This is a genomic window from Brevundimonas sp. (genome assembly GCF_035627475.1).
Taxonomy (GTDB): Bacteria; Pseudomonadota; Alphaproteobacteria; order Caulobacterales; family Caulobacteraceae; genus Brevundimonas.
The window spans coordinates 1-107504 of the sequence record NZ_DASPLR010000023.1 but is presented as its reverse complement, the minus strand read 5'-3'; the positions used below and the strand labels follow the sequence as shown (position 1 = coordinate 107504).

The following is a 107504-nucleotide window of genomic DNA, read 5'->3' as shown; positions in this document are numbered from 1 at the left end:
GTAGTTCATCGCCTTGGCGCCGCCGGCCTTGGCCAGCGTCATCGTGATCGCCGCCGTCAGCGTCGTCTTGCCATGGTCCACGTGACCGATCGTGCCGATGTTGCAGTGCGGCTTGGTGCGTTCGAACTTTTCCTTGGCCATGGCCAAAACTCCTGTGGCCCTGGTGGGGCGGTGGTCAGCGACAGAAAACTGGAGCGGGTAGACGGGATCGAACCGACATCCTCAGCTTGGAAGGCTGCTGCACTACCATTGTGCTATACCCGCGCGGAGAATGCGTCGGCCAGGCCCCGCAGGGCATCCAGTCCTTCGCACCCGGCCTCCTCGAGGTCCGCTCCCGTCGGTCTTCATCAGCGCGTGGTGGGGGAAGCAGGACTCGAACCTGCGAAGCTTACGCAGCGGATTTACAGTCCGCCCCCTTTGCCGCTCGGGACATTCCCCCGCGCGCGATGTGAAGACCGATCCGGAACGCCCGAAAGCGGTCGAAAGACCGTTCTCGAACAAAAGCCTTCGAAGTCCGGCAAACCCTGGTTTAGAGGAGGCGCCTGACCCGGAATGCCCTTGGGCCCCAAATCGGAGGGCGTCTTATAGTGTCGTCGACCAGAGAACGCAACGACCGGAAAACCGGCAAAAAGCAAGGCTTCCGGGGCCGTCCGGAAGGCCCGAAGGGCGGCGGCTGGAGCCCCGCTCCCTCCGCCCGGCCCGCCGGTGATTCCACGCCGCGCGAGCGCAGGCCGAAGGTCGACGCCGACCACTGGCTGTGGGGCCGCCATCCGGTGCTGGCGGCCCTGGCCAATCCGGCCCGCAAGGGCATGGGCCGGCTGCTGGCCACGGCGGACCGCGCCGCCGAGATCGAGCGCGACCGGCTCGCGCCCCAAGGCCACCGCGTCGAGATCGTCGACGGCCCCGCCCTGGCCCGGATGCTGCCGGCCGGGGCGGTGCACCAGGGCCTGGCCTTCAAGGTCCAGCCGCTGGAGGGCGTGGCGCTGGAGGACATCGCCGATCCCGCATCCGGCGTCATCGTCATGCTGGACCAGCTGACCGATCCGCAGAACGTCGGGGCCGTCTTCCGCTCGGCCCTCGCCTTCGGCGCGCGCGGGATCGTGGTGCAGGACCGCCATTCGCCGGCCCTGGCCGGGGCGCTTGCCAAGGCGGCGGCCGGGGCGACCGAGCGGCTGCCGTGCGCGCGGGTGACCAATCTGAGCCGGGCGCTGGAGCGGCTGGCCGATCTCGGCTGGCGGGCGGTCGGCCTCGACGGCGGGGCGGAGCAGACGCTGGACCAGGCCCTGGACGGGCGGCCCACCGTCCTCGTCATGGGCTCGGAGGGCGAGGGCGTGCGCCGGCTGGTGGCCGAACACTGCGACCTCATGGCCCGGATTCCGATGCCGGGCGGCTTCGAAAGCCTGAACGTGTCCAACGCCGCCGCCATCGCCCTCTATGAAGCGGCGCGCGCGCAAGGCGGAACCCGGGCGGCCCCTGACGCCTTGCCGAACCGCCCTTCCCTGCCCTAGAGCCCGCCCATGGAATTCTTCAGCTTCGCCGAACTGTTCACCCCCGAGGCCCTCAGCGCCCTCGGCCAGGTGCTGATGATCGACCTGGTGCTGGCCGGCGACAACGCCGTCGCCGTCGGCCTCGCCGCCGCCGCCCTGGCCCCCGAGCAGCGCAAGAAGGCGATCCTGATCGGCCTCGCCGCCGCCGTGGTGCTGCGCATCGGCTTCGCCCTGGTCACCGTGCAGCTGCTGGCCATCATCGGTCTGCTGCTGGCCGGCGGCGTGCTGCTGCTCTGGGTGTGCTGGAAGATGTGGCGCGAGCTGCGCGAACAGGCCACCCACGACCAGGCCGAGGCCGAGGCCGAGCTGGAGATGGCCCTGTCCGTGCACCACGGCGAAGGCCCCCCGCCCGAAGCGCTCGGCATCCGGCGCAAGAGCTTCGGCGCCGCCCTGCTGCAGATTATGATCGCCGACGTGACCATGTCGCTGGACAATGTGCTGGCCGTCGCCGGCGCGGCCCACGAGCACCCCGTCATCATGGTCTTCGGCCTGATCCTGTCGATCGCCCTGATGGGCGTGGCCGCGACCTTCATCGCCAAGCTGCTGACGAAGCATCGCTGGATCGGCTACGTCGGCCTCGCCATCGTCCTCTATGTCGCCCTGCACATGATCTGGGACGGCGCCCGTTCGGTGATCGTGCGCACCGACCGGATGGAGGAATTCAACGCCGCGGCCCCCGCCTTCCTCGACATCACCGAGGAAGAGAAGGCCAAATTCCTGAAGGGCGTCGAGAGCAAGGACGCGCCGCCGCCCGCGGCTACGCCTCCGGCAGCGTCCCCCGGCGCCGCATCGCCCGCCTGAGCCAGTCGGGCGCCCCGGCCATGTCGGGCTGGGGCGCCGTGGTCGCGGCGGCGCGCGCCTGCATCTCGGCCAGCGGCGGCACGTCATTGGCCAGCCGCTCGGCGTCCGTGGTCGCCGGATCGACGTCCCACAGCCGCCAGCCGACGCCGTCGGGCACGATGTTCGTCCCGTATTTCTGAGGCCGCCCGGCATACATCAGCGACCGGTCGAGCGCCGCCGCCGCCAGCCAGCGCGCGCCGGCCCGGCCCTGCCCGGCCGCCCGTGCGGCCAGCCGGCTGCCGAGCGCGGCCTCTTCCGACAGGTCTCCGTGGTTCAGGATCCAGGCGGCGGCGTAGAGAGCCTCGCCGTCCTCCGGCCAGCCGTCCGCCAGCAGGGCCATCACCGCCTCACGGCGCGCCCGGTCGCGCGCACGCAGGGCGGCATAGGCCGGCTGTCCCGCCGACACCGCGCGGTCTTCGGCCTGGTCCTCGGCCAGCAGCCTGACGAGGGCTGTCGACCGGTCCACGATCAGCCCTCCGCGCCGCCGAAGCGCTCCGACCATTCCGCCACCTGGGCGTCCTCGATCTTGGTGAACAGCACGCCCGCCGCCGCCACGGCCTGACCGCGCGGCAGGACGTCCAGCAGGGCTTCGTCCGCCGTCGGCCACGACAGGTCCGTCGCCCCCACCGCCGCCGCGATCTTCTCCGCCGAGAACGGCATCACCGGCGCGGCCAGACGGGCGAACAGAGCGACCAGGTTCAGGCCGGTGCGCACGCCCACGGCGGCGCGCTGGACGTCGGTCTTGAAGGCGGTCCACGGCGCCGCCTCCTGCAGATATTCATTGCCCAGCACCCAGACCGCCCGCAGGGCCTGGCAGGCCTTGCGGAACTCCATGGCCTCGAAGGCCGCCGTGGCCTCGGCGATGCCGGCTTGGACGTCGGCGGCCAGCTTCGCCTCCAGCGGCCCCGGCTCGCCGCCGTCCGGCACGACGCCGCCGAACTTGCTCTCGGCGAATTTGACGATGCGGTTGACGAAATTGCCCAGCACGTCGGCCAGGTCCTTGTTGGTCGAGGCCTGGAAGTCCTCCCAGGTGAAGGCCGAATCCGAATGCTCCGGCCCGTAGGCCGTCAGCCGCCAGCGCCAGTAGTCGGCCGGCAGCAGCTCCAGCGCCTGGTCCATGAACACGCCGCGCTTCTGGCTGGTGGAGAATTTGCCGCCGTACCAGTTCAGCCAGTTGAAGGCCTTCAGGGTGTCGACGGTCTTCCACGGCTCGCCCGAGCCGAGGATGGTGGCCGGGAAGCTGACGGTGTGGAAGGCGACATTGTCCTTGCCCATGAACTGGACGTAGCGGACGTCGGCGGCCCCCTCGTCGGTGCGCCACCAGTCGCGCCAGGTCCGGCCGGTCGCCTCGGCCCACTCCTCGGTGGCGCCGATGTATTCGATCGGGGCGTCGAACCAGACGTAGAAGACCTTGCCCTCCATGCCCGGGCGCGGCCCGCCGTCGGGCCCGACCACCGGCACGCCCCATTTCAGGTCGCGGGTGATGCCCCGGTCGATCAGCCCTTCGTCGAGGTGTTTCAGCGCGATCGAGCGGGCCAGGGTCTGCCAATCGGTCTTGGTCCCGATCCAGTCGCGGATGCGCTTCTCCAGCTTCGTCTGCAGCAGGTACAGGTGCCGCGTGTCGCGCACCTCGAGGTTCCGCGACCCCGACACCGCCGAATACGGGTCGATCAGGTCGGTCGGGTCCAGCAGCCGCCCGCAGTTGTCGCACTGGTCGCCGCGCGCCCCGACATGGCCGCAGTGCGGACAGGTGCCCTCTACATAGCGGTCGGGCAGGAAGCGGGCGTCATCGACGGAATAGATCATCCGGTCGACCCGCTCCTCGATCAGCCCCCGCTCCTCCAGCACGCGCGCGAAATGCTGCGTCAGGCGCCGGTTGGGTTCGTTCGACGAGCGGCCGAACCAGTCGTAGCTCAGGCCGAAGGCCTCGCCCGCCTTCTTCTGGATCTCGTGCTGCTCGTCGCAATAGGTGCGCACGTCCTGACCGGCCGCGGCGGCGGCCAGTTCGGCCGGCGTCCCGTGCTCGTCGGTGGCGCAGATATAGAGCACCTCGTGGCCCTGGGCCCGCTTGAACCGCGCGTACACGTCCGCCGGCAGCATCGAGCCGGCCAGATTGCCCAGATGCTTGATGCCGTTGATGTACGGCAGGGCCGAGGTGATCAGAATGCGGGACATGGAGGCCTGGGGGGCGAGGGTCGAGGGGCGAGGAGGAACTCTGGTTAGTGGCGAGTACCGGCCGTTTTCGCAACACCCCGGGAGCCGGCGCCGACAGAACCTCGCCCCTCGCCCCTAAACCGGAAGCCGCCGCGCCACCCGCACGAACCGTCCGGTCAGCAGGGCCGACGACACCAGGCTGGCGATGATCACCGCCCAGACCAGGCCGTCCACCCCTATCTCGTGCGCCAGCCACCAGCCCAGCGGCATCATCACCAGGGTGTAGGCCCCGAAATGCATGATCGTCGGCCACCAGACGTCGCCGGCCGCCCGGTTGGCCGAGGCCGAGACCACCTGGATGCCGTCGGCCACGAAGAACAGCGTCGCCAGCACCAGCGCCGGGATCACCACCGCCAGCAGGGCCGGGTCGCGGTTGTAGGCGCTCGCCACCAGCGGCGCGGTCGGCCACAGCATCAGCGCCACCGCCAGCGTCAGGGCGCTGACCACGCCCAGCCCGACCAGGCCGGCGCGCAGCACGCCGCGCCCGTCGCGCGCGCCATAGGCCCGTCCGACCAGCACCGCCGTCGCCGCCGACAGCCCCATGGGGACCATGAAGACGATGGCCGAGACGTTCAGCACTATGGTCCAGGCCGCCGTCTCGATCGCCCCCAGCTGGCCGGCGATGAAGGTCATGGCCGCGAAGGCCCCGACCTCGATGAAATAGCTCGACCCGGCGCCATAGCCGATCTTGCGCTGCTCGCGCTCGGCGGCATGGTCCTTCGCCGGCCGCCGGAACACGCCGATCTCGCGCGCCTCTGGCAGGCGCACGATGTAGACGATCAGGAACACCGCCAGGGAGGTGCGGGCGAAGAATGTCGCCCAGGCCGAGGCCACCGCCCCGTCCAGCCCCATGCCCAACAGGTCGGGCACCAGCAGCAGGTTCAGGGCCAGATTGATGCCATTGGCCACCCACATGGCCCACATGCCGGCGCGCGGCCGGTGCATGGCCTCGAGGAAGAACTGGGCCGCCACGCTGACCAGATACCCCGGCATCGACAGGGCGAAGACCACCAGCACCGGCGAGGCCCCCTCGCCCAGCCCCTCGGCCAGCCCCATGTGCTTCAGCGCCCACGGCCCGATCAGGATCAGGCCGACCATGGCCGCGATCCCCAGTTTCAGCGAATAGGCCACGCCGCGGCGCAGCACCGCCCCGACCTCGAACCGCCGGCCCTCGCCGAGGAAGCGCGCGGTCATCACCTGCACCCCCATCATCAGCCCGACCGCCGTGGTCACCACGATCGCCGTCGGGGCCAGGGCCAGCGAGCTGTAGGCCAGCTCGAGCCCCGAATAGTTGCCGACCACGATCACGTCGGTCAGCCCCATGGTCATGATGCCGATGCGCGCCAGCACCACCGGCCACGCGAGGTGCAGCAGGTCTTTCAGGGTGGCGCGGGTCTGGTGACTGAGGGCGAACATGGGAGGCGCGACAGGCCATGGGGACGAGGCCGGGTCAACACCGGATAATCCAGCGGCGCATAAGCTCTCCTTTTCTTTCGTCATCCTCCGGCGCTCCTCAGGAGCGACCGGGGGACCCAGCGGCGCCGCGAAGACGCGGCTTGCCGGAGGATGACGAAAGCTATGGAGCCAGCGCGGGCGGCGCCCTAAACCAGCCCCATGCCCAAGCTGACGTCCGCGATCGATCCGAACAGCCCCGCCTTCAAGGCCCTCGACGCCCACAACCGCGCCCTGCGCGACGAGCTGCGCGCCCGCGTCGCCGAGGCGGCCCTCGGCGGGCCGGAAAAATCCCGCGAACGCCACGTCGCCCGCGGCAAGCTCCTGCCCCGCGACCGCGTCGAGCGCCTGCTCGACCCCGGCTCGCCCTTCCTCGAGATCGGCCAGCTGGCCGCCTGCGACATGTACCGGGGCGAGGCCCCCGGCGCCGGCATGATCTGCGGGATCGGCCGGGTCTCGGGCCGCGAGGTGATGATCGTCGCCAACGACCCGACGGTGAAGGGCGGCGCCTATTTCCCGATGACGGTGAAGAAGCACCTGCGGGCCCAGGAGATCGCCGAGCAGAACAACCTGCCCTGCGTCTATCTGGTCGATTCTGGCGGGGCCAACCTGCCGCACCAGGCTGAGGTCTTCCCCGACCGCGACCATTTCGGCCGCATCTTCTTCAACCAGGCGCGGATGTCGGCGAAGGGCATCCCCCAGATCGCCTGCGTCATGGGCAGCTGCACCGCCGGCGGCGCCTATGTCCCCGCCATGTCGGACGAGACGGTGATCGTGCGCGAACAGGGCACCATCTTCCTCGCCGGCCCGCCCCTGGTGAAGGCCGCCACGGGCGAGGTCATCTCGGCCGAGGAGCTGGGCGGGGCCGAGACCCACGGCCGCCGCTCCGGCGTGGTCGACTATGTCGCCGAAAACGACGAGCACGCGCTGGAGATCGTCCGCACCATCGTCGACAGCCTGAACACGGTGAAACGCGTCGACCTCGACGTCCGCGAGCCGAAGCCCCCCGCCCTCGACGCCGAGGAGCTGTACGGCCTCATCCCCGACGACGTCCGCGCCCCGTACGACGTGCGCGAGGTCATCGCCCGCCTCGTCGACGGCTCGGAGTTCGACGAGTTCAAGGCGCTGTACGGCACGACCCTGGTCTGCGGCTTCGCCCGCATCTGGGGCTATCCGGTCGCCATCCTCGCCAACAACGGCGTGCTGTTCTCCGAAAGCGCGCTCAAGGGCGCCCACTTCATCGAGCTGGCCTGCAAGCGGAAGATCCCGCTGGTCTTCCTGCAGAACATCTCGGGCTTCATGGTCGGCGGCAAATACGAGGCCGAGGGCATCGCCAGGAACGGCGCCAAGCTGGTCACCGCCGTCGCCTCGGCCGAGGTGCCCAAATTCACCGTCCTGATCGGCGGCAGCTTCGGAGCCGGCAACTACGGCATGTGCGGCCGCGCCTATTCGCCCCGCTTTCTGTTCACCTGGCCCAACAGCCGGATCAGCGTCATGGGCGGCGAACAGGCCGCCGCCGTCCTCGCCACCGTCCACCGCGACACCGAGACCTGGACGCCGGAAGAGGCCGAGGCCTTCAAGGCCCCGATCCGCCAGAAATACGAGGACGAGGGCAATCCGTACCACGCCACCGCCCGCCTCTGGGACGACGGGGTGATCGACCCGGTGCAGACGCGGGATGTGCTGGGCCTGGCGATCAGCGCGTCACTGAACGCGCCAATCCCGGAGACGACCTTCGGCGTGTTCAGGATGTAGTATGCTTCCCTTCTCCCCTCCGGGGGAGAAGGTGCCCCGGAGGGGCGGATGAGGGGGATCGCCTGCTCATGCACCAGACCGGGGACAGGACCCGCCGCGCCCGTCAGCTCCGAACCCGGACCACTGGTGCCGAAGACCATCTCTGGACGCTGGTGCGGGGCCGCCGCTTCGAAGGCCTCAAATTCCGACGGCAGGCGCCCGTCGCCGGAAAGATCGTCGACTTCCTCTGCCCGGAGCTCAAGCTGGTCATCGAACTGGACGGCGGTGTCCACGACCTCAGGAGCGTTGAGGATGCGGAGCGGGACCTGTTGATCTCGGAAGCAGGATTTCTCGTATTGCGGTCTGGGAACGAAGCCTTCCTTCGTAATCCGAACATTCTTTTGGACGCGATCCGCCTTCGGGCTTCGGAGATGCGAAACCGACCCCCTCATCCGAGCGGCTCCGCCGCCCACCTTCTCCCCCGAGGGGAGAAGGACTAGGCGGGCTGCCGCAGCACCTTCTCCATCGCCTTCCCCTTGCTCACCTCGTCCACCAGCTTGTCGAGGTGGCGCAGCTCGCGCATGAACGGATCCTCGATCTCCTCGACCCGGTGGCCGCAGATCGTCCCCGTGATCAGAAAGCGGTTCGGGTTCATCGCCGGCGCCTCGGCGAAAAACGTCTCGAAGTCCGTCCCGGCCGCCAGCAGCGCCTCCAGCTGCGCCTGCGAATAGCCGGTCAGCCAGCGGACTGCCTCGTCCACCTCGGCCCGCCCGCGGCCCTTCTTCTCCGCCTTGGCGACATAGTGGACATGGACGCTGGCCACGCTCGTCCGGCGGATTCGGTCCGTCGCGCTGGTCGCCATCCGTAACACTCCGTATTCCGTTCAGCCCGCCAGGCGTTATACCGCTAATGCCGCAGGAGACCATCATGGCCGAACCCACCCCCGCCGACCTCAACGCCCTCGACGTCACGCCCGGCGAAGCGGCCGAGATCAACGCCATCGCCCATCCGCTGCTGGCCGATCCGGCGCCCGACGCCAACGACGATCTGGTCCAGATCCGCTCGACCACGGACGGGGTCGTCTTCGTCACCATCAACCGGCCGGACAAGCGCAACGCCTTTGACGCCCCGACCATCGCCGCCCTCTACGAGGCCTTCGAAACCCTGCAGGGCGCCGACCACGTCCGCGTCGTCTTCATCCGCGGCGCGGGCGGAACCTTCAGCGCCGGCGCCGATCTCGGCTGGATGCGCGACGCCGCCGACTGGTCCGAGAGCGACAACCGCGACGACGCCATGGGCCTGGCGAAGATGCTCAAGGCCCTGCACGACGTCCCGGCCCTGACCGTGGCCATCGTCGAGGGCGCGGCCATGGGCGGCGGGGCCGGCATCGTCGCCGCCTGCGACATGGCCGTGGCCGTCAGGGGAACCCGCTTCGCCTTCTCCGAGGTCAAGCTGGGCCTGATCCCCGCGACCATCTCCCCCTATGTGATCGAGGCCGTCGGCGCCCGCACCGCCCGGGCCCTGTTCATGACCGCCGACGGCTTCGACGCCGAGGCCGCGAAACAATTCGGCCTCGTCGGCCATGTGCTGGCCTCGGCCGACGAGATCGACGGCTTCGTCGCCGCCTTCTCCGACTCCATGAAGGCCTGCGCCCCCGGCGCCGTCGGCGAGGCCAAGCGGCTGGTCAACGACGTCGCCGGCCGCCGCATCGATCATTCCCTGATGGAAGACACCGCCCGCCGCATCGCCCACGCCCGCGTCTCCGACGAAGGCCAGGAAGGCGTCCGCGCCTACCTCGAGAAGCGCAAGCCGAGGTGGGCGGAGTAGGTAAAAGCGCAACTCGCTCCCTTCTCCCCTTGGGGGAGAAGGTGCCCCGGAGGGGCGGATGAGGGGTGAGCCAACTCCGGACCGGCTGGCATCCGGCTTGCCTTGACCATCCCCCTCATCCGTCTCGCTCCGCGAGCCACCTTCTCCCCCGGAGGGGAGAAGGAAGCCATGACGCTGTGCTGCCCTTTCCGGAATCTATAGTCGGGTTGGGCGAATAATCTCCGGCCTTTCCAGACACATCGCGGATTCTCGACCTCATCTTCTGCGCGCGCTTCCCAGCGGGCGCATAATGCGTCTGTTCGCCGTCTCCACGGGTCTTTGACAATCGCATCCCATCCGCCGCCCAGACGCACCTGACGAAGCAGACCGGACTCTTCGGACTCTTCGGACCCTGTTTTTGAGTCCGGGAACCCCGGCAGGCCCTCCCTTCTCCCGGGCCGGAACTCCGGCTAGACACGACCCATGTTCAAATCCGTCCTGGTCGCCAATCGCGGCGAGATCGCTTGCCGCGTGTTCCGCACCGCCCGCCGCATGGGCCTGCGCACCATCGCCGTCTATTCCGAAGCCGACGCGAAGGCCCTGCACGTCCGCGAAGCCGACGAGGCGGTGCTGATCGGCCCCGCCCCGGCCCGCGAATCCTACCTCGACGCGGCGAAGGTGCTGGCCGCCGCCAAGGCGACCGGCGCCGAGGCCATCCATCCCGGCTACGGTTTCCTGTCCGAGAACGCCGACTTCGCCGAGGCCGTCATGGCCGCCGGCCTCGTCTGGATCGGCCCGCCGCCCGCCGCCATCCGCGCCATGGGCCTCAAGGACGCGGCCAAATCCCTGATGATCGAGGCCGGGGTGCCGGTCACCCCCGGCTATCTCGGCGAGGACCAGTCGCTGGAGCGCCTGCAAAGCGAGGCCGACGCCATCGGCTATCCGGTCCTGATCAAAGCCGTCGCCGGCGGCGGCGGCAAGGGCATGAAGAAGGTCGACCGCGCCGAAGACTTCGCCGACGGCCTCGCCTCGGCGCAGCGCGAAGGCCAGTCCTCCTTCGGCGACCCGCGCGTCCTGATCGAGAAATACATCACCCGCCCGCGCCACATCGAGGTGCAGGTCTTCGGCGATCGCCACGGGACCGTGGTCCACCTGCACGAACGCGACTGCTCCCTGCAGCGCCGCCACCAGAAGGTCATCGAGGAGGCCCCCGCCCCCGGCATGGACGCCGCCACCCGCAAGGCCGTCACCGACGCCGCCGTCCGCGCCGCGAAGGCGGTCAACTACGAGGGCGCCGGCACCATCGAATTCATCGCCGACGCCTCCGACGGCCTCAAGGCCGACCGCATCTGGTTCATGGAGATGAACACCCGGCTCCAGGTCGAGCACCCGGTCACCGAGGCCATCACCGGCGTCGACCTGGTCGAGTGGCAGCTGCGCGTCGCCGCCGGCGAGCCGATCCCCCTGAAGCAGGAAGACATCCCCCTCAACGGCTGGGCCATGGAGGCCCGCCTCTACGCGGAAGACCCCGCCAACGGCTTCCTGCCCAGCATCGGCCGGCTGGAGCATTTCGTCATGCCGGAGGACGCCCGCGTCGACACCGGCGTCGAGCAGGGCGGCGAGGTCAGCCAGTTCTACGACCCGATGATCGCCAAGCTGATCGTCCACGCCGACACCCGCGAGGCCGCCGCCGAGGCCCTCGCCGACGCCTGCGCCTCGGTCGAGGTCTGGCCGGTCAGAACCAACGCCGGCTTCCTCGTTCGCTGTCTGGAGCATCCCCGCTTCGTTGAGGGCGACGTGGACACCGGGTTTATCGGCTCTGAAGAGGCCTCCCTCGCGGTCGCCCGCCCGTCGGCCAAGACCACGGCCGCGGCTTTGGCGACCGTGGGCCTTCGCGCGGACGAGGCCCTGCGCTCCAGCGAGCTATCGCCCTGGACCGACGGCCTCTTCGCCTTCCGCATGAACGGAGAGCCCCAGACGCCGGTTGTCCTCTATCACGGCGGCGAACGGGTCGAAGGAGTTCTGTCCGGCGAGTACACCGGCGGCGCCCCGCGCCACTCAACCTTCGACGTCCACCTCGAGGACCAAGCCTTCCAGGCGAGTGGCGTCCCGGCCTATGTCTTCGTCGATGGCGAGCAGGTCTCGGGGGCTCACACCGGCGACGGCAGGGTCGTTGTCTTTGAAGAGGGCGACGCATTCCAATTTTCGCCCCGGCTGCGCGGCGGCGCAGGCACCGGTCCCGCCTCAGACGGCTCCCTCCGCGCTCCCATGCCCGGCAAGATCGTCGCGGCGCCCGCCAAACCCGGCGACACGGTCGCCAAAGGCCAGCCTGTCATCGTGCTCGAAGCCATGAAGATGGAGCACGCCCTCGTCGCTCCCTTCGACGGCGTGGTCGAGACCATCGGCGCGGCCGTCGGCGATCAGGTGACCGACGGAACCGTGCTGGCCATCGTCCGGTCGGCGGAGGCTCAGGGCTGAAGCAACCCCACCCCGCCCACCGGCACGGTCTCCTGGCCCTCCCCGAACGTCGCGATCAGCGGCCGGCCCTTGCGGATGGCCTCCTGCACCTCCGGCAGCTGCAGCGACCCACGGTGCGCCGCCTGGTCGGTCCACACCTCGGTGACCCAGATCGTGTCCGCCTCGACCGGATCGTGGGCCACCACATAGCTGAGGCAGCCCGGCATCCGCCCCAGCCCCTCCAGAAGGATGGCGGTCAGGGCGTCCCTCTGGCCCTGCACCGCCGTCATCTTGCCGATCAGTCCGTACATCGCCGTCCCTCTCGCCCCTGCCCGCGCCGGCGGCGCGAGTCCGGGACTGGCCAGTCCGGCCATCCCCGCGATCATGCTGCGCCGTCCGATCCGCATGTCCATTTTCTAGACGCCCGCCGCCGCCCTGTCTCCCACCCGGCACGCGAAGAATGCTAGTCCCCGCCCATGTCGCTTCACATGATCAAGCTCTGCGTCGGCGTGGCGAAGGTCGAGACGCTGGAGCGCCGCGCCTCGAAAGGCGAATGGCTGACCGTCCACACGCGGATGACGCCCAGGCGCGCCGCCGAAATCGAAGACGGCGGCTCGCTGTTCTGGGTCATGAAGGGCTCGGTCGTCTGCCGCATGCCCATCCTCGACATCTCGACGAAGGGCGAGGGCAAGGCCTCCATGTGCCATATCCGGCTGTCGCCCGAGGTGATCCGCACCGCCCCCCAGGCCCGCCGCCCCTTCCAGGGCTGGCGCTATCTCGAGCTCAAGGACGCCCCGCCCGACCTGTCCTCCCTCGACGCCGGCGAGGTGCCGGAGGACCTGGCCAAACGGCTGCGGGAGATGGGGGCCTGGTGAGAAAGGCGGCAGGCGGCGGGCGACAGCCGGCAGGGCGCCGGGAGGGCATCTCGCGACCGTTCGAGGGCGGGTTCTTCCTGCGGCCTGCTGCCTGGCGCCTGCTGCCTCGCTTCCCCCCGCCGACTCCCGTTATCCTCTCCTGATGCCCCCCGCCCGCTCCGACCGTCTGGAAGACGCCCTGCACCGCATCTTCGAGGGCGGCAGGAACACGCGCGCCAGCTGGTTCGCCCTGACCGGCGGCGAGACCCTGTTCGCCGAGCACGACGTCGCCGACACCCTCTACCTGCTCCGCTCCGGCCGCCTCGGCGTCTTCCGCCGCGCCGCCGAGCCGGATCGCCCGCCCCGGTTCGTCGGCGTCATCCGGCCCGGCGAGCCCGCCGGCGAGATGGCCATGCTGGCCGGCACCGCCCACACCGCCGATGTCGTCGCCCTGCGCGACTCCGAGATTCTCGCCCTGCCCCGCGACGCCTTCTTCGAGGCCGCCCGCACCGAGCCCGACCTGATGGTCGAGCTGTCCCGGCTGATGATCCAGCGCGCCCGCGACCGCCGCTCGGGGGGCGGCGAACCCAGCGTCTTCGGCTTCATCTCCGCCCGGCCCCGCCCGATCCGCGCCTTCGTCGAACGCATCGCCGCCGCCATCGAGGCCGACGGCTTCACCTGCCAGGTCATCGACCACTCGGCCCTGTCCTCGGCGACCGAATGGTTCAGCCGGGTCGAGGACGCCCACGACTTCGTCCTCTACGTCGCCGAGATGGACGAGCCCGCCTGGGCCGCCCTGTGCGCCCGCCAGGTCGACCGCGTCTTCGTCGTCGGCGCCGGGCTGATGGCCCCGCCGAACCGGCCCCTGCCCCACGCGGGCGTACTGGACGCCCAGCGCCGCACCGACCTGATCCTGCTGCGCGACCCGCGCATGGCCCATCCGGCCAATACCTCCGTCTGGCTGGATGCGGTCTCCCCCGGCCGCTGGTTCCAGGCGGTCGAGGGCGACCAGGCGGACGCCGAGCGCATGGCCCGCGTCGTCACCGGCTCGGCCGTCGGCGTGGTGATGTCGGGCGGCGGCGCCCGGGCCTATTCGCACATCGGCGCCCTCAGGGCCCTGAAGGAGGCGGGCGTGCCGATCGACTTCGTCGGCGGCGCCTCGATGGGGGCGGTGATCGCCGCCGGCCCGGCCCTGAACTGGTCCCAGGAGGAACTGGAGGCCCGCATCCGCAAGGCCTTCGTGCAGAGCGATCCACTGTCGGACATCACCTTCCCGATGCTGGCCATGACCCGCGCCAGGAAGGTCGACCGCCTGCTGGAGGAGGCCTATGGCGACATCGACCTCGCCGACCTGCACCGGCCCTTCTTCGCCGTCTCGACCAATCTGACCAGCGGCAAGCTGGAGGTGCACCGGCGCGGCCTGATGCGGCGCGCCATGCGGGCCTCTATCGCCATCCCGGGCATCCTTCCGCCGGTGGTCATCGACGGCCAGGTCCTGGTCGACGGCGCCGTCCTCAAGAACCTTCCGGCCGAGGTGATGCGCGGCATGAACGCCGGTCCGGTGATCGGCGTCGACATGTCGGAAACGCGCGGCGTCGACCCGCGGATGGTCGAGCACCCGCCGTCGATCTGGCGCCTCATCGCCACCGGGGCCTGGCGCCGGGGGCCGCCCATCGTCTCGATCCTGATGCGCTCGGCGACCCTGACCACCGACGCCGACCTGGAGAGCTCGCGCGCCGCCACCGACCTGCTGGTCCAGCCGACGCCGGACGGCCTGGATATCCGCGACTGGAAGGGGTTCGAACCCGGGGTCGAGGCGGGCTACAGCGCCATGCGGGAGGCGCTCGCCGGCCTCGACCGGCCCGTCACCCGGCTGCGTCGCCGCAGCCCGCTCAGCGCCTCCGCGCCACCAGAAACAGACGCGGGAACGGCATCAGGGTCACCCCGTCCGGCCGCCGCGGAAAGGCCGCGGAAAGCCGCGCGCCGAGCGCGTCGAGATACGCCTGCCGCATGACCGCGTCGGTCAGTGCGGCCAGGTAGGGGCGCAGGGCCGTGCCCTTGATCCATTCCAGCACCGCGTCCGGCCCCTCCAGCGCCTGCAGATAGGTGGTGGACCAGACGTCGACGGTCTCGCAGCGCTCGGCCAGCACGGAATAATACGCCTCGGGGTCCAGCAGGGGCGCGACGGTCGCGACCCCCGCCAGCGCCTCCGCCCACGGCCCCTCGCCGGCCACGTCGCGCATCAGCGAATGGTGCCGCGTCTCATAGGCCATCGGCATCTGCACCGCGACGACGCCGCCCGGCCCCAGGTGCCCGGTCAGCCGTCGCAGCAGGGCCTCGTGGTCCGGCAGCCAGTGCAGCGAGGCGTTGGCCCAGATCAGGTCGACGGGCCGCTCCGGCGTCCAGCCGGCGATGTCGTCCGGTCGCCAGTCGATCTCCGCGTCCCGACCACGCGCCTGCTCCAGCATCGCCGCGCTCGAATCCAGCCCGTGCACCGTCGCATCCGGCCAGCGCCGCTTCAGCCAGGCCGCGTGCTGGCCCGCGCCGCAGCCCAGATCCCAGATCTCCGCCGGCGACAGGTCATCCGGCAGACGCGCCAGCAGATCCAGGGCGGCGCGGTCGCGCTGCCCTTCGAAGCGGAGATATTGCTCGGGATCCCAGGCGGGCGGCGTACCGGTCAAGGCCATGACGCGCTCCGCTCCCGGGAAAGGATGGTACCGCCTCTCAGGCTTGAACTGAGGACCTCCGGTTCCACAAACCGGCGCTCTAACCAACTGAGCTAAGGCGGCGCAGGGCCCGCGAAGGGGCGACGCGAGGGCGGTGTCTAGCCGTGTCTCGTCCGCCGATCAAGCGCCTGCTGCGCAATCTCCGTCGCGCCGGCTACGCCCACCCCTGGCTCGCGATATACTCCTGCAGCGCCGCGATCCGGCTGGCGTCGGAGGGGTGGGTCGAGGCGAACTCGGGCGTCGATCCCTGCCGCTGCTCGGCCATCAGGCGCCACAGGGCGATGGCCTCGGTCGGGCGGTAGCCGGCGCGCTGCAGATAGTCGACGCCCAGACGGTCGGCCTCCAGCTCATGCCGGCGCGAGAACGGCAGCAGCACGCCCAGCTGGGCGCCGAGCCCGCCGATCGCACCGGCCGCCTGGGCGTAGTCGCCGGCGGCGCTCTGAACGCCGCTCAGCACCAGGCTGGTGGCGGCGCTGGAGGAATAGCGCTCGGCCGCATGACGCGCGACCACATGGCCGACCTCGTGGCCCAGCACGGCGGCCAGCTGGTCGTCGTTACGGACCAGGTTCAGCAACCCCGTGGTCACCCCGATCTTGCCCGAAGGCAGCACGAAGGCGTTGGGGCTCTGGCTGACGAACACGGCGTAGTCCCAGCTCCGGTCGGTCAGGCCGGCGGCCTGGACGATGCGGCCGCCGACGCGACGGACGCGGGCGTTGGCGGCGGCGTCGCTGGAGGTGGGCTGGCTCCGCAGCGCCTCGGCCCATGCCGCCTCGGACTGCTGCGTCAGGGCGCTGTCGTCGACGATCAGGAACTGGTTGCGGCCGAGGGTCTCGTTGTAGGCGCAGCTCGTCGCCGACACCGCGGCAACGGCGGAAAGGGCGAGAATCAGGGGGCGTTTCATGACGGGCTCCATTCAGGCTCGCGGCACAACGCCTGAGGTCGTGCGATGCTCCGCCCTCAAACGAAAACGCCCCGGCCGCTGGGGCCGGGGCGCTCGTCGTTCTTGGGCTTCGTTCGGCTAGTCGCCGAGCTGGAACCGGATCGTGAAGCGGGCTCGCCCGCCTTCGGCAACACCGTCCCGGGTCTGGGGCGAGAAGCGCGCGCGGGACATCGAGCGCACCGCGGCCTGACCGAACCCGGCGCCCGACGGGCTTTCCGAGACGATCGAGCAGTTGGTGGCCGCGCCGCTGGGCGAAACCGTGCAGACCAGTTCCACCGTACCCGACTCGATGCCGCGGGACTGGGCCCGTTCCGGGTACTCCGGCTGGGGCTGGCGCGCCCAGGTCACGTTCCGAATCTCCGCCGGCTTCGGCGGGGGCGGCGGCAGCGGGACCGTCACCGGCCCGTCAATGCGGCCCGGCGGGATCGTCGAGGCGATCCGGTCTTCCTTCGGCGTCGGCGGCACCGGAAGCGGCGGCACCGGGATGTTCACCGGAAGAGGCGCGGGCACCCGGACCTGCAGCTTCGGCGGCGGCGCCGTTTCGGGCGGCGGCGGCGGCGGAGGCGGAGGCGGAGGGGGCGGCGGGATCGGTTCGATCAGCTCCACGTCGACCGCGTCGTCCGAATAGTTCACCTCGCGCAGCTTGAACTGGGCGTTGATGAAATAGAAGGCCAACAGACCGAAGAACAGACACACCACCACGATGCTGGCGATGAACACGTGCGGAGGGACGCCGAAAATGCCCTTCTGCTTCGGCGGATCGTAGAGGCTGCGATGATATTCGACTTCAGTCATGTTCTCACCGCTCCTACTTCGTCTGCTCTTCGCCGACCAGGGCGACGCTGTAGAAGCCACTGTCCTGGAGCGAGTTCATGACCTGCATGAAGTCGCCGTACCGGGTTGTCTGATCCGAACGGATGAAGATCCGCTCATCCGACGGCGTCTTGTTGCCGATCAGGCCGAGCAGTTCGCCACCGACGGCGTCGGGGCCGCCCGGTATCTCATTGTCGCCGATGTAGACCCTGGAATCAGCCTGGATCGACACGAAGAACGGCTTGGGCGGGTTCTCTTTCGGTTCGGCTACCGCGACCGGAAGTTTCACCTCCACCGACACGGTGGCGAGCGGGGCCGCCACCATGAAGATGATGAGCAGGACAAGCATGATGTCCACGAACGGCGTGACGTTGATCTCGCTGTTCTGCTCGATGGCGTACTTGCCGCCGCCGCCACCGGAGAGTTTGGCGGCCATCCGACTTACGCCCCCTTGTCGAGGTTACGCGACACGGCGTTCATCAGCTCGGCGTTGAAGCCGTCCGAACGGGTGCCGTACGCCGCGATACGGGTGTTGAAGTAGTTGTAGAAGATAACCGCCGGGATGGCCGCGAACAGGCCGATGCCGGTGGCCAGCAGCGCTTCCGAGATACCGGGGGCGACCGAGGCCAGGTTGGTCGTGTTGGTGTTGGCGATGCCGATGAACGAGTTCATGACGCCGTAAACGGTGCCGAACAGACCGATGAACGGCGCGGTCGAACCGACGGAGGCCATGAACTGCTGGCCGCCCGACAGGCGCTTGGCCAGACCGGATTGCACGGCGGACACGGCGGCCTGGGCGCGGTTCAGGGCCGAGTCGCGGTGATCGCCGGTGACCGAGAGACCGGCCTGACGCGACAGTTCGACTTCGTCGGTCGCCGCGGCGGCCATGTCGGCCAGCGGATTGCCTTCGAACTCTTCCGACGTAGCCACGCGGCGCATGTCGGCGATCGTGCGGGTCTGGCGGAAGGCTTCCAGGAAGCGGTCAGTGCTGCGGTTCAGCGCACCGAACTCAAACAGTTTGATGAGCAGGATCACCCAGGTGAACACCGAGGCGAGCAGCAGGCCGATCATCACGACCTTAACGACGATGTCCGCGTCCATGAACATGCGCGCGGGGGTCAGTTTGCCGTGGCTTTCGGCGGCGGGCTCTTCCGTCGCAGCAGCGTCGGCGGCCGGAGCCGCTTCAGCGGTGGTCGCAGCCGGAGCCGCGGGGGTCGCGGCGGGAGCCGTGGCCGCAGCATCGGCGGCCGGGGCGGGAGCATCCTGCGCGAGGACCGGCGTACCGGCCATCAGCACGGCGGCGCCGGCCATGGCCAGGAGGATGTTGGTCTTCTTGATATCGAGCATAGTTCGCCAGTTCCTGCTTTATTTTGGTCTGACTCGTGGAACCCTGAGGAACGGCCGCAGACGACGCCCGCCCCTCCATGAAAATCTCGTCTGCATCGCCGGGGTGTTTGTGGAACCCCGGTCTGCGGAACGCCTCCTGACGCTTCCGGTTGCCTGTCGGCTTCCGGGGCGGTGTCGACGGCGTCGGGATTGGGAAAATCCCGCCTCCGCCGACCGCTCGCCAAGGAAAGCGGTCAAGCTCCTTTGGCGAACGCTTACCAGAGCGTCAAGTGCGCAACGGCGCTTTTCCCCTCGTGGGGGAGCCAACGCGTTCAAAGCCGAGGATTCAGGCCGAAAGCGACATTTTCATGATGCGGTGACACCGATTTCCGGCGGGGCGGGAAACGATGGTGCCTGGGGGCGGATTCGAACCACCGACACGCGGATTTTCAATCCGCTGCTCTACCAACTGAGCTACCCAGGCGAGGCGTCCATTCGCGAGAGCGGCGTCTATAGGCGAGCCGTTTTCAGGTGTCCAGCGCTCTTGTCAGCCTTCGCGGTCCTCGTCCGGCGGCGTCTCGTCGGCGGGCCCCGGGAGGACGTAGGAGCCGGCGAACCAGCGCTGCAGATCCACGTCGGCGCAGCGTTTGGAGCAGAACGGCTTGTATTTCGGGTCCGCCGGCGCGCGCCGGCAGGTGGGACAGGTCGCCATCGCTTCAGCCTTCGTCGATATCCGCGCCGACCGACAGCGTCGAATCGGCCTTCACCCGCGCCCGCGGGCCCAGCCGCGCCGCCAGCGTCTCCGCCCGCGCCGCGATCGACGGCGGACAGCGCAGGGTCAGATAGGGCGCCGCCGTATTCTCCGCCAGCGCCAGCCGCAGCCGCCGCACCGCGTCTATGGCCCGGGTCTCCGGCGCGGGCCGCCCGTCCGGCCCCAGCAGCCGCTCCTCGACGGGCGTGATCCGCCACGGCAGCGACAGCATCAGCACGCCGAAGCGGTTGACCGGACCGAAGGCGACCTCCGGATCGGTCCCGAACGCCGCCCGGGCCGCCGCCAGCATGGCCGCCCCGTCATGGCCGGCGCCGACCAGATCGACGGCGACCAGCCCGCCCCAACCCTTCAGCCGGATCATCCGCGCCGCCTGCATCAGCCCGTCGCGGTTGGCCCGTCCCTTGTCGCGCCGCCCGTCCCGTCCCGCCGCAGCGGCATGGTCGATGTCCACCGCCACCAGCGCCCGCGTCCGCTCCACCGCCAGCCGCACGCCGAGGTGCGCGAACAGCCCGCCCGGGGCCAGCGCCTCCTCTTCCGCCTCCAGGGCCGCGCGAATCGCCGCCGCCCCGGTCCGCGCCTCCGCGCCATTCCCCAGCGTCGCCAACATCTCCGCCACCGTCGGCGCCGGCTTCAGCAGGCGCGGCTCGCCCTCCCCCGCCCCGGTCAGGCGCAGCGTCGGCCCCTTGTGCTCGCGCGGCTCGGCCGCGACCTCGACCTCCACCTTCCGGCCTGTCTCGACGCGGTCGCCCTTTCGTAGCGGCAGAAAGCCGAATGGCTCGGCCGCGCCGAGATCGACGAAGGCGCCCCTCAGCGCCGGATCGACGGCGGCGATGCGGCCGACCGAGCACGCGCCGAGCCGATGCTGCGGGACGTCGTCTTCTCTCTGTATAAGCAGGCGGTCGAAACGGCCGTCCCGGACGACCATGCCCCGAACCTCGCCGGGCGTTTCGTCCAGGAAGATCTCGACCGCGCTCACTCCGCCCGCCAGCCGGCCCCGGCCAGCAGGTTGACGGTCTCGAACAGCGGCAGGCCGACGATGGCGGGATAGCTGCCGACGATCCGGGTCACGAAGGCCCCCGCCCTCCCCTGGATGCCGTAGCCTCCCGCCTTGCCCTTCCATTCGCCCGAGCGGACGTAGGCGGCGATCTCGGCGTCCGACAGCGTCTTGAACGAGACCCGCGCCTCGACCACCCGATGGCGGATCGTCCCGGCGGCGGCCACGGCCACGCCGGTGAAGACACGGTGATTGCGCCCGGACAGGAGTTTCAGGAAGCGCACCGCCTCCGCCTCGTCGGCCGCCTTCTCGAGCAGCCGGCGACCGACGGCGACGACCGTATCGGCAGCCAGCACCACGGCCTCCGGCGCGCGCTCGGCCACGACCGCCGCCTTGCCGCGCGCCAGCCGGGCGGCGAGGCGCGGCGGCGTCTCGTCCTTCAGGGGGGTCTCGTCGATGTCGGCGGGTTCGATGCGGTCGGGGGCAATCCCCACCAGCGCCAGCAGCTCCACGCGGCGCGGGCTGGCCGACGCCAGCACCAGTTCAGGACGGCTCATTGCGAGCCCGTCCTTACTTGAAGCGGTAGGTGATGCGGCCCTTGGTCAGGTCGTAGGGCGTCATCTCGACCAGGACCTTGTCGCCGGCCAGCACGCGGATGCGGTTCTTGCGCATCTTGCCGGCGGTGTGGGCGATGATCTCGTGGTCGTTCTCGAGCGTCACGCGGAACGTCGCGTTCGGCAGCAGTTCGCTGACGACGCCGGGAAACTCGAGCAGTTCTTCCTTAGCCATGCGGCCTCTCACGCCCGGTGGATACGAGTAAACGGCGCGCGCCGGGCGGAGCGCGCGTCGAAGGTGCGGGCATATGCCTCAAAACGCGCGGATAGTCGAGTGAGGTCAGCCCCGCCGGTACAGGGCCGTCACGAGGGTGAACAGCCGCCGGGCCGTCTCATGGTCGATGGCGATCTTGCCGTCGAGCCGGGCCTTGAGCAGTTCGGCCCCTTCGTTGTGCAGGCCTCGCCGGCCCATGTCGACCGCCTCGATCTGGCCGGGCGAGGTGCCGCGCAGAGCTTCGTAATAGCTGTCGCAAATGGCGATATAGTCTTTCACCACCTTGTTCAGCGGGTTCAGCGACAGACCGTGGGCCCTGGCGAAGCCGGGACCGGCGATATCGAAGACCAGCCGCCCGTCCAGCATCGACAGCTTCAGCGCATAGGGGCCGCCGCTCGCGCCCGTCGGCTCAAAGCTGTTCTTCTCGACCAGGTCGAAGATCGCCACCCGGCGCTCGTGTTCGATCTCCGCCGTGGCGGCAGGCAGGGTGGCCGGGTCCAGTTCGACCGAAGACAGGCGGTGATCGCTCACGCCGGCCCCGGCCCTTCGGCCAGATGCGTCGGGGCCACCCTGGCCGGCCAGCGCTCGGACAGGTCGGTCAGCACCGCGTCGAGGCACTCGACGTCGATGCGCAGGTCCCCGCCGCCCGCGAACATCAGCGTCACCCGTCCGCCCGGCGCCTCGCCGGCCTCGAAATCCAAGGCCAGCAGCTCCAGCGCGTGCTCCGGCCCGCGGGGCAGGCGGCGGCTCTTGACCGAGATCACATCGCCGAACTGCATCGCCGACATCACCCGCGTCCCGCCGCACTCCCAGCAGAACCGGCTGAGCTGCAGCGTGACCCGCCGCCACGACGGCTCCCAGACGATATCCACCGGCCGCATGATGGCGTCCTGAAGCGCCGCCGAGATGATGTGAAGGTCGTCGGCGTCCTCGGCCAGCAGGCGCAGGGGCTCCGCGGCCGTCCCCGTCTTCGTGCCGTCGGCGGCTGACGCCTCAGTGCTCATGGTCCTCGCCCTTGATCCGGCGGATTTGCGCGCCACAGGCGCCGAGCTTCTCTTCCAGCCGCTCGAACCCGCGGTCCAGATGATACACGCGTCCGACCGTGGTTTCGCCCTCGGCGACGAGCCCGGCGATCACCAGGCTGACCGAAGCCCTCAGGTCCGTGGCCATGACCTGGGCGCCGTGCAGCACCTCGACCCCGCGCACCACCGCCTCGCCGGCGTGGACGTGGATGTCGGCGCCGAGCCGCCCCAGCTCCGGCGCGTGCATGAAGCGGTTCTCGAAGATGTTCTCGTGGATGACGCTTTCGCCCTCGGCCGTGGTCATCAGGGCCATGAATTGCGCCTGCAGGTCGGTGGCGAAGCCCGGATAGACCTCGGTGGCGACATTGACCGCCTTCAGCCGCCGCGCCGGGTCGCGCTTCACGATCACGCCGTCGTCGGTCGGCGTCACCTCGACCCCGGCCTCGACCATCTTGTCGCTCAGCGCCTGGATCAGCTCGGCCCGGCCGTTGGTCAACCGCACCTCGCCGCCGGCCATCGCCGCGGCCACGGCGTAGGAGCCCATCTCGATGCGGTCCGGAATCACCGACCAGGTCGCGCCGCCCAGCGAGCCGACGCCGGTAATGACCAGTTCGTCCGTGTCGATGCCGTCGACCCTGGCGCCCATGGCCGTGAGGCAGCGGGCCAGATCGCCGATCTCCGGCTCGCGCGCGGCCTTCTTCAGCACAGTCACGCCGTCCGCCAGCACCGCAGCCAGCAGGGCGTGCTCGGTCGCCCCGACCGAGACGAACGGGAACTCGATCTCGGCCCCCTTCAGCCCCCTGGGCGCCCGGGCGATGACATAGCCCTCGTCCAGCTCGATCTCGACGCCCATGGCGGACAGGGCCTGCAGGTGCAGGTCGACCGGCCGCGCGCCGATGGTGCAGCCGCCCGGCAGCGAGACCTTGGCCTCGCCCGTGCGGGCCAGCAGCGGCCCCAGCACGTTGAACGAAGCCCGCATCTGCCGGACCAGGTCGTAGGGCGCGAAGCTCGATTCGATCCGGGCCGCGTGGAACAGGGTCTCCTGCTCTCCCCCGTGCCCGTTCTCGGTCACCTCCACGCCGAGCTCGCGCAGCAGGCGGCCGAGAAATTTCGTGTCCGCCAGGCGCGGCATGTTGGTGAGGCGCAGCGGCTGATCGGTCAGGATCGAGGCGGCCATCAGCTTGAGGGCGGAATTCTTGGCGCCGCTGACCGGAATGGATCCGTTCAGCCGTGCGCCGCCTTGGATGGCGATGCTGTCCATGTCGTCTCTACAGGCCGGCCCCGAAGCGATCTGCCTCAAGTGCCGGGGGCCGGCTATCTAGCCCGGACGGCAGGGGTTGCGAAAGACCGTCCGGTCGGTACGGCCGATGACATTCAGTTGCTTGGCTTTACCGGCCTGGGAGCGCGGGCGGCGGCCTTGCGCCGTTTCAGATTGGCCCGCAGCGCCGTGGCGAGCCGCTGGGCCCGCGCCGTCGCGGGCGTCCTTGGCGGCGCCAACGGATCCGGCAGGCTGGGCGGAAGATCAGGCAGGGCCGCCGGGAATTTCGACTCATCCATGGCTCGATGAGACCCTCGGACAAAGATTTCCGCAAGCAGGGGAAATCAGGGCTTCCCCCGTTGTCCCCTGTTGGCTATAGGGCCGCTTCCTCAGTGACCGCCGCCGTAGCTCAGTGGTAGAGCGCATCCTTGGTAAGGCTGAGGTCGTGGGTTCGATTCCCCCCGGCGGCACCACTGAAGCAAAAGGCCCGATCCGCCGGATCGGGCCTTTTTCTATTCCGCGGCCTGCGGTTGCGGCCGGGGCCGGAGGCGGGCCCATGGCGGGCCGTCGGGCCGGGCCACCCGGTCCTCGTACTCCGCCGCCGCGCCTTCCCTGGGCGCTCCCGCGAAGACATAGTCGCCGTCGTCGAAATACGGCTCGTAGCCGTAGCCGTATCCCCGGCCATAGCGGTAGGGGAAGCCGTTCTCGACCTGCCGGATGCTGATATCCAGCCGGCCGTTCTCGCCGATGGGCAGGGACACCGCCGCGCCGTAGTCGCGATAGCCGCCGGTGCCGAAGCCGACGCTCACCTCGCCGTGGGGTTCGCGGTCGTCGCGCCAGAATTCCGAATCCCCGGACCGTGTCTCGACCGGCGCCCGGGCCGAGAGCCACCGGGCGATCTGCTCGTCGGTGTCCAGTCCGTGCGGCCCCGTCGATTGGCCCGTTGATTGGGGGGACGGCGCGGCTCCGCCGACCGGGGGAGCCACGGGCCCCACGGTCGCGTCGAGGGCCACCGGGGTCGCTGGGGCGGTCGCCACCACGCTGTCCTGGTCGCCGCCCTGATCGCGAGCGGGCTCGCCCAGCGGGGCGCCGGACACAACCCCGGTCATCAGCAGCGCGGCGATCAGCATGGGTTCGACTCCTGCGAGAAATCCACCCTAGCCCCAAATGCGGCCAAGGTCAGGCCGCGCCGTCGCCGCGCCCCATGGGATCGGGCAGGGCTTCGCCCTCCGGGACGAAGGCGAGGGCCACCGAGTTGATGCAGTAGCGCAGGCCCGACGGCGGCGGTCCGTCGGGAAAGACGTGGCCCTGATGGCTGCCGCAGCGGGCGCAGCGGGTCTCGGTCCGGGTCATGCCGTGAGACCGGTCGGTGACCGCCTGCACATGGGTCTGGTCGACCGGCTCGGTGAAACTCGGCCAGCCAGTGCCGCTCTCGAACTTGGTTCCGGTCCGGAACAGCGGCAGGCCGCACTCGCGGCAGCAGAACACCCCGGGCCGCTTCTCGCCCAGCAGCGTGCCGCAGAACGGCGCCTCGGTGCCGTGGGCCAGCAGAACCCGCTTCTCCTCCGGCGACAGATCGGCCTCCAGCCGGGCCCGTTCGGCCTCGTCGGGTGGCGTCAGGTCGAAGCCCGAGGGCGAGCGCAGGGTCGGGGCGATGTCTGTCATGGCTCCGAAATAGGAAGGGCCGGGCGAGGGTTCCACCCCCGCCCGGCCCCTTGCCTCGCCCGCGCTCACCGGCGCGAAGCGCGGCGGCGTTACTGGAACAGCGACCCCACCCAGGTCCGGACGGCGGTCTCGTCGACCGGGTTGCCGGCGTAGGTCAGGCCCTGCGCCGGAATGAAGGGCTGGTTGTTGCCGCGCTGGCGCGACGTCCACGCCTTGTGGCCATAGCTCAGGTCCGCATAGGTCGAGGGCAGGCGCTGCACGGTCTGCTCGATGAAGATCGAGTCCGTGGCCGTGGTCGAGCCGGCGATGCGCACGTTCGGCAGTCGGCTTAGCAGGTCGAGGGTGTCGAGGCAGCCGCCCGAGCAACCCGCGTCTACCAACACGACGACCGGCCCCTGCACCGGATTGGCGGCGGTCGGGTCGGCGGCCGTGGCGGCGAGCGGCTGGGTGAAGCTCGGCTGGCCAGCGGCGAGCGCAGCGTCGAAGGCGGCGAGAATCGCCTGGGTCTGCTCGATGACCTCCGGGGCTTCGTAGACGAAGCGGGCGTCCTGCTGCATCCGGCCGATCACCTCGGCGTACCATTGGCGGTTCCCGGGGGTGGCGCGATAGGTGAAGTCGCCGCCGGTCGGTTGACGGCTCTGGGTGAATTCAGAGGTCCAGATGCGGTTCAGCACGCCATAGCCGCGGGCCGTCGAACCGAGGTTCGAGGCGCCGCTGCCGCCGCGCAGGTCGAGCACGAAGCCTTGCGGCCCCCGGATCGTGGCCAGTTGGCCTTCCAGCTGCGCGTTGAACGCGTCCCAGCCGGCGCTGTCGGCGAACGAGTGCACGTTGATCCACGGACGGCCGTCGACCGTCTCGATCGACAGCGGCGCCGGACCCGGCGTGTACAGGGTGGCGCGGTAGGCGGCCTCGAGATTGGCCGGCGTGGCGGTGGCCAGTTGGGGGCGCAGCTCGAAATCGCGTTCGCGGCGGTTGCCGACCTTGAACTTGCAGGTCGAGGGCACGCCGGCGGCGAACGGGTTGTTGCGGTTCCACAGCAGGTAGGGCGCCGTGGTGACGCGGCCGGCCTCGGTGTTCAGGTCGCCTTCCCACAGGTCGAGCTTGGCCCGGGCGTATTCCTCGATCGGGGTGGCGTTGCACTCGGTGACCACCGCGCCGACCGGCGGCAGGTTGCGCACGCCCGGCTGGACATGGGTCACCACATACTGGCCGTTGCGCCAGCCGGTGGTCACGCCCGCCCAGTTGCTGGCCGAAAAGCGGTCGGCCGCCGTCTCGTAGCTCGGGCGGATGATGATGTTCGAATCGCGGAAGCCTGCCGCGTAATAGCGCAGCAGATAGGCGTGGCTGGAGCCGCTGTTGGCCTGCCCGGCCTTCGCCATCGCCTCCTGCAGACCACGGTCGAGCCAGGCGCGGAAGGTGTCGCTGGCCTGACCGGGCACGACCGGCGCGGGATGATTGGCCGCCAGTGCGTCGTGGGCCGCCTGCAGGTCCTGACGCGCCAGGGCGCGGAAATCCTGCGAGGAGGCGGAACCGGCGCCCAGCGCCAGGGTCAGGGCCGCGGCGGCGGCGACGGGGAGGATACGGGACATCAAGTCTGGCTCCGGAGCCGTGGGAACAGGGAACGGGCAGCGTTAAAGCCCATCGGAGCGGGGCTTGCCAAGCCCGTACCCCGTCCGGATGAACGCCCCCTCCAGTTTACTCGCCCCTGATCGCGGCCTAATCGGGGCGACGCCCTCACGGGGGGATCACGTTCGCTTCAGAGCCCCAGATTCATGTTCTCCAAGATTCTGATCGCCAATCGCGGCGAGATCGCCGTCCGCATCATCAAGACCTGCCGTCGCATGGGCATCAGGACGGTGCAGGTCTATTCCGAGGCCGACGCCGGCTCGCTGGCCGTCGAGATGGCCGACGAGGCGGTTCTGATCGGACCGGCCCCGGCCAACCAGTCCTACCTGCTCGCGGACAGGATTATCGAGGCGGTGCGCCAGACCGGCGCCGAGGCGGTCCACCCCGGCTTCGGCTTCCTCAGCGAGAACGCCGGCTTCGCCCGCCGTCTGCGCGACGAGGGCATCGCCTTCATCGGCCCCAACCCCGAGGCCATCGAGGCCATGGGCGACAAGATCAGCTCCAAGAAACTGGCTGCCGAGGCCGGCGTCTCCACTGTCCCGGGCCACATGGACCTGATCGAGTCGACTGAAGAGGCCGTCCGCATCGCCAACCAGATCGGCTATCCGGTCATGATCAAGGCCTCGGCCGGCGGCGGCGGCAAGGGCATCCGCGTCGCCCACTCGGACGCCGACATGGCCGAGGGCTTCGCCGCCGTGAAGGCCGAGGCCCTGAACGCCTTCGGCGACGACCGCGTCTTCCTCGAAAAATTCATCATCGATCCCCGCCACCTCGAGATCCAGGTGCTGGGCGACAAGCATGGCAACGTGGTGTCGCTCTTCGAGAGGGAGTGCTCGATCCAGCGGCGGAACCAGAAGGTCATCGAGGAGGCGCCGTCGCCGCTGCTGGACGAGGCGACGCGTCAGGCGATGGGGGCGCAGGCCGTCGCCCTGGCGAAGGCGGTCAACTACGACAGCGCCGGCACGGTGGAGTTCGTGGCGGGGCAGGACAAGTCGTTCTTCTTCCTCGAGATGAACACCCGGCTGCAGGTCGAGCATCCGGTGACGGAGCTGATCACCGGGGTCGATCTGGTCGAGCAGATGATCCGCTCGGCCTGGGGCGAACGGCTGGCCTTCGAACAGAAGGACCTGGCCATCAACGGCTGGGCCATCGAGAGCCGGGTGTATGCGGAGGATCCGTACCGCGGCTTCCTGCCCAGCATCGGCCGCCTCGTCCGCTACGACACGGCGGAGGAAGGCCCCCACCCCGACGGCTACACCGTCCGCAACGACTCCGGCGTCCGCGAGGGCGACGAGATCTCCATGTTCTACGACCCGATGATCGCCAAGCTGTGCGCCTGGGGCCCGACCCGCGACGCCGCCATCGACGGCATGGCCCGCGCGCTGGAGGACACCCACCTGCAGGGCGTCGGCCACAATGTGCCCTTCCTGGCCGCCGTGATGGACCAGCCGCGCTTCCGCTCCGGCCGCCTCTCCACGAGCTACATCAAGGACGAATTCCCAGACGGCTTCCACGGCCTGCCCCCCACCCGGCGCCAGAGCGACATCCTGATCGCCGCCGCCGCCGCCATGAACGAGATCCTGACCGAACTGTCCGGCGACCCGTCGCACCGCACCGACTGGATCGTCCTGATCGGCCAGCAGGCCCACGGCGTCACCCTGTCCTACGACGACGACGAGGCCCTGACCCTCGACCTCGCCGGCGAGGACCGCGCGCTGAGGCTCAGCGACATCGACTGGCGCCCCGGCCTGGCCCAGTTCCGCGCCGTCCTCGACGGCGAGCCCTTCACCGCCGAGGTCGCCCGCGTCGCCGACGGCTTCGTCATCCGCCACCGCGCCGCCCGCGCCCGCGTCCGCGTCCTGACCCCCGCCGTCGCCGCCCTCTACGCCCGCCTGCCCGAGAAACAGGCCGCCGACACCTCGAAGCTGATCCAGTCCCCCATGCCCGGCCTCGTGGTCGCCATCCCCGTCGCCGTCGGCCAGGAGGTCAAGACCGGCGAAACCGTCGCCATCATCGAGGCCATGAAGATGCAGAACATCCTCAAGGCCGAGCGCGACGGGGTGGTCAAGGCGGTCAGCGCGAAGGCCGGGGACCCGGTGGCCGCGGACGATGTGCTGGTGGAGTTTGCGTGACTGCAACTCTAGAATTGGCAGCCGAACTAGGTGGGTCGGACGTCATAGCGCATGGTACCGAGGTCGATTCTGCGACGCCGGTCGCGGATGCCTACTGGAATGACATGCGCGTCGTGGACCTCTTCTGCGGTACTGGAGGCTTCTCCCGAGGCGCTCACGCTGCGGGATTCAATGTCGTCGCCGCTTATGATCTCGATGACACACTGACCTCGAGCTACGGGATCAATTTTCCTTCGACGACCTTGCGCCATCGTGACATCAGCGGACTTACCGCGTCCGATATTGAGCAGGATGCAGGCACCGAAGTAGACGGAATTTTCGGCGGCCCGCCCTGCCAAGGTTTCAGTTCTATTGGTCTGCGAGATACGAAGGACCCTAGACGACTGCTTCTTGGCCACTTTTTCCGCCTAGTAAGGGAGGCTCGGCCGAAGTTTTTCGTAATGGAGAATGTCGTCGGGCTTGCGCATTCGGAATCGATTCCGCTGCTCAATGCTGCGCTCGAGTCAGTGAGTGAAGCGTATGACGTGTCTGCTCCCTGGATCCTGAACGCAGCAGACTTTGGGGCGGCCACCATTCGTCGCCGACTCTTCGTAGTGGGTGTGCGCCGCGATATCGGGACAGCCCCCTCTATCCAAAGTCTCACCCCTTATCACAAGCCAGCTGCCACCGTGCGCGACGCAATCTCAGACCTGTTGTCGGCCAAGCGGATCGCGGACCGAGAAGCCAACCCTGGATTCGATGTTTGGAAGATCCAGTCGCGCAAACGACTCAGTCCTTACGCGGCGAAGCTTCGCGCTCCCGACCACACGTTTACCGGGCACCGTTTGACCGTTCACTCCCCTGCGGTCGCCGCCCGCTTTGCCAAGGTCATGCAGGGTGAGATGGACAAGATAGGACGGCACCCTCGGCTGGCCCTTGCTGGGCAATGTCCGACCCTGCGGGCTGGCACCGGGTCCGACAGAGGTTCCTTCCAATCTGTTCGACCGATCCATCCTCTGCTTGATCGGGTGATAACTGTCCGAGAGGCAGCTAGACTTCAGGGCTTTCCAGACGCACACGTTTTCCACACCACCGTCTGGCACAGCTTCCGAATGATAGGAAACAGCGTCTCACCAATAGTGAGCGAAGCGCTGTTCTCAATGATCCGTGATCATCTTCAAGCCCTTGCGGCTAGGAGAACACTTGGGCAAAAGTAGGATAGTGGCGGTAGAACTCCTTAAAAGCCTGTATTTGCTCATCTTCAAGATCAAACCCGAGAGCCTGTATTGTCTCGCGGGACAGAGTTCTGCGGGTTGGAAGCTTTGCTTGGATAACTGAAACTTCTTTTCCCGTCAGATGGGGAGCTAACACCGGGCGCTCGACCCAACCAGGCCAACTATCGGCCCCAACGATATCTCGCACAGCAGGACGAATATCGGGGCTTGGAAAGACCGCACCCACCGAAACCATAGTTGCCTTATCACGATAGACCACGTTGAAGGCGGGCAGACAGCGGTTTTTTTTGGCTACCCTCCGGCTGGTGTTCGCAATAACGTTCATAACTAGTTCTGCGAGAGACGAAGCCAAGTTCAGTTCCCGGACATCTCCTTTCTGAAGGCTAGAAGTCGCGTCTTCACCAAACAGCTCGCGGAGCCGAGCCAGAACTAAATCGGGGCTACGACCATACTTCTTATCGGTAGCATTAAATGTAGTCAACAAAACACTGTTGTCAGGCAGACGAGGAACTAAATCTCTTAGCTCTTCGAGCTCCCGCTCTCCAATAGGTTCGTCATAGTCCAACCAGATAATCGAAGGATAAACCTGTAAGTGTTTCGCCTCAAATAATCTTGGGGTCACATCGAACGAGTACCCATGCTCAACTCTCACGAACCGATATGGCTTATTGAATTTTGCCCTACTGAAACCAATCTCATGCGCCTCGATTGAAATCATTCGCTCCAGACGAAGAATCTTATGGGCCATTATGAAGTCCGTGAACCAGACCGATCCCAAGCCAATGTACGTCGCCCTACCCCACGCCACCTTATCTTGGATAAGTCTCAGGCCTTCGAATATCAAACCACGCTGGATCGTCTTGCTGGGACGCAAGCTATAATTGACAGCATTAAAGCTGGGAACGATCATTCTTCCACTGCCAAGTCGTCGTATGCGTAATCGAATGCCTTCCGTCCAACTTCACTGTTCGAAAGCGTTGCATCTCCGAAGCCTAGCGCTAGCCGCTTCACCCGTTCTATCGGCATGCGGAACTGTAAACTTGTATCTCTTACGCGCGCCTTACGTATTTGCGGCAGAACGACTTGAGCTTGCGGTCGAACAGAGAATATGGACGATTGAACCGCCTTCGCCTCTTCCTGTTCAGCGGACGCCTTGTCTGTCTTTCGTGCGTTCGTGTAGTCTATCCAAGCCCGCGTGGGCTCTTTCATCTTTGGTCTCGCCCTACGGTATACGATCGACGATAAATCGACACTTCTCTTTGTAGTAGTCAAAGGAAGAAGTTCCGTAGCGTCGGCACTGAAAACGATGAGACCGAAGAACCCGGTGTATTGTGGGTGCCATCCGGGAAATTCATCACCCCATACAGACAAAGCCGTCTTATCGGCAGCCATGACGATACGGCCGTTGCAGGCCACGTACCACCCTGACTTTTCCTCCCGCTCGGTTCGTTTCTCGGTAGGATCGTTATCTTCTGCCGGAGGGAATGCGAACCCTGCCACGATTTCCACATAGACCTTTTCGTTGCCAATCTTCTCGACGTAAGTCTCGTATTTTGGCTCGAAGTCGCCGCCCGTAAACAATTTGAATATCTCGCCAACCACCGGAACGTCGTTCACCGTGACGCTCAGTCCCCTATGGAGATGTAGCGAGTAGTCTCGGGCGATCGTACGGCGTAGGAAGGATGCGAACTCCGTGTCGCCAAACGTGAGCTTCGCGAGATCCGTCAAATCTTTGATCTCGATATCCAGACCGCTTTCAGGCAGTTCCTCGGCATCCATTATGGGGAAATCCCAGTCGGTGCCTGTACCCTTCACCCAGGTCTCGACATCGATCGGCACTTCGAAGGCATCGACACCACCCTTCTTACGATGGGTACTACGGACATTAATGTCCTTACCCAGCTTGAAGACTGCGCGCTTCAGGCCAATGCCATAGACACCGATGCTAAATTCCGCAGAGTCCGCAGGGTCCTCCGCCTTTCTCCCGAAAGTGAAGGCATACTTCTTAGCGCTTTCAAGAGACATCCCACCGCAGTTGTCCTTGATGCTAAATAGCTCAGGAGTGACCTTTAGATCGATCTTGACCTTGGAAAAGTCCGGGCCCGACAGGAGACCCAGCCGAACCGATCCCAACGCTTTCCATGCGCTGTCGACACTATTGTCGACCAAATCAAGTATACAGTCTTCGATGCTTATATCACGAGTAAGCATTCGCACGAAAAACGCCCTACTGGCGTTTGCGTCCGCGCGCGCAATTTCTCCCATCGCATTCAGCCTCTATTTGGCGACCTTCGACATCGTCATGAGATCGGATTGAACTGAGCCGTCGTTTGCCCAACCACTCCACTTACCTTCTGCATCTCTGAGATTGCCTGTAAGTCGGACTTGGTACACGCCGAAGTAGGCGCGATGAATATCCTTGGGATCAAACCAGCGACCAGTCAGAGTCCGGTCAGTAAGCTTTCCCACGAAAACACATTTTTCTGGCGTTCCATCTCGAAGCTTTGTTCGCATCGTGAAGGTCACGTTTCCGAACAATGAGTAGATTTTGACGGTATCTTCGTTGACTTCTGGAAACTTGGTGCTGTCCACACACCATTTGACAGCCCAATCGCCGTCGAACGGCTGCTGAGGAGAGAGGAACGAGAGGAACTTGATCACAATGGACTGTTCCGTCAGGGCGCGCAGGGGCGCCTGAAGCACTGTTCGGAGACCCATCGTGGCCGCCCCGAGGAAGGCACCCCCGAAAGCGGCCGGCCAGTCGATGGACGTGATCAGCACAGTTCCTTGGTCAATCATCGATTCCCCCGATCACGTTTCCACAAATGGTTGCTGCGGGCAACGCGATAGCTGGGGACAGGTCTGGCGTCTACGGACTCACACCCACCGCACCCTCGGCCCCCTTTCCCCTTCCGGCGCGTCGACCAGCAGGTCGGTGATCGCCCAAACCAGCGCGTCCGCGCGGTCCAGGGAGCCGGCCGCCTCCATCTGGCCGCCGAAGGCCATCAGCTCTTCCTCGAGGGCGTCGAAGGGGCCGGCGTGGTGGATGCGGCCCTGTTCGTAGAGGGCGGCGACGGGTTCGGCGCGGATGTATTTGCCGCGGGTGGCGTGGACCTCGCGGATCCTGAGCCTGGCGCCGGCGGTCTTGAGCACGGCGCGGACCATGTCGCCGCCCTGGTTGACCTCGGCGACGATGGCCGTGGCGGCGAACTCTTCCGCCAGGGCGACGGCGCGGCGGGCCCAGGCGTCGGGGCCGAGGCCGGCGATCGAACGGTCGGCGAGGACGACGGCGCAGCGGGTTCCGTCGGGGCGGCGGTAGGAGGCGGCGGCGATCAGGCCGCAGGCGGCGCCGCCGGCGGAGGCGGTGGGGTCGATGGCGACGATGGTGCGGTCGTATCTCGTCCCTTCTCCCCTTGCGGGAGAAGGTGGCTCGCGCAGCGAGACGGATGAGGGGTCGCGCCGGCGGGCGGAGCTGTCAGACGACGCTGCGGACGGGTCCGGGAGACCCCTCATCCGGCCCTCCGGGCCACCCGTCGTTGGTCCGGCTCCGCCGAACCTTTCTCCACCCGCAAGGGGAGAAGGAAGCGGTTGGCGCGCCCGCGCCATCATCTCGGCGGTGAAGAGGGCGCCGTCTAGCTCGACGATCTGGCCGTCCAGCTCCTGGGCGGCGCGGCGGGTGCCGCCGTAGAGGGCGTGGAGGTTGTCGAGGAAGCCGGGGGAGAGGTGGTCGGCGTTCTCGGCGGTGGGGGCGTGGGTCAGGGCGCAGCCGGCCTCGTCGCGCAGGCGGACGAGGGCGCGGGTGGGGCGCGGGGTGGTGGTGACGACGAGGCGGGGATGGGTTGCCCCCTCCCCCCCTTCGGGGTCCCCCTCCCCGCGCAGCGGGGAGGAGACGGTGGGCGCTTCTGTCTCCTCCCCGTCGCCTTGCGATGGGGAGGGGGACCCCGAAGGGGTGGAGGGGCGGAGCGGCAGGCGCAGGCCCATGCGCAGGAGGGCGAGGGTTTCGGCGGCGCCGCGGGGGCCGCTGCCGCGCCAGGCGCAGAATTCGTCGGCCCAGGCGGCGCTGAACTGGGGGCCGCGCAGGGAGTCGGGGTCCTCGGCCGAGAAGGCCCAGGCCTGGCAGCCGTTCTCGAAGACCAGGCGGCGGCGGGAGGACTGGAATTTGGGCCGGGTGGCGCGGGTCCAGCGCGGCAGGGAGCGGACGCCGCTGACGCCCTCGATCATGACTTCGCGCACGTCGTGCAGGGTCGGGCCGATCAGGGCGAGGCGGCCGCCGGGGCCGAGGGCCTCGGCCTGGTCGGCCAGCCAGCTGGCCCCGGCGAGGGTCTTGCCGGCGCCGCGCCCGCCGAGGAACAGCCAGGTGGACCAGGCGCCCCGGGGGGGCTGCTGGGACTCGCGGAGTTCGAGCGGGGCGGCGGGGACGTCGTCGTCGCCGTCCCATGGGTCGGGGGCGGCGGTGTCGCGGCGGGCGTGGGAGCGGTAGACGGCGCCGGGGACATCGCGCTTGCGCATGTGGAAGCCCGCGGCCTGGTTGTTGAGGGCGCCGGTGCTGACCTTCCAGTCGGCGGCGATGACCCGGTCGCACTCGCCGTCGAGCCGGCGCCGGGCGGCGGCGCGCCAGTCGGCCGGGGTCATGTCGTGGCGGTTCTGCCGCAGGGGCTCGTGCTCGGGCCAGCCGCCGGGCGGGATGCAGCGGTGATCGAAGGCGCCGGTGTCGCGCTTGCGCAGGCCGCGCTTGAGCGCCTGGACGTTGATGGCGCTCTTCGAGACGCCGTATTTCACGGTCAGGACGCGGCGGGGGACGCCGGCCAGCTCCTCGGCGAAGAGGGCCAGCCATTCGGGGTCGGTGAGTTTGCTTTTGGCCATGCCGACATTATCGGCCCGCCGTCAGCCAGGGCGGGCTCATGACGCTGGCGCGGCGGCGATGTCGTGGAAACTCAGCGGCCTGACCGAAAAAAGTATGGAGACAGGCGGCGGATTGTCAGCATCAGGCGGAGGGGCCGGCCGCGGGCTCCGGTTCGGGCGGGGCGGCCGGGTCGTCGCCCGCCCGGCGGCGGAGGCCCTGGCGGCGGTCGTCGCCGGCGCGGCGGCCGCCGTTCAGCATCATCAGCTCGAGGCGGATCTCGATCAGGCGCTGCTCGATGGAGCCGATCGCGATCAGCAGGATGGAACTGCCCAGCAGGACGCCCTGCAGGGTCAGGGCGATGCCGGGGATCTCGAGGTCCAGCATCTGGCCGGCGAGGACCGTCAGGGTCGCCACCGCCGTCATGATCGCCACCCCGAAGGCGCCGATCACCTTGATCAGGGAGTGGGTCGGGGCCTCGCGGTTGATCCGGTTGCCGGGCTTGCGGCGGTCGCGGCCGCGGCGCTCGGTGCGGGCCCGGCGCTCGACGTCGTGGGCGCCCTCGAGGCGTTCGGTCATGACTTCGGCTTCCATGGCCATGGGGGCTCTCCTACTGGATCAGGCGGGCGCCGCCGGCGCGGGGGCCGACGCCCTCGGGGACCGGGACGCTGGAGGCGTCGTAGTTGGCGTTGATGAACAGGGAGGGCGAGCCCTTGAGCTGGATCTCCTTGGCCACGATGACGGTCCAGGCGCTGTCGCGGGCGACGTCGGAGTCGCCGTCGACGATCAGCCGGGCGTTCGGCACATAGAGGACGCCCAGCAGGGACTCGACGTTGTCGGCCGAGATGACGAAGTCCTGGCGGTTGCCGCGGGTGCCGCCCATGACGATGCCGGCGTAGGGGCCCGTCTTGCGGCCGTCGAGAGCGACCATGGCGCTGTCGGTGAAGTCGAATTTCGAGGCGCTGTCGAAGAACAGGGCCACGTCGTCGCCCTCCAGCCGGGCGGTCTCCTTCACCACCAGGCTGCCCTGGAGGAAGAAATGCTCGCCGGGCTCGAGCACGACGCGGGCGTCGCCGGAGGCCTCGATACCGCCGCAGTGCCGCCCGGCCCGGACGGTGTGGACGCCGGTCGAGACCTTGACCCGGTTGGCCAGCTCGACGGCGGTGCAGAGCAGGCCGATCTGGGGGTTGCGGTCGAGGTCGAGGTCGGCGAACGGATCCGCGATCGGGGCGGCGCCGGTGCTGGGCGAGGGGCTGATCAGGCCGTCCGCGGTGGTCACGGCCTGGACCGAGGCGGCGTCGATGACGCCCCCCTCGACGAGGATGTCGCGGTTGGAGTGCACCAGGCAGGCCGGGGCGTTCATGCGGCTGGCGTCCCTGACGTTCAGCAGCCGCGCGCCGGTGTCGCCGGTCACCAGGACGCAGAGGGGGACCAGGCCGACGGAGCTGGCGATGGCCTCGGCGTTGAACTTCCAGCCGCCGGGCGGCAGCATGCTGGCGAAGAAGGACGGCCGGTGGCCGTTGAGCAGGACGCGGATGGCGCGCTGGCCCATCCGGTCGACGATCTCGTAGCTGGCGGTGTAGCTGGGCGCCTCCGCCCCCCATTCGGTCATCTGGGCCTCGACGAAGGCGGCGGCCCGCTCGCGCGCCTCGGCCCCGTCGGTGGCGAGGGCCAGCGAGGGGGCGCCGGCCAGGGCGCCGGAGTCGGCGATGGCCTGCAGCCGGGTGTCGGCGGCGTTGACCGCCAGCAGGTCGATGGCCCCGACGCCGACCAGCAGTACCGCCGGCGCGAGCAGGGCGAATTTCAGGGCGATGGAGCCGTCGAGCGACCCGCGGAACCGCCTCAGGAGTTTCGAGACGACGCCCATCACGCCGCCGCCTGTCCCGGTGCGGCCCGCGCCTGGCGCTCGGCGCGCAGGACGTAGCGCACCTGGTAGCTGAGCAGACGCCAGTTGAGCGGCTTCATCACGAAGGAGGTGGCGCCGAGGCGGAAGCAGCGGTCGATGGCCTCGACGTCCTCGCGCCCGGTCTGCACGATGACGGCGGTATGCGCCAGGGCGGGGTCGGCGCGGATCTGGGCCAGGGCGGCGAACCCGTCCATACCGGGCATCTCCAGGTCCAGCAGCACGAGGTCGTAGGCCCGGGCCCTGAGCATCTCCAGCGCCCCGACGCCGTCGGAGGTCACGTCGATATGGGTATTGGGGCTGGCGAGATTGACCTGGGCGAACTCCCGGAGAATCGGGTCGTCGTCGACGAAAAGGATCCTCGCATCGTCATCCAGAACGTAGAAAAAACCACTCATTGGGATCCCTCGGTGGCCGCCGTTCCGGCCACTCAGCCCGCCCCTACTTCCCCCCATTAAGCGTCAAGTCATTAAAGGTCAGTATAGCAACCAGTGATCGGCAAGGAGCGGCGGGTTTGGCACTTCAGGTTCGCAATGTCCGGTATCGTACGATAGGCCGAAAGCTTGTTGTTCTGGTGCTTTGGGCCCTCGCCGCGACCGCGATTGTTACCGCTACGCTGCTGGGCTGGACCGATGCGCGGCGTCAGACCGCCGTGGAAACCGAACGACTGACCCGCACCGCCATGGTGATCGGCTCGATCGCCGCCGATTCCGTGCGCGCCGAGGATCGCCAGGGGACGTTCGCGGCGCTGAGGGCGATCTCGCAGATGCCGGATGTGACCTACGGGCGCATCCAGGTGCTCGACGGCCGGTTGCTGGCCGAGACAGGCGGCGGCGTTCGCCTGGCCTCGGACGTCAGCCTGGACGACGGCGGCCGCGCCTCCGTCTGGTCGGTTCTCAATACAGGCACCATCGAGGTCCACGCTCCGGTCGTCAGCCGGGGCGAGCGCGTCGGCGAGATCACGCTGCTGGCGCGGACGCCCGGCGTTCGCGAACGGGTGCTGGGCTCGATCATGGTCACCATCCTCGGCATCGTCGTCGCCGGACTGGCGGGGCTGTTCATCGCCGTGCGGCTGGGCCGCCGGATCGCCGCGCCGATCGTCCGGCTGGCGGCCTTCGCCAACCAGGTGCGCGACACCCAGGACTATTCCGAGGATCCCGACGTGGTGACGGACGACGAGGTCGGCGACCTGGCCGACGGCGTCCGCTCCATGCTTCACGGGCTGCGCGAGCGCGACCGGCGCATCGCCGAACACGTCGCCGGCCTGGAGACGACCGTGGCCGAGCGCACCGCGCAGCTGTCCGAGGCCAAGGCGGCGGCCGAGGCGGCCAACGCCGCCAAGTCCGACTTCCTGGCCGTGATGAGCCACGAGATCCGCACGCCGCTGAACGGCATCCTGGCGCTCAGCGACCTGCTGAACCGCTCGGACCTGCCGGAGAAGCCGCGCCGCTACGCCGAGGTCATCGCCAACTCGGGCAAGTCCCTGATCAGCATCATCAACGACATTCTGGACTTCTCGAAAGTCGAGGCCGGCAAGCTGGACCTGGAGAGCGTCGAGATCGACCTCGGCGTGATCGCCGCCGACGTCGCCAGCCTGTTCGCGGGGCGCGCCGCCGAGAAGGGACTCGATCTGGCAGTCTACGTCAGTCCGGCCATCGGACCGGTCGCGGGCGACCCGACGCGCCTGCGCCAGGTCATCAGCAATCTGGTCAACAACGCCATCAAATTCACCGAGACGGGCGGCGTGACTATCGCGATGGAGCCAGCGACCGACGGGTCCGGACGGGTCGAGTTCGCCGTCGTGGACACCGGCCCCGGCATTCCCGCCGACAAGCTGCCGGGCCTGTTCGAGGCCTTCGCGCAGGCCGACCAGAGCACGACGCGCAAGCACGGCGGCACCGGGCTGGGGCTGGCGATCTGCGACCGGCTGGTTCGCGCCATGGGCGGCGACTGGGTGCTGTCGAGCCGCGAGGGCGAAGGCTCCAGCTTCGGCTTCAGGGCCGCGATGCCGCCGGCCGGCGAGGCGCCCGCGCCGCCCGTGTTCGAACCCGGCTGGTCGATCAGCCTGGAGGGGTCGGCGGAGTCCACCGTGGCGGTCCTTCGGCGGTACGCCGACGACCTGCACTTGCCGGTCGTCGCGCGGGAGCAGGCCAGCGCGCGGATCGTCGCCGATCTCGCCGACGGAGTGCGGATCGTCCCTGCGACCCACCCTGAGAGGTCATGGCTCCTGACCGGCCCGTTCCGCGGCGACGAGCTGCTGCAGGGCCTTCACCGCCTGTCCCTTGGCCTCGATCCGGCCGCCGGGACCGACCGCAAGGCCGGCTCGCAGGGGGCCCGGTTCCCCGGCGCGCAGGTTCTCGTGGTGGACGATTCCGACGTCAACCGCGAGGTGGCGGCCGAGGCGCTGGCCCAGTTCGGGGTGGACCCGGCCTTCGCCCACGACGGCCTCGAAGCCGTCGAGCGGCTGAGGACCGAGCGCTTCGACCTCGTGCTGATGGACGGCTCCATGCCGCGGCTCGACGGCTTCCAGGCCGCCGCGATGATCCGCCGGGAGGAGGCCGAGAGCGGGCGCGACCGCGCCACCATCCTGGCCCTGACCGCGCACGTGATCGGGACGGCGGCGAACGCCTGGCTGGACGCGGGGATGGACGGTGTGATCCACAAGCCCTTCACCCTGGACGACATCGAGGCCGCCCTCTCCCGCCACTGCGGCGCCTTCGCCGTGGCCGCCGCCCCCGCCCCGGCCGCCGCCGGTACGGCCGTATCCGCCGCCGACGACCTGTTCGACCCCGCCATTCGCGCCGATCTGGACCGCATGGCCGCGTCCGGCCGCCAGGATTTCGTGCTCCGCGTCGAGGGCCTGTACGCCGACAACGCGCCCCTGCGGCTGGGCGAACTGCGCGACGCCGCCGCCTCAGGCGACATGGACGCCGCGGCGCGAGCCGCCCACGCCCTGAAATCCATGAGCCTGAGCCTCGGCGCGCGCGCCGTGGCCGAAGCGGCCTCCGCGCTGGAAACTTCGGCCCGCGGCGGCGAATGCCCGCCCGAAGCGGTGAACCGCTTGGCCGACCTGGTCGCGCGCACCCTGGCGGCGATGGGACTGTCGGCGTCGGAGACCCAGCCCCTCTCCGCGTCCGCGCCCGCCATCCTCGACGCCATCCGCGACGGCGAGCTCGACCTCGTCTTCCAGCCCATGATGGACAAGTCCGGACGGTTCGCCGGCAAGGCCGAGGCCCTGGTCCGCTGGAAGACAGCCTCGGGCGAGTCCCTGTCGCCCGCCGATTTCGTGCCCCGGCTGGAGGCCGACGGCTCGGTCCGCCATCTGACGGACTTCGTGCTGGAGCGGGCGACGACCCTTGCCCTAGCCCGCCCCGACCTGAAGGTTTCGATCAACGCCTCGGCGATGGAGTTCCAGCAGCCGGACTTCGCCGACCGGGTGGAAGCCGTCCTGGCCCGCGTGGGCTACCCGGGCGAACGACTGGAGATCGAGGTCACCGAGACCGCCATTCTGGACATCGGCGCCGCCCGGCCGACCCTGGAGCGGCTCGGCCTGCTGGGCGTGGGCGTGGCCCTGGACGACTTCGGCTCCGGCTACACAAGCCTGCACGCCCTGCGGGAGCTCCGCTTCACCACGCTGAAGATCGACAAGAGCTTCGTCGACCGCTGCCTCGACGACACCGCTTCGGCGGCCATCGTCCACGCGGTCATCGCCGTCGGCCGATCGCTGGGCATGCAGGTCGTCTGCGAGGGCGTGGAGACGGAGGCCCAGGCCCAATTCCTGCGGGTGGCCGGCGTTCACATGATCCAGGGCTATTTCTATTCGCGGCCGACGCCCTTCCAGGCGCTTCCCGCCGCCGAGGCGGTGGCGGCGTGACGTTAATCATTCCTGTTCCGGCTTCGGTAGTGATGCCGGCCTATTCTGCTTCCTGGAGGACCAGATGGCCGTGATCGTTGTGGTCGACGACGACCCGACAATTCAGATGATCGCATCGGAGCTGCTCCGCGAGGGTAACCACGCAGTGGTGTGCGCCGCCGACGGCAACGAGGCGCTGCGGGTCCTTGCGTCCATGCCGGTCGATCTGGTGGTCATGGACATGCTGATGCCCAACAAGGACGGGCTCGAGACGATCATCGAGGCTCGCGAGCTCTATCCGGACCTCCGCATCCTGGCGATCTCTTCCGGAGGCCGGGTCGGCGTGGGCGATCTCCTGCGCATGGCCAGGATATTCGGGGCGGACGATACCTATGTGAAGCCGCTCAGGCTGGACACCTTCGCCGCCACCATCGACCGCATGCTGGCCGAGCCGCGGCAGGCCGTCGACATCATGGTGGCCGAAGCGACCTAGGCCCTCCGGTCCGGGGCCTCGCCGAGCCGGTCCGCGATCAGGACCTGGCCTCGAGCCGCTTCAGGTCCTCGGCGTCGATGGCGGCCAATGAAGCCCCCCGGCTCTCGCGCATGACCAGGGCCGCGACCAGGCTGACCGCGCCGGCGACGAGGATGTACCAGGCGATCGGAACCCAGGAATCGTACTGGCGCAGCAGGGCCGTGCCGATGAGCGGGGCCCACGAGCCCGCGACGATGGCGGTGGCCTGATAGCCGAGCGAGACGCCGGAGTAGCGCATCCGGGTCGGGAACATCTCGGTCATGATGGCGGGCTGGGCCGCGTACATCAGGCCGTGCACGGCCAGACCCAGCATGATGGCCCCGAGGATCATCGCCGTCCCGCCGGTGTCGAACATCGGAAAGGCCACGAAAGGCCAGGCCAGCGTCAGCGCGGCCCCGGCCAGATACACCGGCCTGCGCCCCACGCGGTCCGCCAGCCAGCCGATGAGCGGGATGACCACCACGTGCAGGATGTGGGCGAGGAACAGCAGGGCGAGGATGCGGGTGGTGTCGACCGCCCGGTGGTGCAGGTAGGTGATCGAGAAGGTCACGACCATGTAGTAGAGGATGTTCTCGCCGAACCTCAGGGCCATGGCGGTGAACACGCCGCGGGGGTGGCGGCGGAACACCTCGGTCAGGCCATAGCCGGCCTCGGCGCGCTTCTCCGTCTCCTCGCGCGCCTTTTCGAAGATCGGCGAGTCCGTCACCTGGGTGCGGATGTAGTAGCCGATGGCGATGATCACGACCGAGAGCCAGAAGCCGATGCGCCAGCCCCAGGCGGTGAAGGCCTCGTCCGACAGCAGGGCGGAGAGACCGAGCAGCACCACAGTGGCCAGCAGGTTGCCCAACGGAACGGCGGCCTGCGGGAAGCTGCCCCAGAACCCCCTGGAGCGGTTGGGGCTGTGCTCGGTGACCAGCAGGATCGCCCCGCCCCACTCGCCGCCCAGGGCGAAGCCCTGGATGAAGCGCAGGCCGACCAGCAGGGCCGGCGCCCAGTAGCCGATGCTGTCGAAGCCCGGCAGACAACCCATCAGGAAGGTCGCCGCCCCGATCAGCAGCAGGCTGAACTGCAGCAGCGACTTGCGCCCGACCCGGTCGCCGATGTGGCCGAAGACGATGCCGCCCAGCGGCCGGGCGATGAAGCCCACCGCATAGGTGGCGAAGGCGGCGATGATGCCGTCCAGCTCATTGCCGGTGTCGGGGAAGAACAGCTGGCCGAACACCAGGGTGGCGGCGGTGCCGTAGAGGAAGAACTCGTACCACTCGACCACCGTCCCTGCCATCGAGGCCCCGACCACCTTGCGCAGATACGGAAGGTCGGCGGTCTGTTCGTGCTTCATCGGGGGCCCCTGTGTCCGGACCGCCGACCTTGGCGCAAGCGGAATGGAGGCTCAAGGGCGGTGAGGCCCGGCCCTCAGCTGAAACGGCTGGCCAGCCAGTAGCCGCCGAGGGACGCCGTGGACGTGAGGACGGCGCCCCACGCCATGTCGATCAGCGTCACATGCACCGGCCACACCCGCAGCGTCGCCTGGTTGGTGAGGTCGTAGGTGGCGTAGGCGATCAGGCCGAGCACCGCGCCGGTGGTCGCGGCCTTGACCGCGGAGACCTCCCGCAGCGCCGGCGTCACCGCCAGGACGACGATGCCCGCGACATAGATCAGATAGAAGGCGACCGCGGGGCGCATGTCCGGCTGCGGCGCGAGCAGCTCGCCGATGGCGGGGCGGTAGAGACGCGGGCCGACGGTCGTCAGCCAGATGGCGTCCAGGGCGGCCATGACGACGCCGGAACCGAGGTAGGCGAGCAGATAGCGCATGGGGTCTTCCTTCAGGCCGCAGTCGGCGGCGGGTTCATCGGGATCGGGGCGGAAGGGGCAGGAACCGGGACACACGGGCCTGGTACCGGCGGTAGGCCTCCGGACGGGACTTCAACATCTGGGCCTCGAGCATCGGCACGCCGCTGACGTGATTGAGCAGCCACCACATCAGGACGGGCGCCGGCAGGGTCAGCCAGCCGGCGGCGTGGCCGGGGTCGAACGCCATCGCCGGCCAGGCCAGCCAGACCGTCCACTCGAAGAAATAGTTGGGGTGCCGCGACCAGGCCCACAGGCCGGTGTCGGCGACCCTGCCCCGGTTGGAGGGATCGCCGCGGAAGGCGGCCATCTGGCGATCCGCCACGGCCTCGCCCGCGACAGCCGCGAGCACGACGAGCGCGGCCAGGCCGTCGCGCCAGTCGAGGCCTGGCTCGGGCCGGACCGCCGCCGCCCGGATGGACACGACCAGGACCACGACCGTCGCCGCCTGGATCATCAGGAAGCCCCAGGCCTTCAGGCCCCAGCCGCCCCAGGCCTTCCTGAAGTCTTCGTAGCGAGGGTCGGGAGACGAGGCCCGGGCGGTCCTGACCGCGAGATAGCCGCCGAGCCTGAGCGCCCAGACGCCGATCAGCAGGGCGGCCAGGCCCTGCCGCGCCGGGGCGGCGTCCGGCGCGGGCCAGAGCGCGGCGGCCGCCCCGATCAGCCCGACCGAGAGGGCCCAGATCACGTCGGTCCAGCCGCCGTCGCCGGTCCGGCGCACGATCAGCCATGCGGCCGAAAGGGCGGCGATCGAGGCGGCGCAGACGAGGATGATCGGCATGGGCCCTCCGGTGTTCGCCAGACCTACGACGCGGGGCGGCGGCCGGATGCCTGCCTACATCCGCACGAACGGCTGCAGCAGCTTGCCGAGCCAGCCGTCGAGCAGGATCTGGCCGTCCAGGGCGGCGACGCACAGGCAGGGCTCGTCGGACACGACGCGCGGCTGGTGCAGGGTCTGGTGATCGGCCTCCTCCATATCGCCGACCTCGAACCGCTCCGTCTCCGTCGCATAGGCGCCGGTCAGGACGCAGGTCAGCTCGACGCCGCCATGGGTGTGCCTGGGGGTGGTGCGACCCGGCTGGATCTCCAGCAGGATGACGCGGCAGGCGCCGTCGCGCGGGCCGTGCACGTCGCGGACCCGCACGCCCGGACCCATCCACCGCCACGGACCGAGGGGCAGCCGGCGCAGGGGCTCGGGCAGCTGCGGCATGTCGTTCAGCGGCGGGGGCGTCCGCGCCGCGCCGGCGTCGACCTCGGTGCGCGCCAGCACCTCGGCGAGGGCGTTATCGCCCATCGGCTCCGGCTCGAGGTCGCGCAGGACCTGGCCGCCGAGGGCCTGCAGCCGGCGCGCGAAGGCGGCCGTCCGCGGGCGGAACGACAGGTGCGCCGCCACCACCACGGCCTCGGGGGGGCTCAGGCCGCCGGCCGCGTAGGCGAGCAGACGCTCGTCCGAAACGGTGTGACGCAGGGCGGTCATTCCTGCCCCCTGGTGGGTTCGAGTATCAGTCTCAGCTTGATCATGGCCTTGCGGATGCGTGATTTGACGGTGCCCAGCGGCAGGTCGAGCGCGCGGGCGATTTCGGAATGGGCGTCGCCTTTGAAGAAGGCGAGACGCAGCACCGCCATCTGGTCGGGAGAGAGCTGGCGCATCGCCTCGTTCAGCCGGGCGGCCTCCTCGGCCTCGCTGAGCAGGTCGTCGGGGCGTTCGGGCTCGTCGGGGGTCAGGTCGAGGTCCGGCAGGGCCGACTCGCGGCCCTCGCGGCGCAGGACGTCGAGCCGGCGGTTGCGCGCGATGGTGAAGATCCAGGTCGCCGCCCCGGCGCGCGAGGGATCGAACAGGTCGGCCTTGCGCCAGACCGTCAGCATGGCGTCCTGGGCGAAATCCTCCGCGGCGCCGGCGGGCGCTCCGGCGCGCATCAGATAGGCCTTCAGGCGGGGCGCGAAATATTCGAACAGCCGCGAGAAGGCCGCGCGGTCGCGGTAGAGGGCGACGGCCTGGATCAGCCGGGCATGCTCGTCCATGCGCGCGCTCACCGGGCTCCGTTCCGCCTGCAGTTCGGCCGCGTGTCCATACATGGTCCTGATACGCCGCCGCGATCCAACCGGATCACGGCATCCGACAGCAAAGGCTCGACGTATCGAAGCCGATTTTGCCGTCGGAGTCTGCATGTCCCCCAACGCCGCGTCACCAGCCGCCGATCGCCGCCTCCGTATCGCGGTCGTGGGCTCCGGCATATCGGCCCTGTCGTGCGCCTGGCTCCTGTCGCGGAAGCACGAGGTGGTGGTCTACGAACGCGAGGACCGTCTGGGCGGGCATTCGCACACCGTCGAGGTGCAGGGCGACGGCGGCGACGTCGTTCCCGTCGACATGGGCTTCATCGTCTTCAACGAGGCGACCTATCCCAACCTGATCGCCCTGTTCGACCATGTGGGGGTGCAGAGCCGACCGACCGACATGTCCTTCGCCGTCTCGCTGGACCAGGGCCGGTTCGAATACGCCGCTCCCGCCCTGTTCGCCCAGCGGCGCAACGCCTTCCGCCCCCGGTTCTGGACCATGCTGGGCGAGGTGCTGCGCTTCTACCGCGACGCGCCGGGGCAGATCGCGGCGTTGAGCGGCTCCGATATGACGCTCGGCGACTATCTGAAGCGGGAGGGGTTCAGCGAGGCGTTCCGCGACGATCACCTGCTGCCGATGGCGGCGGCGATCTGGTCGTCGCCGGCGCATACGCTGATGGACTATCCGGCGGAGTCCTTCCTGCGATTCTGCCACAACCACGGCCTGCTGAAGCTGGTCGGCCGGCCCGTCTGGCGAACGGTGGCCGGGGGCAGCCGCGTCTATGTGGCGGCCCTGGCGCGGGCGCTCGGCCAGGGCGTGCGGCTGGGGCGGCAGGCCGCCCATGTCCGGCGGCTGGCCCAGGGTGTCGAGGTGCGCGACGTCCACGGCGGGATCGACCGGTTCGACCACGTCGTGATCGGAACCCACGCCGATCAGGCGCTGGCGCTGCTGGACCAGCCGACGGAGGATGAGCGGGCGCTGCTCGGCGCCTTCCGCTACAGCCGCAACCTGACCGTCCTGCATTCCGACGCCAGCCTGATGCCGCGCCGTCGCCGGGCATGGGCGGCATGGAACTACATTGGCGTCGATGGCGGTCTTTGCGTCAGCTACTGGATGAACCAGCTGCAGGGGCTGCCGGGGCGCGACCTGTTCGTCACTCTCAACCCGCCAAGGCCGCCGCGGCCCGACACCCTGCTCCGCACCGAGGTGTTCGAGCATCCGGTCTTCGATCCGGCCGCCGTGCAGGCCCAGAAGTCGCTATGGCGGCTGCAAGGCGAGGGTGGCGTCTGGTTCTGCGGCGCCCATTTCGGGGCCGGCTTCCATGAAGACGGCCTGCAGTCCGGCCTCGCGGTCGCCGAGCAACTGGGCGGCGTGCGCCGGCCGTGGACCGTTCCGAACGAGAGCGGCCGCATCCACCTCGCGCCCGCCCCGTCCGTGGATCTGGAGGACGCGGCATGAGCGAGGCCTCAGCCCTCTATCGCGGCGAGGTCATGCACCGGCGGCTGCGGCCTCGCCAGCACCGGCTGGCGTACCGCGTCTTCTGGCTGTTGCTCGACCTGTCCGAGATCGACCGGCTGGACCGGAGCCTGAAGCTGTTCTCGCGCAACCGCTTCAACCTGCTGTCCTTCCATGATCGAGACCACGGCGACGGCTCCGGAACCGCGCTCCGCGAGCAGATCGAGGCGCTGCTTGCCCGGGCCGGCCTCGACAGCGGGGGCGGTCCGATCCGGCTGCTGACCATGCCGCGGGTGCTCGGCTACGTCTTCAACCCCATCAGCCTGTTCTACTGCCACCACCCCGATGGTCGGCTGGCGGCGATGATCTACGAGGTCACCAGCACCTTCGGCGTCCGGCACGCCTATCTGATCCCTGTCCCGCCCGCCGATCAGGCCGTCGGCCGGATCTCTCAGGGCGCGGCGAAGGCCCTGCACGTCTCGCCCTTCATGGGGATGGAGATGGACTACGAATTCCGGGGCCGCGTTCCGGGCGAGCGACTGGAGCTGAGCATCGGCGGCTTCGACGCCGACGGCCCGCTGATCAACGCCGCCATGATCGCCGACCGGCGGCCGCTGACCGACGCCGCCCTCCTTTCCGCGGTCGCCGCCATCCCGCTGCTGACATTCAAGGTCGTAGCCGCCATCCATTGGGAGGCGCTGAAGCTCTGGCTCAAGGGCGTGAGGCTCAGGCCCGCGCCGGCTCCGGCCGCCGAGCCCTTCACGATCCAGACTGAAGCGAGGAGCAGCCGTCTTGGCCGGTGAACCGCCGCCGCCGGGCTTCAGTCTGTTCCTGCGACTGCTGTCCTCCAACTGGTCGTGGGGGCGCCTGACCCTGGTCCTGCCCGACGGAACGCGGCGCCGCCTCGAGGCACGCCACGCCGGCCACGAGGCCGTGCTCGAAATCCGCAGCTACCGGTTCGCCGGCCGGGTGCTCAGGGGCGGCGATATCGGGTTCGCCGAAGGCTATATGGCCGGGGAATGGGACTCGCCCGATCTCGCCATCCTGCTGGAGGCGCTGGCCAACAACTACGACCACATCCGCCGCCTGTTCGACGGCAATCCGCTGGTCAACGCCGTCAACTGGCTGGGCCACCGGCTGAACCGGAACAGCCGCCGCGGGTCACGCCGCAACATTCACGCCCACTACGACCTCGGTAACGCCTTCTATGCGTCGTGGCTGGACGAGACGATGACCTATTCCTCGGCCCGCTTCGAGCGTCCCTCGCAGCCACTGGCCGAGGCGCAGAGGGCCAAGTACGCCGCCCTGGCCCAGCGGATGCGCCTGCAGGCCGGTCACAGCGTGCTGGAGATCGGCTGCGGCTGGGGCGGCTTCGCGGAGTTCGCCGCCGGCGAGGTCGGGGCGACCGTCACGGGCATCACCATCTCGCGCGAGCAATACGACTTCGCCCGCCGACGCCTGTTCGAGGCCGGACTGGCCGGGAAGGCGACAATCGAGCTGGTCGATTATCGCGATGTGCAGGGACAGTTCGACAGGGTCGCGTCCATCGAGATGTTCGAGGCCGTCGGCCGCGAATACTGGCCGACCTACTTCAGCAAGGTCAGGTCCGTGCTCAAGCCGGGCGGGGTCGCGGGCCTGCAGGTCATCACCATCCGCGACGACCTGTTCGACGACTACGAGGCCCGCACGGACTTCATCCAGAAATACGTCTTCCCCGGCGGGACGCTACCGTCGGAGCGACAGCTCGCGCCCGTCGTGTCCGCCGCGGGGCTGCACTGGCGCGAGGTCGACCGCTTTGGCCCGGACTACGGCCGCACCCTCTCCTGCTGGAGCCGCTGCTTCGAGAGGGCCTGGCCCGTCATCCGGCGCGTGTCTCCCCGGTTCGACGAGCGCTTCCGCCGGCTGTGGCTGTTCTACCTCGCCTACTGCGAGGCAGGCTTCCAGTCCGGCCGCACCGACGTCCTTCAACTGACGCTCGGCAGACCCTGACCCCGGCCGCGGTCGGATCGGGCGCAGGTCACCGGCTCCCGAGCATCTGCGACCAGCGCCAGCTGCCGGTTCCGAACACGACGCGCTGACCGCCCGCGAAGGTGATCAGGACGAGGCCGCGCATCGATTGGCGGCGGCAGGCCTCGGGAGCGAAGGCGACCTCCAGGGCGATGGCCTGGCGAACGCCGGCGAGCCCCTTGCCGGCCTGACCGGGAGTCTGGATCCAGTCGCCATCCCAGACGAGCAAGGCGCGGCCGGGGCCGACTTGCCGGTGCGCCTGGGCGACGGCGGCCCGGACCTCGGGATCGGCCCGCAGAGCCTCCTGCAGGCGGCGGATCATGTCGCAACCGGCCCCGTCGCCACCGGCGCCCGAGCCGGCGCCCTGTCCGGATCCCTGCCCCGCTCCCGCGCCCTGCCCCGAGCCGGAGCCGGCGGTGGCGGCCCCGGCCAACTGGGCCTCTCCGAGGCTGGCGAACACCGGAGCGGGCGCGGCGACAGCGGCGGGCAGCGGCTCTACCGCGGGTGGCGGCGGCGCGACGACCCGGGCGGCGCGGGGCGCGGGCCGCGGCGGGGCCGGGCTTGGCGGCGCCGGCGGTTCGGGCGCGGGGGGCGCGGCGTCGGGCGGCGCCGCCGCCCCCTCTTCGGCCGGGGCCTCGCCGCGCACTTCGGGGGGCGGCGGCGGTGGCGGCGGGCGGAACAGGGTGACCTCGACGGGCTCGTCGGCCGGCTCGAACAGAATCGGGGACGCGGTCGGCGGCCGGACCAGCACGATCACCGCGAGAAGCGCGAGATGCAGGCCGATGCTGCCGCCCGCGGCGAGCAGCCAGCGCCGTCTCCGACCCCGGGATTTCAGCATTCCTCGATCCGCGTTCCCTATAGACATGCGCCTTCCGGGTTGAGTCGCAGATGTTCTGCTTCGCACTGCAGATCATCTGCTCGCGTCAGGAACGTGGCGACGGGCCCCGACTGCGGCGCTGCTTATGGTCAAGCTGACATGATCTCGCCCCGGTCGGGTCATCACTCCGCCGTGACCGCTCAGCTAGCTGAGCTTTCGGGGATTAAACGGGACTGGCGAACCCGCACTCAGGAGACTCACCTTGAAACGATCGACATACAGGACCGCCGCCCTGACCGGCGCGGTGCTCGCCCTCGGACTGGCCGCCAGCGGGTGCGCCAGCCATCGCTTCGTCCGGGACAACATCGCCGTGGTCGACACCCGCGTCACCGAGGTCGAGGGCACCGCCGGCGAGGCCCTGGCCCGCGCCAACGCGGCCCACAAACTCGCGGAAGGCAAATTCCTCTACGAGGTGGTGCTGGCCGACGACTCGATGAAATTCCCGGTCGACGAGGACGCCCTCTCGCCCGAGGCCGAGGCCCGGCTGTCAGAGCTGGTGCAGCGGCTCAAGGCCGAGAACCGCAACGTCTACCTGGAAATCCAGGGACATACCGACGCCACCGGCGACGCCGAGTACAATGAGCGTCTCGGCGCGGCCCGGGCCGAGGCGGTGCGCCGCTTCCTCAGCCGCGACGGCATCGCCCTGAACCGGATGGCGACCATCTCCTACGGCGAGGAGTCCCCGGTGGCCCCCAACGAGACGCCCGAGGGCCGTGCCCAGAACCGGCGCGTGGCTATCGTCGTCCTGAGCTAGGACCTGCGCAGCGGCCGCCCGCCTCCCCGGGCGGCCGTTTCCGTTCAGTCCGCTCTGGCCCGCCGGTCGCGGCTTTCAAGCAGGTGGACCAGCAGGGCCTCGTATTGATCGGCCAGCTCCGCACTGGCCGCGCGCTCGCGCGAGTCCAGGGTCTGGGCGGCGCGGCGGCGCCAGAGCTCGGCGCGGCTGCGCAGGGTTTCCTCGTCCATGGCGCGTCCAACGAACGGCCCCGCCTGATTCATCCCGCCTGCTTCAGCCGCCGTCCGTCAGCGCCAGCCGCCGTCCCGGGCCTGGACCTCAGCCGCGGCGTCGAGCGTCTCGCCGGCGATCAGGGCGTCGACGGCGGCCAGCACCGCCGGCGGCGTGTCGGCGCCCGCCGTGCGGACTTCGGCGCCCGACGCCTGGAAGGGCGCCAGCACCTGCATACGCCAGTCGTCGCCTGTGCGGCAGGCCAGGCCGGCGACCCCCGCCTCGCCCGCCTGGAAGGTGCGGCACCAGCGGCCGTCGGCGTCGCGGAACGTCAGCCCCACGGCCCGGCCCGCGTCGTCGGAACCATCCGCCGCCAGGCCGTGGTCCAAGACCCGCACCAGCGCCGCATCGGCGATGGCGCCGTCCGCCGCGACGGCGAATCGGTCCGGAGTGCGGTCCTGCCCCAGCCAGCCGACGGCCAGGCCCAGCACGAAACAGGCGGCGGCGAGCGCGCCCCAGACCGGCGCCTGGCGCGGCGCGAAGGCCTCGCGCAGGGCGTCCGCCGCCTGCGCCGTCCAGACCTGGAACGGCGACCCGGTCTGCGCCGGGCTGTTCATGATCAGCCGCGCCAGTTCGGCGTCCCGTGGGTCGGGTGCGACGGGGAAGGCCTCCCGGGCCAGCCGCTTCAGCGTCTCGTCGTCATAGCGGTCGGTCATGCGCTCACTCCCTGTTCGGTCAGGGTCTGGATCAGGGTCTGGCGGCCGCGCACGAGGCGGCTGGTCAGGGTGCCGGCGGGCACCCTCATCACCTGGGCCGCCTCGGCGTAGGACAGGCCGTCGACCAGCACCAGCGCCACCGCCAGCCGTTGGTCCCGCGGCAGCCGGTGCAGCGCCTCGCGCACCGCCAGGGCGTCGGCGCGCAGGCCTTCGTCGGCCTGGCCGCCGTCCGCGACATTCGGAGTCATCTCGTCCTCCGGCGTCACCACCCGGCCCCAGCGGGTCTTCGCCCGCCCCTGATCGATGTGGATCCGCCTCATGATGGTGAAGGCCCAGCTGTCCAGCCGCGTGCCCGGGCGGTAGCCGCCGCGCTTCGCCAGGGCCCGCTCCACCGTGGCCTGCACCAGGTCCTGGGCGTCGGCGTCGGAGCGGCAGACGGCGCGCGCGAAACGGCGCAGCCTCGGCAGAAGCGCCACCAGCTCCGTCTGAAACCCATCCAAGCGTTTACTCCGGTCATCTGGATGAAACGTCCGGGCCCAGGCGTTTCATCCCCGGACCTTTCTCCATTGTCGCGCCGACGCCAATGGCCTTTGATGAAATGTCGGAACGGAGCAAGCCGGTGTCGCTACGCATTCTGTCGGCCTGCGCCCTGGCGGGACTGGCGCTCATGGCGGCCGCCGCGCCGGCGCGTGCGCAGATCGGGCTGCCGGGCGGCATGCCCGGCCTGCCGTCCCTCCCGGGCGGCCTGCCGGAGCGGCTGCCCGTCGACCCCGACCGGCTCCAGGACGACCTGCGCGGCCGTGTCGACAGGACCCTGCAGGCGCCGTCGCGGCTGCGCGACCTCATCCGGAACTCCGACGGGGCCCTGGAGGCCGATCCGAACGGCTGGCCGGTTGTGCGGGCCGAGATCGTCGCCGTCGATCCGTCGCCGGCCGGGCGCCGGGCGGCGCTGGACGCCGGTTTCTCCGTCGTGCGCGAGGAAAGCCTCGAGGGGCTGGATATCGCCGTCCTGGTGCTGGCCCCGCCGCGCGGCCTGTCGCTGCGCCGGGCCGTGGAGCGGCTGCGCCGCCTCGATCCGGAGGGCGCGTACGAGTTCAACCATGTCCACAGCCCGGCCGGCGCGCTGGCGGCGGCGCCGGCGCCGTCTCCAGCCATTGCCTTGCCCACAACCGCCCAGGGCGGCGGAGCGCGGCTGGGGCTGATCGACACCGGCGTCGACGCCGGCCATCCGGCGCTGGCCGGGGCCACGGTGCGTCAGCGCGGCTTCGCGGGCGCGGAGCGGCCCGGCGGCCACGGCACGGCGGTGGCCTCGCTGCTGGCGGGGCGGGCCGGCGCCTTCTCCGGCGCGGCGCCGGGGGCGACCCTGTTCGTCGCCGACGTCTATGGCGGATCGCCGGCGGGCGGCTCGTCCACCGGCGTCGCCCAGGCTCTGGCGTGGATGGTCCAGAACGAGGTGCCGGTGGTCAACGTCAGCCTGGTCGGGCCGCGCAACGCCCTCGTCGAGGCCGCGGTCCGGCGGGCGACGGGGCGCGGCGTGATCATCGTCGCGGCGGCGGGCAATGACGGTCCCGCCGCCCCGCCCCTCTATCCGGCCAGCTATCCCGGGGTGGTCGGCGTCACCGCCGTCAACGCCCGCGGCCGGGTCCTGCCCGAGGCCGCCCGGGGCCCGCAGGTCGACTTCGCCGCCCCCGGCGCCGACATGGCCGCCGCCGGCCCGGGCCAGGGCTATGTCAGTGTGCGCGGAGCCTCGTTCGCCGCGCCCCTGGTGGCCGGGCTGCTGGCCCGCCGGCAGGGCCGGGGCGACCCCGTCCAGGCGCTCGCGGCCGAGGCGCGCGATCTCGGCGCCCGGGGGCCGGACCCGATCTACGGCCGGGGCCTCGTCGCCGCCGGCCTGCGCGTCGATCCCGCCGCCGTGTCGGCCAGGGGACGGCTGTCGCGCTGATCTGCCCGCGCGAATTTTTCCGGCGACGCCGGATGGATCGCCGGACCCCCGTCGTTGGACCCTGCGAGGGCGGATCTTTCCGCCCGGCTCACTGCAGGAGAGACGAGATGCGCAAGACCCTGATGCTGATGACCACCGCAGTCTTCACCGTGGCCCTCGCCGGCGCCGCGAACGCCCAGGTGCTGGGCGGCTCGGGCGGGCTGGGGGGCGGACTGGGAGGCGGACTTGGCGGCCAGGCCGGCCCGCTGGGCGGTCAGCTCGGCGGCAACCTCACCGGCAATGTGACCGGCACGGTGGACGATTCCTTCGCCCGCGACCGTCTGGGCGAGACCACCGCCCGCGCAGACCGCCTGCGCCAGCGGGCCGAACGGCGCGCCGAACGGGCCCGCGCCCGCGCCGCCGCGACGGCCGAACGGGCCCGCGCCCGGGGCGAGGCCGTCGCCGGCCAGGCGTACGGAACCACCGCCGGCGCCGCCGCCAACGCCTATGGCTCGGCCCAAGGGACGGCGGGTTCGCTGGGCGGTTCGGCGTCCGGCATGCTGGACGGCTCCGGCCAGATCGGCCAGGGAGCCGTCGCCCGCGACGCCTCCGGATCGGGCTCGGCCGCCGCGGCCTCCGAAGCCCGCCGCGACGACCGCCGCGACCGCCGCTCGCGCCGTGAACGCCGCCTCGACGCCGGGGCCTCGGCCGACGGTTCGGCCTCGGCCAACCGCAACGGCGCCTCGGTCAGCGCCGGCGCCAGCGCGAGCGGCTCGGCGCGGCCGCGCTGATCCCGCAACGCAGCGAACGACGCCTCGCCGGCCCACATCGGCGGGGCGTCTTCGTCCGAGCGGCGGAATCGTCAGCCCGTGACGGCCGCGATCCCGGCCAGCAGGGAGGCAGCGGTGACAGGCTTGGCCAGGTGCATGTCGGCGCCGGCGTCGATCGCGCCCTCGCGGTGGTGGGCCATGGCGTTGGCGCTCAGCATCACCACCGGGGTCCGCCTGCGTCCCGGACGCGTCCGCTCGTGGGCCCGGATCGCCCTCGTCGCCGCCAGTCCGTCCATGACGGGCATCTGCATATCCATCAGGACGATGTCGAACTCGCCCGTCTCGAAGGCCGCCACCGCCTCCGCGCCATCGTCGACCGTCAGCACCTCCGCCCCCTGCGAGCCGAGGATGATCTGAACGACGCGCTGGTTGGTCGGATGATCATCCGCCAGCAGAACCCGTAGCGGTTGATCGAGCGTGGCCGAGGGCTGCGGCCGCGGCGTCGTCACAGCACGGGCGGCGCGACGGGCGTCATAGGCGTCGAGCGACGCGGTGCGCGACATGGGCAGTTCGACCTCGAAACTGCTGCCGGCGCCGGGCCGGGACCGCGCCGTGATCGACCCCCCCATCATCTCGATCAGCGATTTGCAGATGGACAGGCCCAGGCCCGTGCCGCCGAAACGGCGGGTGATGGTGGCGTCCGCCTGGCTGAATCTCTGGAACAGGCTGTCGGCGAAGGCCGCGTCGAAGCCCACCCCGGTGTCGCTGACGGTCAACTTCAGCAGGGCGATGCCGGGCGAGGGCGTATCGTCGAACACCTCGATCGCGACCGAGACCTCGCCCTTGGGCGTGAATTTCACCGCATTGGACAACAGGTTCGTCAGGACCTGTCTGATGCGCGTGGCGTCACCCAGGAATTCGCCCCGGGCGCCCGGACCCCGCGCGACATGGAACGCCAGCCCCTTGGCCTCTGCCTTGAGGCGCGACGTGGCGATCAGGCCGTCCAGTTCACTTTCGAGGTCCATCGCGCCGATGGACACCTCCAGATGGCCGGCCTCGATCTTGGATACGTCCAGAATATCGGACACCAGCCGTTCGAGCGTGGCGCCGGACTGGGCGATCAGGTCGACCAGTTCGCGCTGTTCGGGCTTCATGTCGCTCTGGCCCAGAGCCTCGACCAGACCGATCACCCCGTTCAGGGGCGTTCGGATTTCGTGGCTCATATTGGCGAGGAAGTCGGTCTTGGCCTGGTTGGCGGCCTCGGCGGCGGCCTTGGCCTCGATCAGTTCGCGTTCGGCGGCGATCCGGTCGGTGACGTCGCGGGCCAGGCCGTAGACGCGGTTTCCCACCCGCCGCGCCCGCCACTCCAGGGTGCGGAAGCCGCCGTCCCTGTGGAGATAGCGGTTGATAAAGCCGACGACGGGGTCGTGCGGACCGCGGTTCTCCACCTCGGCGACGCTGCCGAGCGTGGCCGCGCGGTCGTCGGGATGGAGCAGCCGCAACAGCGGCAGACCCTCCATCTCCGCGGGGGAGTGACCGAGCACCGTTTCCCACGAAGGACTGGCGCGGACCACCCGCCCGTCCAGCTCGCGAACGACCAGCAGATCAAGCGACACTTCGAAAAAGGCGCCAAAGACGTCCTGCGCATCAACATCCGGGCGGGAGGCTGTGGCGAGGGATGGCATCGGGCCGGGACTCCTACTGGTGGTCGGCCCCTCAGGCTTTCACGGCCAGGTTAACAACGGCCTCATGGCTTGCGGACCACAGGCCCGAACACTTGCCGGAAGCTGGCTCTCAGCGCCTCGTCCGCCTCGTCCATCGTGGCGGGAACGCCGAGGTCGACCAGGCTGGTGACGCCGTGCTCCTGGATGCCGCACGGCACGATGCCTGCGAAATGGGTCAGGTCGGGCTCCACGTTCAGGCTGATGCCGTGGAAGCTGACCCATTTGCGGACCTTGACCCCGATGGCGGCGATCTTGTCCTCGCGGCTCCAGCCCGGTCCCTTGCGTTCGACCCAGACCCCGACCCGGCCGTCGCGCACGTCGGCGGCGACGCCGAACTCCCCCAGGGCGCCGATGATCCACTGCTCCAGCCCGCGCACGAAGGCGCGCACGTCCTTGCCGCGCCGGTTCAGGTCCAGCATCACATAGGCCACGCGCTGGCCCGGCCCATGATAGGTGAACTGACCGCCGCGGCCAGTGCGGTGGACCGGGAAGCGGCCGGCGTCGAGCAGGTCCTCGTCCTTCGACGAGACCCCCGCCGTGTAGAGCGGCGGATGCTCCAGCAGCCAGACCAGTTCGGGCGCCTCGCCGGCCGCGATGGCCGCCGCGCGGGCCTCCATGGCCTCGACCGCAACGGGGTAGTCGACATAGCCGGGCGAGACCGCCCATTCGACAGGGACCCCGTCCTCGCGGAGCAGTTTCGATACGGCCGGGCTTAAGGACTGGGAAAGCATGTCGCCCTCAATGTGGGGATCGGGAGCGCCATGCAACAACCGCCCGTCCAGTCCCAGTCAGCGTCAGAGTACCCCGTGAGCCAGATCGAAGCCGTAGACGTAGAGATTTCGGTCGTCCTGGGACGCTCTGTTCTGCCGATGAGCCAGCTGCTGCGGATGGGCCGCGGGGCGGTGATTCCGCTCGACGCCTCGGAACACGACGAGGTCTGGATCCTGGCCAACAACCATCCGGTGGCGCGCGGCGAGATCGAGATCCGCGAGGACAGGATCGCGATCACGGTGACCCGGGCGGCGGATGTGTATGACTTCATGGCGGGGGCGGCCTGAGGCGAGGGATCAGGCAACAGGCAACAGGCAACAGGCAACAGGCAGTAGGCAGTAGGCAGTAGGGTACAGCGCGTTCCGTGGAAGGAAGCGGATTGTCCGGAGTTCAGAGCTATCGTGATCTGATCGTCTGGCAGCGCGCCATGGACGTGGCGGCGGCGACCTACCAGCTGACGCGGGAATATCCTCGCGACGAACTGTTCGGCCTGACCTCGCAGAGTCGTCGCGCCGCAGTCTCAATTCCCGCCAACATTGCCGAGGGATACGGCCGGGCTTCAAAGCAGGCCTACATCAACTTCCTCCGCATCGCACAGGGCTCTCTCAAGGAGCTTGAAACCCATCTCCTGCTTGCGGAACGGGTCGGAACAGCGGGCGCCGGCTCCATCCAGCCGATCCTTGAACAATCAGAGGAAATCGGGCGAATGCTGAAGGCGCTCATCGGGAAACTCCGGGACCACCCGGGGCGCTAGGGCGACCTTGCTTACCCTACTGCCTACTGCCTACTCCCTACTGCCTTTCCCCCCTTCCCTTCCGCCCCGCTCTCCGCTATCAGCCCCCCTCCGATGCGAGCGGTCGTGGCGGAATTGGTAGACGCGCAGCGTTGAGGTCGCTGTTCCCTAACCGGAGTGGAAGTTCGAGTCTTCTCGACCGCACCATCTGAAATTGACAGGGCGAAACATCGGCGGAAAGCTGATCTGAAAACAGGGAGGGCCAAGCGTGAGCAACACCGCAACCGCCCCCCTGCCTCCTGTCCAGGACGATGAAACCGAACACGTGGCCCTGGACGAGGACTATGTCCTGACGCCGGGCTTCGTCGAAAAGGTCGTTGATGCGTCGGACGCCGGCGACGGGCTGAAACTGCGCTCGCTGCTGGAAGATCTGCACCCGGCCGACGTCGCCGACCTGATGGGCTTCCTGACGTCCGAGCACCGCGCCGTGGTGGTGCTGTGGCTGCCGGCCGACCTGCTCGCCGACACCCTGCCCGAACTGGACGACGGCATCCGCGAGGAGGTCCTGGAGCGGGTGCCGCACCTGACCCTCGCCGAGGCGCTGCAGGAGCTCGACTCGGACGACGCCGCCGCCGTGGTCGAGGATCTGGAGGACGACCAGCGCGAGAAGGTGCTGGCGGCCATGCCCGAGGTCGACCGGGCCGCCATCGAAAGCTCGCTGGGCTATGCCGAGGATTCCGCCGGCCGCCTGATGCAGCGTGAGGTCATGGCCGCGCCGTCGTTCTGGAACGTCGGCGACACCATCGACCACATCCGCAAGCAGGGCGAGGAGCTGCCCGAGCTGTTCTTCGACATCTATGTGGTCGATCCGCTGAACAAGCCGATCGGCGGGGTGGCCATCAGCCGCCTGCTGCGCGCGCCGCGCCCGACGCCGCTGATCGATATCATGGACCCGGTCAACGAAATCACCGTCGACCAGGACCAGGAAGAGGTCGCCTACATCTTTGAGAAATACCACCTGATCTCGGCGCCGGTGACGGACGCGGCCGGGCGACTGGTCGGCCAGATCACCGTCGACGACATCGTCAACATCATTCAGGAGGAGAACCGCGAGGACATCCTCCGCCTCGCCGGCGTCTCGGACGAGGATCGCGGCTCGTCGGTGTCGGAGATCGTGCGCGGCCGCGTGCCGTGGCTGGCCATCAATCTGGCCACCGCCGTGCTGGGGGCCAGCGTCATCGGCTGGTTCGAGGGGACGATCCAGCAGATCGTCGCCCTGGCGATCCTGATGCCGATCGTCTCGGCCATCGGCGGCAATGCGGGGACGCAGGCGCTGACGGTGACGGTGCGGGCGCTGGCGACGCGCGAGCTGAACAGTTCGAACGCACCGCGGACCTTCTGGCGCGAGCTGGCGGTCGGCCTGGCCAACGGGCTGGTGCTGGCGCCGCTTATCGGCATCGCCACCGCCCTGTGGTTCCGCGACGAGGACTGGCGGATCGGGATGGTCATCGCGGCGGCCATGGTGCTGAACCTGCTGGTCGCGGCGACGGTCGGCGTGCTGACGCCGCTGACGCTGTCCAAGCTGAAGTTCGACCCGGCGGTGTCCTCGGCGGTGTTCGTGACGGCCACCACGGACTTCTTCGGTTTCCTGATCTTCCTCGGTCTCGCCACGATCGTCCTGACGTAGTCTCGCTGGAGCGGCGCGGGGTTTGCTGGTTCCCGCGTTGAGCGAGCGCTTCCGTCTCGATTTGGGTCAATCCGGTGTCCGACGCGATCACCCGCCATCTGAAGGTCTCCCGCGAGGGAATCGTCCTCATCAAGAGCTTCGAGGGCTTCCGGCCGCGCGCCGTGCGGGACGAGGACGGCGGCTGGGTCATCGGCTACGGCCACACGCTTTCGGCGCGCGAAGGACTGACGGTCAGCGAGCCTGACGCTGAACTGCTGCTGCAATACGACCTGCTGCCGGTGGTGAAGGCCCTGAACGAGCGGGTGGCCGCGCCCCTGAACCAGCACCAGTTCGACGCCCTGGCCAGTTTCGCCATCTCGGTCGGCGTCGAGCGCTTCCTGGCCTCCGACGTGCTGCAACGGTTGAACGAAGGGCACGCCGGCGAGGCCGCCGACGCCCTGATCGGATGGCCCGAAGCGACGCCGCCGGACGCCCGGCTGCGCCGCCGCGCCGCCGAGCGAGCCCTGTTCGTGGCCGACCCGGCTTCGCCGATGCACCTGGCCGACCTGCTGGCCGCGCCGCTGCCGCCGCCTCCGGTCGAGGGGCCCGCGGAAGCACCTGCCGGGCCCGCCGCTCCCGTCACGCACCAGGATCATGCGGAAGCGCCCGCCGACGCCCGCGTCGCCGCGGTCGCCGCCCTGCTGGGAGAGACTCCTCCCGCCACGGCGGAGGCCCCGGCGGAGGAATCCACCGGCCCGGCGACGGGGCCGGGGCCGAAGTTCGAACCCACGCCGTTCGAGGCCGCGGCGCCGGTCACCACCATCCACCTGCAGCGCTATTCGCCCTACGCCGCCGCGATCATCGGGCCCCTGCCCGGTTTCCCGGCCGCGCAAGAAGCCCCGGTCGGGCAGGAAGCCCTCCCCGACGCGGTCGATGCTGAGCCGGACAGCCAGGCCGCCGAGGCTCCGCCCGTCGAGCCCCCGGCCGCCGCCGTCGAGCCCGCCGCGGCGCCCGGGCCCGCGGAGCCGGTGATCCCGCTGGTCCCTCCCGCCCCCGGCATCTCGCCCTTCCCGCCGATGGACGAGCCGCTGGTGCTGACGCCCGCCACGGAAGCGGACTTCGTCGAGGCCGCCCGGCCTGTGTGGGATCCGGAGCAGCGGACCGAATCCGCCGCGCCGGACGAGGACACCGTGCTGTTCGATGACGAGCCGGCCCTGTCGGTGCTGCGCCACGAGATCGGGCCGGAGGCCCCGCGCCGCTTCGACTGGAGCGTCACCGGCGCCTTCCTGATCATGGGGGTGACCGGCCTGACCGCCTGCGCCGCGGCCGCCGCGGCCTTCCGCAAGGCGATGTTCGATGACACCTCGTTGAACGACTATACGGTGATCGGCTGGGTGCTGGCCCTGATCGGGGTGATCTGCGTCGGCGTGTCGTCGTGGAATCTCTACGTGCGCTGGGGCCGCCGGGACTGACTTTGCCAGCCGCGCGGCGCGATGCTACGCCCCGCTCATGAGCATTCCCAACGCCCCCCAATCGATGGAATTCGGCCTCGGCGAAAACGCCGACATGATCCGCGAGACCACCGCCCGCTGGGCTGCCGACCGTCTGGCCCCGCTGGCCGCCGAGATCGACGAGAAGAACCAGTTCCGGCGCGAGCTGTGGCCCGAGATGGGCGAGCTGGGCCTGCACGGCATCACCGTCGAGGAAGACTACGGCGGCCTCGGCCTCGGCTATCTCGAGCATGTGGTGGCGATGGAGGAGGTGTCGCGCGCCTCGGCCTCGATCGGCCTGAGCTACGGCGCCCACTCCAACCTGTGCGTCAACCAGATCCGCCGCTGGGGCACCGAAGAGCAGAAGCGCAGATATCTGCCGAAGCTGATCTCGGGCGAGCACGTCGGCTCGCTGGCCATGTCCGAGGCCGGTTCGGGCTCGGACGTGATGTCGATGCGGACCCAGGCGCGGAAGGTCGGCGACCGCTATGTTCTGAACGGCACGAAATTCTGGATCACCAACGCCCCCTCGGCCGACACCCTGGTGGTCTACGCCCGCACCGGCGAAGGCAACGGCGGGGTCACGGCCTTCCTGATCGAGCGCGGCATGAAGGGATTCAGCGTCTCGAAGAAGCTGGACAAGATGGGCATGCGCGGCTCGGACACGGCCGAACTGGTGTTCGAGGACTGCGAGGTCCCGGAGGAGAACGTCATGGGCCCGGTCGGCGGCGGCGCCGGCGTGCTGATGAGCGGCCTGGATTACGAGCGGGCGGTGCTGTCGGCGGGACCGCTGGGGATCATGCAGGCCGCGCTGGACGTGGTCCTGCCCTACGTCCGCGAGCGCAAGCAGTTCGGCAAGGCGATCGGCAGCTTCCAGCTGATGCAGGCCAAGGTCGCCGACATGTACGTGGCCCTGAACTCGGCCCGCGCCTACGTCTATGCGGTGGCCAGGGCGTGCGACGCCGGCAAGACCACCCGCTACGACGCCGCCGGCGCGATCCTGCTGGCGTCCGAGAACGCGGTGAAGGTGTCGCTGGAGGCCGTGCAGGCGCTGGGCGGGGCCGGCTATACGAAGGAATGGCCGGTCGAACGGCTGGTCCGCGACGCCAAGCTGTACGACATCGGCGCGGGAACGAACGAGATCCGGCGGTTCCTGATCGGACGGGAGCTACTGGGCGGTTGAGCCGGCGGCCGGACAGTCGCCCAGCCGTTCGGCGTTCATGACCATGGTGACTTCGGCCATCGACGGAGTCGGCGCCGGGGTCATCGTGCTCTTCACCTCCATGGTGTAGTTGCGCGCGAAATCGCCGGTGACGCGCGTGTCGGTGACGGTGCGGACGCCCTCGGCCGTGGTGCAGACCATGTGGCCGACCATGGCGTCGCCTTCCCGGCGGAACGACTGCTGCTCGCACGACACGCGCGGAGAGCCGGGCGCCGCGCCCTGCGGCGGCTCGAATTTCGCCTCGCGGATGCAGGTCTCGACCGTCGGCGCCTCCATGCCCGCCGGCATGCCGGACATTCGGGTGGTCACGCGCCAAAGGCCCGGGGTCGGTCCCTCGGCCATCCCCGCCTCGGCGCGTGCCTTGGCCTCGGGCGACTTCCCGGCGTCCGCCTTGTCCCCGCCCTGCCCGCAGGCCGCGAGCGCCAGGGACATGGCGAGGCCTGAAACGAGAGTATTGATCCGCATGGCGATCCTCCGTCCGTCGATTGATTCCTAGCACATCCGGCCGGATCGCAGAACGGCGGCGCCGGAACCGGCCCGCAGCCACGGTCGTTGCCCGTCCGCGAAAGGAGACATCGCCATGCCCGCCAAATCCGCCGCCCAGCAGAAGGCCGCCGGGGCCGCCCTGTCCGCCAAGCGCGGAGAGACGCCGAAGCCGAAGCTGAAAGGCGCCTCCAGATCGATGGTCGAGTCGATGAGCGAGAAGCAGCTCGAGGAGTTCGCCCACACCAAGCGCAAGGGCAAGCCCGAGCACGTGCGGAACTGATACCGCCGCGCGAACCGGGATGACCGGCGCCGCACGCCCGGCTAGCGTCGCCGCATGACGCTGATCCACACGTCGACGGGCCGGCCCCGCGCCTTTTCGGAGGTGGTGGAGAGACTCGGCGTGCGGCGCGGCGAGAGACTGTGCCTCGGCGAGGTTGTCGAGGCGTTCGGCGACCGCGCCTTCGGGCCGGTGATGTTCGTCTTCGCCCTGGTCAACATGATGCCGTGGCCGCCGGGGGGCACGACCCTGACCGGCGCCCCCTTGCTGCTGCTGTCGATGGAGCTGGCCTGGGGGCGCGACGAACTCTGGGTTCCCCGCTGGACCGAGCGGGTGGCGGTCCGACGGTCGACATTCCACAAACTGAGCGGGCGATTCCGGCGCGGCCTGAGGCTGACCGAGCGGCTGTCCCGGCCGCGCCTGCACTTCCTGACCGGCGCATTCGGCCAGGGACTGATCGGTGTCGCCTGCGTCTTCCTGTCGGTGGTTCTGGTCCTGCCGGTGTGGGGCGGAAATCTGCTCCCGGCGGTGGCGGTCGGCTTCTTCTCGCTGGGCGTGATGCAGCGCGACGGTCTCGCCGTCATCATCGGATGGCTGCTGACAGCGGCGACGGTGGCGGTGCTGTTCCTCGCCTGGCGCATCATCGTCGCCGGGGTGACCCACGGCTTCGACTGGATCGGCCGGATCGCCTGACGCCGGATGGATGTTTGTTAAGTGGCGGCCCGTCACCGTCGCGCCTAGATCGAAGAACCCCGTCGCGCGAGTCCCCGCAGCCGCCATGCCCGACTACGATTATCAGAGCGACACACGGCCCTTTTCGCAGGTGCTGGTGGACATCGGGACCAAGAAGGACCCGAAGCTGTACCTCGGGGAACTGGTCGACGCCTTCGGGGAGCGCGGCTTCGGCGCCCTGATGCTGTTTTTCGGCCTGATGAACATCGCCATCGGCATCATTCCAGGCACGACGACCATCCTCGGTGCGCCGCTGCTGCTGATGGGGCTGCAGTTGGCCACCCGGCAGGATCAACTGTGGCTGCCGAAATGGGCCCTGCGCCGATGGATCGAGCGGGCCGCCTATCGGGAGGGCCTGAAGACCGTGCTGCCGCGCTTCAGGAAGATGGAACGACTGTCCAGGCCCCGTCTGTCAATCATGACCAGCGAGGTGTCGGAGGTGCTGATCGGGATCGCCACCTTCCTGCTGGCCTTCATCCTGATCCTGCCGATCTGGGGCGGAAACCTGATCCCGGCGCTGATCATTTCGGCTTTCGGTTTCGGCCTGATGCAGCGGGACGGCCTTGCCATCCTCCTGGCGTGGAGCGCCATCGGCCTGATCTGCCTGGCCGGTCTGGTCATCTGGCTGGCCTGGACCTGGGTCTCGCCCTATCTGCTCCCGATCTGGGGCTGGCTGCACGACCTGCCGTCGCAGGCGTGGTCGTGGGTGACTGGTCTCTTCGGCGGCTGAAAACGCACGAGACGCCGGAGGGCGAACCCTCCGGCGTCTGCGAGAACCGGATAACAGTCAGCTGCGGAACAGCGACAGGACGAGCTGCGGAGTCTGGTTGGCGATGCCCAGCGCCTGAACCCCCAGCTGCTGCTTCGTCTGCAGGGCCTGGAGCTTGGCGCTTTCCTTCGCCAGATCGGCGTCGACCAGGTTGCCCACCCCCGATTCCAGCGCGTCCGACAGCTTGCCGACGAACGTGATATGGGTCGAGAGCGCCTTCGACTTGGTGCCGAGACGCGCGAGCGCGCCCGAGACGGCGTCGATGGAGTTGCTGACGGCCGTAAGCGAGGCCGTCGCCTTGGTCAGGGTGTCGATCGTCTGGGTCGTGGCGACGGATACCGTCGTGCTGCCCAAGGCCATCACTTCCGCGCCAACCGTCAGGGAGGACGTTCCCTGCGCATTGGCCAGGGCCTGGAACCCGGTGGCGCCGGTCTTCAGCAGGTTGACCCCGTTGAATTCAGCGTTGCCGGTGACCGAGGCGATCTGGTCGCGCAGAGCCTTGAAGTCCTCATTGAGGGCCGCTCGGGCCGAGGTCTTGAGCGACGCGTCGGTCGCCGCCAGTGCCTTCTCCTTCATCTGCAGCAAGAGGTCGGAAACCGTCTCGCCCGCCGCCAGCGCCACATCGACCGCGGCGACGCCACGATCGAGAGACTGTTTCACCGCATTCAGCGCCCCGATTTCGGCACGTTGACCCTGGGCGATAGCCCAGATGGCCCCGTTGTCCTTGGCGTTGGCGACAGACTTGCCGGTGTTGATCCGGCTCTGCGTCGTCGCCAGCTGGGCGTTGGTCGCGTTCAGGTTCTGGAGCGCGATCATCGCGCCCACGTTGGTGTTGACCGACATAACCATCGGCTGTCCTTCCATTCTGGTCGGGTGGGGAACGGCCTTCTGGCCGGAGAACCGGTTCTGGTTCGCGTGCGGCTACGCAAGGATCAGGCCGCCGCGTCTCCGATGCAGGAGCTTGTTTTCTATCGAATATATTCCAGACGAGGGTCGGGGCCCGGCAGAAATTGTCCGCCTCGGCCGCGGCGCCGCGCCGATCCTTTCCGGGTTCGAGGAGGCCGGACGGGCATATGAACGTTGTTAACCCGGGCCGCCTTCGCTAACCCGTTCCGGTCAGCATCGGAGCCGTCCATGACCCGCCAGAGCGACCGGTTCGAGGGCACCTCGAACTATATCGCCACCGACGACCTGAAGATCGCCGTCAATGCGGCCGTGGCCCTCGAGCGGCCGCTGCTGATCAAGGGCGAGCCGGGCACGGGCAAGACGGTGCTGGCCTATGAGATCGCCCGCGCCCTCGACGCCCCACTGATCACCTGGCACGTCAAGTCAACGACCAAGGCCCACAATGGCCTGTACGAATACGACGCCGTCTCGCGGCTGCGCGACAGCCAACTCGGCGAGGCGCGGGTTCACGACGTCCGCAACTATCTGAAGCCCGGCAAGCTGTGGGAGGCCTTCACCGCCCCGGTCCGGCCCGTGCTGCTGATCGACGAGATCGACAAGGCCGATATCGAGTTTCCCAACGACCTGTTGCAGGAGCTCGACCGGATGGAGTTCTTCGTCCAGGAAACGGGCGAAACCATCCGCGCCGCGGTGCGGCCTATCGTCGTCATCACCTCGAACAACGAGAAGGAACTGCCCGACGCCTTCCTGCGCCGCTGCTTCTTCCACTACATCCGTTTTCCCGACGACGAGACCATGCGGGCCATCGTCGAGGTGCATTTCCCCGGCATCAAACCCCGGCTGGTCTCCGAGGCGCTGAAGACCTTCTATGAGATTCGCGACACCCCGGGCCTGAAGAAGAAGCCGTCGACATCCGAGTTGCTGGACTGGCTGAAGTTGCTTCTGGTAGACGACATCGATCCCGAGACCCTGCGCGAGACGTCGCCGAACAAGCTGATCCCGCCGCTGCACGGGGCTCTGCTGAAGAACGAGCAGGACGTCCACCTGTTCGAGCGGCTGGCCTTCCTGAACCGCCGCGAGGGCGGCCGGCCAGGCGCCTGAACACACCGGCGAACAGGTTTCGTCACTCCGATTACCGCGATTTCACTGGATTCCCGAAGGCTGGAGCGCAGGATGAAGGCGACAAGGACCGATACCATGCCCACGCGTCGCCTTCTGATTCCCGTCATTTGCCTCGCGGCCCTCACCGCGGCCTGCGACGGCGACTCCGTGCGCATTTCGTCGACCCGTACCGAGGACAACGACGCCAAGGGGGCGCTCAAGGTCGTCGAGACGCTGCAGTGCCCGCGGACCATCGGCTCCCTGACCCGCAAGGGCTCCGCCTCGGCCGAGGGCACCGTCTGCACCTACACCGGTCCGCGCGGGGCCGAAGTCAGCCTGCACCTCGTCAAGCTGGACGGGGGGAGCGCGGCCGACGCGCTGAAGGCGTTCGAGGATCGCCTGTCGACCAGCCTGCCTCAGGCGGTGGCGCAATTGAGGGCGGCGAGCGCCGAGGGCGCGGCGGCCGCAGCTGACGCCGAGGCCGCCCATCCGCCGGCGAGCGGCGACCGCGCCTCGGTGAGCGCGCCCGGCGTGGACATCCAGGCCGAGGGCGACGACGCCACGGTCCGGCTGCCGGGCCTGCACATCGAGTCCAAGGGCGACGAGGCCAGCGTCCGCATCGGCGGCTTCCATATCGACGCCAGCGACGGCGAAGGCAGCGTCAACATCGAGGGTTCGGAGGGCGGCGACAACGTCAGCGTCCAGGCCAATCAGGACGCCGCCGAGATCCGCACCAGCGCCGGCGGCGGGGCCACCCGCGCCAGCTGGATCCTGACCGACAACCGCCCTTCCGAGGCCGGCTGGCGGCTGGTCGGCTACGAGGCGCGAGGCCCCGCGGGCGGTCCGATCGTGGTCGCCACCGTGCGCTCGCGCGACCGCGACCGCGGCAGCGTGTTCGAGGACGCCAAGGATCTGGTGGCCCTGAACGTCGGGGAATAAGCCGCCTCAGGCTTGATCGCGGCGGCGGGATGCGTCACCTGACCTGCCCAGCAAGCAGGATAGTCGTTTGGCCGCCACGCCCCGCACCCCGTCGTCGAAGAAGGCTCCGCGCGCGTGGCAGCGCATGCTGTCCGGCCGTCGGCTGGACCTGCTGGATCCGTCCCCCTTCGACATCGAGATCGAGGACATCGCCCACGGCCTCGCCCGCGTCGCCCGCTGGAACGGCCAGACCGTCGGCGAGCACGCCTTCTCGGTGGCCCAGCACAGCTGCGTCGTGGAGGAGATCGCCGCCCACATCCGGCCGGGGCTGGAGCCGAAATGGCGCCTGGCCGCGCTGCTCCACGACGCGTCCGAATACGTCATCGGCGACATGATCTCACCGTTCAAGGCGGCGCTGGGGGTCAGCTACAAGGATTTCGAGGCGCGGCTGGAGCACGCCATCCACATCCGCTTCGGCCTGCCCGCGAAGACGCCGCTGGAGATCAAGAAGCTGATCAAGGAGGCCGACAAGGCCTGCGCCTTCTTCGAGGCGACACAGCTGGCCGGCTTCACCCGGCCCGAGGCGCTGGGCTTCTTCGGCAAGCCGCCAGCGGGTTACGACCTGACCATCGATCCCCTGCCCGCCCCGATCGCCCAGCAACGCTACCTCGAGCGTTACCGCGTCCTCGCCGAGGCCGTCGGCCTGGTGCCCGCCCCCGACGCCTGGCACACGGAATAGCCATGGGGCTGCCGGCGGAACAGGGCGTGCGCATCGGTCTCTCGGCGGTGGTCATCGCCCTGCGCGACCGCAAGGCCTGCGTCCTTACCACCCCCGGCGACGACGGCGCCCTGGCCCTCCCGTTCGGGCCGTTCGATCCCGCCCGCGACCGCACCTTCGAACTGGCCCTGCGCGCCTTCGTGACGGCGCAGACCGGCTTTCGTCTCGGCTTCGTCGAACAGCTCTACACCTTCGGCGACCTCGGCCGGGACAGCCCGCGGGCGACGCCCGGACCCGAGCGGCGGCGGGAGGTGTCCGTGGGCTATCTGGCCCTGACCGCCGACGCCGCCGACGCACCGCTGGCCGAGGCGCGCTGGACGCCCGTGCTGGACATCTTCCCGTGGGAGGACCGCCGCGACGGCGCCGCCGCCTGCCTCGCGCCGTTGCTGGACGGGCTGACGGCCTGGGCCGCCGGCGATCCGCGGCGGCAGGCCCGCGTCGATGCGCTGTTCGCCCCCGCGCCGCCGCACCGCTGGAACGAGGGCCGGGTGCTGGAGCGCTACGAACTCCTCTATGAGGCGGGCCTGGTCGCCGAGGCGGCCCGCGACCGCGACCAGCCCGTTCCGCCGGGTGCGCCCGGCCGCGTCATGGCCTCCGACCACCGCCGCATCCTCGCCACCGGCCTGGGGCGGCTGCGCAGCAAGCTCAAATACCGGCCGGTGCTGTTCGACCTGATGCCGCCGACCTTCACCCTGTCGGAACTGCAGGCCGCGGCCGAGGCCGTCGCGGGCCTGTCGCTGCACAAGCAGAATTTCCGTCGCGGGGTGGAGCGCACCGGCCTGGTGGAGCCGACCGGCCGACTGTCGGCGGCCACCGGCGGGCGCCCGGCGGAGCTGTTCCGCACCGTCGGCGGCGACCTGTCGGCCGCCGACGCCCTGGGCCTGCCCCTCCCCGCCCAGCGCTGAGGAAAGCGCCGGCGGACCGACCGTCGACATGAACCGCTCTCCGGCGTCCGCAAGGGCTTGCGGCCCGGCCCGCGCGCCATTAGAGAAGCCGCTCGCTCGACCAAGCGTACTACGGCCCCGCGGAGAGGTGGCAGAGTGGTCGAATGTACCGCACTCGAAATGCGGCGTGCCTTTACGGGTACCGTGGGTTCGAATCCCACCCTCTCCGCCACCGGCCCTCAGCATAGATGTCGATACGTTAGCCGCATCGCCGGCCTGCGCGGGGCTCTGCCTGCGGCGGGCCGGAAAGCGGTTGCCCTGAACCTCCGCAAGGGTCGAGGGGCGGCGGCGCGGAGACGCTCTGTGTCCCCGATCACCCCTCGACCGGGAGGCGCAGGCAGCTCTCAGAATAGGTGACCGCCTTCCCGCTGAGCATCACGCGGTCGCCTCGCACCCACCCCGACAACTCTGCGCCGCGGCCCGGATAGGCCTGGGCGAAGCGCACGGAAGGCGTCGCCAGTCGTGGCGCCACAATCGGGGTCAGGAGGCCGTGAAACGATCCCGTCGCCGGATCCTCGGGGATGCCGTAGCCCGGTGCGAAGAAGCGGTCGACGACCTGGTGCGACGACCCCGGAGCGTCAAGCGCGGCCACTCCGACGTTACCCTGCCCGCCGAGGGACAGAGAGATGTCGCGAAGGGCTTCCAGATCGGGGCTCAGGGCCCTGACCTCATCGGCCGTGGCCAGCAAGGCGACGAGGTAGGCGCCAGTCCAGACCTCCAGCGGCTCTACGCCAAGCGCGCCGGCCAGTCCCGGCGGCGCTGGAATGCGCCTGGCGTGTTGGAGGGGCAAGGAGAGCTCATAGCCGCCTTCGATCTGCCCCACGGACAAGGAACCCGAACGGGTCTCGAAATTCACCCTGGAGGACGTTGACCGGAACTCGGTGAACAGAACATGGGCCGCCGCCAGGGTGGCGTGCCCGCACAGAGGCACCTCGACGCTGGGGGTGAACCACCGCAAGCCGAATGAACGCCCCCCCGGCGCGCCGACCAGAAAGGCCGTCGCGCCTGCATTGTTTTCCTGTGCGATCGATTGCATCAGCCCATCGGCGGGCCACTTGGGCAGGGGCTCGACCACGCAGGCGGGATTCCCCCCGAACAAAGTCGGCGTGAATGAATCGACGGTCCATTGGCGCACGGAAAACGCTCCACGTCCTGGCTATGACCGACCGCTGAGAGCCGATCTGATTGCCCGCATGGTCGGCGTTCGGGCCTGCCTTCACAGGAGGCGCGGCGGACAAAATCCGGGCGCCGTTCGCCGAACGGCAGGGCCGCCGGCGAAGTGGGCTCCATACCGATGAGGCGGCGGTCGATGAGCCCGCGCCCCTTCTTGGCGAAATCGACCCGACCAATGTCGAATTTGACACTGGGGCCCACAGTTCGTGCGTCGCACGATCATCGCGAGTGATGGAGTGCCCGATGAATCGCCGTCAGAACGCAGGTTTGGCGCGGGATGGTTCCGCCGCCCCACCCGGGGAAAGGACTGACGGGGCCGACCGCTCCCGATCCTGCCCGTCGCCTGATCATAGATCGGCTGAAGTTCGTCGGCGCGGAGGCGGGCGGCATTGATCCCGCATCCTTCCGTCGGCCGCTGGATGCGGGATCCCCTCGTCCGCAGCATTCTCTTCGGCAGCATCATCGTGAGCGCCGCGGCGGGAGCTCGCCAGACGTTCGGGCTCTTCGTCGAACCGTTCTCGAGCGTCCGGGGACTTCCCGTCACCGAAGTGGCGTTCGCGATCGCCCTGCACAATCTGGTCTGGGGCTTCGCCCAGCCGGCCGCCGGCGCCGCGAGCGACCATTTCGGGCCCGGCCCCGTCATAGCCTTTGGAGCCGTCACATACGGACTGGGGCTGGCCCTCTCTGCACTGATGCCGAGCGGGCCGATGTTGATAATCGGCATGGGTGTCCTGGTGGGCGTCGGAATCAGTTGCTCCTCTTTCGGGGTCGTGACTGCGGCAGTTGGGAGCGCCGCGTCCCCGGACAAGCGCAGCATGGCGCTGGGCCTTGCTGGCGCCGGAGGGTCGGTTGGACAGGTCGCACTCGTTCCGCTGGTCCAGCGCGTCATGGAGGCAGGCGGGATCGGCGGGGCTCTACTCCTTCTCGCCGCCTGCATCTTCGCCGTGGGCCCGCTGGGCTACCTGTTGTTCAGGAGCCCTGCCGAACCGGCCTCGCCGAACCCCCGGGAAAAGGGAGCGCTTGGCAGGGTCTCGAGAGAAGCTCTCGGCAACCGGGGCTTCGTTCAACTGACGCTCAGCTTCTTCACCTGCGGCTTCCAGCTGGCCTTCATCGCCACCCACCTTCCGTCATACCTGGCGCTCTGCCACGTCCCGGCCAGATCGGCCGGCGCCGCGTTGGCGCTGATCGGTCTCTTCAACATTGCTGGAAGTTGGGCTTGCGGATGGCTGGGGTCCCGTTTTCCGCAGCAGCAAATTCTTGGCTGGCTTTATCTGCTGCGCAGCGTCTCGATCCTGTCCTTTTCCATGCTTCCGAAGTCCGAGGGTTCCGTCCTCGTCTTCGCCTCTGTCATGGGCCTGACCTGGCTGGGGACCGTGCCTCTCACCAGCGGGCTTGTCGCCAGGATGTTTGGCGTCCGCCACCTGGGCGCACTGTTCGGCATCTGCTTTTTCGCCCATCAGGTGGGCTCGTTTCTGGGAGCCTGGTCGGGTGGCTACATCTTCGATCTCACGGGCTCATACGTGTTGATCTGGACGGCCACCTTCCTGCTCGGCCTGTGCGCCGCCGCCCTGTGTTTCGGGATAACGGACGCCGCGAAGAAGCCACGCCCGGCCGTGGCGGTGGTGTGAGACGGGCCCGCTCCGACCGCTGAACCTGCGGGAGATCGGCCCATCCGTGCCGCCGAAGGGGATTTCGGTTCGACGGGAGCGGATTGGCGAGATAGCCTCGAAAGAGCGGGTTTTCGCCTCTTGGCTCGCGGCCAGTGTGGCGCGACCCTGCTGGCGCCGTTCCGGGAGATCGCCGGGGGAGATCGATTCGGCGGCCTTGCGTGGTCGTAGAGGACGAGAATGACTGACACACTCATCGCCGGCGGGGCTTCCGAGCAGCTCGGCACGGGGCGCCGGCCGGAGCAGTCCGCACCGAGACGGGATGGTGTTACACGCCCAGGGACGGCGGGGCCTGCGTTTGGCCGGATCGCGCATTGATCATGACAGTCTGGGTCGCGTGGGCGAACGGTCCGATGCAGTCGCCCAGCACCGTCACGCACACGGTGCGTCCGCCAGCATGAGGCAACCAGTGCGATTGCAGCAGGATCCATCCTGCCTCGGGCGGCCGAAGAAAGCCTATCGACAGATCGAGCGACGGATAGGTCCAGTCGCGGAAGGACAGGTCGGCCGCGATGCCGCTCGCGAAATCCGCCGACGCAACCGCTCTGGCGACGGCGTTCGGCAGCTGTTGGTCAATCAACGGGCTCTCCATCCGGAACCAGACCTGGGCCGGCCCCAAATGCCCAAAGCCTCCGATGCAAGGCACGATGCTGAACTGTTCGGAGAACCCGCCAGGCATCGCCCGGTGCCGGCCGTCGGAGGGCGGTTGGCGGTCGATCCCGCCTGGCGTCTCGCGGCCCTCGAGTTGGCGAACCATGAGGGCGCTGGCGCGAACCAGAGTCTGGTCGTTCGTGATCAGCTCGAGCTCGATTGCGCGAGTTTGCCTGCCATTTCGGACGACCTTTGTGCGGACCTCCAGCTCGGGGCCGATCGGCGTGGGTCTAAGGAAGTCGGCGGTGAAGCGCGCCGTCGACATCGGAGTGTCCGCCCCGTGCGCCTCGGCGATGTGGGCCAGCAATCCAGCGGGCGCTCCTCCATGGCAGTGAGTGGCCGTCCAGGGCCCTCCCGCGGCGGGCGTTGCGATGAACCGGTTCGGTTGATCGCAAGCGACGAAGGCCGGTCCGTTCATGCACGCGAGGCTTCTGGGCAGTTTGGAAAGAGCCATCCTGGATGCGGCGGTTGCGTCACCGCCAGTGGCGGATTGGACACCAAGCGAGGACGATGAGACATGCCGTCGACCACCATCTTCACCTTGAGCGCGCCGCTGGCCTCAAGCGTAGCCATCACCATTGACGTTCTGGCGATGGCCAATCGGGTGTCCCACTCCCTCGGGCGCCCCTCCCCGTTTCACGTCAAGATCCAGGGTGAAGGAGCGGCCCTGTTCCGCCCGTTCCTGGCCTTTCCTGAAGCCACCCATGACGAGCCGGACCTCTTCATCCTGCCGGCCCAGGGCCTGTCCAAGGCCGAGAACTACTCCGATCGACTGGCTGAGCCGGACGCCATTGAAGGGCGACAAGCGATCCAGGCCGCGTTTCACGCCGGTGCGCATATCGCCAGTTCCTGCACCGGGACCCTGCTGCTCGCGAGTTCGGGTCTTCTTGACGGCCGGAGGGCGACGACCGCCTGGTGGCTTGCGCCCACCTTCAAGGAATTGTTCCCCAAGGTCTCGCTCGACACCACCGAACTCGTCGTGACCGATGGCCGGCTGACGACCGCCGGCGCCGCCATGGCCCAGATGGACCTGATGGTGGGGCTCGTGGCCCGCTATGCCGGCGCTGAGATCGCTGAAGGCTGTGCGCGCCGGATGGTTCTGGACGAGCGCCGCTCCCAGGTTCCCTACATGGCCTTGAGCCTGTTGGCCGCCTCAAACGAAGAGGTGGCGCGCGCCGCTGCCTGGGCCAGGTCTCGATTGGCGGACCGGATCGGGGTGAACGATCTGGCGGCAAGCGTGAGGCAGTCGCCGCGCACGTTCGCCCGTCGCGTGACGGCGGCGACCGGCCTTTCCCCCATTCAGTTCCTGCAACAGCTTCGCATGGAGCGTGCGATCGAGCTGATCGAGACCACGATGCTGCCGTTCGAACAGATTGCCTTCCGCGTCGGCTATTCGGATCCTTCGACCCTGCGTGCACTCATCCGCCGGTGTTCGGGGATGGGGCCAAGGGATCTGCGCACCCGCGCGCGAGGCGCGCTCAATGGTGCTGGCGCCCCGGCTTAGCCTTCTCCCGGACCTGACCAGGTGGCGCGGCGGGCAGCAGGCGTTCAGCTAGCCGATCACCGGCGTCGGGCCGCCCTGCAGGCCTCGACTGCGGGAGGGCCGACAGGAAAGACAGTCCGGAAAACTGGCGTTCTACTCGTGCATATTGGCGAAGCCGCCCCTGTTCCGCGCACCGCCCGCACAGCCAACTACGTCCGGCTCCAGGGATGGACCGTCTGGACCTAGATATGCATCTCCAACTTGAGCAGCCCAGCGGCGGGCATCCCGCAAGACTGGCTCGTCTTTACGTCGGGCTGGCCCTCTTCGGCGTCTCGACGGCGCTCATGGTGCGTTCCGGGCTCGGCCTCATGGCGTGGTCCGTACTTCATGAAGGTTTGTCTCGCCAAACGGGTCTGAGCATTGGACTCGTGACCAACCTGCTGGGGGCAATGGTGCTGCTGGTTTGGATCCCGCTCAGGCAACGGCCCGGTCTGGGGACGATCAGCAATGTGCTGGTTATCGGCACCGCGACGGACCTTACCCTTATGCTTCTTCCAGAGATCGGAGCCCTGCCGGCTCGCGCCGCATTTCTCCTCATCGGCATCGCGCTGAACGGGTTCGCGACGGCCGCCTACATCTCCGCTGGCTACGGGCCCGGACCGAGGGACGGGCTCACTACGGGATTGGTGAGGGTCACGGGGCTCTCGATCCAGCGCGCGAGGCTGGGGGTCGAACTGGTCGTGTTGGCAGGCGGTTGGATGCTGGGGGGAACCGTCGGCGTCGGAACTGTCCTTCACGCCCTCGCGATCGGTCCCCTGATGCAGGCAGGCCTGGCGATGTTCGCGCGCAAGGACCGCAGGAACGCGGGCGGGCGCACCCCCGACTGCGCGGCAGGGTCAGGTGGCGATTGTCCAGAGAGCCCTCGCTAGCGGACTCCGCCGGCCTGCAGCCCGCTGTAGTTGAGACCGTCGATGCGCTTGCCGGCGCTCCTTTCGTACTCAGGCCCTAAAGGCTGCGAACACGGTAGATCCGACCATCAGGGGCATAGGCGACGCTATAGTGCCGGCTGACGCCGCCACGGCTCAGGCGGTATCGGCGAACCTGGCCGTTCGGTTCGTCATGCCGCTCGACCAGGGTCCAGCTCAATCCCGCCAGATCTGCTCCGAAATTGGGAGGCATGGCGGATGGAGCCCGCCCGCCGACAAGACGGGAGATCTCCGGTGCATAATCGTCTTCCGACAAGGGCGTGTCGCCTCGGCCGAACAGGGCGAAAGTCCGGGCCGTCAGATCGGGAGCGTCATCCGGGATCGGCGACAGCGCCAACGGCGTGGAGCCAGGTGCGACCGCCTCGGCCAGGGTCAGACAGGCTTCCCGCATGAAGCGACCAGCGGGCCCGCTCTCCAGGTTCACCATCACGGTGACGGCGGTTCCGGTGTCCGGCGACCGATAGGCAAAGGTCAGGAATCCCGGGACGCTTCCGGAGTGATACTGGACCGCCTTGCCCGCCACCACATCAGTGAACCAGCCGGCCCCATAGGCCACGCTTCGGCCGGTCTGGATGATCATGGGGCTGGTGAGGGTTGCGACCGTCGAGCGGCTCGGCGTGGGTCCGGTTTGCAGCGCAAGTTCCCATCGCGCCGTATCCTGTGCGGACATCAGGATCCCACCGTCCGGCCAGCCCGAATAGTCTGAGTCCATGCGCACGGCGTGTCGCACCGAGCCATCGGACATCAGGTACGGCTCGGCACGGCCCGGAATGACCGCGCCTGCGTCATCCACCCTGGCGGACGGCAAGTCTGCGGGCCGGAACAGACGCTCTGCCGCCAGGGCCTTGTAGGTGCGCCCCGTGACGTCGGCCAGCAGATAGCCGAGAAGCACATAACCGGTGTTCGAGTAGGCCCAGGCTTCGCCGGGTGCGAAGTCCATCGGCAGAGCGGCGGCAGCCGACAGGAAGGCCTGGCGCCCGATGGGGCGGTCGGCTTCAAAGCCCGGCAGACCCTCGTAATCAGGCACGCCGCCGGTGTGGCTGAGCAGGTTCCTGATTGGGACAGTGGCGAAGGACGCCGGCAGATCGCGGGCATGGCGACCGACCGGATCATCGAGACTGATCGCACCTGCCTCCACAAGCTCGAGCACCAGGGCCGCAGTGAGTTGTTTGGAGACGGATCCCAAGTGGAACAGGGTCGTCGATTGGGCCGGAACCTGGAAGGGCAAGGAGGCGACGCCCAGTCCCCTCGCCGCCAGGATCTCGCCTCCATGCACGACGGAGATGCCGGCGCCCGGGACATCGGCGCTGATCATCGCCCGGCGGACCTGCTCCATGGCGATTTCGAGCGCCGGAGGCACGGCGACCTGTGCTCTCGCCCGACCGGCCAGGAGGGTTGCCCCGCCCAGCCCCAGCACCCCGCGCCGATGCCATTCCCCCATGGCGCCCCCCCAAGTCGCGACGGCCTCGCAGCCACGCGCTCGACGTGGCCATGGCGGCGGTTGTGGCGCAAGCCCGCAGTCGCCTCGGCGGGGGCCGTTGGCGAGTTCGCCCCGATCAATGTCTGGTTCGCCGCTGGGCCGTCGACCCATGCCGCCCCATTTTCCTCTCCCCGACTGGAGAGACCATGCCGACGAACCTGCTCCAACCTGACGAACTTGCCGACTTCGAGCGTCGGTCGACGACCATCCTGGGCGAGACCAAGCTGGTCTATCGCGCCGGAACGGGGCCAGCCGTCATAATCCTCGCGGAGATGCCCGGGATCAGCCCTCATGTCGCGAGGTTCGCCCGGTGGGTTCGTGACGCTGGCTTTGCGGTCTACATGCCCTCGCTGTTCGGGACGGACGGTGCTGTGCCGACCGCTGGTGAAGGAGCGGCCGTGTTTCGTCGCGCCTGCGTCAGCGCCGAGTTCCGGGCCCTGGCGGCGGGCGCGTCCAGCCCGGTCACGCTCTGGCTCCGGGGCCTCGCCCGAATTGCCCATGGCGAGTGCGGCGGGCCCGGGGTCGGCGCCGTGGGCATGTGTTTCACCGGAAATTTCGCACTCACGATGATGCTGGAGCCGTCGATGCTGGCTCCTGTCGTCTGCCAGCCTTCGCTCCCGCTCAATGATCCGGCCGGCCTCGAGATTTCCGATCAGGAACTGGGCGAGATCGCCGAGCGGCTGGAACGGGAAAACCTGAGTGTTCTGGCCTACCGGTTCTCCGGGGACGTCTTCTGCCGGGCCGAGCGGTTCGCGGCCTACTCCAGGGCGCTCGGACCGCACTTCGACGGACGGGTGCTTCCTGATCCCGAACCCGCCAGCCAGCCTCGACCGCCCTTCTTCCGGGAGCACGTACCCGCGCCGCACAGCGTGGTGACGGTCGACCTTGTCGATCGGGAGGGGGAGCCGACGCTGCGAGCCCGGGACGAGATCATCGCCTTCTTTCACCAACGGCTCGGCAGCGTTCGATCCTGACGGATCGCCCGCGGCCCTGAACCTGCTCCTCGCCCCGACGCACCCCAGGCAAAGGACTCAAGCCTTGCTCATCGCCGTGATCGCCTACGACGGTTTCACCGATGTCGACCTCTTCCTTCCCTTCGACTTTTTCCATCGCGTGAAGGTGCCCTACGGGGCAGGGTATGGCGGAGCCTGGACGGTCCGCATCCTGTCGGATCAGCCACGACTGACCTCCTATTCCGGCGTCAGCATCGAGGCGCACGGCGCGCTTGCCGAAGCGGCGGCGGCGGACGCGGTGTTTGTCGTCAGTGGGGACGGCAGCCGGGCAAAACTCGCGGATCCGGAGTTCATGGCCGCCCTGCGGCTCGACGCCTCTCGCCAGGTGATCGGCGGGATCGACTCGGGCGCGCTCATTCTGGCGGGCCTGGGTTTGCTGGACGGGCTTTCAGCGACAACCTATCCGCCGGTGATGCCCGAACTCGAAGCGATGGGCGTTCGCACGGAAATGCGGGCATTGGTGGTGCACGGTAATGTGGCGACGGCCGGCGGTTGCCTCGCATCGCTGGATCTGTGCGCCTGGATGGTGACGCGTCTGCTGGACCCCGCTGCAGCGGCCCGCGTGCGATCATCATTCGACCCGAACAGCTGAGGCGTGAGCCAACCAGCAACGGCTGCAGCCCGTGACCGGACCAGCAAGGCCGCCGGGCGGAGCGCTGCGCCCTGTTGCGCCCGGCCTTCCGGCCCCGCGCATACAAAAAGGGGCGGCCCCGGCGGGCCGCCCCTTCCTGCTCGATGCGCCCGTACTCAGAACGGACGATAGTTCAGGCCGACGAAGAAGCGACGGCCGTAGGGATCGAAGTTCGAGTAGAGCGACGTTCCCAGGTAGGTGGCCTGCTCCGCGTCGAAGGCGTTGACCACGCCGGCGCGCAGGGACAGGTCGTCGCGGACATTCCAGCGCACGGTGAAGTCGTGGCGGGTGAAGTCGCCCGTATTGTACTCCGCGTACGGACGCTGATCGTTGTTGACCAGTGCGTCGCGGATGCGGACGCTGTCCTGGGCAGTCTGCCAGTCGGCGGTCCAGTTCACGCTCCAGACGTCGTTCGGCTCCCACGTCAGCGAGGACGTGAACCGCACGCGCGGATAGTAGAGGCTGCTCGACAGTTCCGTGAAGTCCGACGGATCATCGGCGTTCAGGAACTGCTTCTGCTCGATCAGCCACAGGCCGCCCAGCGAGTAGTCTAGCGAGCCCCAGTTGTGTCCCGTGACCTCCTCCAGGTCGAGGCTGTACCGGGCAGTGAAGTCAAGACCGCGGGTCTCCAGCTTGGCATAGTTGACCGAGCCTTCGATGAAGCCGCCGATCGGATCGCCCACCGGGGCGCCAATGCCGAACGGAATGTCCGGATTGTTGCGGAAGATGGTCGCGCAGGCCGCCGCGTTGAGAGTGGCGCCGCTGACGCAGTTGTTCGCCGCGGTCTGGGCCGACACCGCCGCGATGACGTTGTCGATCTGGATTTCGTAGTAGTCCAGCACCAGCGAGAAGTTCGGGAAGAACCGCGGCTCGATGACCGTCGAGAAGGTGAAGCTGTCCGACTCCTCGGGGTCGAGGAACGGATTGCCGCCCAGCACGCCCGCGACACCGGAGGTGTACACCGGGTTATAGTCATCCGCGTTGGTGGCCGTCGCTCCGGCGAAGTCGAACGACAGGCCCTGGCCGGCGGCCAGCGCCGAGCAGTTGGCGACGCGGTTCTCGCGGGTTTCCTGATCCTGGGCGGCGATCACCAGCGTGGCGCACGGATCGACGATGTCGTTCAGGAAGGTCTGGCTGAAGGGCGAGAAATTCTCGCCGAGGTCCGGCACCCGCACCGAGGAGTTGAAGCTGGTCTTGAAGGCGATGTCCTGGATCGGACGGTAGACCAGGTTCACGCCGTAGACGTCAATGTTCCCGACGGTCGAGTAGTCGGCGTACCGGTAGGAGCCGCTCAGCTCGGCGTACTCGCCCAGCCAGCTGTCACGGAACAGCGGCACCGACAGCTCGGCAAACACCTCCTCGCTGGTGTATTCGACCTGCGGGAAGTCCGGACCGGAGTTCAGGAACAGCAGCGGCCGGCCGGCGGTGTCGCGGTCGCGACCCGTGGCCTCGGTCGCTTCCCGGCGGTATTCGGCGCCGAGGGCCAGGCCGATCGGGCCGGCTCCCCAGAAGTCCCACAGCTCCCCGGAGACGGAGGCGATGGCCTGCTCCTGCTCATTGCGCTCGGTGACGCCGACGACGGCGTCGATGTAGGCCAGGGCCTCGGCGCTCTGGTTGCCCTTGCCGAAGACGTTGAGCGGGGTGCACTCGTCGATCGAGCTCTGTCCGTAGGCGGAATCGCGCAGGTTGCCGCCGACGTAGGTGTCGAAGGCGCTGTCGGGCGCGCCCTGCGCCTGCAGCAGTTGCACCCGGCACACGATCTCGCCCGGAGCGCCGTTGACCACGCCGGCGGTGTCGACCACCGCGTCGGCCGCCAAGGCGAAGCGGAGGCTGTCGGTGCCGCGCTCGCGGTTCTCGACCTCGACCTGGCCATAGGTATAGCCGAGATCCCAATCGATGTTGCGGACGAAACCGACGCTGTCGAGCGAACCGCGCAGACCCGCGACGTAGCGCATCAATTCGCGCGTGTTCTCCTGCGTCCGGTCCGGGCCGAACATGCTGTGACGCGCGTTCTGCAGCAGGATCGGAGCCAGCGGAGCGCCGGCCGCGTCATCCGTCGGACGCGCGTAGGGGGTCACCATATTGGTGCGGATCGCCTCCTTCACATTGTCCGGCAGGAAGGCGTTGTCGCTCCAGCGCAGGTCGAAGTTGGCGACGTTGTAGATCGGGTTCGCCGAGCCGGCGCCGTACGAGTTCACCAGGTCGATGTCGTAGAAGGTCGGCTGCGACAGATCGAAGGTGTCTTCGGTGACGTATTTGGCTTCGGCGTAGAATTCGATGTCCGGGGTGACTTCGAAGGTCAGGCCGGTCTGGAAGCGGGCCGATTCCGAGCGGGGCACGCGCGAGCCGGTGCTGAACTCGGCCGGGTTCTCGCCGTCGCCGCCGATGTTGTACGGGCGGTTGATGCCGGTTTCGCCGACCCGCTGGCCGAAGTCGGCGAGGCGCGCCGTCGGACCCTCATACCAGTAGGTCAGGCCCGGCTGAACGCCGAAGCAGTTCGCGCTGTAGGAGAAGCCGGCGGCCGAGCCCGTGCCCGAGAAGCAGTCGACGTAGGCGACGTCGGGATCGCTCAACGGGCTGGGGCGCGAGACGTTGGCGAGCGTGGTCTGGCCCCAGCGCGGCAGGTCGATGCGGCGCACGCCTGTGTAGGTGCGGGCGTCGATGACTCCATCGCTCTGCGCGGTGGTCGGATCGGCGTCGACGCCGATGCGGACCGGGGCGTCGCGCAGCCAGTCGATGTCGAGGGAGGTGACTTCGTCGACTTCCTCGTACTCGCCGTGGGCGTAGACGTTTAGGCGACCGTCGAGGAAATTCTTCCCGACGAGGGCGGAGACGCGGCGGTTGGCCTCGCCGTTCTGGTTGATCATGCCGTAGTTGGCGTCGATCTCGAGGCCTTCGAAGTCCTTGCGCAGGACGAAGTTGATCACGCCCGACACGGCGTCGGCGCCGTACACGGAAGAGGCGCCGCCGGTGACGATCTCGATGTTCTGGATCAGCAGGCGGGGGATGGTGTCGATATCGACAGACAGCGAGCCGCCGTTCGAGCCGACGTGACGGCGGCCGTCGACGAGGGTCAGGGTGCGGTTCGAGCCCAGCGACCGCAGGTTCGGCAGCGACAGGCCGCCGTCGCCCAGGCCCGAACCCGTGGTGTCGGACGGAACGACCGAGTTGGACAGGGCCGGGATGGTGGCCAGGTAGTCGATGACGGTGGTCTGGCCGGTCGACAGGAGGGCTTCGCGATCCACCTGGATCAGCGGCGTCGGCGAGTTGGTCGGGTCGCGGCGGATGCGCGAGCCGGTGACGACGACTTCGCCAAGCGCCACCGCTTCCTGCTCGTCTGCAGGCGCTTCCTGGGCGAGCGCCGGGGAGGTCAGCGCCGCCACGCTGGCGAGGACGCTAGTTGCGAGCAGGCCCGCACGGATACTTCTTCTGGTCATAAAACTCTCCAAACACACACGCTCTCGGCGCCGCCCTGAAGGGCTGAGGCCCGCCGTGCGTCGCCGCGCCTCCTCATGGAGGTATGTTCACGCGGGGCGGACCATAGAACCCGCAACCCGCTGATTAGTAGTGGCTAGACACAGTTCTGTCTTACAAACGACGAAACGTGTTCCTGCGGACACATTTTACTCACTTGCAGAAATGCAAATGAGCCACAATACTGCCACATCAGAGTTAAGCGATCGTCGTCGCCTGAACGATGGTCGCGTCCAGGCGGGCGCGGAGCGCCCGTCCAGCCGGCGTGAGATACAGGGCGTGCACCTTGCCCTGCCGCCTCAGTTCGGCGAGCCCCATGGCCGGCGCTAGCGCCCCCGGCTCGCCCGGCTCCGACAGCGAGCGGGCCGCCCGCGACGCCGTGGCCAGGGTCATGCCTGCCGCGGCGGCGAGTTCGCTTATGCAGAGGCCCTCGTTCTCGCAGAGGTACAGGAAGGCCACGACGGTCGAGAGGCGGGCATTGCCCTCGCCCGCGCGGAAGAGTTCGAGCGCCTCCAGCACGGCATTGCGCCGACGCGCCGGCGGCTGCCCCGCCGGGGCCGGGGTCAGATCATAGGCCATGCGCGACTACTCCGGGTAGGCGTGAAGCCGGCCGGTGATGCTGGCGTTGACCGGGCGGGCCGACCGCCGGGCGCCGCGCCGTTCACGCCCCGTCACGATCCGCAGCTGCGAATGGGGGAAGGTCTCCCGGAGCGCGACGAGCTTGTCCTCCAGCGCACGCTGGTGCCCCGCGGCTTCGACGTAGTCGGTCGCCTCGAGTTCGATGGTGAACGTCGCCTTCAAGCGCATCTGCAACGACTTCCCATTCCCCCGTTCGGGGATCAGCGCGGACGTTTGCCGCGGAAGGCCGCCACCCCGCCATACCGGCTTTCCGGTATGGCCTCAGAGGCGCAGCAGACCTAGCTGCAGGGCGCGGACCGTGGAGTGGGTGTTGTTGCTCGTTCCCAGCTTCCTGCGGATGTTTTTCAGGTGCTCTCCCACCGTATGCTCGGAAATGCCCAGGATCGTGGCGACGTCCCGCGTGGTCTTGCCGCCCGCGACCCACGCCAGCACGTCGCTTTCGCGGATCGTCAGCGCTCGTACGCCCGTGGGCGTGGCGGGAAGGGCTTCGAGGGCCTGGGACACATGGTAGGCCAGCAGCCGCACCGCGTGCTTCAGACCAGGAACGCGCTCCAGCCTTGCGCCGCCAAGCCAGAGGCTGCCGACGCCGAGGGCGGAGGGCAGCGGCACGCACAGGCCCTCGCGCATGTCGAACTCGGCGGCGTCGCGGGGAATGGCCGCCGCACGGGGGTCGTCCATGTAGCCCCCCGGAACCTCATCCCACGCGAATACGTCGCGCGCAGTCAGCGAGTGCTGGACCAAGGGGTCGTGCCGGAAGAGGCCGGCCTCATGATAATGCTCCGACCATCCCTCTGGCCAGGCGTCGAGAAGGACGTCCGGCTCCGCGCCGGAAAGACGCGGCAGGCGGGTCATGCCGAAGGCCGAAAAGCCGAACTGCTGCAGGAAGCCGGTCACGCGGGCGATCAAGCATCGCTGCGAGTCGGCCGAGTTCAGCGACTCCACGGTGAGCAGCGTCTGCTGCAGCAGAGAGCCGGCAGTCCCCGATATCAACACTGTACCTCTTACGCTTCACCTGGCGGCATTACACGCCGCGCGATCCCCGGGGGTCGCGGCAGATTTTGTCCTTTCGGCGGCGCCTCGGGATCACAATTTGCTCACGACCAGGCCTTCCCTGCGAGATCGTCCCCTCTACGCCCCGAAGCCAACCGGGTTCCGTCATGACGATGCTTGCCGACCGGGAGGCCGTGGGCCGTGTTCCTGCGCCGGCCGCGGCTCCCCTCCCCCGGGAATGCAACCCGGCGGCGGTGATGCTGGTCAGCCGCGCGCCAGCGGCGAGAATGCGGCTTTCGCGGCTGTTCGAAGAGGCCGGGCTTGCGGTCCTCGAGGCCTCCGACCTGCGGATCGCCCGCGAAATGATGAGGACGGCGCGACTCGACCTGATCGTGCTCGAATGCCCCTCGCTGATCGGCGACGAACTGGCCTTCTGTCAGACGGTGGCCGCCGGAGCGCGGGTCCCGCTCCTGCTGCTCGCCGCCGCCGCGGATGTGGTGGACGAGATTCTGGCCCTTGAGCTCGGGGCCGACGACCTGCTCGCCGGCGAGGCGCCCAATCGCCTCGTGCTGGCCCGGGCGCGCGCCCTGCTTCGACGTACCCGGCGACACGAGGCCGCGGCAGCGGTTCGCCCGCAGCCGCCGACAGGCTGGCGGCTGGACCCGATGACGCGCGCCGCCATCGGTCCGAGCGGGCGAAGCGTTCTGCTCTCACCCGGCCATGCCTCGGCCTTCGACCTCTTTCTGAACAACCCGGGAACGGTGTTCACCTGCGAGGCGGGCGCCAAGGCGCTCAGGGGCGAACGCCTGGGCGCGGCGGCCTTCCGGACCATCGTCAGCCGCCTCAGACAGAAGCTCGACTCTCTGCCCGACGGCAATCCGATCCAGACCGTGAGGGGCGTCGGATATTCGTACTCGCCTTCGACACCGATCGGCGGCTCGGCCGACTTCCGAGCGGCCGGCCGCCGGCGCGCCCGGGACGCCGGACTGCGGAAGCGGTGACGAGGGAGCGCGCGCACCGCCCCCAGGGCTATTGCGCGAACGCTCCCGAACCCTGCGGAGCCGCCACCTGGACGATCGGTCTGTCCGGATGGTCCACCTCATGATGATATTGCGCCGCGCCCGAGGCCGGCACACGCTCGCCGGTGCGGTCGCCGACCCGGTCCCACACGGCCTGCAGGCGCTCGGCGGCGTCGGGCGCGGCCCCGATGTAGACGCCCCTCGTCATTGTCACATGGGCCTGCTCGAACGCTCCCGCCCCGGCCAGAAGGATGGTCCGGGTCGGTGCGTCTTCCGCGCAGAGGGCGACGACGCCGGGGCTTACCAGGTCTGACCCCAGACCACGCAGGGCCTCTTCGGAATAAAGACCTTCGGTCATCTGCGTCGCCGCGCTCGGAGCGAGGCAGTTGACGCGGATGCCGGACTTCTCGCCCTCCAGCGCAAGGGTCTGCATCAGGCCGACCAGCGCCATCTTGGCCGCCGAATAGTTCGACTGGCCGAAATTGCCGTAGAGACCCGAGGACGAGGTCGTGAAAATGACCCGGCCATAGCCCTGCTCGCGCATGTGGGGCCAGGCTGCCCTGGTGACATTGACCGAGCCCATCAGGTGCACGTCGATGACCGTGGCGAAGTCGTCCAGATCCATCTTGGCGAAGGTGCGGTCCCTGAGGATGCCGGCGTTGTTGACCAGGATGTCGATCGATCCCCAGCGCGCCACGGCCTCATCGACCATCGCCTGGACCGCGGCGCGGTCGGTGACGCTGCAGGCGCAGGCGACCGCCTCGCCGCCGGCGGCGCGGATCCCGGCGGCCACCGCGTCCGCGTCGGCGGCCGACATGTCGTTGACGACGACCCGCGCGCCATAGCGGGCGAGGGCCAGGGCGTGGCTGCGGCCCAGGCCGCCCCCCGCGCCGGTGACGATCGCCACGCGGCCGCTCAGGTCGATGCTCATTGCTCACTCCATCACTTCGCCACCCCCGGGGAGGCGGCGTGAGCGTGGACCGACATTGGCCATGAGGTCAATATTCACCCGTCGGCTAGTGAAGATTGACAGACCCCGGGTTCGGTGAGACCGTCCGCTCATGGCGCCGTCAGAGCGTCGAGGGAACATCGAGGGAGGAACCACCATGGGCCGCAAGCTCTGGATAACGACATCCGCCGCCGTGCTGTTGTGGGCCGGAGCCGCGCAGGCCCAGCAGGTCCCGGCGCCATCCGCCGATCCGTCCGCCGCACAGCAGGAGACCGCGGTCGACGACGTGGTGATCACCGCCGAACGCCGCACCACCAACCTGCAGGAGACCGCTGTCGCCGCGACCGTGCTGAGCGGGGAAGATCTGGAAGATCGCGGCGTCACCTCACTGGAGCAGCTCCAGTTCGTGGCGCCTTCGACGACGGTGCAGAATTTCGGCCAGGGCAATTTCTTCAACGTCCGCGGCATCGGCAAGTCCGAGCCGACCACGGCCATCGGCGTCGGCGTCACGACCTACCGGGACGGGGTGCCGGTGTTCCCGGGCTATTTCCAGACGGAGCCCTATTACGACATCGGCAGCGTCGAACTGCTGCGCGGGCCCCAGGGCACCTTCGCCGGCACCAACGCGACCGGCGGCGCGGTCTTCATCAACGCCCGCAATCCCGACTTCTCCGGGGTCAACGGCTATGTGATGGGCCAGTTCGGCAGCTATGAGAACGTGAAGCTGCAGGGCGCCGTCAATGTGCCGCTCGGCGATACGCTGGCGGCGCGCTTCGCCTTCAACCGTGAGACCCGCGACAGCTTCCACGACATCACCGGCGCCTATTCCGGAAACCCGGGCGACATCGACTCCAGCAGCGTCCGCGCCAGCTTCCTGTGGACCCCGACGCCGGCCCTGAGGGTGCTGCTGAAGGGCGACTACAACCACCTCGACTTCGGCGGCTATCCGGCCGACCCGGCCCTGTCGACCAATGATCCGTTCGAGATCACCGCCAACGGCCCCCACTCGGGCGAGGACGAAACGGCGCGCGTGTCGCTGAACGTCAGCTATGTGCTCGACAACGGGATCACCCTGCGCTCGATCACGGGCTACCAGGACGGGATCAGCGAATTCTCGACCGACCTCGACGGCACCAGCGCCCTGAACAACACCTTCTACGACCGGGTCGAGGAAGAGGTGTGGTCCCAGGAATTCAACATCGTCTCGCCCGACAACCAGCGCCTGACCTGGCTGCTGGGCGCCTTCTGGCAGTACGACGACGTGGTGTTTCCGGTCACGACCTTCCCGCAGGGCGCCTATCACGTCGGCTTCCCCGAGGGCGTGATCGACTACTACATCTTCGGCGAGACGCCGAAGGAGACCCAGGCCGTCTTCGGCCAGATCAGCTATGACGTCTCGGACAGGCTGCAGGTCCAGCTGGGCGCACGCTGGTCCGAAAGCACCTCCACCAACGACAACGTCTACACGACCTATCCGGCGTTCGGCCTCGTCCTGCTTCAGAACGACGAGGTCACCGCCGAGAAGACTACCGGCAAACTGAGCATCAACTACAAGGTGGACGACAACAATTTCGTCTACGGCTTCGTCGCCACGGGCTTCAAGATGGGCGGCCTCAACGCGCCGAACTTCTATGTCCCGGCGAGCTCGTTCGGACCGGAAGACGTGATCGACTACGAGCTGGGCTGGAAGTCGACGATGTTCGACGGCCGGGTCCGCACCCAGCTGGGCGCCTACTACATGACCTATGAGGGCTTCCAGGTCATCGTGGGCGACCCGACCGTGCCGCTGTTCAACTCGATCGTGAACGTGCGGGGCGAGACCGTCCTGAAAGGCATCGAAGGATCCGCCCAGATGCGGTTCGGCCAGTGGTCGGTCGACGTCGGCGCCTCGCTCTCGAGCTCGGAGCTGGGCGAGTTCTACGCCGTCGATCCGCGCCTGCCGCGCATTCCCTGCGACCCCGAGACCGGGCCGGCCGCCGGCAATTGCGTCAACCTGGAAGGCCACAGCCAGAGCTACGCCCCGGAGCTCACGTTCAACGCCGGGCTCCAGCACGAGTTCGTCCTCGGCGGCGGGGCGACGCTGACGCCGCGCATCGACTACTCGCACATCGGCGAGGCGTGGACCTCGATCTTCAACAACGAGACGCTGGGCGACCGTCTGGAGGCGCGCAACATCGTCAACCTGAAGCTGACCTACCAGGTCGATGACTGGACGCTCTCCGCCTATGCGCTGAACGCGACGGACCAGACCTATATCGCCGCCATCAACGCGGGTCTGCGCTACGCCGGCCCGCCGCGGCAGATCGGACTGAACCTGCTGCGGACATTCTGAGGTCCGCCGTGAGGGCGGCGTCCTGCCGGACGCCGCCCTCGCAATCCTCGCCGGCCCCGCCGCCGGCGCCCTGTAACGCGTGGATTTGCCTCATGGCTTTCGCCATCCTCCCTGAGACCAAGGCCCCGGCCGCGTCCGCATGACGGTCCCAAGCTCAAGCCCGATGCAGGACTATGCCCTGACCGTCGATCGCTTCCTCGATCACGGCGCCAAATGGCACGGCGGAGCCCGGGTGATCACGGCCGGCCACGGCGAGCACGCCGCTATCGGCTACGCCGCCCTGCGCGACCGGGCGAACCGCCTGTCCGGCGCCCTGCTCTCCCTCGGTCTCGAAGCGGGCGAGCGCATCGCCACCCTTGCCTGGAACACCCAGCACCACGTCGAGGTCTGGTACGCCGCCATGGGTGCGGGGCTGGTGTGCCACACCCTGAACCCGCGGCTGACCGTCGCCCAGCTCGCCGCCATGATCGACGAGGCGGGCGACCGGGTGCTGGCGGTGGGGGCGGGTCTCGGCATGCTGGCCGAGGCGCTGGTTTCGGCCTGTCCCTGTCTCGAGCGAGTGATCCTGCTCGACGGCGAGCGGCCTCTCGCAACAGGGGGTCGCATCAAGGCCGTCGAGCTGGACGACCTCCTGAGCAGGGAGGGCGCCCCGGTCGTATGGGGCCGTTTCGACGAGCGCTCGCTGGCCGGCCTCTGCTACACCTCCGGCACCACCGGCGCGCCCAAGGGCGTCGCCTACACCCACCGCTCCAACTATCTGCACACCATTCGCCTGCTGCAGGCCGACGCGATGGCGCTGACGGCCGCGGACACCATCCTCGTCGCAGTGCCGATGTTCCACGCCAACGCCTGGGGGTTGCCCTTCGCGGCGCCGGCGGTCGGGGCGAGCCTGGTGCTGCCGGGACGCGTCACGGACGGCCCCAGCCTGATGGGGCTCCTCAACCGCCACGAGGTCACTGTCGCCGTGGGCGTGCCGACGGTCTGGATCGGCCTGCTGGATCATCTCGACGCGGTCGGCGGCGAGACACCCAGCCTGGAGCGGGTGATCATCGGCGGCTCCAGCTGCCCCGAGACGCTGCTGAGCCGGATGGAGAGCCGCCTCGGAGTCGCCGTCCAGACCAGCTGGGGCATGACGGAACTGTCGCCCCTCGGAACCATATCGCCCCGCAGCCACGGCCCCGGCGGGGCCCGCGGGGCGGGGCGGCCGCCGATCGGCGTCGACCTGCTGCTGACCGACTCCGGCGGGTCTCCCCTGCCCGACCAGCGCAACGCCGTCGGGCATCTGAAGGTGCGCGGCCAGAGCGCCGTCGACCACTATTTCGGCACGACAGAGTCCGCGTTGGGCGCCGACGGCTGGTTCGACACCGGCGATCTCGCGATCCTCGACGACGAAGGCAACCTGACCCTGGCCGGCCGCTCGAAGGACCTGATCAAGTCCGGAGGCGAATGGATCAATCCGGTGGAGATCGAGGAGATCGTCGGCGCCCTGCCCGCGGTCGGTCTGGTCGCGGTGATCGGCCGCCCTGATCCCAAATGGGGCGAGCGGCCGCTGATGGTGATCGAGCCGGCCCAAGGCGGCGACATCGACGACGGGGCCCTGAGGGCGAGCCTGAAGGGGCGGGTGGCGGACTGGTGGATTCCGGACCGCATCGTGCGGGTGGAGGCGATGCCGCTCGCGGCCACCGGCAAGATCAACAAGACGCAGCTTCGCGCCACCTACGGAGGCGCCTAGGATGACCGGTGTTTCCGTCATCGAGTCGGCGCGCCGCCTTGAGCATGCGCCGGACCGTCTTGAGGTTCAGGTCATGTCGAAACCCGTCCGCACCCCGCGCCGCAAGGCGGAGCAACGCGCCGAAAGCCTGGAGCAGATCCTGGATGCAGCGGAGGAGCTGTTCTCCAAACACGGCCTGCACGGGGTGACGGTGAAGGACATCGCCGACAAGGTCGGGGTCCACAAGTCGCTGGTCCACTACTATTTCGAAGACAAGCAGGATGTCTTCGACAAGGTGATGGCTCGGCGCGCGCCGGTCACCAGCGGCCGGCGGATGGATGCGCTGGACGCCTATGAAAAGGCGGTCGCGGGCAGGCCGACGGTCGAGGGCGCCCTGCGCGCCTTCCTCGACACCGATCTCGACACCTATTCCACCGGCGGCGAGGGCTGGCGCAATTTCGGCGCCCTCAGCGCCCAGGTGAACAACACCCCGGCCTGGGGGGCCGAGGTCATGGACCGGCTGTTCGATCCCGTCGTCCTGCGGCTGATCGGGCTGCTGAAACAGGCGCTGCCCGAGTGCTCCGAGGAAGACATCTTCTGGGGCTATCATTTCGTGACCGGCGCCCTGACGCTCAGCCTGGCCCGCACCGGGCGGATCGATCACCTGTCCGGTGGGCTGTGCCGGTCCGACGACTTCGAGGCCATCAAGGCCCGCATGGCCCAGTTCATGGCCCACGGCTTCATCGGCATGTGCGAGAGCCGGGCGGCGGAACGACGAAAGACGGCGCCAGATGGCTGACGTCGGCGGCCTTCCGCTGGCGCCGGACGCCGGGGCCGCCGGCTTCGACGCCGGGCGTCTCGACGACATGGCCGCCTGGATGGCGGACATGGTCGCGACCGGCCAGGTGGCGGGGGCTTCGACCCTGCTGATGCGGCACGGACAGGTCGTCGACTTCAGAACCTTCGGCAAGGCGCGGCTCGAGGACGAGACGCCCCTGGCCCCCGACACCCTCTTTCGCATCTACTCCATGACCAAGCCGGTGACGGCCGTGGCCATGATGATCCTGTTCGAGGAGGGCCGCTGGCGCCTGGACGACCCGGTCACCCGCTTCCTGCCCGAGTTCGAGGGCCAGAAGGTCTTCGCGGGCCTCGACGCAGACGGGAGCATTCGGGTCGAGGGGGCCGCCCGCCCGCCGACGATGCGGCAGCTGATGAGCCACACCGCGGGTCTCGGTTATGGCCTGTTCGACAACCATCCGGTCGAGAGGATCTACCGGGAGCGGGCCGTGCTCTCCGCGACCAGCCTGGAGGATCTCGCCCGGCGCGCCGCCGGCATTCCGCTGCTGTTCCAGCCGGGGAGCGAGTGGTTCTATTCCGTGGCCTCCGACCTGCAGGGACTGATCGTCGAACGCCTTTCGGGCCAGACCTTCGGCGGCTTCCTTCGGACCCGCATCCTCGAGCCTCTCGGCATGGCCGACACGGGCTTCCAGACCCGGCCGGGGTCCGCGACGCGCCTGGCCGGGCTCTACGCCGACGACGGCCACGGTGGCCTGAAGACCCCGACCCACACCTTCGACGTGCCGATCCATGACGTTACGGCCCCGCCTCCCTTCGAGGGCGGCGGCGGAGGCCTGGTGTCGACCACGACGGACTACGCCCGCTTCTGCCAGATGATCCTGAACCGCGGCGAACTGGGCGGGGTGCGCATCCTCGCGCCCGAGACCGTCGGCCTGATGGCCGCCAACGCCGTACCCGAGCCGGTGCTGGCCAGGAGCAACCCGCTGCGGCTGCTGCCCTTCAGCCCGGCCTTCGGCTTCGGCCTCGGCTTTTCGATCGTGATCGATCCGGAGGCGCTGGGCGTCTCCGAGGGGCGGGGGACGCTCAGCTGGGGTGGCGGGGGCGGCACCTGGTTCTGGATCGACCCGACCAACGACGTGGTCTTCGTCGGCATGATCCAGCGGCTCGCCGATCCGGTCAGCGACACCTTCCGCAGGACGGCCCGGACCTTCGTCTACCGGGCGCTGACCCATCCGGAAAAACAGGCGGGCGAGAGACCCGCCGCTTCGAGGAAACCATCATGAGCGCGACGCCAGTCGAACCGGGAGCCCCGGCCTCCACCGCAAGGCCGTCCGTCGGCCGCAGCGCATGGATCGCGCTCGGGATGCTGTGGTTCATCTATGTGCTGAACTTCCTCGACCGGCAGCTGCTGTCCATCCTGGCCAAGCCGATCCAGGACGCGCTGGACATCACCGACGGCCAGCTCGGCCTGCTCGGCGGACTGTATTTCGCGTTCTTCTACTGCTTCATCGCCATTCCCGTGGGATGGCTGGCCGACCGGACCAACCGCGTGGCGGTGGTGTCGATCGCCTGCGGCATCTGGAGCGCGGCCACCATCGCCTGCGGCCTGTCCCGCAATTTCGGCCAGCTGGCCGTCTCGAGGATGACGGTCGGCTTCGGCGAGGCGGGCGGGGTGCCGCCGTCCTACGCCATCGTCACCGACTATTTCCCGCCCGGACGCCGCGGCATGGCGCTGGGCATCTACAACCTGGGGCCGCCCGTGGGCGCGGCGCTGGGCATCGCCTTCGGGGCCTCCATCGCCGCGGCCTTCAGCTGGCGCGACGCCTTCGTCGCCATCGGCGTCGTCGGCCTGATCGTGGCGGTCGTGACGCCCCTGGTGGTCCGGGAACCCCGGCGCGGCGGACTGGATCAGGCGGTCGGCGCGCCGCCGCCGGAGCGGGCGCCGTTCTGGGGCACGGTGCGGATGTTCTTCTCGCGGCCGACCCTTGTGCTGGCCGCCTTCGGCAGCGGCGTGACCCAGATCATCACCTACGGCCTCGGCAATTTCGCCGTCCTGTTCCTGATGCGCGAGAAGGGCATGACCCTGAACGACGTCGCGCTCTGGTACGCACTCGTCGTGGCCATCGGCATGGGCGGCGGCATCTTCGCCTCGGGCTGGCTGATCGACCGGTTCACGCGTCGGTCCAAGCAGGCCTACGCCCTGCTGCCGGCGATGTCGCTGGCGCTCGCCCTGCCCTTCTACATCGCCTTCGTCTGGGCCCCGACCTGGCCGCTGGCGCTGGCGCTGCTCAGCGCCCCGACCTTCCTCAACTATTTCTACCTCTCCTCGTCCGTCGCCCTGGTCCAGGAGGAGGTGAGGCCGAACCAGCGGGTGATGTCGGGCGCCCTCCTGCTGCTGGTGATGAACTTCATCGGCATGGGGGTCGGGCCGACCTTCGTGGGCGCCGCCAGCGACTTCTTCCGCGCCGCCCACCCGGACAATTCGCTCCAGATCGCCCTCTACACCCTCGCCCCCGTCTATGTGGCCGCCATCGGTCTGTTCCTGTGGCTGGCGCGGCTGCTCGGGCGGGACACCGCGAGAGCCGGAGGCCCGAAATGACAGTCGCTGTCGCGCGCGCCGCCCTCGCGGCCTGCCTCGCCGGCGCCGTGCTGGCGTGTGGCGTGATGTCCGGCGCCCCGGCCGCGGCGGCCGTTCCGGACGAGCCGACCGTCGCCGCGCCCGCCGGCGCGCTGCGCGGCCGGGCCGAGGCCGACATCCTGACGTTCAAGGGCATTCCCTACGCCGCGCCGCCCACGGGACAGAACCGGTGGCGGCCGCCGCTACCGGCCACCCCCTGGTCCGGCCTGAGGGACGCGAGCGCCTACGGACCGGCCTGCATCCAGCCCACGCCGGGCGCGCCGCACATCTATTCGGACGACCTGGGCGCCACGAGCGAGGACTGCCTGACGCTCAACGTCTGGACACCCGCGACCGACGGCAAGGCGCCGGTCATCGTCTGGATTCACGGCGGCTCGCTGGTGGCCGGATCGAGCAAGGAACGTCTGTATGACGGGGCCCGGCTGACGCGGGAAGGCGTGGTCGTCGTCTCGATCAACTATCGCCTCGGCGTCCTCGGCTATCTCGCCCACCCCGACCTCAGCGCGGAATCGCCGGCTGGCGTCTCCGGGAACTACGGACTGCTGGACCAGATCGCAGCCCTGCAATGGGTGCGGCGCAATATCGGCGCCTTCGGGGGCGATCCCGACAACGTCACCATCGCCGGCGAATCCGCCGGCGGCCTCAGCGTCATGTATCTGATGGCCTCGCCTCTGGCCCGCGGCCTGTTCGACAAGGCCATCGCCCAGAGCGCCTACATGATCTCCACCCCGGAGCTGAAGGCGGCGCGCTTCGGCGCCCCTTCGGCCGAAAGCGCGGGTGAGACCCTGGCCCTCCGGCTCCAGGCGCCCAGCCTGCGGGCCTTGCGCGGCATGGACCCGCAGGCGCTGACGGACCAGGCCGCGCGGTCCGGCTTCGCTCCCTTCGGCGCCGTCGACGGCGCGGTCCTGCCGCGCCAGCTGGTCGACGTCTTCGACCGGGGCGAGCAGGCGCCGGTCCCGATCCTCACGGGGTTCAACAGCGGGGAAATCCGCTCGCTCCGGATCCTCGCCCCGCCCGCGCCCGCGAGCGCCGCGGAGTATGAGCGCATCATTCGCGAGCGCTACGGAGACCTGGCGGACGAATTCCTGCGGCTCTACCCCTCGTCGGACCTGGGCGAGAGCATCCTGGCGGCGAGCCGGGACGCCCTCTACGGCTGGACCTCGGAGCGGCTGGCGAGGGCCCAGACCGCGATCGGACAGGCCGCCTACCTCTATCTGTTCGATCACGGCTATCCGGCGGCCGACGAGGCCGGACTGCACGCCTTCCACGCCAGCGAGCTGCCCTACATGTTCGGCAACCTGCAGCGGACCCCGCCCCGCTGGCCCAGGATTCCCGCGACGCCGGCGGAGACCCGGCTCTCGGACGCCATGGTCGGCTACTGGACCAGCTTCGCCCGCACCGGCCGGCCGCAGGCCTCCGCCGCGCCGGTGTGGGAGCCGTATGCCGCCGACGGCGCCTATATGGCGTTCACCGGGACGCCCCTTCACGCCGCCGGCCTGATGCCGGGGATGTTCGCCCTGCACGAGCGGGCCATGTGCCGTCGTCGCGCCAGCGGCGATCTGGCGTGGAACTGGAACACGGGCCTCGCCTCGCCACGCCTCCCGGCCGCCAGCCCGACGTGCGACTGACCGGGTCTGACGCCCAGCGTCACCCCATCCAGTCGTCGCCGCGGTGGACGGGTTCGCCGACCGGGCCATCGGTGAGCATCCAGGAGCCGGTGCGCGCCGGGTAGTCCTCCCGGTTGAAGACCGCAGGGTATCCGAAGGAAGGCGGACGAGGCTGCGCCGGCCGCGATCGTCGGCGCCGTCACTGGAATCGGCCTGCGGCGAACACCTCCCGGGGCGCCCCCGCCCCGGCCCGAGGAGGCCGTCCGGAACAATGGGCCCTGTGCCTGCTTCTTCGTAGGCGCCGCCCGACGGCGCGGTCGGACTCAGGAGGCGGTATGGTGCGGCTGACCGTTCGCGTCGGACCTGTCGGTACAGGCCATCGCGACAGCGCGCTCGCCCGCGGCTCCTGCCTGGCGGGGTCCGTCCGATGACGGCGCTGATATTCTGGGTTCGGCACGGCTTCCACGACGAACTGGGCTGGAAGCTGTCCGGCCGGACGTCGGACATCGGGCTCGGCGAGGCCGGGCTCGAGCAGGCGCGGGCGGCGGGGCGCCGGCTGCGCGACGAGAAGGTCGAACTCGTCTTTTCCAGCCCGATGACGCGCACGCGCCAGACCGCCGAGCCGATCGCCGGGGCCTGCGGCGCGCCCCTCGTTGTGGACGCGGGGATCAACGAGATCGACTTCGGCGCGTGGAGCGGCAAGGAGATCGCCGAGCTGGACCAGCGACCAGCCTTCGTCCGCTGGAACTCGGGCCGCGACTACGCCTGCTGCGAGGAAGGGGAATCAATGCTGGAGGTCCAGGCGCGGGTGCTGCGCTGGATGGAAGCGGTCATCGCCTCCGGCCGCCATGCGGTCGCCGCCGTCAGCCATGCCGACGTGATCAAGGCGGCGGTCATGCTGACCCTCGGCCTCTCGCCCCGCGCCCACGACCGGCTGGAGATCAGCCCCGGATCAATCACTTGCGTGGCGGGATCGAGCTGGGGTTACCGCCTGCTGAGCCTGAACGAGACGCCGCGATGAGCGCCAGACTGACCGAGGGCGCCGCGCCCCCGCCCGCCGTGCGCCAGGGAGCTGTGTTGGCCCGGAAACCCGGATGATCGTCTACGGCGACCATCAGCAGGTCGAGGGGTTCGACGCCGCCCGCGCCGGCCTGGTCGCCCGCCGCGCCGCGCTTTCCCGCTTGCCGACCGGTTTGCAGAGACACGCCGCCCTGATCACGCTCCACATCGAGGCGGGCCGGCTGGCGCAGGCCGTGGCGGACGACGCCTTCGACCCGGAGGCCGGCGACCGGCCCACCGCGTCCGATCACGCCTGGATGGCCTGGCTGACGGACTGCGCCCGCTGTGTCGTCGTCTCGTGGGACGACGGCTGCTCCGGGCGGCCGCTTCCGCCGCCCCTGCCCGCCACGCCCGCACCCGCCCGGCCGCTGCGCTTGAAGGTCCCCGAGGGCTACGCCTTCTACGGCCTGTATCCGGAATCCTACATCGCTGCGGCGCGAACCCTGCCCTGGCAGGGTGGCGTGGTGCGGGTCGTGGGGCTGCGCAGCATCGGAACCAGCCTCTCGGCCGTCGTGGCGGCGGCGCTCGACGCCCCCCCGCCCATGTCGCTGCGCCCCATCGGGCACCCGTTCCGCCGTTCGGCCCGCGCGGGCCGCGAGGCCCTGGAGCGCTTCCTCCGGGGCGGGTCCGCCTTTGTCGTCGTCGATGAGGGCCCGGGCCTGTCCGGCAGTTCCTTCGCGGCCGCCGCGCGCCTGCTGATGGCGCATGGAGTCACCTCGGACCGCATCGTGTTCATGCCGGGTCACGGCGGCGCGCCAGGCCCCGCAGCCGACGCGGCGATCCGGTCGATCTGGCGCAGCGTCCAGGTTCGCCCCTCCGTTCCGATCAGCGACCCGACCGTCGCCGGCTGGGCCGGCTCGTTGCTCCCGGCGCAGCCGACGGGCTTCGAGGATCTCTCGCTGGGAAAATGGCGCGCCAGGCGGTTCGCCTCGCCCCGGGCCTGGCCGGCCATTGATAATCGCAGCGATCGTCGCAAGCTGTTGGTCCACGAACCGGCGCGAAGCTGGGTCGCCCGCTTCGCCGGCCTCGGCGCAGCGGGCGAGCGCAAGCTGGCGCGGGCGGAGACCTTGGCGAACATGGGCCTCACGCCCCGCCCGGCGGGGCTGGCCCACGGCTTCCTGATTCAGGAGTGGATTGCCCCGACGCGAGCTTTGGCCCCTCCCGGCCCGGAGGTGGTCGGCCGCTACATCGCCGCCCGTCGCGACCTGCCCCTGGGCGCCTCGGCCGGCGCCGATCTGGCGACATTGCGGGCGATGGCGCTCGCCAACACCACCGAGGCCCTCGGCGCCGATGTCGCCGCCCGTCTGGCGAACCGCCTCATCCCGACGGAGGCCCTTGCCCGCGAGCGCCGGCCGATCGCGATCGACGGAGCTTTCCAGCCGTGGAAATGGGTCTGGCATGAACGCTGGCTCAAGACGGACGCGCTGGACCACGACGCCGATCACGACCTGATCGGCCCGCAGGACCTTGCCTGGGACGTCGCGGGCGCCCTCTTCGAGCTCAACTACTCGGCGAGGTCGCGATCGCGGCTGCTGGACGCCCTGGGCTCCGCGCGTCCAGGCGAGGCCATGATGGATTTCATGACGCCCTGCTATCTCGCCTTCCGGCTGGGCGCCCAGCGCCTCGCTGCCGAAGGAAGACCCGCCGGCTCCGCCGAGCGGCGGCGGAACGAGGCGGCGGCCCTGCGCTACGCCGACGCCCTTCGCCAACTGTCCACGCCAGGCGACGGAGTGCGCCCGGCCCCGCACGCCGCCGAAAAGTCAGGTTGACTCCACGCCCGTCGAGCCCCCTGCTGGCGCTCCCGGGAGATGAAGAGGGTGGCGGGTTGTCCAGGTGTTTGGCGAGGTCATGAGCGCGCCTCCGACGGTCGATCGCAATGGCTGGCGCTTCTGGATCGACCGGGGCGGCACCTTCACCGACATCGTCGCCCGCGCGCCCGACGGCCAGGTTGAGACGCGCAAGCTGCTGTCCGACAATCCGGAACAGTACGCCGACGCCGCCGTCGAGGGCGTGCGCCGCATCCTCGGCGCGGGACCGGGCGCGCTGCCGGCGGGACGAGTCGACGGCATCCGCATGGGCACCACCGTGGCCACCAACGCCCTGCTGGAACGCAAGGGCGAGCCGACCCTGCTGGCCATCACCCGCGGCTTCGGCGACGCGCTGCGCATTGGCTGGCAGAGCCGCCCCGATATCTTCGCCCGCCACATCGTCCTGAACGAACAGCTCTACGACCGGGTGCTCGAGATCGACGAGCGGGTCCGCGCCGACGGAACGGTCGAACGGCCCCTCGACGAGGGCCTGGCCCGGGCCGGTCTGGCAGTCGCCCGCGAAGCTGGACTCCGCGCGGTCGCCATCGTCCTGATGCACGGATGGCGCTTCACGGCCCACGAAGGCCGGCTGGCCCGGATCGCCCGCGAGGTCGGTTTCGAGCAGGTCTCGGTCAGCCATGAGGTCGGCGCCCTGATCAAGCTGATCGGGCGTGGCGACACCACCGTGGCGGACGCCTATCTGTCTCCGGTCCTCAGCGCCTATGTCGACCGCGTCGGCGGCAATCTCGGCGAGGCGACGCCGCTGCTGTTCATGCAGTCGAACGGAGGGCTGACGGCGGCGGGGGCGTTCCGGGGCAAGGACGCGATCCTGTCAGGGCCCGCCGGGGGCGTGGTCGGCATGGCCCAGACGGCCCGGGCGGCAGGGTTCGACCGGGTCATCGGCTTCGACATGGGCGGCACCTCGACCGACGTGTCCCATTTCGCCGGCGACTACGAGCGGACCTCGGACGCCGTCGTGGCCGGAGTCCGGCTGCGCGCCCCGATGCTGGGCATCCACACGGTGGCCGCCGGCGGCGGCTCGATCTGCCGCTTCGACGGCTCGCGCCTGCGGGTCGGCCCCGAGTCGGCCGGCGCCGTGCCGGGTCCGGCCGCCTACCGTCGCGGCGGTCCCCTGACGGTGACGGACTGCAACGTCATGCTGGGCAAGCTGCGCCCCGACCTCTTCCCCGCCGTCTTCGGCCCGGACGGCGACCAGCCTCTCGACGCCGTGGCCGTGCGCCGGGAGTTCGCGGCCCTGACCGCCGACGTCGTCGCCGCCACCGGCCGCGAGACCTCACCGGAAGCGCTCGCCGAAGGCTTCATCACCATCGCCGTCCAGAACATGGCCGAGGCGATCAAGGCGGTCTCGATCCAGCGCGGCTACGACGTGACACGCTATGTGCTTAACTGTTTCGGCGGCGCCGGCGGTCAGCACGCCTGCCTCGTCGCCGACGCCCTCGGAATGACGCGGGTCATGCTGCATCCGTTGGCCGGCGTCCTGTCGGCCTATGGCATGGGACTGGCGGATGTCCGCGCCATTCGACAGGCGACGATGGGCGCCGCGCTTGAGCCGGGCGAGGACGCCTCCCTGGCTCGAAGCGCCGAGGCTCTTTCGGTCGAGGCGCGCGACATGCTCAAGGCGCAAGGCTTCGGCGAGACGTCGATCACGGCCCTCGTCCGCGCAGAGATCAAATTCGCCGGTTCCGATACACCGCTCGTCGTGCCGTTCGCACCGGCGGATGCGATGCGGGCTGCGTTCGAATCCCTGCACCGCCAACGTTTCGGCTTCTTCGCCGAGGACAAGGCGCTGGTCGTGGAGACGCTGGAGGCCGAAGCCGTCGCCGCTTCGGACCAGATCGCCGCCTCTGCGGCGCCCGCCGGGGCCGGAGGTCAACCCGGCGTCGTCGCCCGCGTGCCGGTGCGCATGGCCGGCGCCGACCACGATACGCCCGTCTATCGCCGCGAGGCCTTCGGCGCGCGCGTGGCCGTCGACGGTCCGGCGATCATCCTTGAGGACACCGGGACCACGGTGGTCGAGCCGGGCTGGCGCGCCACGGCGGATGAAGGCTTGAACCTGATCCTTGGCCGGGTCGCCCCCCTGCCGCCGCGCGCCGCCCTGGGCACGGACGCCGACCCGGTCATGCTGGAGGTCTTCAACAGCCGCTTCATGGCCGCGGCCGAACAGATGGGCGAGGCCCTGCGGGCCACGGCGTGGTCGGTCAACATCAAGGAGCGGCTCGACTTCTCGTGCGCCGTCTTCGACGCTGCTGGCGCCCTGATCGCCAATGCGCCTCACATCCCGGTCCATCTGGGGTCTATGGGCGAGAGCATCCGCACCGTGATCCGTTCGCGCGGCGGTGGGGCCGACGGCCGGGGCATGGGGCGCGGCGACGTCTACATGCTCAACGCCCCCTACAACGGCGGCACCCACCTGCCCGACATCACCGTCATCATGCCGGTCTTCCTCGAGGCCGACGACGCGCCCGCCTTCTTCGTCGCCGCCCGCGGGCACCACGCCGATGTCGGCGGGATCACGCCGGGATCGATGCCGCCGACTTCACGGACGGTCGAGGAAGAAGGCGTCCTGATCGACGACTTCCTGCTGGTCGACGGCGGGAGGTTGAGAGACGCGGAGACCCGCGCCCTGTTCGCCTCGGGCCGCTATCCGTCGCGCAACGTCGACCAGAACATGGCCGACCTGAAGGGCCAGGTCGCCGCCTGCGCCCGGGGCGCCGACGAACTGGCCCGCATGGTCGCGGAGTTCGGGCCCGAGGTGGTCGCCGCCTACATGGCTCACGTCCAGGACAATGCCGAGGCGGCCGTGCGCCGGGCCATCGCCGCCCTGAAGCCGGGAGCCTTTGCGCTGGAGATGGATGACGGCGCGGTCATCCGGGTCCGCATCGATGTCGACCGGAACGCCCGGAGCGCGGTCGTCGACTTCACCGGAACCAGCGGCCAGCGCCCGAACAATTTCAACGCCCCCCTGTCGATCACCCGGGCCGCGACCCTCTACGTCTTCCGCACCCTGGTGAACGACGCCATCCCTCTGAACGAGGGGTGCCTGAAGCCGATCCGGCTGATCGTGCCGGAGGGCTCGATGCTGAACCCCCGCTATCCCGCCGCCGTGGTCGCCGGCAATGTCGAGACCAGCCAGGCCGTGGTGGACTGCCTGTACGGCGCGCTCGGCGTCCTGGCCGCCAGTCAGGGCACGATGAACAACTTCACCTTCGGCGACGAGGCCCGGCAGTATTACGAAACCATCGCCGGCGGGTCGGGCGCCGGCCCGGGCTTCGACGGCGTGCCGGCGGTCCAGTCCCACATGACCAACAGCCGCCTGACCGACCCGGAAGTGCTGGAAAGCCGTTTTCCCGTCCTGCTGGAGGAATTCTCGATCCGGCGCGGCTCGGGCGGAGAGGGCGCCCAGCGCGGCGGCGACGGGGCCGTGCGGCGCGTGCGCTTCCTCGAGCCGATGACCGCCGCCATCCTGTCGAACCGGCGCCGCGTGCCGCCCTTCGGGGCCGCCGGGGGCGGAGACGGCGCGCCGGGGATCAACCGCATCGAACGCGCCGACGGCGCGCACGAGGTCCTGGGTTCGACCGCCGAGGTCGCGATGTCGCCCGGCGACATCTTCGTCATCGAAACCCCCGGGGGCGGCGGCTACGGCAAGGCCTGACGGACGCCCGCCCCCCCGGTTCGCCCGCACCGACACTCCTCCCTTTCCCGAGGAGCCAAACCGCGCAACTCTCCCCGCCGACCAACGGGGGGACCGATCCATGTGGGTGTTGCTGGGCATAGGGGTGCTGGTCGCCGGCTTCGTGGCGCGGCTCAACCCGCTGGCGGTGATCCTGGTCGCGGCGGTGGTCACCGGCGCCGCCGCCGCCATCGCCCCCGGCGTGGGCGTGGCTGAACTCGGCCAGGCCGCGCTCGGCGCCGTCGCCGCCTTCGGCAAGGCCTTCAACGATTACCGCTACATCACCGTCATCTGGCTGGTTCTGCCGCTCATCGGCCTGCTTGAGCGCTTCGGCTTGCAGGAACAGGCTCGGGCCCTTGTCGGCAAGGTGCGCTCAGCGACGACCGGCCGCATCCTCCTGGCCTATTTCGTCCTCCGCCAGGTCAGCGCCGCCTTTGGTCTGACCAAGCTGGGCGGACACCCCCAGATGGTCCGGCCGCTGATCGCACCGATGGCCGAGGCAGCGGCCGAGACCCGCTACGGCGACCTGCCCGACCCCCTGCGCTGGCGCATCCGGACCCATGCCGCGGCGGTCGACAACATCGCCCTCTTCTTCGGCGAGGACATCTTCTTCGCCATCGCCTCGATCCTGCTGATCAAGGGCTTCCTCGAGGCCAACGGCATCGTGCTCGAGCCCTGGCAGCTGGCCGTCTGGGCCATCCCCACCGCCGTCTGCGCCCTGCTCATTCACGGAGTCCGGCTGATCCGCCTCGACCGCGCGATCGCCCGGGAGAGCGGCCGGGAGGGCGGCCAGTGATCACGCTCGACTGGGTCTACATCTTCGCCGGCCTGACCTTCGCGGGCTTCTCGGTGCTGACCGTACTCGACCGCGAGCATCCCCGGCGCTTCGGCACAGCCGCCTTCTGGGGTCTGCTGGCGACGAGCTTCCTGTTCGGATCCTACCTTGGCGACCTCGGCAACGGCGTGCTGGTGCTGACCCTTGCGGCGCTCGCCGGGTTCCGCCTGCTCGGCCAGAGCCGCCCGGCCACCACGACGCCCGGCGAGCGGGCCGCCAGCGCAGCGCGGCGCGGCGCCTGGCTGTTCGTTCCGGCCCTGATGATACCCGCCGTGGCCATACTGGGCGTGGTGGTGCTGGAGAGGGTTTCACTGTTCGGCCGCCCCCTGTTCGGGGCCGGGCAGCCGACCATCGTCGCCCTCGGACTGGCGGTGGCCCTCGCCCTCGCCGGCGCCATGATCTGGTTGCGGCCGCCGCTCCTGGCGCCCCTGCAGGAAGGCCGCAGGCTGATGGACTCGGTGGGCTGGGCCGGCATCCTGCCCCAGGCGCTGGCGGCGCTGGGGGCGGTGTTCGTCATCGCCGGCGTCGGCGACCGCATTGGCGAACTGTTCGCCAGCTACCTGCCGCTCGACACCCGCCTGCTGGCGGTGCTCGCCTACTGTCTCGGCATGGCTCTGTTCACCTTCATCATGGGCAACGCCTTCGCCGCCTTTCCGGTGGTGACCGCCGCGGTCGGCCTGCCGCTGGTGGTGGTGCAGTTCGGCGGCGATCCGGCGATCGTCTGCGCCATCGGCATGCTGTCGGGCTTCTGCGGCACCCTGACCACGCCGATGGCGGCCAATTTCAATGTCGTGCCCGCCGCCCTGCTCGACCTGCCGGACCGCGACGCGCCCTTCAACGGAGTCATCCGGGTGCAGTTGCCCACCGCCGCCGCCCTCCTCGCGATCAACATCGTGCTGATGTACGCCCTCGCCTTCAGGGGCGCGGCATGAGCGGATGCCTCACCCCCGGGGTCGCCGCCCTCTACGCCCGCACCGCCCTGGGTCATGTCACGCGCGAATATCCCAACAAGCTGGATCACGTCCTCGGCGGGCCGGGCGACGTCCGGGGGCCGCGTGCCCTGCACCCCATCTTCTTCGGCAGTTTCGACTGGCATTCCTGCGTCCACGGCTGGTGGACGCTGTTCACCCTCTTGCGGCTGTACCCCGACCTGCCCGAGGCGGCGCGTATCCGCAGCCTCGCCGACGAGCTGTTCGTCCCGGACAAGGTCGCGGCCGAGACCGCCTATCTGGCGCGCCCCGAAAGCCGCGGCTTCGAGCGGCCCTACGGCTGGGCCTGGCTGCTGAAGCTCGCCGCCGAGCTGGAGCGGCACGGCGACGGCCGGGCCGATACGCTGCGCCCCCTGACGCTGGCGTTCGCCAGGCGGTTCAGGGACTATCTGCCGCTCGCGGACTACCCGGTCCGGGTCGGGACCCACTACAACACCGCCTTCGCCCTGCGGCTGGCGCTCGACTACGCCGCGGGCGCCGGGGACCATGGCCTCGCCGCCCTGTGCCGCGAGCGGGCGCTGCGCTGGCATGCCGGCGACCGCGACTGTCAGGCGTGGGAGCCGTCGCAGGACGAGTTTCTGTCGCCGGCCCTCATGGAAGCCGCCCTGATGCGCCAGGTGCTGGGCGTCGACGACTTCGCCGAATGGCTCGACGCCTTCCTGCCCCGTCTCGACCGGCGCGAACCCGCGACCCTGTTCCAGCCCGCTGCCGTCAGCGACCGGTCCGACGGAAAGATCGCCCATCTCGACGGCCTGAACCTCAGCCGCGCCTGGTGCTGGCGCGAGATCGCCTCGGCGCTGGACGGGGCGGATCCGCGCCGGCTTCCCGCGCTCGAGGCCGCGCGCGTACATCTCGACGCCGCCCTGCCCCACGTCACCGGCGACTACATGGGCGAGCACTGGCTGGCCAGCTTCGCCCTGCTGGCCATGCTCGCGCCGGACGCCTCCTGATCGCCGGTCTGGACTTCACTCCGAAAGTATTTCATACTTAAAATATGTCGTCGCGACCGGCCGTCAGAAGCATCGCCATCGTCGGCGCCGGGCCCGGCGGCCTCTACCTCGCCATTTCGCTGAAGCTGCGCGATCCGTCGCTGCAGGTCGTGGTGCACGAGCGCAACCGGCCGGACGACACCTTCGGCTGGGGCGTCGTCTTCTCCGACCAGACGCTCGCCAATCTAAAGGCCAACGACCCGGAAACCGCCGCGACCATCGAGGCGGCCTTCGTCCACTGGGACGACATCGACGTCCATATTCACGGCCAGACCATCCGCTCCGGCGGCCACGGCTTCGCGGGCATCGGCCGCCAGCGGCTGCTCACCCTCCTGCACGAGCGCGCCCGATCGCTGGGCGTCGACCTGCGCTTCCAGAGCGAGGTCGCCGATATCCGGGTTCTGGATACCGACATCGTCGTCGCCGCCGACGGGCTCAACAGCCGGGTGCGCAACGAGAACCCGGACATCTTCGGCGTCGACATCGACGTCCGCAGCAACAGGTACATCTGGCTGGGCACGAAACAGTCGTTCGACGCCTTCACCTTCGCCTTCGTCGAGACCCCGCACGGCTGGATCTGGGCCCACGCCTACCAGTTCGAGCCGGGCGCCTCGACCTTCATCGTCGAATGCACGGAGGCGACCTGGCGCGGCCTCGGCTTCGATCGGCTCGACCAGGACCAGACCTGCCGCGCGGCCGAGGCCCTGTTCGCCCACTGGCTGGGCGGCCACGCCCTGATGAGCAACGCCCGCCACCTGCGCGGTTCGGCCTGGCTCAACTTCCCGCGCGTGGCCTGCGCCAACTGGCGCGACGGCAAGGTGGTGCTGCTCGGCGACGCCGCCCACACCGCCCACTTCTCCATCGGCTCGGGCACCAAACTGGCCTTCGAGGACGCCATCAGCCTCGCCCGCGCCCTGACGGGAGGCGGCGATCTCGACGCCGCCCTCGCCGCCTATGAGGCCGAACGCCGCGTCGAGGTGCTGAAGCTGCAGAGCGCCGCGCGCAATTCGACCGAATGGTTCGAGACCGTCGACCGCTACGTCGGGCTCGAGCCGCTGCAGTTCGCCTACAGCCTGCTGACCCGCAGCCAGCGCGTCAGCCACGAGAACCTGCGCCTGCGCGACCCCGCCTTCGTCGCCGGGGTCGAGCGCTGGTTCGCCGACCTGGCCGGGGCGGCGCCCTCGCCGGCGCCGCCCCCGCCGATGTTCGCACCCCTGCGCCTGCGCGGCCTGACCCTGCCCAACCGCGTCGTCGTCTCGCCCATGTGCATGTATTCGGCCGAGGACGGGACGGTGAACGACTTCCACCTCGTCCACCTCGGGGCGAGGGCGTTGGGCGGCGCGGGGTTGGTCTTCACCGAGATGACCGACGTCTCGGCCGACGCCCGCATCACCCCCGGGTGCGCCGGGATGTACCGGCCCGAACACCGCGACGCCTGGAGGCGGATCGTCGACTTCGTCCACGGCCAGGGTTCGCGCATCGCCCTCCAGCTGGCCCACGCCGGCCGCAAGGGGTCCGTCGAACGGCCGTGGGGACCGCGCGCCGACGAACCCCTGCTGGAAGGCGGCTGGCAGCTGATCGCCCCCTCGCCCATCGCATGGTCCGAGGGGGACCAGGTCCCGCGCCAGATGACCCGCGCCGACATGGACCGCGTCCGCGACGACTTCGTGCGCGCCGCCCGCTGGGCCGACGAGGCGGGCTTCGACATGGTCGAGCTGCACTGCGCCCACGGCTATCTGCTGTCGTCCTTCCTGACCCCGGTCTCCAACCATCGGACGGACGACTACGGCGGCTCCGTCGAGAACCGGCTGCGCTTCCCGCTGGAGGTCTTCGCCGCCATGCGCGCCGTCTGGCCCGACCAGAAGCCGATGTCTGTGCGCCTGTCGGCCACCGACTGGGTCGACGACGGCCTGACGCCGGAGAACTCCGTGGCCATCGCCCGCGCCTTCGCCGACGCCGGCTGCGACCTGATCGACGTCTCGGCCGGCCAGACCTCGGAGCAGGCGAAGCCGGTCTACGGCCGCATGTTCCAGACCCCGTTCAGCGACCGCATCCGCAACGAGGCGGGCGTCGCGACCATGGCCGTCGGCGCCATCTACGAGACGGACCACGTCAACAGCATCCTCGCCGCCGGCCGCGCCGACCTGTGCGCCCTCGCCCGGCCGCATCTGGCCGATCCGAACTGGAGCCTGCGCGCCGCCGCCGAACTGGGCTGGCGCGGCGCCCGGCCGCCGGTGCAGTACCGCGCCGGCTTCGCCCAGCTGGCCCGCAATCTGGAGAAACAGCAACAGGCGGGGCCGGTATGAGCCTGACCGGACATCATGCGGTGGTCACCGGCGCCGGCTCCGGCATCGGCCGGGCCACCGCCGAGCGGCTGGCCGAGGCCGGCTGTCAGGTCACCCTGATCGGCCGCCACGTCGGTCGGCTGAACGAGAGCGCCGATCGCATCGGCGACCTCGCCTTCGCCGCCCCCGCCGACGTCACCGACCCCGACATGCTGGCCGCCGCCATCGAGGCCGGCCGCGACCGCTTCGGCCCCATCGACATCCTCGTCAACAACGCCGGCGCCGCCTCGTCCGCGCCGTTCCTGAAGACCGACGCCGACGCCTTCCGCGCCATGCTGGCCGTCAATCTGGAGGCGCCCGCCGAGGCCGCGCGTCTGGTCCTGCCCGGCATGCTGACGCGCCGTTGGGGCCGGATCGTCAACGTCGCCTCCACCGCGGGCCTGAAGGGCTACGCCTATGTCTCGGCCTATGTCGCGGCCAAGCACGGCCTTGTTGGCCTGACCCGGGCCCTGGCGCTCGAGGTCGCCAGCAAGGGCGTCACCGTCAACGCCGTCTGCCCCGGCTTCACCGAGACCGATCTGGTCTCCCGCTCCATCGACGCCATCGTCGGCAAGACCGGACGCAGCGAGGAGGAGGCCCGCGCCGCGCTGGCCGCCTCCAACCCGCAGGGCCGGCTGATCACCCCCGACGAGGTGGCCCAGACCATCGTCTGGCTGTGCGGCGACGGCGCCTCGGGGATCAACGGCGCCGCCGTCCCCGTGGCCGGGGGAGAGCTGTGAGCCCCGCCGCCGCCCTCCCTGATCGGCTCGGCGGCGCCCCCGACGGCAAGCGCGCCCTGCGCCTGTGGCTGCGGCTGCTGACCTGCACGACCACCATCGAACAGACCATCTCCCAGCGGCTGCGCGACGAGTTCGGCTCGACCCTGCCCCGGTTCGACATGCTGTCGGCGCTGGACCGCGCCGGCGAGGCCGGTCTGACCATGGGCGAGGTCTCGCGCATGCTGATGGTCTCCAACGGCAACGTCACGGGGCTGGCCCAGCGCCTGAAAGCGGACGGCCTGATCGAACACCTGCCCGGCGCCGACCGCCGGGTCCAGCGTGTCCGCCTCACCGCGCAGGGCCAAACCCGCTTCGCCGCCATGGCCCGGGCGCACGAGCACTGGATCGAGACATTGCTGGCAGGACTGTCCGCCGCCGAGGCCGACGACCTGACCCGCCTTCTGGAGCAGACCAAGCGGTCGCTCCGGGCCGCCATCCACGAGGAGCCGAACCGATGAAGGCGCGCGACTACAAGGCCGAACATTTCCTCTGGTCGGTCGACGACGACGGCGTGGCCGTGCTGACCCTGAACCGGCCCGAGCGGAAGAACCCGCTGACCTTCCAGTCCTACGCCGAGATGCGCGACCTGTTCCGCGCCCTCGTCCAGGCCGACGACTGCAAGGTGGTGATCGTCACCGGCGCCGGCGGCAACTTCTCCTCGGGCGGCGACGTGCACGAGATCATCGGCCCGCTGACCGAAATGGCCATGCCGGCCCTGCTCGACTTCACCCGCATGACCGGCGATCTGGTCAAGGCCATGCGCGGCTGTCCCCAGCCGGTCATCGCCGCTCTCGACGGGGTCTGCGTCGGGGCGGGGGCCATCATGGCCATGGCCTCGGATCTGCGGATCGCCACCCCGCGAACGAAGACCGCCTTCCTCTTCACCCGCGTGGGCCTCGCCGGCTGCGACATGGGCGCCTGCGCCATCCTGCCCCGCCAGATCGGACAGGGCCGGGCCTCCGAACTGCTGTTCACGGGTCGTGTCATGACCGCCGACGAAGGCGAGCGCTGGGGCTTCCACAACCGGCTGGTCGAACCCGGCGCCCTGATGGACGCCGCCCGCGAACTGGCGCTGTCACTGGCCCGGGGCCCGACCTTCGCCCACGGGATCACCAAGAACCAGCTCAACGTCGAATGGGACATGAGCCTCGACGCCGCCATCGAGTCCGAGGCCCAGGCCCAGGCCATCTGCATGCAGACCAAAGACTTCCGCCGGGCCTATGAGGCCTTCGCGGCGAAGCGCGAGCCGGTGTTCGAGGGGAACTGAGCATGGCTGACCGCAGCTTCCTCGACTGGCCCTTCTTCGACGACCGCCACCGCGCCTTCGCCGC

100 protein-coding genes, 7 tRNA genes and 1 pseudogene are annotated in these 107504 nt (G+C 69.4%); 55 read left to right on the top strand and 53 right to left on the bottom strand.

The genetic code is table 11. The annotated features are described in order from the left end of the window. The 3 genes from VEA62_RS06465 to VEA62_RS06455 all read right to left on the bottom strand — a co-directional run. A partial coding sequence (locus VEA62_RS06465; RefSeq protein ID WP_324819791.1) for a GTP-binding protein occupies window positions 1–141 on the bottom strand: 141 nt, incomplete at its 3' end. 49 nt (window positions 142–190) lie between these two features. Beyond that, window positions 191–264, bottom strand: a tRNA-Gly gene (locus VEA62_RS06460). 91 nt (window positions 265–355) lie between these two features. Continuing rightward, window positions 356–439: transfer RNA gene (locus VEA62_RS06455), tRNA-Tyr, on the bottom strand. A 148-nt stretch (window positions 440–587) separates the two neighbouring features. On the opposite strand from VEA62_RS06455, the gene rlmB reads away from it, so the two are divergent. Both rlmB and VEA62_RS06445 read left to right on the top strand, forming a co-directional pair. After that, window positions 588–1508 carry a 23S rRNA (guanosine(2251)-2'-O)-methyltransferase RlmB gene (rlmB, locus tag VEA62_RS06450; protein ID WP_324819785.1) on the top strand — a complete coding sequence of 307 codons (921 nt, stop codon included), beginning with the start codon at window positions 588–590 and terminating at the stop codon, window positions 1506–1508. 9 nt (window positions 1509–1517) lie between these two features. Then, on the top strand, window positions 1518–2348 hold the full coding sequence (locus VEA62_RS06445; RefSeq protein ID WP_324819784.1) for a TerC family protein: 831 nt from the start codon (window positions 1518–1520) through the stop codon (window positions 2346–2348). Here VEA62_RS06445 and VEA62_RS06440 read toward each other — a convergent pair. From VEA62_RS06440 to VEA62_RS06430, 3 genes are all read right to left on the bottom strand, one after another. Beyond that, the gene (locus VEA62_RS06440) at window positions 2305–2853 is read right to left on the bottom strand and encodes a hypothetical protein (RefSeq protein WP_324819782.1); all 549 of its coding nucleotides are present in this window, start codon (window positions 2851–2853) and stop codon (window positions 2305–2307) included. The genes VEA62_RS06445 and VEA62_RS06440 overlap by 44 nt on opposite strands. A gap of 2 nt (window positions 2854–2855) precedes the next feature. Then, complete coding sequence (gene metG / locus VEA62_RS06435) at window positions 2856–4562, bottom strand: methionine--tRNA ligase (RefSeq protein ID WP_324819780.1); 1707 nt, start codon at window positions 4560–4562, stop codon at window positions 2856–2858. Between the two features lie 114 nt (window positions 4563–4676). Next, window positions 4677–6017, bottom strand: coding sequence for an MATE family efflux transporter (locus VEA62_RS06430; RefSeq protein ID WP_324819778.1), 1341 nt, complete (start codon window positions 6015–6017; stop codon window positions 4677–4679). Between the two features lie 198 nt (window positions 6018–6215). Between VEA62_RS06430 and VEA62_RS06425 the strand changes: the two genes are divergently transcribed. Together VEA62_RS06425 and VEA62_RS06420 are read left to right on the top strand one after the other, a co-directional pair. Further along, window positions 6216–7808, top strand: a complete 1593-nt coding sequence (locus VEA62_RS06425) for a carboxyl transferase domain-containing protein (protein ID WP_324819776.1) — start codon at window positions 6216–6218, stop codon at window positions 7806–7808. A gap of 68 nt (window positions 7809–7876) precedes the next feature. Next, entirely contained in the window at window positions 7877–8287 is a 411-nt protein-coding gene (locus VEA62_RS06420) for an endonuclease domain-containing protein (RefSeq protein WP_324819774.1), read from the top strand. Here VEA62_RS06420 and VEA62_RS06415 read toward each other — a convergent pair. Next, window positions 8284–8649, bottom strand: a complete 366-nt coding sequence (locus VEA62_RS06415) for a DUF2200 domain-containing protein (RefSeq protein WP_324819772.1) — start codon at window positions 8647–8649, stop codon at window positions 8284–8286. The two genes, VEA62_RS06420 and VEA62_RS06415, sit on opposite strands and share 4 nt — an antisense overlap. 65 nt (window positions 8650–8714) lie before the next feature. Here VEA62_RS06415 and VEA62_RS06410 point away from each other — a divergent pair, with 65 nt between their 5' ends. Next, the gene (locus VEA62_RS06410) at window positions 8715–9614 is read left to right on the top strand and encodes an enoyl-CoA hydratase-related protein (RefSeq protein WP_324819770.1); all 900 of its coding nucleotides are present in this window, start codon (window positions 8715–8717) and stop codon (window positions 9612–9614) included. A 462-nt stretch (window positions 9615–10076) separates the two neighbouring features. Further along, window positions 10077–12071 (top strand): acetyl/propionyl/methylcrotonyl-CoA carboxylase subunit alpha, encoded by a 1995-nt coding sequence (locus VEA62_RS06405; RefSeq protein ID WP_324819768.1) that lies wholly within the window; start codon window positions 10077–10079, stop codon window positions 12069–12071. On the opposite strand, the gene VEA62_RS06400 is transcribed toward VEA62_RS06405, so the two are convergent. Further along, entirely contained in the window at window positions 12062–12457 is a 396-nt protein-coding gene (locus VEA62_RS06400) for a putative quinol monooxygenase (protein ID WP_324819766.1), read from the bottom strand. The genes VEA62_RS06405 and VEA62_RS06400 overlap by 10 nt on opposite strands. Window positions 12458–12526: 69 nt before the next feature. On the opposite strand from VEA62_RS06400, the gene VEA62_RS06395 reads away from it, so the two are divergent. Next, window positions 12527–12925 (top strand): DUF1489 domain-containing protein, encoded by a 399-nt coding sequence (locus tag VEA62_RS06395; RefSeq protein WP_324819764.1) that lies wholly within the window; start codon window positions 12527–12529, stop codon window positions 12923–12925. 142 nt (window positions 12926–13067) lie between these two features. Further along, window positions 13068–14918, top strand: a complete 1851-nt coding sequence (locus tag VEA62_RS06390) for a patatin-like phospholipase family protein (RefSeq protein ID WP_324819762.1) — start codon at window positions 13068–13070, stop codon at window positions 14916–14918. Between the two features lie 235 nt (window positions 14919–15153). On the opposite strand, the pseudogene VEA62_RS06385 reads toward VEA62_RS06390, so the two are convergent. The 14 genes and pseudogenes from VEA62_RS06385 to murA all read right to left on the bottom strand — a co-directional run. Further along, window positions 15154–15591, bottom strand: a pseudogene (locus tag VEA62_RS06385) (methyltransferase domain-containing protein); the annotation flags it as partial. Window positions 15592–15616: 25 nt separating this feature from the next. Continuing rightward, a tRNA-His gene (locus tag VEA62_RS06380) sits at window positions 15617–15693 on the bottom strand. 91 nt (window positions 15694–15784) lie between these two features. Continuing rightward, the gene (locus VEA62_RS06375; protein WP_324819760.1) at window positions 15785–16531 is read right to left on the bottom strand and encodes a M48 family metallopeptidase; all 747 of its coding nucleotides are present in this window, start codon (window positions 16529–16531) and stop codon (window positions 15785–15787) included. A 117-nt stretch (window positions 16532–16648) separates the two neighbouring features. Then, window positions 16649–17365, bottom strand: a complete 717-nt coding sequence (locus VEA62_RS06370; RefSeq protein ID WP_324819758.1) for an energy transducer TonB — start codon at window positions 17363–17365, stop codon at window positions 16649–16651. 13 nt (window positions 17366–17378) lie between these two features. Then, window positions 17379–17819, bottom strand: coding sequence for a biopolymer transporter ExbD (locus VEA62_RS06365; protein WP_324819756.1), 441 nt, complete (start codon window positions 17817–17819; stop codon window positions 17379–17381). A 5-nt stretch (window positions 17820–17824) separates the two neighbouring features. Continuing rightward, window positions 17825–18730 (bottom strand): MotA/TolQ/ExbB proton channel family protein, encoded by a 906-nt coding sequence (locus VEA62_RS06360; protein WP_324819754.1) that lies wholly within the window; start codon window positions 18728–18730, stop codon window positions 17825–17827. A 387-nt stretch (window positions 18731–19117) separates the two neighbouring features. After that, a tRNA-Phe gene (locus VEA62_RS06355) sits at window positions 19118–19193 on the bottom strand. A gap of 63 nt (window positions 19194–19256) precedes the next feature. Beyond that, entirely contained in the window at window positions 19257–19421 is a 165-nt protein-coding gene (locus VEA62_RS06350) for a DNA gyrase inhibitor YacG (RefSeq protein WP_324819752.1), read from the bottom strand. 4 nt (window positions 19422–19425) lie between these two features. Continuing rightward, the gene (locus tag VEA62_RS06345) at window positions 19426–20457 is read right to left on the bottom strand and encodes an RNA-binding protein (protein WP_324819750.1); all 1032 of its coding nucleotides are present in this window, start codon (window positions 20455–20457) and stop codon (window positions 19426–19428) included. Continuing rightward, window positions 20454–21032, bottom strand: coding sequence for a nucleoside triphosphate pyrophosphatase (locus tag VEA62_RS06340; RefSeq protein WP_324819748.1), 579 nt, complete (start codon window positions 21030–21032; stop codon window positions 20454–20456). Before VEA62_RS06340 ends, VEA62_RS06345 begins: the two co-directional genes overlap by 4 nt. 13 nt (window positions 21033–21045) lie before the next feature. Continuing rightward, complete coding sequence (infA, locus tag VEA62_RS06335; RefSeq protein ID WP_003164348.1) at window positions 21046–21264, bottom strand: translation initiation factor IF-1; 219 nt, start codon at window positions 21262–21264, stop codon at window positions 21046–21048. Window positions 21265–21369: 105 nt separating this feature from the next. Further along, complete coding sequence (locus tag VEA62_RS06330) at window positions 21370–21834, bottom strand: UPF0262 family protein (protein ID WP_324819746.1); 465 nt, start codon at window positions 21832–21834, stop codon at window positions 21370–21372. After that, on the bottom strand, window positions 21831–22307 hold the full coding sequence (locus VEA62_RS06325) for a DUF2948 family protein (RefSeq protein ID WP_324819744.1): 477 nt from the start codon (window positions 22305–22307) through the stop codon (window positions 21831–21833). The genes VEA62_RS06330 and VEA62_RS06325 overlap by 4 nt, the downstream gene beginning before the upstream one ends. Continuing rightward, a complete protein-coding gene (murA, locus tag VEA62_RS06320) occupies window positions 22297–23586 on the bottom strand; it encodes a UDP-N-acetylglucosamine 1-carboxyvinyltransferase (protein ID WP_324819742.1) in 1290 nt (429 codons plus the stop codon). The genes VEA62_RS06325 and murA overlap by 11 nt, the downstream gene beginning before the upstream one ends. A gap of 395 nt (window positions 23587–23981) precedes the next feature. On the opposite strand from murA, the gene VEA62_RS06315 reads away from it, so the two are divergent. Then, window positions 23982–24056: transfer RNA gene (locus VEA62_RS06315), tRNA-Thr, on the top strand. Between the two features lie 39 nt (window positions 24057–24095). Here VEA62_RS06315 and VEA62_RS06310 read toward each other — a convergent pair. The 3 genes from VEA62_RS06310 to VEA62_RS06300 all read right to left on the bottom strand — a co-directional run bounded on the left by VEA62_RS06310 (window position 24096) and on the right by VEA62_RS06300 (window position 26837). Next, a complete protein-coding gene (locus VEA62_RS06310) occupies window positions 24096–24713 on the bottom strand; it encodes a hypothetical protein (protein WP_324819740.1) in 618 nt (205 codons plus the stop codon). Between the two features lie 49 nt (window positions 24714–24762). After that, window positions 24763–25248, bottom strand: coding sequence for a peptide-methionine (R)-S-oxide reductase MsrB (gene msrB / locus VEA62_RS06305; RefSeq protein ID WP_324819738.1), 486 nt, complete (start codon window positions 25246–25248; stop codon window positions 24763–24765). An 89-nt stretch (window positions 25249–25337) separates the two neighbouring features. Then, the gene (locus tag VEA62_RS06300) at window positions 25338–26837 is read right to left on the bottom strand and encodes a hypothetical protein (protein WP_324819736.1); all 1500 of its coding nucleotides are present in this window, start codon (window positions 26835–26837) and stop codon (window positions 25338–25340) included. Window positions 26838–27020: 183 nt separating this feature from the next. Here VEA62_RS06300 and VEA62_RS06295 point away from each other — a divergent pair, with 183 nt between their 5' ends. Together VEA62_RS06295 and VEA62_RS06290 are read left to right on the top strand one after the other, a co-directional pair. Beyond that, a complete protein-coding gene (locus VEA62_RS06295) occupies window positions 27021–29006 on the top strand; it encodes an acetyl/propionyl/methylcrotonyl-CoA carboxylase subunit alpha (RefSeq protein WP_324819734.1) in 1986 nt (661 codons plus the stop codon). Between the two features lie 104 nt (window positions 29007–29110). After that, complete coding sequence (locus VEA62_RS06290; protein ID WP_324819732.1) at window positions 29111–30202, top strand: DNA cytosine methyltransferase; 1092 nt, start codon at window positions 29111–29113, stop codon at window positions 30200–30202. Here the strand turns inward: VEA62_RS06290 and VEA62_RS06285 are convergent. The 7 genes from VEA62_RS06285 to VEA62_RS06255 form a co-directional block, all read right to left on the bottom strand. Beyond that, on the bottom strand, window positions 30177–31130 hold the full coding sequence (locus VEA62_RS06285; RefSeq protein WP_324819730.1) for an O-methyltransferase: 954 nt from the start codon (window positions 31128–31130) through the stop codon (window positions 30177–30179). The two genes, VEA62_RS06290 and VEA62_RS06285, sit on opposite strands and share 26 nt — an antisense overlap. Beyond that, on the bottom strand, window positions 31127–32431 hold the full coding sequence (locus VEA62_RS06280) for an ATP-binding protein (protein ID WP_324819727.1): 1305 nt from the start codon (window positions 32429–32431) through the stop codon (window positions 31127–31129). The genes VEA62_RS06285 and VEA62_RS06280 overlap by 4 nt, the downstream gene beginning before the upstream one ends. A 66-nt stretch (window positions 32432–32497) precedes the next feature. Continuing rightward, window positions 32498–33019, bottom strand: coding sequence for a hypothetical protein (locus VEA62_RS06275; protein WP_324819725.1), 522 nt, complete (start codon window positions 33017–33019; stop codon window positions 32498–32500). 78 nt (window positions 33020–33097) lie between these two features. Continuing rightward, entirely contained in the window at window positions 33098–35083 is a 1986-nt protein-coding gene (locus tag VEA62_RS06270; protein ID WP_324819724.1) for a terminase large subunit domain-containing protein, read from the bottom strand. 121 nt (window positions 35084–35204) lie between these two features. Continuing rightward, window positions 35205–35660, bottom strand: a complete 456-nt coding sequence (locus tag VEA62_RS06265) for a hypothetical protein (protein ID WP_324819722.1) — start codon at window positions 35658–35660, stop codon at window positions 35205–35207. 10 nt (window positions 35661–35670) lie between these two features. Next, on the bottom strand, window positions 35671–36927 hold the full coding sequence (locus VEA62_RS06260; RefSeq protein WP_324819720.1) for a TadE/TadG family type IV pilus assembly protein: 1257 nt from the start codon (window positions 36925–36927) through the stop codon (window positions 35671–35673). Beyond that, window positions 36927–37361, bottom strand: a complete 435-nt coding sequence (locus tag VEA62_RS06255; protein WP_324819718.1) for a response regulator — start codon at window positions 37359–37361, stop codon at window positions 36927–36929. Before VEA62_RS06255 ends, VEA62_RS06260 begins: the two co-directional genes overlap by 1 nt. Window positions 37362–37537: 176 nt before the next feature. Between VEA62_RS06255 and VEA62_RS06250 the strand changes: the two genes are divergently transcribed. Both VEA62_RS06250 and VEA62_RS06245 read left to right on the top strand, forming a co-directional pair. After that, entirely contained in the window at window positions 37538–40837 is a 3300-nt protein-coding gene (locus tag VEA62_RS06250; RefSeq protein WP_324819716.1) for an EAL domain-containing protein, read from the top strand. Between the two features lie 64 nt (window positions 40838–40901). Next, a complete protein-coding gene (locus tag VEA62_RS06245) occupies window positions 40902–41309 on the top strand; it encodes a response regulator (protein ID WP_324819714.1) in 408 nt (135 codons plus the stop codon). A 37-nt stretch (window positions 41310–41346) separates the two neighbouring features. Here VEA62_RS06245 and VEA62_RS06240 read toward each other — a convergent pair whose 3' ends face one another. The 5 genes from VEA62_RS06240 to VEA62_RS06220 form a co-directional block, all read right to left on the bottom strand. Further along, the gene (locus VEA62_RS06240) at window positions 41347–42687 is read right to left on the bottom strand and encodes an MFS transporter (protein ID WP_324819712.1); all 1341 of its coding nucleotides are present in this window, start codon (window positions 42685–42687) and stop codon (window positions 41347–41349) included. 74 nt (window positions 42688–42761) lie between these two features. Then, window positions 42762–43160: a DUF2177 family protein gene (locus tag VEA62_RS06235; protein WP_324819710.1), complete on the bottom strand. Its 399-nt coding sequence runs from the start codon at window positions 43158–43160 to the stop codon at window positions 42762–42764. A 34-nt stretch (window positions 43161–43194) separates the two neighbouring features. Beyond that, entirely contained in the window at window positions 43195–43977 is a 783-nt protein-coding gene (locus tag VEA62_RS06230) for a DUF1295 domain-containing protein (RefSeq protein ID WP_324819708.1), read from the bottom strand. Window positions 43978–44031: 54 nt separating this feature from the next. Next, on the bottom strand, window positions 44032–44673 hold the full coding sequence (locus VEA62_RS06225; protein ID WP_324819706.1) for a ChrR family anti-sigma-E factor: 642 nt from the start codon (window positions 44671–44673) through the stop codon (window positions 44032–44034). Then, window positions 44670–45218: a sigma-70 family RNA polymerase sigma factor gene (locus VEA62_RS06220; protein ID WP_324819704.1), complete on the bottom strand. Its 549-nt coding sequence runs from the start codon at window positions 45216–45218 to the stop codon at window positions 44670–44672. Before VEA62_RS06220 ends, VEA62_RS06225 begins: the two co-directional genes overlap by 4 nt. A gap of 145 nt (window positions 45219–45363) precedes the next feature. Here VEA62_RS06220 and VEA62_RS06215 point away from each other — a divergent pair, with 145 nt between their 5' ends. Genes VEA62_RS06215 through VEA62_RS06205 form a run of 3 tightly spaced genes read left to right on the top strand, consistent with a single transcriptional unit; the run spans window position 45364 to window position 48696 of the window. Then, window positions 45364–46710 (top strand): NAD(P)/FAD-dependent oxidoreductase, encoded by a 1347-nt coding sequence (locus VEA62_RS06215; RefSeq protein ID WP_324819702.1) that lies wholly within the window; start codon window positions 45364–45366, stop codon window positions 46708–46710. Next, a complete protein-coding gene (locus VEA62_RS06210; protein WP_324819699.1) occupies window positions 46707–47510 on the top strand; it encodes a DUF1365 domain-containing protein in 804 nt (267 codons plus the stop codon). Before VEA62_RS06215 ends, VEA62_RS06210 begins: the two co-directional genes overlap by 4 nt. Next, window positions 47500–48696 carry a cyclopropane-fatty-acyl-phospholipid synthase family protein gene (locus tag VEA62_RS06205; protein ID WP_324819697.1) on the top strand — a complete coding sequence of 399 codons (1197 nt, stop codon included), beginning with the start codon at window positions 47500–47502 and terminating at the stop codon, window positions 48694–48696. The genes VEA62_RS06210 and VEA62_RS06205 overlap by 11 nt, the downstream gene beginning before the upstream one ends. A 28-nt stretch (window positions 48697–48724) precedes the next feature. Here the strand turns inward: VEA62_RS06205 and VEA62_RS06200 are convergent, their stop codons facing one another. Continuing rightward, complete coding sequence (locus VEA62_RS06200; protein WP_324819695.1) at window positions 48725–49552, bottom strand: hypothetical protein; 828 nt, start codon at window positions 49550–49552, stop codon at window positions 48725–48727. A gap of 241 nt (window positions 49553–49793) precedes the next feature. On the opposite strand from VEA62_RS06200, the gene VEA62_RS06195 reads away from it, so the two are divergent. Continuing rightward, the gene (locus VEA62_RS06195) at window positions 49794–50345 is read left to right on the top strand and encodes an OmpA family protein (protein ID WP_324819693.1); all 552 of its coding nucleotides are present in this window, start codon (window positions 49794–49796) and stop codon (window positions 50343–50345) included. A gap of 44 nt (window positions 50346–50389) precedes the next feature. On the opposite strand, the gene VEA62_RS06190 is transcribed toward VEA62_RS06195, so the two are convergent. Genes VEA62_RS06190 through VEA62_RS06180 form a run of 3 tightly spaced genes read right to left on the bottom strand, consistent with a single transcriptional unit; the run spans window position 50390 to window position 51750 of the window. Beyond that, the gene (locus VEA62_RS06190) at window positions 50390–50554 is read right to left on the bottom strand and encodes a hypothetical protein (protein ID WP_324819691.1); all 165 of its coding nucleotides are present in this window, start codon (window positions 50552–50554) and stop codon (window positions 50390–50392) included. A gap of 57 nt (window positions 50555–50611) precedes the next feature. Then, the gene (locus VEA62_RS06185; RefSeq protein ID WP_324819689.1) at window positions 50612–51250 is read right to left on the bottom strand and encodes a hypothetical protein; all 639 of its coding nucleotides are present in this window, start codon (window positions 51248–51250) and stop codon (window positions 50612–50614) included. Then, window positions 51247–51750, bottom strand: a complete 504-nt coding sequence (locus VEA62_RS06180) for an RNA polymerase sigma factor (protein ID WP_324819687.1) — start codon at window positions 51748–51750, stop codon at window positions 51247–51249. The genes VEA62_RS06185 and VEA62_RS06180 overlap by 4 nt, the downstream gene beginning before the upstream one ends. 119 nt (window positions 51751–51869) lie before the next feature. Between VEA62_RS06180 and VEA62_RS06175 the strand changes: the two genes are divergently transcribed. After that, on the top strand, window positions 51870–53192 hold the full coding sequence (locus VEA62_RS06175) for a S8 family serine peptidase (protein ID WP_324819685.1): 1323 nt from the start codon (window positions 51870–51872) through the stop codon (window positions 53190–53192). Between the two features lie 107 nt (window positions 53193–53299). Beyond that, window positions 53300–53962, top strand: coding sequence for a hypothetical protein (locus VEA62_RS06170; protein WP_324819683.1), 663 nt, complete (start codon window positions 53300–53302; stop codon window positions 53960–53962). A gap of 71 nt (window positions 53963–54033) precedes the next feature. On the opposite strand, the gene VEA62_RS06165 is transcribed toward VEA62_RS06170, so the two are convergent. Both VEA62_RS06165 and lipB read right to left on the bottom strand, forming a co-directional pair. After that, window positions 54034–55626 carry an ATP-binding protein gene (locus VEA62_RS06165; RefSeq protein ID WP_324819681.1) on the bottom strand — a complete coding sequence of 531 codons (1593 nt, stop codon included), beginning with the start codon at window positions 55624–55626 and terminating at the stop codon, window positions 54034–54036. Between the two features lie 62 nt (window positions 55627–55688). Further along, on the bottom strand, window positions 55689–56396 hold the full coding sequence (lipB, locus tag VEA62_RS06160) for a lipoyl(octanoyl) transferase LipB (protein WP_324819679.1): 708 nt from the start codon (window positions 56394–56396) through the stop codon (window positions 55689–55691). 30 nt (window positions 56397–56426) lie between these two features. On the opposite strand from lipB, the gene VEA62_RS06155 reads away from it, so the two are divergent. From VEA62_RS06155 to VEA62_RS06130, 6 genes are all read left to right on the top strand, one after another. Then, window positions 56427–56723, top strand: a complete 297-nt coding sequence (locus VEA62_RS06155) for a FliM/FliN family flagellar motor switch protein (RefSeq protein WP_414641832.1) — start codon at window positions 56427–56429, stop codon at window positions 56721–56723. A 92-nt stretch (window positions 56724–56815) separates the two neighbouring features. Further along, window positions 56816–57190 carry a four helix bundle protein gene (locus VEA62_RS06150; protein ID WP_324819677.1) on the top strand — a complete coding sequence of 125 codons (375 nt, stop codon included), beginning with the start codon at window positions 56816–56818 and terminating at the stop codon, window positions 57188–57190. A gap of 99 nt (window positions 57191–57289) precedes the next feature. Beyond that, window positions 57290–57376 (top strand) — tRNA-Leu (locus VEA62_RS06145). Window positions 57377–57437: 61 nt separating this feature from the next. Further along, on the top strand, window positions 57438–58856 hold the full coding sequence (gene mgtE / locus VEA62_RS06140) for a magnesium transporter (RefSeq protein WP_324819675.1): 1419 nt from the start codon (window positions 57438–57440) through the stop codon (window positions 58854–58856). Between the two features lie 74 nt (window positions 58857–58930). After that, window positions 58931–60307, top strand: coding sequence for a glycoside hydrolase family protein (locus VEA62_RS06135; RefSeq protein WP_324819673.1), 1377 nt, complete (start codon window positions 58931–58933; stop codon window positions 60305–60307). A 37-nt stretch (window positions 60308–60344) separates the two neighbouring features. Next, a complete protein-coding gene (locus tag VEA62_RS06130) occupies window positions 60345–61508 on the top strand; it encodes an isovaleryl-CoA dehydrogenase (RefSeq protein ID WP_324819671.1) in 1164 nt (387 codons plus the stop codon). Here the strand turns inward: VEA62_RS06130 and VEA62_RS06125 are convergent. Further along, on the bottom strand, window positions 61494–62012 hold the full coding sequence (locus VEA62_RS06125; protein ID WP_324819669.1) for a DUF3617 domain-containing protein: 519 nt from the start codon (window positions 62010–62012) through the stop codon (window positions 61494–61496). The genes VEA62_RS06130 and VEA62_RS06125 overlap by 15 nt on opposite strands. Before the next feature lie 115 nt (window positions 62013–62127). Here VEA62_RS06125 and VEA62_RS06120 point away from each other — a divergent pair, with 115 nt between their 5' ends. From VEA62_RS06120 to VEA62_RS06110, 3 genes are all read left to right on the top strand, one after another. Then, window positions 62128–62313, top strand: coding sequence for a DUF3008 family protein (locus tag VEA62_RS06120; RefSeq protein WP_324819667.1), 186 nt, complete (start codon window positions 62128–62130; stop codon window positions 62311–62313). A gap of 54 nt (window positions 62314–62367) precedes the next feature. After that, window positions 62368–63003 carry an exopolysaccharide biosynthesis protein gene (locus VEA62_RS06115; protein ID WP_324819665.1) on the top strand — a complete coding sequence of 212 codons (636 nt, stop codon included), beginning with the start codon at window positions 62368–62370 and terminating at the stop codon, window positions 63001–63003. Between the two features lie 85 nt (window positions 63004–63088). Continuing rightward, complete coding sequence (locus VEA62_RS06110; protein WP_324819663.1) at window positions 63089–63772, top strand: exopolysaccharide biosynthesis protein; 684 nt, start codon at window positions 63089–63091, stop codon at window positions 63770–63772. Between the two features lie 57 nt (window positions 63773–63829). On the opposite strand, the gene VEA62_RS06105 is transcribed toward VEA62_RS06110, so the two are convergent. Further along, entirely contained in the window at window positions 63830–64660 is an 831-nt protein-coding gene (locus tag VEA62_RS06105; RefSeq protein ID WP_324819661.1) for a flagellin, read from the bottom strand. Window positions 64661–64945: 285 nt separating this feature from the next. On the opposite strand from VEA62_RS06105, the gene VEA62_RS06100 reads away from it, so the two are divergent. From VEA62_RS06100 to VEA62_RS06080, 5 genes are all read left to right on the top strand, one after another. Beyond that, entirely contained in the window at window positions 64946–65818 is an 873-nt protein-coding gene (locus VEA62_RS06100; RefSeq protein ID WP_324819659.1) for a MoxR family ATPase, read from the top strand. Window positions 65819–65914: 96 nt separating this feature from the next. Then, window positions 65915–66757, top strand: a complete 843-nt coding sequence (locus VEA62_RS06095) for a methyltransferase type 11 (protein ID WP_324819657.1) — start codon at window positions 65915–65917, stop codon at window positions 66755–66757. Between the two features lie 124 nt (window positions 66758–66881). Then, the gene (locus tag VEA62_RS06090; RefSeq protein WP_324819789.1) at window positions 66882–67475 is read left to right on the top strand and encodes an HD family hydrolase; all 594 of its coding nucleotides are present in this window, start codon (window positions 66882–66884) and stop codon (window positions 67473–67475) included. 2 nt (window positions 67476–67477) lie between these two features. Next, the gene (locus VEA62_RS06085; protein WP_324819655.1) at window positions 67478–68419 is read left to right on the top strand and encodes an NUDIX hydrolase; all 942 of its coding nucleotides are present in this window, start codon (window positions 67478–67480) and stop codon (window positions 68417–68419) included. Between the two features lie 121 nt (window positions 68420–68540). Continuing rightward, window positions 68541–68630: transfer RNA gene (locus tag VEA62_RS06080), tRNA-Ser, on the top strand. A 141-nt stretch (window positions 68631–68771) separates the two neighbouring features. On the opposite strand, the gene VEA62_RS06075 is transcribed toward VEA62_RS06080, so the two are convergent. Beyond that, entirely contained in the window at window positions 68772–69593 is an 822-nt protein-coding gene (locus tag VEA62_RS06075; protein ID WP_324819653.1) for a PhzF family phenazine biosynthesis protein, read from the bottom strand. A gap of 427 nt (window positions 69594–70020) precedes the next feature. Between VEA62_RS06075 and VEA62_RS06070 the strand changes: the two genes are divergently transcribed. Continuing rightward, window positions 70021–71259 (top strand): MFS transporter, encoded by a 1239-nt coding sequence (locus VEA62_RS06070; protein WP_324819651.1) that lies wholly within the window; start codon window positions 70021–70023, stop codon window positions 71257–71259. Window positions 71260–71566: 307 nt separating this feature from the next. Here the strand turns inward: VEA62_RS06070 and VEA62_RS06065 are convergent, their stop codons facing one another. Continuing rightward, a complete protein-coding gene (locus VEA62_RS06065) occupies window positions 71567–72367 on the bottom strand; it encodes a thioesterase family protein (RefSeq protein ID WP_324819649.1) in 801 nt (266 codons plus the stop codon). Window positions 72368–72466: 99 nt separating this feature from the next. Here VEA62_RS06065 and VEA62_RS06060 point away from each other — a divergent pair, with 99 nt between their 5' ends. Next, window positions 72467–73453 (top strand): GlxA family transcriptional regulator, encoded by a 987-nt coding sequence (locus VEA62_RS06060; protein ID WP_324819647.1) that lies wholly within the window; start codon window positions 72467–72469, stop codon window positions 73451–73453. Window positions 73454–73659: 206 nt separating this feature from the next. After that, window positions 73660–74361: a hypothetical protein gene (locus tag VEA62_RS06055; protein ID WP_324819645.1), complete on the top strand. Its 702-nt coding sequence runs from the start codon at window positions 73660–73662 to the stop codon at window positions 74359–74361. A 76-nt stretch (window positions 74362–74437) separates the two neighbouring features. On the opposite strand, the gene VEA62_RS06050 is transcribed toward VEA62_RS06055, so the two are convergent. After that, window positions 74438–75835 carry a serine hydrolase domain-containing protein gene (locus VEA62_RS06050; protein ID WP_324819643.1) on the bottom strand — a complete coding sequence of 466 codons (1398 nt, stop codon included), beginning with the start codon at window positions 75833–75835 and terminating at the stop codon, window positions 74438–74440. Between the two features lie 209 nt (window positions 75836–76044). Here VEA62_RS06050 and VEA62_RS06045 point away from each other — a divergent pair, with 209 nt between their 5' ends. Further along, window positions 76045–76872: a dienelactone hydrolase family protein gene (locus VEA62_RS06045; protein ID WP_324819641.1), complete on the top strand. Its 828-nt coding sequence runs from the start codon at window positions 76045–76047 to the stop codon at window positions 76870–76872. 64 nt (window positions 76873–76936) lie between these two features. Then, window positions 76937–77503 (top strand): DJ-1/PfpI family protein, encoded by a 567-nt coding sequence (locus VEA62_RS06040; protein ID WP_324819639.1) that lies wholly within the window; start codon window positions 76937–76939, stop codon window positions 77501–77503. 155 nt (window positions 77504–77658) lie between these two features. On the opposite strand, the gene VEA62_RS06035 is transcribed toward VEA62_RS06040, so the two are convergent. The 4 genes from VEA62_RS06035 to VEA62_RS06020 all read right to left on the bottom strand — a co-directional run bounded on the left by VEA62_RS06035 (window position 77659) and on the right by VEA62_RS06020 (window position 82645). Next, a complete protein-coding gene (locus tag VEA62_RS06035; RefSeq protein ID WP_324819637.1) occupies window positions 77659–80979 on the bottom strand; it encodes a TonB-dependent receptor domain-containing protein in 3321 nt (1106 codons plus the stop codon). A 235-nt stretch (window positions 80980–81214) separates the two neighbouring features. Continuing rightward, on the bottom strand, window positions 81215–81595 hold the full coding sequence (locus VEA62_RS06030; RefSeq protein ID WP_324819635.1) for a MarR family transcriptional regulator: 381 nt from the start codon (window positions 81593–81595) through the stop codon (window positions 81215–81217). Window positions 81596–81601: 6 nt separating this feature from the next. Next, the gene (locus tag VEA62_RS06025) at window positions 81602–81829 is read right to left on the bottom strand and encodes a hypothetical protein (RefSeq protein WP_324819634.1); all 228 of its coding nucleotides are present in this window, start codon (window positions 81827–81829) and stop codon (window positions 81602–81604) included. A gap of 87 nt (window positions 81830–81916) precedes the next feature. Next, window positions 81917–82645 carry a LuxR family transcriptional regulator gene (locus tag VEA62_RS06020; protein ID WP_324819632.1) on the bottom strand — a complete coding sequence of 243 codons (729 nt, stop codon included), beginning with the start codon at window positions 82643–82645 and terminating at the stop codon, window positions 81917–81919. 167 nt (window positions 82646–82812) lie between these two features. Between VEA62_RS06020 and VEA62_RS06015 the strand changes: the two genes are divergently transcribed. Further along, complete coding sequence (locus tag VEA62_RS06015; protein ID WP_324819630.1) at window positions 82813–83646, top strand: winged helix-turn-helix domain-containing protein; 834 nt, start codon at window positions 82813–82815, stop codon at window positions 83644–83646. Between the two features lie 28 nt (window positions 83647–83674). Here the strand turns inward: VEA62_RS06015 and VEA62_RS06010 are convergent, their stop codons facing one another. Next, window positions 83675–84595, bottom strand: coding sequence for an SDR family NAD(P)-dependent oxidoreductase (locus VEA62_RS06010; RefSeq protein ID WP_324819628.1), 921 nt, complete (start codon window positions 84593–84595; stop codon window positions 83675–83677). A gap of 175 nt (window positions 84596–84770) precedes the next feature. Between VEA62_RS06010 and VEA62_RS06005 the strand changes: the two genes are divergently transcribed. From VEA62_RS06005 to VEA62_RS05930, 16 genes are all read left to right on the top strand, one after another. After that, window positions 84771–86945 carry a TonB-dependent receptor gene (locus VEA62_RS06005; protein WP_324819626.1) on the top strand — a complete coding sequence of 725 codons (2175 nt, stop codon included), beginning with the start codon at window positions 84771–84773 and terminating at the stop codon, window positions 86943–86945. 163 nt (window positions 86946–87108) lie between these two features. Beyond that, a complete protein-coding gene (locus VEA62_RS06000) occupies window positions 87109–88677 on the top strand; it encodes an AMP-binding protein (RefSeq protein ID WP_324819624.1) in 1569 nt (522 codons plus the stop codon). Between the two features lie 73 nt (window positions 88678–88750). After that, window positions 88751–89455, top strand: coding sequence for a TetR/AcrR family transcriptional regulator (locus VEA62_RS05995; RefSeq protein WP_324819787.1), 705 nt, complete (start codon window positions 88751–88753; stop codon window positions 89453–89455). After that, a complete protein-coding gene (locus VEA62_RS05990) occupies window positions 89448–90737 on the top strand; it encodes a serine hydrolase domain-containing protein (RefSeq protein ID WP_324819622.1) in 1290 nt (429 codons plus the stop codon). The genes VEA62_RS05995 and VEA62_RS05990 overlap by 8 nt, the downstream gene beginning before the upstream one ends. Beyond that, window positions 90734–92053 (top strand): MFS transporter, encoded by a 1320-nt coding sequence (locus tag VEA62_RS05985; RefSeq protein ID WP_324819620.1) that lies wholly within the window; start codon window positions 90734–90736, stop codon window positions 92051–92053. The genes VEA62_RS05990 and VEA62_RS05985 overlap by 4 nt, the downstream gene beginning before the upstream one ends. Then, on the top strand, window positions 92050–93720 hold the full coding sequence (locus tag VEA62_RS05980; RefSeq protein WP_324819618.1) for a carboxylesterase/lipase family protein: 1671 nt from the start codon (window positions 92050–92052) through the stop codon (window positions 93718–93720). The genes VEA62_RS05985 and VEA62_RS05980 overlap by 4 nt, the downstream gene beginning before the upstream one ends. 406 nt (window positions 93721–94126) lie before the next feature. Continuing rightward, on the top strand, window positions 94127–94720 hold the full coding sequence (locus VEA62_RS05975; protein WP_324819616.1) for a histidine phosphatase family protein: 594 nt from the start codon (window positions 94127–94129) through the stop codon (window positions 94718–94720). Between the two features lie 73 nt (window positions 94721–94793). Then, window positions 94794–96527 carry a hypothetical protein gene (locus VEA62_RS05970; RefSeq protein ID WP_324819614.1) on the top strand — a complete coding sequence of 578 codons (1734 nt, stop codon included), beginning with the start codon at window positions 94794–94796 and terminating at the stop codon, window positions 96525–96527. A gap of 79 nt (window positions 96528–96606) precedes the next feature. Beyond that, window positions 96607–100239, top strand: a complete 3633-nt coding sequence (locus VEA62_RS05965; protein WP_324819612.1) for a hydantoinase B/oxoprolinase family protein — start codon at window positions 96607–96609, stop codon at window positions 100237–100239. A 100-nt stretch (window positions 100240–100339) separates the two neighbouring features. Continuing rightward, window positions 100340–101053 carry a DUF969 domain-containing protein gene (locus tag VEA62_RS05960; RefSeq protein ID WP_324819610.1) on the top strand — a complete coding sequence of 238 codons (714 nt, stop codon included), beginning with the start codon at window positions 100340–100342 and terminating at the stop codon, window positions 101051–101053. After that, on the top strand, window positions 101050–102024 hold the full coding sequence (locus VEA62_RS05955; RefSeq protein WP_324819608.1) for a DUF979 domain-containing protein: 975 nt from the start codon (window positions 101050–101052) through the stop codon (window positions 102022–102024). Before VEA62_RS05960 ends, VEA62_RS05955 begins: the two co-directional genes overlap by 4 nt. Then, on the top strand, window positions 102021–103031 hold the full coding sequence (locus tag VEA62_RS05950; protein ID WP_324819606.1) for a DUF2891 domain-containing protein: 1011 nt from the start codon (window positions 102021–102023) through the stop codon (window positions 103029–103031). The genes VEA62_RS05955 and VEA62_RS05950 overlap by 4 nt, the downstream gene beginning before the upstream one ends. A 44-nt stretch (window positions 103032–103075) precedes the next feature. Then, a complete protein-coding gene (locus tag VEA62_RS05945; RefSeq protein WP_324819604.1) occupies window positions 103076–105376 on the top strand; it encodes a bifunctional salicylyl-CoA 5-hydroxylase/oxidoreductase in 2301 nt (766 codons plus the stop codon). Next, window positions 105373–106134 (top strand): SDR family oxidoreductase, encoded by a 762-nt coding sequence (locus VEA62_RS05940; protein ID WP_324819602.1) that lies wholly within the window; start codon window positions 105373–105375, stop codon window positions 106132–106134. Before VEA62_RS05945 ends, VEA62_RS05940 begins: the two co-directional genes overlap by 4 nt. Further along, complete coding sequence (locus tag VEA62_RS05935; RefSeq protein WP_324819600.1) at window positions 106131–106631, top strand: MarR family winged helix-turn-helix transcriptional regulator; 501 nt, start codon at window positions 106131–106133, stop codon at window positions 106629–106631. Before VEA62_RS05940 ends, VEA62_RS05935 begins: the two co-directional genes overlap by 4 nt. Beyond that, window positions 106628–107440, top strand: coding sequence for an enoyl-CoA hydratase family protein (locus VEA62_RS05930; RefSeq protein ID WP_324819598.1), 813 nt, complete (start codon window positions 106628–106630; stop codon window positions 107438–107440). The genes VEA62_RS05935 and VEA62_RS05930 overlap by 4 nt, the downstream gene beginning before the upstream one ends. Window positions 107441–107504: the final 64 nt, after the last annotated feature.

Bases quoted from the DNA above. Each gene is read 5' to 3' on its own strand.
- VEA62_RS06445 (WP_324819784.1), top strand. From the start codon at position 1,518: ATGGAATTCTTCAGCTTCGCCGAACTGTTCACCCCCGAGGCCCTCAGC.
- metG (WP_324819780.1), bottom strand. From the start codon at position 4,562: ATGTCCCGCATTCTGATCACCTCGGCCCTGCCGTACATCAACGGCATC.
- VEA62_RS06430 (WP_324819778.1), bottom strand. From the start codon at position 6,017: ATGTTCGCCCTCAGTCACCAGACCCGCGCCACCCTGAAAGACCTGCTG.
- VEA62_RS06425 (WP_324819776.1), top strand. From the start codon at position 6,216: ATGCCCAAGCTGACGTCCGCGATCGATCCGAACAGCCCCGCCTTCAAG.
- VEA62_RS06420 (WP_324819774.1), top strand. From the start codon at position 7,877: ATGCACCAGACCGGGGACAGGACCCGCCGCGCCCGTCAGCTCCGAACC.
- VEA62_RS06415 (WP_324819772.1), bottom strand. From the start codon at position 8,649: ATGGCGACCAGCGCGACGGACCGAATCCGCCGGACGAGCGTGGCCAGC.
- VEA62_RS06410 (WP_324819770.1), top strand. From the start codon at position 8,715: ATGGCCGAACCCACCCCCGCCGACCTCAACGCCCTCGACGTCACGCCC.
- VEA62_RS06405 (WP_324819768.1), top strand. From the start codon at position 10,077: ATGTTCAAATCCGTCCTGGTCGCCAATCGCGGCGAGATCGCTTGCCGC.
- VEA62_RS06400 (WP_324819766.1), bottom strand. From the start codon at position 12,457: ATGCGGATCGGACGGCGCAGCATGATCGCGGGGATGGCCGGACTGGCC.
- VEA62_RS06395 (WP_324819764.1), top strand. From the start codon at position 12,527: ATGTCGCTTCACATGATCAAGCTCTGCGTCGGCGTGGCGAAGGTCGAG.
- VEA62_RS06390 (WP_324819762.1), top strand. From the start codon at position 13,068: ATGCCCCCCGCCCGCTCCGACCGTCTGGAAGACGCCCTGCACCGCATC.
- VEA62_RS06375 (WP_324819760.1), bottom strand. From the start codon at position 16,531: ATGAAACGCCCCCTGATTCTCGCCCTTTCCGCCGTTGCCGCGGTGTCG.
- VEA62_RS06370 (WP_324819758.1), bottom strand. From the start codon at position 17,365: ATGACTGAAGTCGAATATCATCGCAGCCTCTACGATCCGCCGAAGCAG.
- VEA62_RS06365 (WP_324819756.1), bottom strand. From the start codon at position 17,819: ATGGCCGCCAAACTCTCCGGTGGCGGCGGCGGCAAGTACGCCATCGAG.
- VEA62_RS06360 (WP_324819754.1), bottom strand. From the start codon at position 18,730: ATGCTCGATATCAAGAAGACCAACATCCTCCTGGCCATGGCCGGCGCC.
- VEA62_RS06350 (WP_324819752.1), bottom strand. From the start codon at position 19,421: ATGGCGACCTGTCCCACCTGCCGGCGCGCGCCGGCGGACCCGAAATAC.
- VEA62_RS06340 (WP_324819748.1), bottom strand. From the start codon at position 21,032: ATGAGCCGTCCTGAACTGGTGCTGGCGTCGGCCAGCCCGCGCCGCGTG.
- infA (WP_003164348.1), bottom strand. From the start codon at position 21,264: ATGGCTAAGGAAGAACTGCTCGAGTTTCCCGGCGTCGTCAGCGAACTG.
- VEA62_RS06325 (WP_324819744.1), bottom strand. From the start codon at position 22,307: ATGAGCACTGAGGCGTCAGCCGCCGACGGCACGAAGACGGGGACGGCC.
- murA (WP_324819742.1), bottom strand. From the start codon at position 23,586: ATGGACAGCATCGCCATCCAAGGCGGCGCACGGCTGAACGGATCCATT.
- VEA62_RS06310 (WP_324819740.1), bottom strand. From the start codon at position 24,713: ATGCTGATCGCCGCGCTGCTGATGACCGGGGTTGTGTCCGGCGCCCCG.
- msrB (WP_324819738.1), bottom strand. From the start codon at position 25,248: ATGACAGACATCGCCCCGACCCTGCGCTCGCCCTCGGGCTTCGACCTG.
- VEA62_RS06300 (WP_324819736.1), bottom strand. From the start codon at position 26,837: ATGTCCCGTATCCTCCCCGTCGCCGCCGCCGCGGCCCTGACCCTGGCG.
- VEA62_RS06295 (WP_324819734.1), top strand. From the start codon at position 27,021: ATGTTCTCCAAGATTCTGATCGCCAATCGCGGCGAGATCGCCGTCCGC.
- VEA62_RS06290 (WP_324819732.1), top strand. From the start codon at position 29,111: ATGCGCGTCGTGGACCTCTTCTGCGGTACTGGAGGCTTCTCCCGAGGC.
- VEA62_RS06285 (WP_324819730.1), bottom strand. From the start codon at position 31,130: ATGATCGTTCCCAGCTTTAATGCTGTCAATTATAGCTTGCGTCCCAGC.
- VEA62_RS06280 (WP_324819727.1), bottom strand. From the start codon at position 32,431: ATGCTTACTCGTGATATAAGCATCGAAGACTGTATACTTGATTTGGTC.
- VEA62_RS06275 (WP_324819725.1), bottom strand. From the start codon at position 33,019: ATGATTGACCAAGGAACTGTGCTGATCACGTCCATCGACTGGCCGGCC.
- VEA62_RS06270 (WP_324819724.1), bottom strand. From the start codon at position 35,083: ATGGCCAAAAGCAAACTCACCGACCCCGAATGGCTGGCCCTCTTCGCC.
- VEA62_RS06265 (WP_324819722.1), bottom strand. From the start codon at position 35,660: ATGGCCATGGAAGCCGAAGTCATGACCGAACGCCTCGAGGGCGCCCAC.
- VEA62_RS06260 (WP_324819720.1), bottom strand. From the start codon at position 36,927: ATGGGCGTCGTCTCGAAACTCCTGAGGCGGTTCCGCGGGTCGCTCGAC.
- VEA62_RS06255 (WP_324819718.1), bottom strand. From the start codon at position 37,361: ATGAGTGGTTTTTTCTACGTTCTGGATGACGATGCGAGGATCCTTTTC.
- VEA62_RS06245 (WP_324819714.1), top strand. From the start codon at position 40,902: ATGGCCGTGATCGTTGTGGTCGACGACGACCCGACAATTCAGATGATC.
- VEA62_RS06240 (WP_324819712.1), bottom strand. From the start codon at position 42,687: ATGAAGCACGAACAGACCGCCGACCTTCCGTATCTGCGCAAGGTGGTC.
- VEA62_RS06235 (WP_324819710.1), bottom strand. From the start codon at position 43,160: ATGCGCTATCTGCTCGCCTACCTCGGTTCCGGCGTCGTCATGGCCGCC.
- VEA62_RS06230 (WP_324819708.1), bottom strand. From the start codon at position 43,977: ATGCCGATCATCCTCGTCTGCGCCGCCTCGATCGCCGCCCTTTCGGCC.
- VEA62_RS06225 (WP_324819706.1), bottom strand. From the start codon at position 44,673: ATGACCGCCCTGCGTCACACCGTTTCGGACGAGCGTCTGCTCGCCTAC.
- VEA62_RS06220 (WP_324819704.1), bottom strand. From the start codon at position 45,218: ATGGACGAGCATGCCCGGCTGATCCAGGCCGTCGCCCTCTACCGCGAC.
- VEA62_RS06215 (WP_324819702.1), top strand. From the start codon at position 45,364: ATGTCCCCCAACGCCGCGTCACCAGCCGCCGATCGCCGCCTCCGTATC.
- VEA62_RS06210 (WP_324819699.1), top strand. From the start codon at position 46,707: ATGAGCGAGGCCTCAGCCCTCTATCGCGGCGAGGTCATGCACCGGCGG.
- VEA62_RS06200 (WP_324819695.1), bottom strand. From the start codon at position 49,552: ATGCTGAAATCCCGGGGTCGGAGACGGCGCTGGCTGCTCGCCGCGGGC.
- VEA62_RS06190 (WP_324819691.1), bottom strand. From the start codon at position 50,554: ATGGACGAGGAAACCCTGCGCAGCCGCGCCGAGCTCTGGCGCCGCCGC.
- VEA62_RS06185 (WP_324819689.1), bottom strand. From the start codon at position 51,250: ATGACCGACCGCTATGACGACGAGACGCTGAAGCGGCTGGCCCGGGAG.
- VEA62_RS06170 (WP_324819683.1), top strand. From the start codon at position 53,300: ATGCGCAAGACCCTGATGCTGATGACCACCGCAGTCTTCACCGTGGCC.
- VEA62_RS06165 (WP_324819681.1), bottom strand. From the start codon at position 55,626: ATGCCATCCCTCGCCACAGCCTCCCGCCCGGATGTTGATGCGCAGGAC.
- lipB (WP_324819679.1), bottom strand. From the start codon at position 56,396: ATGCTTTCCCAGTCCTTAAGCCCGGCCGTATCGAAACTGCTCCGCGAG.
- VEA62_RS06155 (WP_414641832.1), top strand. From the start codon at position 56,427: ATGCAACAACCGCCCGTCCAGTCCCAGTCAGCGTCAGAGTACCCCGTG.
- VEA62_RS06130 (WP_324819671.1), top strand. From the start codon at position 60,345: ATGAGCATTCCCAACGCCCCCCAATCGATGGAATTCGGCCTCGGCGAA.
- VEA62_RS06125 (WP_324819669.1), bottom strand. From the start codon at position 62,012: ATGCGGATCAATACTCTCGTTTCAGGCCTCGCCATGTCCCTGGCGCTC.
- VEA62_RS06120 (WP_324819667.1), top strand. From the start codon at position 62,128: ATGCCCGCCAAATCCGCCGCCCAGCAGAAGGCCGCCGGGGCCGCCCTG.
- VEA62_RS06115 (WP_324819665.1), top strand. From the start codon at position 62,368: ATGACGCTGATCCACACGTCGACGGGCCGGCCCCGCGCCTTTTCGGAG.
- VEA62_RS06110 (WP_324819663.1), top strand. From the start codon at position 63,089: ATGCCCGACTACGATTATCAGAGCGACACACGGCCCTTTTCGCAGGTG.
- VEA62_RS06105 (WP_324819661.1), bottom strand. From the start codon at position 64,660: ATGGTTATGTCGGTCAACACCAACGTGGGCGCGATGATCGCGCTCCAG.
- VEA62_RS06100 (WP_324819659.1), top strand. From the start codon at position 64,946: ATGACCCGCCAGAGCGACCGGTTCGAGGGCACCTCGAACTATATCGCC.
- VEA62_RS06095 (WP_324819657.1), top strand. From the start codon at position 65,915: ATGCCCACGCGTCGCCTTCTGATTCCCGTCATTTGCCTCGCGGCCCTC.
- VEA62_RS06090 (WP_324819789.1), top strand. From the start codon at position 66,882: ATGCTGTCCGGCCGTCGGCTGGACCTGCTGGATCCGTCCCCCTTCGAC.
- VEA62_RS06085 (WP_324819655.1), top strand. From the start codon at position 67,478: ATGGGGCTGCCGGCGGAACAGGGCGTGCGCATCGGTCTCTCGGCGGTG.
- VEA62_RS06065 (WP_324819649.1), bottom strand. From the start codon at position 72,367: ATGAACGGACCGGCCTTCGTCGCTTGCGATCAACCGAACCGGTTCATC.
- VEA62_RS06060 (WP_324819647.1), top strand. From the start codon at position 72,467: ATGCCGTCGACCACCATCTTCACCTTGAGCGCGCCGCTGGCCTCAAGC.
- VEA62_RS06055 (WP_324819645.1), top strand. From the start codon at position 73,660: ATGGACCGTCTGGACCTAGATATGCATCTCCAACTTGAGCAGCCCAGC.
- VEA62_RS06045 (WP_324819641.1), top strand. From the start codon at position 76,045: ATGCCGACGAACCTGCTCCAACCTGACGAACTTGCCGACTTCGAGCGT.
- VEA62_RS06035 (WP_324819637.1), bottom strand. From the start codon at position 80,979: ATGACCAGAAGAAGTATCCGTGCGGGCCTGCTCGCAACTAGCGTCCTC.
- VEA62_RS06030 (WP_324819635.1), bottom strand. From the start codon at position 81,595: ATGGCCTATGATCTGACCCCGGCCCCGGCGGGGCAGCCGCCGGCGCGT.
- VEA62_RS06015 (WP_324819630.1), top strand. From the start codon at position 82,813: ATGACGATGCTTGCCGACCGGGAGGCCGTGGGCCGTGTTCCTGCGCCG.
- VEA62_RS06010 (WP_324819628.1), bottom strand. From the start codon at position 84,595: ATGAGCATCGACCTGAGCGGCCGCGTGGCGATCGTCACCGGCGCGGGG.
- VEA62_RS06005 (WP_324819626.1), top strand. From the start codon at position 84,771: ATGGGCCGCAAGCTCTGGATAACGACATCCGCCGCCGTGCTGTTGTGG.
- VEA62_RS06000 (WP_324819624.1), top strand. From the start codon at position 87,109: ATGCAGGACTATGCCCTGACCGTCGATCGCTTCCTCGATCACGGCGCC.
- VEA62_RS05995 (WP_324819787.1), top strand. From the start codon at position 88,751: ATGTCGAAACCCGTCCGCACCCCGCGCCGCAAGGCGGAGCAACGCGCC.
- VEA62_RS05990 (WP_324819622.1), top strand. From the start codon at position 89,448: ATGGCTGACGTCGGCGGCCTTCCGCTGGCGCCGGACGCCGGGGCCGCC.
- VEA62_RS05985 (WP_324819620.1), top strand. From the start codon at position 90,734: ATGAGCGCGACGCCAGTCGAACCGGGAGCCCCGGCCTCCACCGCAAGG.
- VEA62_RS05980 (WP_324819618.1), top strand. From the start codon at position 92,050: ATGACAGTCGCTGTCGCGCGCGCCGCCCTCGCGGCCTGCCTCGCCGGC.
- VEA62_RS05975 (WP_324819616.1), top strand. From the start codon at position 94,127: ATGACGGCGCTGATATTCTGGGTTCGGCACGGCTTCCACGACGAACTG.
- VEA62_RS05970 (WP_324819614.1), top strand. From the start codon at position 94,794: ATGATCGTCTACGGCGACCATCAGCAGGTCGAGGGGTTCGACGCCGCC.
- VEA62_RS05965 (WP_324819612.1), top strand. From the start codon at position 96,607: ATGAGCGCGCCTCCGACGGTCGATCGCAATGGCTGGCGCTTCTGGATC.
- VEA62_RS05960 (WP_324819610.1), top strand. From the start codon at position 100,340: ATGTGGGTGTTGCTGGGCATAGGGGTGCTGGTCGCCGGCTTCGTGGCG.
- VEA62_RS05950 (WP_324819606.1), top strand. From the start codon at position 102,021: ATGAGCGGATGCCTCACCCCCGGGGTCGCCGCCCTCTACGCCCGCACC.
- VEA62_RS05945 (WP_324819604.1), top strand. From the start codon at position 103,076: ATGTCGTCGCGACCGGCCGTCAGAAGCATCGCCATCGTCGGCGCCGGG.
- VEA62_RS05940 (WP_324819602.1), top strand. From the start codon at position 105,373: ATGAGCCTGACCGGACATCATGCGGTGGTCACCGGCGCCGGCTCCGGC.
- VEA62_RS05930 (WP_324819598.1), top strand. From the start codon at position 106,628: ATGAAGGCGCGCGACTACAAGGCCGAACATTTCCTCTGGTCGGTCGAC.